Annotated in this window: 110 protein-coding genes and 7 pseudogenes; 56 read left to right on the forward strand and 61 right to left on the reverse strand. The window is 70.1% G+C overall.

Annotated elements, in window-relative coordinates; all coding sequences use genetic code 11:
* From AB0I98_RS24600 to AB0I98_RS24620, 5 genes are all read right to left on the reverse strand, one after another.
* Nucleotides 1-1,112: SMC family ATPase (locus AB0I98_RS24600; RefSeq protein WP_362945150.1), on the reverse strand; the 1,112-nt coding region annotated here is incomplete at its 3' end.
* On the reverse strand, nt 1,109-2,272 hold the full coding sequence (locus tag AB0I98_RS24605; protein WP_362945151.1) for an exonuclease SbcCD subunit D: 1,164 nt from the start codon (nt 2,270-2,272) through the stop codon (nt 1,109-1,111). The genes AB0I98_RS24600 and AB0I98_RS24605, both read right to left, overlap by 4 nt.
* A 207-nt stretch (nt 2,273-2,479) precedes the next feature.
* Nucleotides 2,480-3,952: a glycoside hydrolase family 32 protein gene (locus AB0I98_RS24610; protein WP_362945153.1), complete on the reverse strand. Its 1,473-nt coding sequence runs from the start codon at nt 3,950-3,952 to the stop codon at nt 2,480-2,482.
* Complete coding sequence (locus AB0I98_RS24615; RefSeq protein ID WP_362945155.1) at nt 3,945-5,324, reverse strand: glycoside hydrolase family 172 protein; 1,380 nt, start codon at nt 5,322-5,324, stop codon at nt 3,945-3,947. Before AB0I98_RS24615 ends, AB0I98_RS24610 begins: the two co-directional genes overlap by 8 nt.
* A 91-nt stretch (nt 5,325-5,415) precedes the next feature.
* Nucleotides 5,416-6,423: a LacI family DNA-binding transcriptional regulator gene (locus tag AB0I98_RS24620; protein ID WP_362945157.1), complete on the reverse strand. Its 1,008-nt coding sequence runs from the start codon at nt 6,421-6,423 to the stop codon at nt 5,416-5,418.
* Nucleotides 6,424-6,860: 437 nt separating this feature from the next.
* On the opposite strand from AB0I98_RS24620, the gene AB0I98_RS24625 reads away from it, so the two are divergent.
* The 5 genes from AB0I98_RS24625 (at nt 6,861) to AB0I98_RS24645 (ending at nt 11,497) form a co-directional block, all read left to right on the forward strand.
* Nucleotides 6,861-8,201, forward strand: a complete 1,341-nt coding sequence (locus tag AB0I98_RS24625) for an extracellular solute-binding protein (RefSeq protein WP_362945159.1) — start codon at nt 6,861-6,863, stop codon at nt 8,199-8,201.
* A gap of 61 nt (nt 8,202-8,262) precedes the next feature.
* The gene (locus AB0I98_RS24630) at nt 8,263-9,138 is read left to right on the forward strand and encodes a sugar ABC transporter permease (protein WP_362945161.1); all 876 of its coding nucleotides are present in this window, start codon (nt 8,263-8,265) and stop codon (nt 9,136-9,138) included.
* The gene (locus AB0I98_RS24635; protein WP_362945163.1) at nt 9,135-10,040 is read left to right on the forward strand and encodes a carbohydrate ABC transporter permease; all 906 of its coding nucleotides are present in this window, start codon (nt 9,135-9,137) and stop codon (nt 10,038-10,040) included. Before AB0I98_RS24630 ends, AB0I98_RS24635 begins: the two co-directional genes overlap by 4 nt.
* A gap of 38 nt (nt 10,041-10,078) precedes the next feature.
* Nucleotides 10,079-10,276 carry a hypothetical protein gene (locus AB0I98_RS24640; RefSeq protein ID WP_362945165.1) on the forward strand — a complete coding sequence of 66 codons (198 nt, stop codon included), beginning with the start codon at nt 10,079-10,081 and terminating at the stop codon, nt 10,274-10,276.
* A 39-nt stretch (nt 10,277-10,315) separates the two neighbouring features.
* Nucleotides 10,316-11,497, forward strand: a complete 1,182-nt coding sequence (locus AB0I98_RS24645; RefSeq protein ID WP_362945167.1) for a NosD domain-containing protein — start codon at nt 10,316-10,318, stop codon at nt 11,495-11,497.
* A gap of 81 nt (nt 11,498-11,578) precedes the next feature.
* Here AB0I98_RS24645 and AB0I98_RS24650 read toward each other — a convergent pair whose 3' ends face one another.
* From AB0I98_RS24650 to AB0I98_RS24660, 3 genes are all read right to left on the reverse strand, one after another.
* Entirely contained in the window at nt 11,579-12,205 is a 627-nt protein-coding gene (locus tag AB0I98_RS24650; protein WP_362945168.1) for a YigZ family protein, read from the reverse strand.
* Between the two features lie 63 nt (nt 12,206-12,268).
* Nucleotides 12,269-12,808 carry a histidine phosphatase family protein gene (locus tag AB0I98_RS24655; protein WP_362945170.1) on the reverse strand — a complete coding sequence of 180 codons (540 nt, stop codon included), beginning with the start codon at nt 12,806-12,808 and terminating at the stop codon, nt 12,269-12,271.
* A complete protein-coding gene (locus tag AB0I98_RS24660) occupies nt 12,805-13,521 on the reverse strand; it encodes a hypothetical protein (RefSeq protein WP_362945172.1) in 717 nt (238 codons plus the stop codon). Before AB0I98_RS24660 ends, AB0I98_RS24655 begins: the two co-directional genes overlap by 4 nt.
* Before the next feature lie 168 nt (nt 13,522-13,689).
* Between AB0I98_RS24660 and AB0I98_RS24665 the strand changes: the two genes are divergently transcribed.
* The 3 genes from AB0I98_RS24665 (at nt 13,690) to AB0I98_RS24675 (ending at nt 16,374) form a co-directional block, all read left to right on the forward strand.
* Nucleotides 13,690-14,097: a CoA-binding protein gene (locus tag AB0I98_RS24665; protein ID WP_362945174.1), complete on the forward strand. Its 408-nt coding sequence runs from the start codon at nt 13,690-13,692 to the stop codon at nt 14,095-14,097.
* Between the two features lie 149 nt (nt 14,098-14,246).
* The gene (locus AB0I98_RS24670) at nt 14,247-15,092 is read left to right on the forward strand and encodes a formylglycine-generating enzyme family protein (protein ID WP_362945346.1); all 846 of its coding nucleotides are present in this window, start codon (nt 14,247-14,249) and stop codon (nt 15,090-15,092) included.
* A gap of 58 nt (nt 15,093-15,150) precedes the next feature.
* On the forward strand, nt 15,151-16,374 hold the full coding sequence (locus AB0I98_RS24675) for a 4-hydroxybenzoate 3-monooxygenase (RefSeq protein WP_362945176.1): 1,224 nt from the start codon (nt 15,151-15,153) through the stop codon (nt 16,372-16,374).
* A 12-nt stretch (nt 16,375-16,386) separates the two neighbouring features.
* Here AB0I98_RS24675 and AB0I98_RS24680 read toward each other — a convergent pair whose 3' ends face one another.
* Nucleotides 16,387-16,746: a metalloregulator ArsR/SmtB family transcription factor gene (locus AB0I98_RS24680; protein ID WP_210571055.1), complete on the reverse strand. Its 360-nt coding sequence runs from the start codon at nt 16,744-16,746 to the stop codon at nt 16,387-16,389.
* A 62-nt stretch (nt 16,747-16,808) separates the two neighbouring features.
* Between AB0I98_RS24680 and AB0I98_RS24685 the strand changes: the two genes are divergently transcribed.
* Nucleotides 16,809-17,840, forward strand: a complete 1,032-nt coding sequence (locus AB0I98_RS24685; protein ID WP_362945178.1) for a cation diffusion facilitator family transporter — start codon at nt 16,809-16,811, stop codon at nt 17,838-17,840.
* Nucleotides 17,841-17,843: 3 nt separating this feature from the next.
* Here AB0I98_RS24685 and AB0I98_RS24690 read toward each other — a convergent pair whose 3' ends face one another.
* Together AB0I98_RS24690 and AB0I98_RS24695 are read right to left on the reverse strand one after the other, a co-directional pair.
* Entirely contained in the window at nt 17,844-18,404 is a 561-nt protein-coding gene (locus tag AB0I98_RS24690; protein WP_210571053.1) for a YbaK/EbsC family protein, read from the reverse strand.
* A gap of 23 nt (nt 18,405-18,427) precedes the next feature.
* Nucleotides 18,428-19,000, reverse strand: coding sequence for a helix-turn-helix domain-containing protein (locus tag AB0I98_RS24695; protein ID WP_362945180.1), 573 nt, complete (start codon nt 18,998-19,000; stop codon nt 18,428-18,430).
* Nucleotides 19,001-19,114: 114 nt separating this feature from the next.
* Here AB0I98_RS24695 and AB0I98_RS24700 point away from each other — a divergent pair, with 114 nt between their 5' ends.
* Nucleotides 19,115-19,972 (forward strand): DMT family transporter, encoded by an 858-nt coding sequence (locus AB0I98_RS24700; RefSeq protein WP_362945182.1) that lies wholly within the window; start codon nt 19,115-19,117, stop codon nt 19,970-19,972.
* Between the two features lie 10 nt (nt 19,973-19,982).
* Here the strand turns inward: AB0I98_RS24700 and AB0I98_RS24705 are convergent, their stop codons facing one another.
* Nucleotides 19,983-20,747: an acyltransferase gene (locus tag AB0I98_RS24705; protein ID WP_362945184.1), complete on the reverse strand. Its 765-nt coding sequence runs from the start codon at nt 20,745-20,747 to the stop codon at nt 19,983-19,985.
* Nucleotides 20,748-20,857: 110 nt separating this feature from the next.
* On the opposite strand from AB0I98_RS24705, the gene AB0I98_RS24710 reads away from it, so the two are divergent.
* Nucleotides 20,858-21,388, forward strand: coding sequence for a gamma carbonic anhydrase family protein (locus AB0I98_RS24710; protein ID WP_362945186.1), 531 nt, complete (start codon nt 20,858-20,860; stop codon nt 21,386-21,388).
* Nucleotides 21,389-21,480: 92 nt separating this feature from the next.
* Here the strand turns inward: AB0I98_RS24710 and AB0I98_RS24715 are convergent, their stop codons facing one another.
* Together AB0I98_RS24715 and AB0I98_RS24720 are read right to left on the reverse strand one after the other, a co-directional pair.
* Nucleotides 21,481-22,119 carry a DedA family protein gene (locus AB0I98_RS24715; protein WP_362945188.1) on the reverse strand — a complete coding sequence of 213 codons (639 nt, stop codon included), beginning with the start codon at nt 22,117-22,119 and terminating at the stop codon, nt 21,481-21,483.
* 119 nt (nt 22,120-22,238) lie between these two features.
* Nucleotides 22,239-23,648 (reverse strand): MFS transporter, encoded by a 1,410-nt coding sequence (locus tag AB0I98_RS24720; protein ID WP_362945190.1) that lies wholly within the window; start codon nt 23,646-23,648, stop codon nt 22,239-22,241.
* 200 nt (nt 23,649-23,848) lie between these two features.
* Between AB0I98_RS24720 and AB0I98_RS24725 the strand changes: the two genes are divergently transcribed.
* Nucleotides 23,849-24,733: a helix-turn-helix transcriptional regulator gene (locus AB0I98_RS24725; RefSeq protein WP_362945348.1), complete on the forward strand. Its 885-nt coding sequence runs from the start codon at nt 23,849-23,851 to the stop codon at nt 24,731-24,733.
* Nucleotides 24,734-24,775: 42 nt separating this feature from the next.
* On the opposite strand, the gene AB0I98_RS24730 is transcribed toward AB0I98_RS24725, so the two are convergent.
* The 3 genes from AB0I98_RS24730 to AB0I98_RS24740 form a co-directional block, all read right to left on the reverse strand.
* Nucleotides 24,776-27,253 carry a beta-glucosidase gene (locus AB0I98_RS24730; protein ID WP_362945192.1) on the reverse strand — a complete coding sequence of 826 codons (2,478 nt, stop codon included), beginning with the start codon at nt 27,251-27,253 and terminating at the stop codon, nt 24,776-24,778.
* Nucleotides 27,254-27,460: 207 nt separating this feature from the next.
* Nucleotides 27,461-29,200, reverse strand: a complete 1,740-nt coding sequence (locus AB0I98_RS24735) for an RICIN domain-containing protein (protein ID WP_362945194.1) — start codon at nt 29,198-29,200, stop codon at nt 27,461-27,463.
* 337 nt (nt 29,201-29,537) lie between these two features.
* Nucleotides 29,538-29,975 carry a DUF4442 domain-containing protein gene (locus AB0I98_RS24740; RefSeq protein ID WP_362945350.1) on the reverse strand — a complete coding sequence of 146 codons (438 nt, stop codon included), beginning with the start codon at nt 29,973-29,975 and terminating at the stop codon, nt 29,538-29,540.
* A gap of 135 nt (nt 29,976-30,110) precedes the next feature.
* Here AB0I98_RS24740 and AB0I98_RS24745 point away from each other — a divergent pair, with 135 nt between their 5' ends.
* On the forward strand, nt 30,111-31,424 hold the full coding sequence (locus tag AB0I98_RS24745) for an MFS transporter (protein WP_362945196.1): 1,314 nt from the start codon (nt 30,111-30,113) through the stop codon (nt 31,422-31,424).
* On the opposite strand, the gene AB0I98_RS24750 is transcribed toward AB0I98_RS24745, so the two are convergent.
* The 3 genes from AB0I98_RS24750 to AB0I98_RS24760 all read right to left on the reverse strand — a co-directional run bounded on the left by AB0I98_RS24750 (nt 31,386) and on the right by AB0I98_RS24760 (nt 34,517).
* Nucleotides 31,386-32,177 (reverse strand): fused MFS/spermidine synthase, encoded by a 792-nt coding sequence (locus AB0I98_RS24750; protein WP_362945352.1) that lies wholly within the window; start codon nt 32,175-32,177, stop codon nt 31,386-31,388. The genes AB0I98_RS24745 and AB0I98_RS24750 overlap by 39 nt on opposite strands.
* A 156-nt stretch (nt 32,178-32,333) precedes the next feature.
* Nucleotides 32,334-33,503, reverse strand: a complete 1,170-nt coding sequence (tuf, locus tag AB0I98_RS24755) for an elongation factor Tu (RefSeq protein ID WP_362945198.1) — start codon at nt 33,501-33,503, stop codon at nt 32,334-32,336.
* A gap of 291 nt (nt 33,504-33,794) precedes the next feature.
* Nucleotides 33,795-34,517: a DNA alkylation repair protein gene (locus tag AB0I98_RS24760; RefSeq protein WP_362945200.1), complete on the reverse strand. Its 723-nt coding sequence runs from the start codon at nt 34,515-34,517 to the stop codon at nt 33,795-33,797.
* Nucleotides 34,518-34,566: 49 nt separating this feature from the next.
* On the opposite strand from AB0I98_RS24760, the gene AB0I98_RS24765 reads away from it, so the two are divergent.
* A complete protein-coding gene (locus tag AB0I98_RS24765; RefSeq protein WP_362945202.1) occupies nt 34,567-35,334 on the forward strand; it encodes a TVP38/TMEM64 family protein in 768 nt (255 codons plus the stop codon).
* Between the two features lie 10 nt (nt 35,335-35,344).
* Here the strand turns inward: AB0I98_RS24765 and AB0I98_RS24770 are convergent.
* Nucleotides 35,345-36,559: pseudogene (locus tag AB0I98_RS24770) on the reverse strand (thiolase family protein); the annotation flags it as partial.
* On the opposite strand from AB0I98_RS24770, the gene AB0I98_RS24775 reads away from it, so the two are divergent.
* Entirely contained in the window at nt 36,464-36,889 is a 426-nt protein-coding gene (locus AB0I98_RS24775) for a helix-turn-helix domain-containing protein (protein ID WP_362945354.1), read from the forward strand. The pseudogene AB0I98_RS24770 and the gene AB0I98_RS24775 sit on opposite strands and share 96 nt — an antisense overlap.
* 21 nt (nt 36,890-36,910) lie before the next feature.
* On the opposite strand, the gene AB0I98_RS24780 is transcribed toward AB0I98_RS24775, so the two are convergent.
* Both AB0I98_RS24780 and AB0I98_RS24785 read right to left on the reverse strand, forming a co-directional pair.
* Complete coding sequence (locus tag AB0I98_RS24780; RefSeq protein WP_362945204.1) at nt 36,911-37,837, reverse strand: PmoA family protein; 927 nt, start codon at nt 37,835-37,837, stop codon at nt 36,911-36,913.
* On the reverse strand, nt 37,834-39,012 hold the full coding sequence (locus AB0I98_RS24785; protein ID WP_362945206.1) for a Gfo/Idh/MocA family oxidoreductase: 1,179 nt from the start codon (nt 39,010-39,012) through the stop codon (nt 37,834-37,836). Before AB0I98_RS24785 ends, AB0I98_RS24780 begins: the two co-directional genes overlap by 4 nt.
* Before the next feature lie 261 nt (nt 39,013-39,273).
* On the opposite strand from AB0I98_RS24785, the gene AB0I98_RS24790 reads away from it, so the two are divergent.
* Both AB0I98_RS24790 and AB0I98_RS24795 read left to right on the forward strand, forming a co-directional pair.
* Nucleotides 39,274-40,149: an undecaprenyl-diphosphate phosphatase gene (locus AB0I98_RS24790; RefSeq protein ID WP_362945208.1), complete on the forward strand. Its 876-nt coding sequence runs from the start codon at nt 39,274-39,276 to the stop codon at nt 40,147-40,149.
* Nucleotides 40,150-40,251: 102 nt separating this feature from the next.
* Nucleotides 40,252-40,431: a hypothetical protein gene (locus AB0I98_RS24795; RefSeq protein ID WP_210571033.1), complete on the forward strand. Its 180-nt coding sequence runs from the start codon at nt 40,252-40,254 to the stop codon at nt 40,429-40,431.
* 20 nt (nt 40,432-40,451) lie between these two features.
* Here the strand turns inward: AB0I98_RS24795 and AB0I98_RS24800 are convergent, their stop codons facing one another.
* A complete protein-coding gene (locus AB0I98_RS24800) occupies nt 40,452-41,192 on the reverse strand; it encodes a glucose 1-dehydrogenase (protein ID WP_362945210.1) in 741 nt (246 codons plus the stop codon).
* Nucleotides 41,193-41,341: 149 nt separating this feature from the next.
* Here AB0I98_RS24800 and AB0I98_RS24805 point away from each other — a divergent pair, with 149 nt between their 5' ends.
* Nucleotides 41,342-41,818, forward strand: a complete 477-nt coding sequence (locus tag AB0I98_RS24805; protein WP_362945212.1) for a nuclear transport factor 2 family protein — start codon at nt 41,342-41,344, stop codon at nt 41,816-41,818.
* Between the two features lie 125 nt (nt 41,819-41,943).
* The gene (gene lnt, locus AB0I98_RS24810; RefSeq protein WP_362945214.1) at nt 41,944-43,509 is read left to right on the forward strand and encodes an apolipoprotein N-acyltransferase; all 1,566 of its coding nucleotides are present in this window, start codon (nt 41,944-41,946) and stop codon (nt 43,507-43,509) included.
* On the opposite strand, the gene AB0I98_RS24815 is transcribed toward lnt, so the two are convergent.
* Nucleotides 43,433-44,338: a Gfo/Idh/MocA family oxidoreductase gene (locus AB0I98_RS24815; protein ID WP_362945216.1), complete on the reverse strand. Its 906-nt coding sequence runs from the start codon at nt 44,336-44,338 to the stop codon at nt 43,433-43,435. The two genes, lnt and AB0I98_RS24815, sit on opposite strands and share 77 nt — an antisense overlap.
* A complete protein-coding gene (locus AB0I98_RS24820) occupies nt 44,310-45,536 on the reverse strand; it encodes an FAD-dependent monooxygenase (RefSeq protein WP_362945218.1) in 1,227 nt (408 codons plus the stop codon). Before AB0I98_RS24820 ends, AB0I98_RS24815 begins: the two co-directional genes overlap by 29 nt.
* A gap of 87 nt (nt 45,537-45,623) precedes the next feature.
* Here AB0I98_RS24820 and AB0I98_RS24825 point away from each other — a divergent pair, with 87 nt between their 5' ends.
* From AB0I98_RS24825 to AB0I98_RS24835, 3 genes are all read left to right on the forward strand, one after another.
* The gene (locus AB0I98_RS24825) at nt 45,624-46,220 is read left to right on the forward strand and encodes a TetR/AcrR family transcriptional regulator (RefSeq protein WP_362945220.1); all 597 of its coding nucleotides are present in this window, start codon (nt 45,624-45,626) and stop codon (nt 46,218-46,220) included.
* Nucleotides 46,221-46,260: 40 nt separating this feature from the next.
* Nucleotides 46,261-46,773 (forward strand): DinB family protein, encoded by a 513-nt coding sequence (locus tag AB0I98_RS24830; RefSeq protein ID WP_362945222.1) that lies wholly within the window; start codon nt 46,261-46,263, stop codon nt 46,771-46,773.
* Between the two features lie 99 nt (nt 46,774-46,872).
* Entirely contained in the window at nt 46,873-47,331 is a 459-nt protein-coding gene (locus AB0I98_RS24835; RefSeq protein ID WP_362945224.1) for a hypothetical protein, read from the forward strand.
* A gap of 23 nt (nt 47,332-47,354) precedes the next feature.
* On the opposite strand, the gene AB0I98_RS24840 is transcribed toward AB0I98_RS24835, so the two are convergent.
* The 7 genes from AB0I98_RS24840 to AB0I98_RS24870 all read right to left on the reverse strand — a co-directional run bounded on the left by AB0I98_RS24840 (nt 47,355) and on the right by AB0I98_RS24870 (nt 53,327).
* The gene (locus AB0I98_RS24840) at nt 47,355-47,828 is read right to left on the reverse strand and encodes a hypothetical protein (protein WP_362945226.1); all 474 of its coding nucleotides are present in this window, start codon (nt 47,826-47,828) and stop codon (nt 47,355-47,357) included.
* A 105-nt stretch (nt 47,829-47,933) separates the two neighbouring features.
* Nucleotides 47,934-48,617, reverse strand: coding sequence for a uracil-DNA glycosylase (gene ung / locus AB0I98_RS24845; protein ID WP_362945227.1), 684 nt, complete (start codon nt 48,615-48,617; stop codon nt 47,934-47,936).
* Between the two features lie 80 nt (nt 48,618-48,697).
* Nucleotides 48,698-50,278, reverse strand: a complete 1,581-nt coding sequence (locus tag AB0I98_RS24850; RefSeq protein ID WP_362945229.1) for an ABC transporter substrate-binding protein — start codon at nt 50,276-50,278, stop codon at nt 48,698-48,700.
* Nucleotides 50,279-50,465: 187 nt separating this feature from the next.
* A complete protein-coding gene (locus AB0I98_RS24855; protein ID WP_362945231.1) occupies nt 50,466-51,230 on the reverse strand; it encodes an SDR family oxidoreductase in 765 nt (254 codons plus the stop codon).
* A gap of 11 nt (nt 51,231-51,241) precedes the next feature.
* Complete coding sequence (gene fabG, locus AB0I98_RS24860) at nt 51,242-52,003, reverse strand: 3-oxoacyl-ACP reductase FabG (protein ID WP_362945233.1); 762 nt, start codon at nt 52,001-52,003, stop codon at nt 51,242-51,244.
* 113 nt (nt 52,004-52,116) lie between these two features.
* Nucleotides 52,117-52,566, reverse strand: a complete 450-nt coding sequence (locus AB0I98_RS24865; RefSeq protein ID WP_362945235.1) for a DUF3037 domain-containing protein — start codon at nt 52,564-52,566, stop codon at nt 52,117-52,119.
* Nucleotides 52,563-53,327 (reverse strand): HipA family kinase, encoded by a 765-nt coding sequence (locus tag AB0I98_RS24870; RefSeq protein WP_362945356.1) that lies wholly within the window; start codon nt 53,325-53,327, stop codon nt 52,563-52,565. Before AB0I98_RS24870 ends, AB0I98_RS24865 begins: the two co-directional genes overlap by 4 nt.
* Before the next feature lie 138 nt (nt 53,328-53,465).
* Between AB0I98_RS24870 and AB0I98_RS24875 the strand changes: the two are divergent.
* Nucleotides 53,466-53,675 (forward strand): annotated as a pseudogene (locus tag AB0I98_RS24875) (flavodoxin family protein); the annotation flags it as partial.
* 22 nt (nt 53,676-53,697) lie between these two features.
* Here the strand turns inward: AB0I98_RS24875 and AB0I98_RS24880 are convergent.
* Nucleotides 53,698-54,393 (reverse strand): ANTAR domain-containing protein, encoded by a 696-nt coding sequence (locus AB0I98_RS24880; protein ID WP_362945237.1) that lies wholly within the window; start codon nt 54,391-54,393, stop codon nt 53,698-53,700.
* Nucleotides 54,394-54,488: 95 nt separating this feature from the next.
* On the opposite strand from AB0I98_RS24880, the gene AB0I98_RS24885 reads away from it, so the two are divergent.
* Nucleotides 54,489-54,815 carry a helix-turn-helix domain-containing protein gene (locus tag AB0I98_RS24885; RefSeq protein ID WP_362945239.1) on the forward strand — a complete coding sequence of 109 codons (327 nt, stop codon included), beginning with the start codon at nt 54,489-54,491 and terminating at the stop codon, nt 54,813-54,815.
* A 104-nt stretch (nt 54,816-54,919) separates the two neighbouring features.
* Here AB0I98_RS24885 and AB0I98_RS24890 read toward each other — a convergent pair whose 3' ends face one another.
* Complete coding sequence (locus tag AB0I98_RS24890; protein ID WP_362945241.1) at nt 54,920-55,396, reverse strand: SRPBCC family protein; 477 nt, start codon at nt 55,394-55,396, stop codon at nt 54,920-54,922.
* 155 nt (nt 55,397-55,551) lie between these two features.
* On the opposite strand from AB0I98_RS24890, the pseudogene AB0I98_RS24895 reads away from it, so the two are divergent.
* Nucleotides 55,552-56,339: pseudogene (locus AB0I98_RS24895) on the forward strand (polysaccharide pyruvyl transferase family protein).
* Nucleotides 56,340-56,751: 412 nt separating this feature from the next.
* On the opposite strand, the gene AB0I98_RS24900 reads toward AB0I98_RS24895, so the two are convergent.
* Both AB0I98_RS24900 and AB0I98_RS24905 read right to left on the reverse strand, forming a co-directional pair.
* On the reverse strand, nt 56,752-56,919 hold the full coding sequence (locus AB0I98_RS24900; protein WP_362945243.1) for a hypothetical protein: 168 nt from the start codon (nt 56,917-56,919) through the stop codon (nt 56,752-56,754).
* A 141-nt stretch (nt 56,920-57,060) separates the two neighbouring features.
* Nucleotides 57,061-57,411: a hypothetical protein gene (locus AB0I98_RS24905; protein ID WP_362945245.1), complete on the reverse strand. Its 351-nt coding sequence runs from the start codon at nt 57,409-57,411 to the stop codon at nt 57,061-57,063.
* A gap of 87 nt (nt 57,412-57,498) precedes the next feature.
* Here AB0I98_RS24905 and AB0I98_RS24910 point away from each other — a divergent pair.
* Nucleotides 57,499-57,698: pseudogene (locus tag AB0I98_RS24910) on the forward strand (glutathione-dependent formaldehyde dehydrogenase); the annotation flags it as partial.
* A 155-nt stretch (nt 57,699-57,853) separates the two neighbouring features.
* Complete coding sequence (locus tag AB0I98_RS24915; protein WP_362945358.1) at nt 57,854-58,381, forward strand: hypothetical protein; 528 nt, start codon at nt 57,854-57,856, stop codon at nt 58,379-58,381.
* 242 nt (nt 58,382-58,623) lie between these two features.
* Here the strand turns inward: AB0I98_RS24915 and AB0I98_RS24920 are convergent, their stop codons facing one another.
* Nucleotides 58,624-59,187: a hemerythrin domain-containing protein gene (locus AB0I98_RS24920; protein ID WP_362945247.1), complete on the reverse strand. Its 564-nt coding sequence runs from the start codon at nt 59,185-59,187 to the stop codon at nt 58,624-58,626.
* A 179-nt stretch (nt 59,188-59,366) separates the two neighbouring features.
* On the opposite strand from AB0I98_RS24920, the pseudogene AB0I98_RS24925 reads away from it, so the two are divergent.
* From AB0I98_RS24925 to AB0I98_RS24945, 5 genes and pseudogenes are all read left to right on the forward strand, one after another.
* Nucleotides 59,367-59,788, forward strand: a pseudogene (locus AB0I98_RS24925) (glycosyltransferase family 2 protein); the annotation flags it as partial.
* 118 nt (nt 59,789-59,906) lie between these two features.
* The gene (locus tag AB0I98_RS24930) at nt 59,907-61,142 is read left to right on the forward strand and encodes a polysaccharide pyruvyl transferase family protein (RefSeq protein ID WP_362945249.1); all 1,236 of its coding nucleotides are present in this window, start codon (nt 59,907-59,909) and stop codon (nt 61,140-61,142) included.
* Nucleotides 61,143-61,148: 6 nt separating this feature from the next.
* The gene (locus AB0I98_RS24935) at nt 61,149-62,594 is read left to right on the forward strand and encodes an FAD-dependent oxidoreductase (protein ID WP_362945251.1); all 1,446 of its coding nucleotides are present in this window, start codon (nt 61,149-61,151) and stop codon (nt 62,592-62,594) included.
* A gap of 120 nt (nt 62,595-62,714) precedes the next feature.
* Complete coding sequence (locus AB0I98_RS24940) at nt 62,715-63,707, forward strand: sigma-70 family RNA polymerase sigma factor (protein WP_362945253.1); 993 nt, start codon at nt 62,715-62,717, stop codon at nt 63,705-63,707.
* A 116-nt stretch (nt 63,708-63,823) separates the two neighbouring features.
* On the forward strand, nt 63,824-64,714 hold the full coding sequence (locus AB0I98_RS24945; RefSeq protein WP_362945255.1) for an SDR family oxidoreductase: 891 nt from the start codon (nt 63,824-63,826) through the stop codon (nt 64,712-64,714).
* A 61-nt stretch (nt 64,715-64,775) separates the two neighbouring features.
* Here AB0I98_RS24945 and AB0I98_RS24950 read toward each other — a convergent pair whose 3' ends face one another.
* Complete coding sequence (locus AB0I98_RS24950; RefSeq protein WP_362945257.1) at nt 64,776-65,156, reverse strand: DUF6479 family protein; 381 nt, start codon at nt 65,154-65,156, stop codon at nt 64,776-64,778.
* Between the two features lie 228 nt (nt 65,157-65,384).
* On the opposite strand from AB0I98_RS24950, the gene ctaD reads away from it, so the two are divergent.
* Both ctaD and AB0I98_RS24960 read left to right on the forward strand, forming a co-directional pair.
* Entirely contained in the window at nt 65,385-67,052 is a 1,668-nt protein-coding gene (gene ctaD / locus AB0I98_RS24955) for a cytochrome c oxidase subunit I (protein ID WP_362945259.1), read from the forward strand.
* Nucleotides 67,049-67,438 carry a cytochrome c oxidase subunit 4 gene (locus AB0I98_RS24960; RefSeq protein ID WP_362945261.1) on the forward strand — a complete coding sequence of 130 codons (390 nt, stop codon included), beginning with the start codon at nt 67,049-67,051 and terminating at the stop codon, nt 67,436-67,438. The genes ctaD and AB0I98_RS24960 overlap by 4 nt, the downstream gene beginning before the upstream one ends.
* On the opposite strand, the gene AB0I98_RS24965 is transcribed toward AB0I98_RS24960, so the two are convergent.
* On the reverse strand, nt 67,368-68,789 hold the full coding sequence (locus AB0I98_RS24965; protein ID WP_362945360.1) for a ubiquinol-cytochrome c reductase cytochrome b subunit: 1,422 nt from the start codon (nt 68,787-68,789) through the stop codon (nt 67,368-67,370). The genes AB0I98_RS24960 and AB0I98_RS24965 overlap by 71 nt on opposite strands.
* A 315-nt stretch (nt 68,790-69,104) precedes the next feature.
* Between AB0I98_RS24965 and gvpO the strand changes: the two are divergent.
* The 3 genes and pseudogenes from gvpO (at nt 69,105) to AB0I98_RS24980 (ending at nt 70,192) form a co-directional block, all read left to right on the forward strand.
* A pseudogene (gvpO, locus tag AB0I98_RS24970) lies at nt 69,105-69,367 on the forward strand (gas vesicle protein GvpO).
* Nucleotides 69,368-69,448: 81 nt separating this feature from the next.
* Nucleotides 69,449-69,865, forward strand: a pseudogene (locus AB0I98_RS24975) (GvpL/GvpF family gas vesicle protein); the annotation flags it as partial.
* A 42-nt stretch (nt 69,866-69,907) separates the two neighbouring features.
* On the forward strand, nt 69,908-70,192 hold the full coding sequence (locus tag AB0I98_RS24980) for a gas vesicle protein K (protein ID WP_362945263.1): 285 nt from the start codon (nt 69,908-69,910) through the stop codon (nt 70,190-70,192).
* Nucleotides 70,193-70,217: 25 nt separating this feature from the next.
* On the opposite strand, the gene AB0I98_RS24985 is transcribed toward AB0I98_RS24980, so the two are convergent.
* Nucleotides 70,218-70,721: a DUF5709 domain-containing protein gene (locus AB0I98_RS24985; RefSeq protein WP_362945265.1), complete on the reverse strand. Its 504-nt coding sequence runs from the start codon at nt 70,719-70,721 to the stop codon at nt 70,218-70,220.
* A gap of 104 nt (nt 70,722-70,825) precedes the next feature.
* On the opposite strand from AB0I98_RS24985, the gene AB0I98_RS24990 reads away from it, so the two are divergent.
* Complete coding sequence (locus AB0I98_RS24990; protein WP_362945267.1) at nt 70,826-71,092, forward strand: DUF6480 family protein; 267 nt, start codon at nt 70,826-70,828, stop codon at nt 71,090-71,092.
* 76 nt (nt 71,093-71,168) lie between these two features.
* Here the strand turns inward: AB0I98_RS24990 and AB0I98_RS24995 are convergent, their stop codons facing one another.
* The 3 genes from AB0I98_RS24995 to AB0I98_RS25005 form a co-directional block, all read right to left on the reverse strand.
* Nucleotides 71,169-71,372, reverse strand: a complete 204-nt coding sequence (locus tag AB0I98_RS24995) for a cold-shock protein (protein WP_210570996.1) — start codon at nt 71,370-71,372, stop codon at nt 71,169-71,171.
* A 228-nt stretch (nt 71,373-71,600) separates the two neighbouring features.
* On the reverse strand, nt 71,601-72,338 hold the full coding sequence (locus AB0I98_RS25000; RefSeq protein ID WP_362945269.1) for a GAF domain-containing protein: 738 nt from the start codon (nt 72,336-72,338) through the stop codon (nt 71,601-71,603).
* Nucleotides 72,339-72,389: 51 nt separating this feature from the next.
* The gene (locus AB0I98_RS25005; protein WP_362945271.1) at nt 72,390-73,154 is read right to left on the reverse strand and encodes a GAF and ANTAR domain-containing protein; all 765 of its coding nucleotides are present in this window, start codon (nt 73,152-73,154) and stop codon (nt 72,390-72,392) included.
* A gap of 255 nt (nt 73,155-73,409) precedes the next feature.
* On the opposite strand from AB0I98_RS25005, the gene AB0I98_RS25010 reads away from it, so the two are divergent.
* Nucleotides 73,410-73,904 (forward strand): Rieske (2Fe-2S) protein, encoded by a 495-nt coding sequence (locus AB0I98_RS25010; RefSeq protein ID WP_362945273.1) that lies wholly within the window; start codon nt 73,410-73,412, stop codon nt 73,902-73,904.
* On the opposite strand, the gene AB0I98_RS25015 is transcribed toward AB0I98_RS25010, so the two are convergent.
* Nucleotides 73,891-74,541, reverse strand: coding sequence for a cysteine hydrolase (locus AB0I98_RS25015; RefSeq protein ID WP_362945275.1), 651 nt, complete (start codon nt 74,539-74,541; stop codon nt 73,891-73,893). The genes AB0I98_RS25010 and AB0I98_RS25015 overlap by 14 nt on opposite strands.
* A 142-nt stretch (nt 74,542-74,683) precedes the next feature.
* On the opposite strand from AB0I98_RS25015, the gene AB0I98_RS25020 reads away from it, so the two are divergent.
* The gene (locus AB0I98_RS25020; RefSeq protein ID WP_328368586.1) at nt 74,684-75,151 is read left to right on the forward strand and encodes a pyridoxamine 5'-phosphate oxidase family protein; all 468 of its coding nucleotides are present in this window, start codon (nt 74,684-74,686) and stop codon (nt 75,149-75,151) included.
* A gap of 118 nt (nt 75,152-75,269) precedes the next feature.
* Here AB0I98_RS25020 and AB0I98_RS25025 read toward each other — a convergent pair whose 3' ends face one another.
* Nucleotides 75,270-76,172, reverse strand: a complete 903-nt coding sequence (locus tag AB0I98_RS25025) for a LysR family transcriptional regulator (RefSeq protein ID WP_362945277.1) — start codon at nt 76,170-76,172, stop codon at nt 75,270-75,272.
* Between the two features lie 75 nt (nt 76,173-76,247).
* Here AB0I98_RS25025 and AB0I98_RS25030 point away from each other — a divergent pair, with 75 nt between their 5' ends.
* Entirely contained in the window at nt 76,248-77,294 is a 1,047-nt protein-coding gene (locus tag AB0I98_RS25030) for a DMT family transporter (RefSeq protein ID WP_362945279.1), read from the forward strand.
* On the opposite strand, the gene AB0I98_RS25035 is transcribed toward AB0I98_RS25030, so the two are convergent.
* Nucleotides 77,285-78,616, reverse strand: coding sequence for an aminotransferase class I/II-fold pyridoxal phosphate-dependent enzyme (locus AB0I98_RS25035; protein WP_362945281.1), 1,332 nt, complete (start codon nt 78,614-78,616; stop codon nt 77,285-77,287). The two genes, AB0I98_RS25030 and AB0I98_RS25035, sit on opposite strands and share 10 nt — an antisense overlap.
* A gap of 35 nt (nt 78,617-78,651) precedes the next feature.
* On the opposite strand from AB0I98_RS25035, the gene AB0I98_RS25040 reads away from it, so the two are divergent.
* Nucleotides 78,652-79,338: a pyridoxamine 5'-phosphate oxidase family protein gene (locus AB0I98_RS25040; protein ID WP_362945283.1), complete on the forward strand. Its 687-nt coding sequence runs from the start codon at nt 78,652-78,654 to the stop codon at nt 79,336-79,338.
* A 106-nt stretch (nt 79,339-79,444) separates the two neighbouring features.
* Here AB0I98_RS25040 and AB0I98_RS25045 read toward each other — a convergent pair whose 3' ends face one another.
* Together AB0I98_RS25045 and AB0I98_RS25050 are read right to left on the reverse strand one after the other, a co-directional pair.
* Nucleotides 79,445-80,449, reverse strand: coding sequence for an EamA family transporter (locus AB0I98_RS25045; RefSeq protein WP_362945285.1), 1,005 nt, complete (start codon nt 80,447-80,449; stop codon nt 79,445-79,447).
* 80 nt (nt 80,450-80,529) lie between these two features.
* Nucleotides 80,530-81,060 carry a Clp protease N-terminal domain-containing protein gene (locus AB0I98_RS25050; RefSeq protein ID WP_362945287.1) on the reverse strand — a complete coding sequence of 177 codons (531 nt, stop codon included), beginning with the start codon at nt 81,058-81,060 and terminating at the stop codon, nt 80,530-80,532.
* Nucleotides 81,061-81,281: 221 nt separating this feature from the next.
* On the opposite strand from AB0I98_RS25050, the gene AB0I98_RS25055 reads away from it, so the two are divergent.
* Nucleotides 81,282-81,449, forward strand: coding sequence for a hypothetical protein (locus AB0I98_RS25055; protein ID WP_362945289.1), 168 nt, complete (start codon nt 81,282-81,284; stop codon nt 81,447-81,449).
* Between the two features lie 112 nt (nt 81,450-81,561).
* Complete coding sequence (locus tag AB0I98_RS25060; protein ID WP_362945291.1) at nt 81,562-81,990, forward strand: SRPBCC family protein; 429 nt, start codon at nt 81,562-81,564, stop codon at nt 81,988-81,990.
* 76 nt (nt 81,991-82,066) lie between these two features.
* On the opposite strand, the gene AB0I98_RS25065 is transcribed toward AB0I98_RS25060, so the two are convergent.
* Nucleotides 82,067-82,684, reverse strand: a complete 618-nt coding sequence (locus AB0I98_RS25065; RefSeq protein WP_362945293.1) for a helix-turn-helix transcriptional regulator — start codon at nt 82,682-82,684, stop codon at nt 82,067-82,069.
* A gap of 176 nt (nt 82,685-82,860) precedes the next feature.
* On the opposite strand from AB0I98_RS25065, the gene AB0I98_RS25070 reads away from it, so the two are divergent.
* Nucleotides 82,861-83,670: a PhzF family phenazine biosynthesis protein gene (locus AB0I98_RS25070; protein WP_362945295.1), complete on the forward strand. Its 810-nt coding sequence runs from the start codon at nt 82,861-82,863 to the stop codon at nt 83,668-83,670.
* Between the two features lie 76 nt (nt 83,671-83,746).
* Here AB0I98_RS25070 and AB0I98_RS25075 read toward each other — a convergent pair whose 3' ends face one another.
* The gene (locus AB0I98_RS25075; protein WP_362945297.1) at nt 83,747-84,547 is read right to left on the reverse strand and encodes a type II CAAX endopeptidase family protein; all 801 of its coding nucleotides are present in this window, start codon (nt 84,545-84,547) and stop codon (nt 83,747-83,749) included.
* Nucleotides 84,548-84,731: 184 nt separating this feature from the next.
* Here AB0I98_RS25075 and AB0I98_RS25080 point away from each other — a divergent pair, with 184 nt between their 5' ends.
* Nucleotides 84,732-86,504 (forward strand): substrate-binding and VWA domain-containing protein, encoded by a 1,773-nt coding sequence (locus AB0I98_RS25080; RefSeq protein WP_362945299.1) that lies wholly within the window; start codon nt 84,732-84,734, stop codon nt 86,502-86,504.
* Nucleotides 86,505-86,514: 10 nt separating this feature from the next.
* On the opposite strand, the gene AB0I98_RS25085 is transcribed toward AB0I98_RS25080, so the two are convergent.
* Complete coding sequence (locus tag AB0I98_RS25085; protein ID WP_362945301.1) at nt 86,515-88,032, reverse strand: glutamate--cysteine ligase; 1,518 nt, start codon at nt 88,030-88,032, stop codon at nt 86,515-86,517.
* A 559-nt stretch (nt 88,033-88,591) separates the two neighbouring features.
* On the opposite strand from AB0I98_RS25085, the gene AB0I98_RS25090 reads away from it, so the two are divergent.
* The 3 genes from AB0I98_RS25090 to AB0I98_RS25100 all read left to right on the forward strand — a co-directional run bounded on the left by AB0I98_RS25090 (nt 88,592) and on the right by AB0I98_RS25100 (nt 91,134).
* Nucleotides 88,592-89,176, forward strand: coding sequence for a hypothetical protein (locus AB0I98_RS25090; protein WP_328441655.1), 585 nt, complete (start codon nt 88,592-88,594; stop codon nt 89,174-89,176).
* A gap of 475 nt (nt 89,177-89,651) precedes the next feature.
* The gene (locus tag AB0I98_RS25095; RefSeq protein ID WP_362945303.1) at nt 89,652-89,846 is read left to right on the forward strand and encodes a DUF5999 family protein; all 195 of its coding nucleotides are present in this window, start codon (nt 89,652-89,654) and stop codon (nt 89,844-89,846) included.
* A gap of 244 nt (nt 89,847-90,090) precedes the next feature.
* Nucleotides 90,091-91,134, forward strand: a complete 1,044-nt coding sequence (locus AB0I98_RS25100) for a LacI family DNA-binding transcriptional regulator (RefSeq protein ID WP_362945304.1) — start codon at nt 90,091-90,093, stop codon at nt 91,132-91,134.
* Here the strand turns inward: AB0I98_RS25100 and AB0I98_RS25105 are convergent.
* The 9 genes from AB0I98_RS25105 to kdpF all read right to left on the reverse strand — a co-directional run bounded on the left by AB0I98_RS25105 (nt 91,127) and on the right by kdpF (nt 100,873).
* Nucleotides 91,127-92,182: an endo-1,4-beta-xylanase gene (locus tag AB0I98_RS25105; protein ID WP_362945306.1), complete on the reverse strand. Its 1,056-nt coding sequence runs from the start codon at nt 92,180-92,182 to the stop codon at nt 91,127-91,129. The two genes, AB0I98_RS25100 and AB0I98_RS25105, sit on opposite strands and share 8 nt — an antisense overlap.
* Nucleotides 92,183-92,229: 47 nt before the next feature.
* Nucleotides 92,230-92,994, reverse strand: coding sequence for a carbohydrate ABC transporter permease (locus tag AB0I98_RS25110; protein ID WP_246884931.1), 765 nt, complete (start codon nt 92,992-92,994; stop codon nt 92,230-92,232).
* Nucleotides 92,995-93,050: 56 nt separating this feature from the next.
* Complete coding sequence (locus AB0I98_RS25115) at nt 93,051-94,049, reverse strand: sugar ABC transporter permease (protein WP_362945308.1); 999 nt, start codon at nt 94,047-94,049, stop codon at nt 93,051-93,053.
* Nucleotides 94,050-94,055: 6 nt separating this feature from the next.
* A complete protein-coding gene (locus tag AB0I98_RS25120; protein WP_362945362.1) occupies nt 94,056-95,348 on the reverse strand; it encodes an extracellular solute-binding protein in 1,293 nt (430 codons plus the stop codon).
* A 327-nt stretch (nt 95,349-95,675) separates the two neighbouring features.
* Nucleotides 95,676-96,359 (reverse strand): response regulator transcription factor, encoded by a 684-nt coding sequence (locus AB0I98_RS25125; protein ID WP_362945310.1) that lies wholly within the window; start codon nt 96,357-96,359, stop codon nt 95,676-95,678.
* Nucleotides 96,359-96,991: a potassium-transporting ATPase subunit C gene (locus AB0I98_RS25130; RefSeq protein WP_362945312.1), complete on the reverse strand. Its 633-nt coding sequence runs from the start codon at nt 96,989-96,991 to the stop codon at nt 96,359-96,361. The genes AB0I98_RS25125 and AB0I98_RS25130 overlap by 1 nt, the downstream gene beginning before the upstream one ends.
* Nucleotides 96,992-96,996: 5 nt before the next feature.
* A complete protein-coding gene (gene kdpB / locus AB0I98_RS25135) occupies nt 96,997-99,114 on the reverse strand; it encodes a potassium-transporting ATPase subunit KdpB (protein ID WP_362945314.1) in 2,118 nt (705 codons plus the stop codon).
* Nucleotides 99,111-100,775, reverse strand: coding sequence for a potassium-transporting ATPase subunit KdpA (gene kdpA, locus AB0I98_RS25140; protein WP_362945316.1), 1,665 nt, complete (start codon nt 100,773-100,775; stop codon nt 99,111-99,113). Before kdpA ends, kdpB begins: the two co-directional genes overlap by 4 nt.
* 8 nt (nt 100,776-100,783) lie before the next feature.
* A complete protein-coding gene (gene kdpF, locus AB0I98_RS25145) occupies nt 100,784-100,873 on the reverse strand; it encodes a K(+)-transporting ATPase subunit F (RefSeq protein WP_009326374.1) in 90 nt (29 codons plus the stop codon).
* 569 nt (nt 100,874-101,442) lie between these two features.
* On the opposite strand from kdpF, the gene AB0I98_RS25150 reads away from it, so the two are divergent.
* The 7 genes from AB0I98_RS25150 to AB0I98_RS25180 all read left to right on the forward strand — a co-directional run bounded on the left by AB0I98_RS25150 (nt 101,443) and on the right by AB0I98_RS25180 (nt 108,157).
* A complete protein-coding gene (locus AB0I98_RS25150; RefSeq protein ID WP_362945318.1) occupies nt 101,443-103,392 on the forward strand; it encodes an APC family permease in 1,950 nt (649 codons plus the stop codon).
* Between the two features lie 158 nt (nt 103,393-103,550).
* Nucleotides 103,551-104,078: a hypothetical protein gene (locus tag AB0I98_RS25155; RefSeq protein ID WP_362945320.1), complete on the forward strand. Its 528-nt coding sequence runs from the start codon at nt 103,551-103,553 to the stop codon at nt 104,076-104,078.
* 58 nt (nt 104,079-104,136) lie between these two features.
* Nucleotides 104,137-104,532 (forward strand): helix-turn-helix transcriptional regulator, encoded by a 396-nt coding sequence (locus AB0I98_RS25160; protein WP_362945322.1) that lies wholly within the window; start codon nt 104,137-104,139, stop codon nt 104,530-104,532.
* 166 nt (nt 104,533-104,698) lie between these two features.
* Nucleotides 104,699-105,517: a molybdate ABC transporter substrate-binding protein gene (gene modA / locus AB0I98_RS25165; protein WP_362945324.1), complete on the forward strand. Its 819-nt coding sequence runs from the start codon at nt 104,699-104,701 to the stop codon at nt 105,515-105,517.
* A 17-nt stretch (nt 105,518-105,534) separates the two neighbouring features.
* Nucleotides 105,535-106,359, forward strand: a complete 825-nt coding sequence (locus tag AB0I98_RS25170) for an ABC transporter permease (RefSeq protein WP_362945364.1) — start codon at nt 105,535-105,537, stop codon at nt 106,357-106,359.
* A 292-nt stretch (nt 106,360-106,651) separates the two neighbouring features.
* Entirely contained in the window at nt 106,652-107,710 is a 1,059-nt protein-coding gene (locus AB0I98_RS25175; protein ID WP_362945326.1) for an ABC transporter ATP-binding protein, read from the forward strand.
* Nucleotides 107,711-107,737: 27 nt separating this feature from the next.
* On the forward strand, nt 107,738-108,157 hold the full coding sequence (locus AB0I98_RS25180) for a TOBE domain-containing protein (protein WP_362945328.1): 420 nt from the start codon (nt 107,738-107,740) through the stop codon (nt 108,155-108,157).
* Nucleotides 108,158-108,291 lie beyond the last annotated feature (134 nt).

Here is a 108,291-nt window from a genome sequence, read left to right on the forward strand (position 1 = left end):
CCCCGGCGCGCGGCGGCGCCGAGTCCGCCCGCGCCCGACTCGGCGCCGGCCCCCGGCCCCCCGCCCCCCCCGCGTGCCTGTGCCGCCGCCGCGCGCCGGTGTTCGGCGTCAGCGGCCTCCCGCATCTCCAGCGCAGGCGCCACCACGTCCGCATTGCGGGCCCGCTCCATGCGCGCCTGCGCCTCCCGGTAGGCGTCGACGCGCTCCTCCATCAGCGCCGCACGCTCGCGTGCCTGAGCGAACCGCTGTTGCAGCCGCGCCAGTTCGCGTACGTCGGCCAGGGCGCGGTCGGCCGCGGCCTGCCCGGACTCGGCGGCCGCGAGGCGGTAGTGGGCGATCGTCAGCTGTTCGCGGGCGATGCTGCGGGCGACGGCGGCGGCGCTCATGACGGCGGCGGCCAGCCCGGGGTCGCCCGGCGCCAGCTCCGCCAGGTCCATGGCGTCGCCCGCCGCCTGCTGCATACGGTGCGCGTCGGCCAGCAGAGCGGCGTCTTGGTCGCGGACCCGGGCCTCGGTGGCGCGTCGGCGCTCGGCCAGGCTCTTCTCGACCTCTGCGAAGCGGTGCGTCTCGAAGAGGCGGCCCAGCAGTCTGCCGCGCGCCTCGGCGTCCGCGCGCAGGAAACGTGCGAAGTCGCCCTGCGGCAACAGCACGACCTGGCAGAACTGCTCGCGGCTCATGCCGAGGAGTTGGGTGATCTCCTCGCCGATCTCCTGGTGGGAGCGGCTGAGATCCTTCCAGGCGCCGGTGGCGGCGTCGTACTCGCGCAGCCAACTCTGGGCCTTGTCGAGGGTCGTGCCCGCACCTCGCTTCTTCGGCCGCTCCCAGGCCGGCTGCCGGGTCAGCTCCAACCGGCGTCCGGCGACGGTGAGTTCGAGGGTCACCTCGGTGCGGGTACCGGCCGCCGCATGGTCGCTGCGCAGCGAACCGCCCTGGCGGGCACCGGGCACCGAGCCGTACAGCGCGTAGCACACGGCGTCCAGGACGGACGTCTTGCCGGCGCCGGTTGGTCCGTGCAGGAGGAAGAGGCCGGCCGCCGACAACTCGTCGAAGTCGACGGACTGGTACCCGCCGAAGGGCCCGAAGGCGGTCATGTCCAGCCGGTGCAGCCTCATCGCGCCACCTCCCGGACAGCCCCGTCCGAGCGAACCGCGTCGAACGCGTCCCGCAGCACGGTCCGCTCGTGCTCATCGGGCCCGGCGCCGCGCACATGGGCCACGAAGTCCTCGGCGATCTGCTGGTCGCTGCGCCCGGCGAGCCGCTTGGCATACGACACGTCGGGGTCGTCCGGGGCCCGCTCTGGATCGAAGACGAGACTCAGCGTGTGCGGGAAGCGCTCGGCGAGCCGGGCCATCGGGTCGGCCGGGCGGACCGGATCGGTGAGCGTGGCCTCGACCCACGCCTCCTCGTGCCGGGCCAGGTCGGGGTCGGCGAGCAGTTCCTCCAGGGTGCCGCGGATCCGCGCCAGCGCACGGGGCACCGGGCAGTCGACGCGCTCGGCGGTCACCGACCCGTCGGCGGCCAGGTCGACGAGCCACATGCTCTTGCGATGGGCGGCCTCCGAGAAGGAGTACGGCAGTGGGGAACCGGAGTAGCGCACGCGCTCGGTGATGGTCTGGCAGCCGTGCAGATGCCCGAGTGCCACATAGTCGACGCCGTCGAACACCCCGGCGGGGACCGAGGCCACCCCGCCGACGGTGATGTCCCGTTCACTGTCGCTGGCCTCACCGCCGGTGACGAAGGCGTGCGCGAGGACGACGGAGCGGGTGCCGGGGGCGTGTGTGGCGAGGTCGGCGCGGACGCGGTCCATGGCGGCGGCCAGGACGGTCTCGTGTCCCGGCTTCTCCACTCCGAACTCGCCCTTGACCAGAGCGGGTTCGAGGTAGGGCAGGCCGTAGAACGCCACGTCGCCGTACTCGTCCGCCAGGATCACCGGCGTCCCGGCCGACGAGGCATCGGTGCACAGGTAGATTCCCGCGTGCTCCATCAGCCCGGCACCGACGCCGAGCCGACGCGCCGAGTCATGGTTCCCGGAGATCATCACCGTCGGCACGCCGAGGCCGGCGAGCCGGTGCAGGGCGTCGTCGAACAGCTCGACCGCGGCGAGCGGCGGGACCGCCCGGTCGTACACGTCTCCCGACACGACCACCGCGTCCACCTCGCGCTCACGCACGGTCGTGACGAGGTGGGCGATGAACTCGGCCTGGGCGTCGAGCATGTTCACGCGGTGGAACGCCCGGCCCAGGTGCCAGTCGGAAGTGTGCAGCAATTTCATGACATTGCCCTGACCTGCACGTTTACCCCCACTGCACCTCAAAAACCAGCACGAACCAGCACGGGCTGGCGTTCAACGCTCACCACGCTAACCCCTTGGGGCCCCGATCCATCACGGGACTCAGCCCATCGCCCGCCTGCGGCACCGAATTGCCAGAAATGTCCGCGGCGATCGTTTCTGTGGATCGGCGGGGCATCCATGTCGGTGTCAGGAGTCGACGCGCCGGCCATTGCATGGTTCGGGCGGCGTCAGGTCCCATGCTCCGATCGTGTACGCGGCTGAGACGACTCCCGTGGCACCCACCTGCACGCGCCACGGGCCGTCGCCGACGGGGTAGAAGCGCAGGGTGAGTGTCCGGCCGGACGCGGTGAAGATCTCCGCGACCGAGTGGTCCAGCAGGATCCGCAGGGTCGCGGTGCGCCCCTCGGACGGGAGGCGCCAACTGCCGCCCTTTGCACGGGAGTCGAGGGAGGCGTGCTCGCGGTCGACGACCAGTTCGCCGGTGACCAAGTGGTGGACAATGTCGAGGTACTCGGTCCCGTCCGGTGAGGTGAGCAGCCTTAGACGTCCGCCCCGTTCGAGGGTCACGGTCAGGTCGGTGGCCCGGGCCACTTCGCCGAGGTCCACCGGCCGCTCGGCGCTCGCCTTGCCCGCGGCGGCGATCCGTCGTTCGCCGCGCAGGGCGAGCAGTTCGCGAGCCGGCCGCTGGACCAGCTCGCCGTCCGCACCCGGTGCCAGTTCGCGGGGCAGGGAGAGCATTCCGGCCCAGCCGGCCTCGTCGGTCCAGGTGCTGGGGGCCCCGACGCGTTCCTCGTCCCGGGCCTCCCAGATCCAGCCCCACATGAGCCAGCGTCCGTCGGGGGCGCGGAGCAGGGCGGGGGCGTAGAAGTCGGGGCCGTGGTCGAGGAGGTGGGGTGTCTCCGCGGCTTGGAACTCGCCGTCCCCTTCTCGGCCCGGCCAGTAGATCGCGCAGCTCGCCCCCTCCTGTGGGTCCCAGGCGCTGGCGAGGACCGCGCCGGTGCCGCCGGGGAAGGCCGCGTACTGGGCGCACTCCCAGCCTTCTTCGGTGTTGCGGCCATCGCGCAGGGGGTGCGGCGGGCGGGCCAGGAAGACGCCCTCGTACGACCAGTCGTCGAGGTCGTCGGAGGCGTACGCCAGTGCCGCGCCGCGCCCGTCGGCCAGGGCCGCGCCGACGAGCATGCGCCAGCGGTCGCCGTTCCTCCACACGTACGGGTCGCGGAACATCGTCGTGCCGTCAGGCGCCTCCGGGATCAGCAGCCGACCGCGTTTCGTGAAGGTCGTACCGCCGTCGACCGACACCGCGGAGGTCACCGGCTGGTGCCAACGGCCGTTGTGGCGGGCGGAGTAGAAGGCAGTGAGGCGGCCGTCGTGCGAGACGGCGTTGCCCGACCAGACGCCGTCCTTGTCGTGGCCGCCGGGCGTGGGGGCGAGAGCCACCGGCAGCAGCTCCCAGTGGATCAGGTTCCGGCTGCGGTAGTGGCCCCAGTGCATGTCCGCGTGGCGGGCGCTGTGCGGGTTGTACTGGAAGTAGACGTGGTAGTGGCCGTCGTGGAAGACCAGGCCGTTGGGGTCGTTGATCCAGTGCGCGGGCGGGCGAAGGTGGACCGCCGGGAAGTGGGTGTCGAGCGCCACCGCCGCCCGGGTCTTGGTCTCAGTCATCGGCGCGCTCGTCGTAACGGCGGCGGACGGCCGCGGCCTGCTTGATGTTGGCCTCGGACTCCTGAAGCGAGCGTTCGCCCCGCTGCCGCGTGCGCTCGGCGAGGTTGTCCATGTGGCGCTCGAAGCGGGCCTGGTACCGCTCGCGCATGACGGCGATCTCCTCGGCGACCGCGCCGGTACGCGCGGCAGGGACCGGCATCGGCTGGCCGGCCGGGCGTACCGGCAGGCGCTGCTCCAGGGGCAGGATCGTGGCCTTCGGGGAGGGCAGGGTCTGGTACCAGTACGCGGTCGAGGCCCAGTCGTCGGCGAGGTGGTTGCCGTGGCCGTGCTCGATGGAGACCTTGATGCGTTCCTCGAAGCGGACCGGGTCGGCCACGTGGAAGCGGTAGTTGACGGAGTAGCCGGGGACGTCGGCCTCGTGGAGGATCGCGCCGTGGTAGAGGTAGGCGTTCTTCTGCATCCCCCAGGCGTGGTTGAAGTAGTCCTCGGTGCCGGTGCCGTGCATGGACGGCGGCCAGCTGGTTGAGCCGTCGGGCAGGAAGTCGTCGTCGATCCAGATCATGTCGTTGCCCTCGCCCCACCAACTGCCCTGCCGGTGGTGGACGGAGAGGTTGCAGCCGACGTAGTGGCCCTTGCCCTCGGTGTCGAGGATGACGTAGTTGTCCTCGCCGGTGACGTCGACGATGTTGACCTCGGGGCTGTTGGTCTGGATGTCGGGCGCCCAGCCGTTGCACGGGTTGCTGCGGTTCCAGCGGACGTGGAAGTACAGGGTGTCCTCGGGGAGTTCGTCCGGGAACAGCTCGTAGTCGATGTAGAAGTACTGCTGGATGGGCAGGTCGTTCTCGTTGACCAGCTCGATGCGGGCGCGCTTGTTGAACGGCATCGGCGCCCAGCAGTTCAGGGCCGCGCTGCCGCCGAAGATCAGTGACTCCTCGGGCTTGGCGGAGACGGTGAACAGGGCCGACTGGTAGCTGTTGGGCATGCAGTGGCCGATGCCGAAGAAGTCGCCGAGCGGGACGAGGACAGCGGGCTCCTCCTCGTCGTCCCAGGTGATCCGGATGAGGACCTTGCGGTAGTAATCCGGGTCCGGCTCTTCCCAGTTGACGCCGAGCGCGTTGTGGATCTCCATCACGGGGGCCACGGTGTCGGCTTCCAGGGGGTCGATGAGGCCGGGACCGAGGGTGCGGCGGCAGAACTGGGTCATCCAGATGTGCGTGATCTGGCCAGGGCCTTCGAGATCGGCGAGGACGCGGCTGGAGTGGGCTGGGGTCGTCCAGTAGTCCTGGTTGCGGCCGCGCTGGTCCCAGCTGGAGACGCGGGCGGTGCGGGCCCGGGTGGGGCGGGTGAGGTGTTCGAGGGCAGACGAAGGCATGGGAAACTGACCCCTTCAGTGATGGTTCGCTGAACTCGGGCGGCGGGAGACTGGACCTCTCCCGCCGCCCCCTTGCTGTGGTGGATGTGGCTCAGGCGGGGCAGCCGCAGGACTCCCGGTAGGTGATCTCGGGCTCCAGGCGGACGGTACGGGGGCGGGAGGTGAGGGCGCCGTCGATGCGGCTGAGCAGCAGCTGCATCGACGTGGCCCCGATTTCGTGGGCCGGCTGGGTGACCGTAGTGATGCCGGGGCGGAACAGGTCGGTGTGGGGGAAGCCGTCGAAGGTGGCGAAGGCGAGGTCGCCGGGGGTGGTCAGGCCCAGTGCCTTCGCAGCGGCAAGGACGCCCACCGCGGTCTCGGTGCCGGCGGCGACCACCGCCGACGGCCGGTGTGGCCGACTCAGGACACTCGTCATGCGTTCGCGGGTGTCGTCGGCACGGCCACTGCCGGTGACGATCAGGGTGTCGTCGACGTCGATTCCCGCCTCGCCGAGGGCTTCGAGGTAGCCGCGACGCCGCTCGGCGATGGTGGACACACCGGTGTCGCCCGCGGCCAGCGCGATGCGCCGGTGGCCGTGTTGTTCCGCCAGGTGCAGCACCAGCTCCCGCATGGGTGCGGTGTTCTCGACGCCCACCTGGTCGGCCTTGACCCCGCCCAGGCGGTCGATCAGTACGACGGGCGTGCCCTGGTCGATGACGGCGCTGATCGCCTCACGGCGGGACCGGGCGACCGGAGCGATGATGAGGCCGTCGACCCGGCGCTCGGCGAGGACTTCCAGCGCCCTGGCTTCCAGCTCGGCGTCCTCGCCCGAGTTGGCCAGCAGCACGGTCAGGCCGGCGCCCATGGCCTCCCGTTCGACCCCGTGGGCCATCGCCGCGAAGGCTGGCTCGCCCACGTCCGTCAGGATCAGTCCGATGGAGTCCGTCCGTGAGCGGCGCAGCGCGCGGGCGAGGCTGTCGCGCCGGTAGCCCGTGGCCCTGACCGCCTCCTCGACCCGGGTGCGCGTCTCATCGCGGACCGGCCGTGTGCCGTTGATGACGTGCGACACGGTGGACGTGGATACGCCGGCCAGCCGTGCAACGTCGGAGATCGTGGCCACTGCCGCTCGCCGCCTCCTCGTGTCGTCGGACCCGATCCGTGATCCAGTCCGTAACTGCATAACTCCCATACGGTCCGCCGGTCCATGCGCTTGACCAGTTCGCCGTCCACTCGTTTCGCTCACCTCAGGTTCATCGAAACGATTGCGCAGACCTTCGCATGTGGTGACGCAGACCGTCAATGGCTGCGACCAGCACCGAGTTCCCACTCCCGGAAACTTCTGCGTCACACGGTATTGACACGCCGGGACCCACGGAGGCACCTTTCATCGAAACGTTTGCGCCGCGACCGCAGAGCCGTCCCTATGCCGAACATTCGAGCACACCGGACATCCATGCCGGAACGGACGACCTGCACCGATACCGAACATCTCCTCGGAGCCCTGTCACCCCACGCCGGTTCCGCCTCCCCATCCAGTTCCCGGAAGGCAGCAGCACGATGGCGACCTCTCCTCAGCCCGCGCCCCCGACGTCGAGACGGCACTCCGGTATCTCGCGCCGACTCCTGCTCACCGCCACGGCGAGCGCCCTGTTCGTCACCGCCACGGCCTGCGGTTCTGCGGTGAACACGGCGGACGGATCGTCGTCCGACGGCCTGATCACGCTGTCCATGCACAACCCCGACAGCAAGACCCAGGACCCGGCGACCTGGCAGATGGTGCAGGAGTTCAACAAGAAGAACCCCGACATGAAGATCAAGCTTGAGGGCCAGCCGGTCGACCAGCACGAGCAGCGGATGACCATCGCCGCGCAGTCCGGCACGCTGCCGGAGATCTTCTGGGTCTACGACTCGCTCGCCAAGACCATGGTCAAGAGCGACAACCTGCTGGACCTGAGCCCGATCCTCGCCGAGAACAACCTCAAGGCGAAGTTCGCCCCGAGCATGCTCTCCGGTTTCCGGCAGGACGGCGTCCAGTACGGCCTCCCGTACCAGGCGCTGGTCACCGGCTTCTACTACAACAAGGCCATCCTCGACGAGCACAAGATCGCCGTCCCCGAGACCTTCGAGGACCTGCTCGCCGCCGTGAAGAAGCTCAAGGCGGCCGGCGTGGTACCGATCGCGCAGGGCGCGAACAACTCCTCGTTCAGCGTCTGGGCGTTCCTGACCATGCTCGACCGCTTCGGCTACGAGGCGAAGTACCCCGACATCCTGTCCGGCAAGGCGAGCTACGACAACGCCGACTTCCTGCGCCTGTACGAGCACGTGGAGGAGCTGGCGAAGGCGGGCGCCTTCCCCTCGAACATGAACACCCAGACCTACGCCCAGGCCGTCGCCTCGTACACGGACGGCAAGGCGGCCTTCCTGGATGCGGGCGTCTGGGAGGCGGCGAAGATCCAGAAGAGCACCGTGGGCAAGGACACCGGCTTCTGGGCGGGCCCGACCTTCTCCGACGGCGTCGGCGAGCAGAAGCTCGTCATGAACGTCCCCTCGGCGCCGTTCGTGGTGAGCGCCAAGGTCAAGGAGGACAAGAAGAAGTACGCGGCGGTGAAGGCGTTCATCCAGTTCTACTACAGCGACGCGGGCCAGAAGATCCTCGTCGACAACGCCCAGCCGCCGGTGACGACGTACAAGCCCTCTGTGGACGCGACGAAGAACTCCGTCTTCGCCGCTGTCCTGAACGAAGCCTCCAAGCCCGGCTGGAAGAGCCCGAAGGCCCAGCCCGACCTGGTCGTGTCCGCGGCCACCGCGAGCGCCATGTACGACAGCTTCTACGGCGTCATGGGCGGCAGCCTCAGCCCCGAAGAGGCCGCGAAGAACGTCCAGAAGACCATCAAGTAGTCACGCTGCCGGCGCCCGCAGGTCGCGCGGGCGGCGTGCGGGCCCGGACGACGGGAACGGCATGAACTGGCTCACCACGCGCCGGCACTTCACCCTCATGATCGCGCCGGCCCTCCTCATCTACAGCGTGTACATGATCTACCCGATCCTGTACTCGCTCTACTACAGCTTCACCAACTTCGACGGCGTCTCCGCAGGCGGCTTCGCGGGCCTCGACAACTACCGGCAGATGACGCAGGACGACGCCTTCTGGACCTCGATGCGCAACACCGGGATCATCCTCGGCATCGCCCTGTTCCTGCTGATCCCGCTGGGCTTCCTGCTCGCGGTCCTGCTCAGCGGCAAGGTGAAGGGCAGCGGCGCGATGCGGGCGCTCGTCTTCGCCCCGGCCATCATCGCGCCGATCCTCGTCGGACTGATCTGGATCTTCATCCTGGACCCGAAGATCGGCCTGGTGAACGCCTTCCTGCTGGCGATCGGCGTGCCCGCGCACCCGCAGTGGATCGGCGGCCCCACGCTCAGCCCGTACTCGATCGGCCTCGTCTATCTCTGGCAGCAGATCGGCTTCGTGCTGACCATCTTCTTCGCGGGCCTGCGCATGCTGCCGCGCGATGTGATGGAGGCCAGCAGCCTCGACGGCGCCAGCCGCTGGCAGCAGCTGCGGCACATCCAGATCCCCATGATGCGCGAGACGTTCGGCATCGTCACCGCGCTCGTCGTCACCGGCGTCTTCAAGGTCTTCGAACTCGTCTACGCGCTCACCGGCGGCGGTCCCGTCCACCTCTCCGAGGTCATGGTCAGCTACATGTACCACATCACTTTCACCACCCAGCAGTACGGCTACGGCATGGCCCTGGCCGTGGTGGTGTTCGTGGTGGGTGCGCTCGCCTCCGCGGCCACGTTCCTCGGCAACCGCCGTAAGGGAGAAGTCCGTTGAGTATCGACACCGAGGTCAAGACGTCGCTCTCGTCACCCGCGGCCCCCGACGAAATCCCGCACAAGCCGCGACGCCGCAGCCGCGGCAGGATCGTCGTCTCGGCGGTCGCCTACCTGATCACCTTCGTGATCCTGTTCCCGCTGCTGTGGATCGTGCTGCTGTCGTTCCAGACCAACGACAACATCCTCAACCACCCCTTCTCGCTGACGGACCTCACCCTGGCCAACTACCAGCAGGCCATGGAGACCCTCAACCTGCTGGTGATGTACAAGAACACCCTGATCCTGGCCGTCGTCTCGGTCACGGTCGGGCTGGTCATCTCCTACATGGCGGCGTTCGCGCTCACCCGCATGGCCTTCCGCAGCGGGAAGCGCCGTACGCAGAACACCCTGCGCTTCTACTTCCTGGCCGGGCTCGCCATCCCCGTGTACATCCTGCTGTTCCCGGTGTACCGGCTCGACATCGCCTTCGGCCTGTTCGGCACCTACTTCGCGCTGATCCTGCCGTACGTCGCCGTCACGATCCCCTTCAACATCCTGCTGCTGACCGGGTTCCTGCGGGACTTCCCCGAGGAGATCGAACAGGCCGCGGTGATGGACGGGGTCGGGCTGTGGCGCATGGCCTGGAAGGTCACCTTCCCGCTCATGCGACCGGTCATCGCCACCCTCGCGATCCTCAACGTCGTCTACGTCTGGAACGAGTTCCCCTTCGCGGTCACCCTCATCAACGACCCGAACATGACCACCGTCTCCCTCGGCGTCTCCCAGTTCCAGGGCGTCTACAGCGTCAACTACGGCGCCATGATGGCGTCCGCCACCCTCGTCCTGCTGCCGCAGCTGGCGATCTACGCGGCCTTCCAGAAGCAGGTCATCGCGGGCATGACCGCGGGCGCCGTCCGCTGAATTCCCTTTTCACACATCCCTGTTCGTGAGGAGCCGTCATGGCCTCTGCCCAACCACCTGCCCCGTCCCGTCGCACGTTGCTCAAAGGCGCCGCGCTCTCGGCGCTGACCACCGTGACGTTCCTGGCTGCCGCACCGCCGCAGCCGGCCGCCGCGGCCGTCCCGGAGCGCCCCAAGCCGCCCAAGCCCGGCGCCAAGCCGCATCCGTCGTACGCCTCGATCGTCGGCCTCCTCTGAGCAGCACCCTTCAACAGCCTGCAACCGGAAGGACATTCCATGGCGGACACCGTCTACGACGTCACCACCTTCAACGGCAGCGTCTCCCCGCACACCGACATCGGCCAGGTGATCAACGAGATCATCGCGGACATCAAGTCGAAGCAGACCACCCAGAACACCAGACCCGGCGCCGTCATATACATCCCGCCGGGCCACTACGACCTGCTCACCCGCGTAGTCATCGACATCAGCTTTCTGACGATCAAGGGCTCCGGACACGGTTTCCTGTCCCGCGCCATCCACGACGACACCTCCGACACCAGCAAGTGGATCGAGGTGCAGCCCGGCTCCAGCCACATCCGGGTCAAGCACACCGACGGCAACAACGAGGCGTTCCTCGTCCAGCGTTCCGGCGCGCCCGTCGAGGTCGGCCGGCTCAACGGCATCGTCTTCCAGGACTTCTGTATCGACGGTGTGGCGTCCAGCAAGCCGTACGTGGAGGGCAACCACAAGATCGGTATCTCGGTCCAGTCGGACAACGACTCGTTCCGCTTCGAGGGGATGGGCTTCGTCTACCTGACCCAGGCCATGGTCGTCCGGGGCGCGGACGCCTGCAGCTTCACCAACAACTTCGTCGCCGAGTGCGGCACTTCCATCTCACTCACCGGCGCCTCGCAGGTCGCGAAGATCACCAACAACTACCTGATCAGCGCCTGGGCCGGCTACTCGGTCTTCGCGGAGAACGCCGAGGGCATCCTCATCTCCGGCAACACCATCCTGTGGGCCTGCAACATCACCCTCATCAACTCCAACCGCTGCAACATCTCCGCCAACAAGCTGCTGAGCAACTTCCCCAGCATGATCGCCCTGACGAACGGCAGCTCGGAGAACCTCATCTCCGGCAACCACTTCCGCCGTGTATACGGCGACGGCACCAGCACCCGCTACGACGACCTCTACGGCCTGGTCCACATCAACGGCGATGACAACTCCGTCACCGGCAACCAGTTCTCGTTCTCCGTGCCGGCCGCCAACATCAACCCGTCCGGAGCCGATCCGACGCTCGTCCTCGTCGCAGGCGGCGCCCGGAACTACCTGGCCACCAACAACATCAAGGCCAACCTCGACGTCAAGATCGTCCTCGACTCCTCCACCACCAAGACGAAGATCCTCTACAGCGCCGAGAGCTCACAGCTGCAGGCGTACACCGACAACTACTCCCTCGTTGCCACCCCGTGAGCGGAATCCCCTGCGCGCGCTGAAGTAGGAGCAGAACCTCCGTGTCCGCGCAGGGGAAGGGTGCGCTTCTTGCCGTTTCTGTCAGGCGTCCCCGTACGCCTCTCCACCCAGTTCGAACCCGGCCGTCCCCGCGGTGGCGTCGGCCAGCCACGCCCGGAACGCCTCCACGTCGGCGTCCGGCAGCCCGATGTCGATCGTGACGGCTTCTCCGTAGCGCACGTCGCGCACCTCGCGGCCGGTGCCTCGCAGGTCGTTCTGGACCTTGCCCGCGCGCAGGTGGTCGACGGTCACCGTGGCGAGGCGGAAGCGCCTGCGGGTGATCGTGCCGAGGGTGTCCAGGGCCTCGCCCACGGCACCGCCGTACGCCCTGATGAGGCCGCCCGCGCCGAGCTTGACACCGCCGTAGTAGCGGGTGACGACGGCGACGACGTACCGCATGTCGCGACGGAGGAGCATTTGGAGCATGGGGACGCCCGCGGTACCGCCGGGTTCGCCGTCGTCGCTGGCCTTCTGGATCGCGGCGTCGGCGCCGATGACGTACGCGTAGCAGTTGTGGGTGGCGTCCCCGTGCTCCTTGCGGACGGCCGCGACGAAGTCCTGCGCCTCCTGCTCGGTGGCGGCCGGGGCGAGGGCGCACAGGAAGCGGGAGCGGTTGACCTCGGTCTCGTGCACGCCCGCGCGGGCCACTGTGCGGTACTCGTCCTGCATCGGGCCAGCCTATGCGCAGGGCACGCGCGCGTGGACAGCTGCTTCTGGCGCTGCTTCCTGCCGCTACTTCTTCCCGCGCGGCACCATCATCGACGTCAGCAGGGCCCCGCCCGGGGCGAGACCCCGCCATGACGTGCCGTACCAGGTCAGGATGGCGATCGCCGACGTCGGGAACTTCACACGGACTCTCTCCACCGCGTCGTCGAGACTGTCGCCGGCGAGCGCGAGGACCAGTTCCTCCAGGCCGGGATTGTGTCCGATCAGCAGCAGGGTCTCGACCTCGGCGGACACGTCGTGCACGACGGACAGCAAGTCGGGGACGTCAGCCGCGTACAGCCTCGGGTCGTGGCGCACCGGTGGCGGGGTGCCCCACTGGGCGGAGGCCAGCTCCCAGGTCTGCCGGGCGCGGACGGCGGTGGAGCACAGCGCCAGGTCCGGCAGACAGTCGGCCTCGGCGAGCGCGATGCCCGCGGCGGGCGCGTCCCGGCGGCCTCGAGGAGCGAGCGGGCGGGCGTGGTCGGCGACGCCGTCCGGCCAGGCGGACTTGGCGTGCCGCAGGACGACGAGGCGGCGCAGGGGGCCGGTTCCGAAGCGGGCGTTCATGCCGGGGCCCCCAGATCGCGGGTGAGGTCGAGACCGAGGAGCCGGTCGGCGTAGGCGTACGTCTCGAAGCGGGCGCCGTCGGGAATGCCGGGCTCGGTCTCCGCCCACCGTAGGGTCGCCAGCACTTCGGGGACGTCGAGATCGTCCTCCCAGGCAGTACGGAGCCGTCCGCGCACCTCGTCGGGGACCGGCCGTGACGGCCGGTGCGCCCAGGCGGCGACTGCACTCCGCCAACGACGGAGCGTCTCGTCCGCCTCGCCGAGGGCGGCCTCGTCGAGCCGCACCAACGCGGCACGCGGACGGGAGAGCAGCGCCAGGCGCAGGGCAGCGGGGTCGGCGCCCTCGGGGGCCTCCGGGTGGACGGGAGCTACGGCGATCCGGACACCCTCGGGTGCGCTGCCGCCCTCGGTCACCACATGGATGACCTGTGCCTCGCCCAGGCCCGGATCGGCGTCCCGGCTGTGCTCGAAGGGCCGGATGCCGAGTGCCGCCGCGCCCGCCACCAGCTCGGCGGGGTCCCGCTCGCAGCTCAACAGCGCCCAGACCGGTGTGCCGCCGAGTTCCAGGGCGCGGACGAGCAGGTCCGCGGCGAGCAGCACCCGCAGGCCGGTCATGCCGGAGCCCGGCGGATGGGCCTCGACACGGGTCAGCCCCCGCCGGACGGGAGCGGCGGCGACGAAGTCGCCGGTACGGGCGTCGGTGATGCGCAGCACGGGGTGAGCGTAGGCGGACGGAGGGCCGTACGCAGGATCCGGCGCGAAATCCGGACCGCGATGGCGTGAATCAAGAGGGCGCGCGAGTCGGCAGGGAACGGGAATCACGGCGCCGCCTCACCCGTTGTGCGCTACGACAGCTCTTCTTCCATGCCCAGGAGGCCAGCGGTGTACGGCGACGCAGCGACGGTCCGCAAGATCCTCACCGAGACCGGCGACACCTGGGCCGTGGTGGGCCTGTCGAACAACCAGCGGCGCGCGGCCTACGGCGTCGCCGACGTGCTGCAGCGCTTCGGCAAGCGGATCGTGCCCGTCCACCCGAAGGCCGAGACGGTCCACGGGGAGCAGGGATACCCGTCCCTGGAGGCGATCCCCTTCCCGGTCGACGTCGTCGATGTCTTCGTCAACAGCGATCTCGCCGGTGCGATCGCCGACGAGGCGGTCGCGAAGGGCGCCGAGGCGGTCTGGTTCCAGCTCGGCGTCATCGACGAGGCGGCGTACGAGCGCACCCGGGCGGCAGGCCTGGAGATGGTGATGGACCGGTGCCCGGCGATCGAGATACCTCGGCTGGGTTAGGGTCCGGACGCGTACCAAGGCGCACTTCACCGCGAGGAACACAGATGCACGAGTCTCCCTGCTGCTCGCCGTCGGGACGCGGGCACGCGCAGTCTGTGGAGCTGTCCGAGCCGCCGCCGACGGTGACAAGCGGCGGCTCCACGGAAGGCATGGTGCTGCTGCCGGGCGGCGAGTTCCTGATGGGCGCGGAGGACAGCGAGGGGTTCCCGGCCGACGGTGAGGGCCCGGTGCGGGCGGTGCGGCTCGACGCGTTCCGTGTCGACGCATGCGCGGTGACCAACGAGCAGTTCGCGGCCTTCGTCGACGACACCGGACACACCACTGACGCCGAGCGCTTCGGCTGGTCGTACGTCTTCGCGGGCTTCCTGCCCGGCGCCCTGCGCCGTGGTGCCCCGCGTCCCGAGCAGGCGCCCTGGTGGTGCGGGATCGAGGGCGCGACCTGGCAGCGTCCGGAGGGGCCCGGCAGTACGGTGGAGGACCGCGGCGACCACCCGGTCGTGCATGTGTCGTGGCAGGACGCGGCGGCGTACGCGGCCTGGGCGGGCAAGCGGCTGCCCACGGAGGCCGAGTGGGAGTACGCGGCCCGCGGCGGGCTGGAGCAGCGGCGCTATCCCTGGGGCGACGAGCTCAACCCGGGCGGCGAGTTCCGCTGCAACATCTGGCGCGGCACCTTCCCGACGAAGAACACCGCCGACGACGGCTACCGCGGCACCGCGCCCGTGGACGCCTTCGAACCCAACGGCTTCGGCCTGTACAACGTCTCCGGGAACGTCTGGGAATGGTGCGCCGACTGGTGGGCCACCGACCACACCACCACGCAATCCACCAACCCCACCGGCCCCCACTCCGGCACCGCCAAGGTCATCCGCGGCGGCTCGCACATGTGCCACAAGTCGTACTGCAACCGCTACCGCGTCGCGGCCCGCAGCGCCAACACCCCCGACAGCACCAGCGGCCACATGGGCTTCCGCTGCGCGCAGGACATACGTCCGTGAGGCTGCGTACGTCCACACGGCACTCCCGCGCGGCGCCCCGGCGCCCCATAATGCACGGGTGACCTTCGCCACCCCCCACGCCAACTCCCCCGCCCCGCAACGCTTTCCGGTCGTCATCGTGGGCGCCGGGCCAGCCGGGCTGGCCCTCGGCAACATCCTGCGGGCCGCCTCCGTCGACTGTGTCGTCCTGGAGACCGAGACACGGGAGTTCATCGAGCGCCGGCCGCGGGCCGGAGTCATCGAGGAGTGGGCCGTACGCGCCCTGGAACGGCGCGGCCTCGCCGCGAACCTGCTGGAGCGGGCCCAGTTGCACACCGAGTGCGAGTTCCGCTTCGCCGGTGAGCGGTTCCGGTTCTCGTACGGCGAGCTGACGGGGCAGCATCACTTCGTCTATCCGCAGCCGTTGCTGGTGACGGACCTGGTGCGCGAGTACGCGGACGTGCGGGGCGGCGCCATCCGCTTCGGTGTGCGGGACGTCGAGTTGCACGACGTGGACTCGGACCGGCCCTCGGTGTCGTACCTCTGCCCCGAGACCGGTCAACGGCAGGTCCTGCACTGCGACTTCGTCGCGGGCTGCGACGGGGCGCGCGGCGTGACCCGGACCGTACTGCCGCCCGACCGGACCCGGATCGCGCGCCACGACTTCGGCATCGGGTGGCTGGCGCTACTCGCAGAGGCACCGCAGTCGGCGGACTGCGTGCTGTTCGGCTTGCATCCCAACGGCTTCGCCGGACACATGGCCCGCAGCCCCGAAGTCACCCGCTACTACCTGGAGTGCCCGCCCGGCGACGCCCCGGAGAACTGGTCGCACGACAGGGTCTGGTCCGAGCTGCGGGCCCGGCTCGGCGCGGCCGGCGCCCCGCCGCTCACCGAAGGGCGGCTGATCGAGAAGCGCGTCCTCGACATGCACAACTACGTGGTCGAGCCCATGGTGTTCGGGCGGCTGTTCCTCGCGGGCGACGCGGCCCACCTCACCGCACCGATCGCGGCGAAGGGCATGAACCTCGCCCTGCACGACGCCTTCCTGCTCGGCGACGCGCTCGTCGCCCACCTCACGAAGGGCGACGCCAGCGGCCTCGACGGCTATTCGGCGACCTGTGTGAGCCGTGCCTGGGACTACGCGGAGTTCTCGCAGTGGCTCTCCGAGGTCTACCACGGCACCTCGTCCGGCGACCCGTACCGCGCGGGCACCACCCGCGCCCGGCTGCACCGCCTCTTCGACTCACGCCTCGCAGCGGCCGCGTTCGCGGAGGGCTACCTGGGGTTGAACACCAGCGGCTGACGGTTACCGAGTTCAGTCGTGCACAGGCCGGTCACTGAGCCGGTGGTCGGCCACGTTCAGCGCCTCGTCCACGAGCCGGCGCAGATGCCCGTCACGCAGCGAGTAGATCACCCGGCGCCCCTCCTTCCGCGTGTTCACCAGCCCCGCGAGCCGCAGCCTGGCCAGGTGCTGGCTCACCGCCGGCCGCGCCGCCCCGCACGCCTCCGTCAGCGTCGTGACGTCGGCCTCCCCTTCCCTGAGGGCGTGCAGCAGCGCGAGCCGGGTGCGGTCGCCGAGCAGTGCCAGGATCTCGGCGGCGAGTGCGAACTGTTCCTCGCCGGGCGTGCGCGGATGCGCATGGTGCGCAGGTGATAGGTGCATGCGTGCGCTCATACGCACATAATGGCGTCGTGGACGGGAAGATGTCCACCAGCACGCAACGGAAGGGGACCCACGTGAGCGCCGGGCACCGCCACGAACACCACGGCACCCCCCACACGCACAAGCACTCCCTCCGCCACCGCCTGACCCACCTCCTCACCCCCCACTCCCACGAGACCGCCGACAAGCTCGACTCCGCCCTGGAATCCTCCGCACGCGGCATGCGGGCGCTGTGGGTCTCGCTCGCAGTGCTGGGGGTGACGGCGCTGGCGCAGGCGGTCGTGGTGGCGATGTCCGGTTCGGTCGCGCTGCTCGGCGACACGGTGCACAACACCGCGGACGCGCTGACCGCCGTACCGCTCGGGATCGCCTTCGTGCTGGGCCGGCGTGCGGCCACGCGACGGTTCACCTACGGCTATGGACGCGCCGAGGATCTGGCGGGTATCGCGATCGTGCTGACGATCGCCGCGTCCGCGGCCTTCGCGGGGTGGACGGCGATCGAGCGGCTGATCGACCCGCGGTCCGTCGAGCACATTCCGGCGGTCGCCGTGGCCGCCCTCGTCGGCTTCGCGGGCAACGAGTGGGTGGCCCGCTACCGGATCAGGGTCGGGCGGGAGATCGGCTCGGCCGCACTGGTCGCGGACGGACTGCATGCCCGTACGGACGGATTCACGTCACTGGCCGTGCTGTTGGGTGCCGGGGGCGCCGCGCTGGGCTGGCAACTCGCCGACCCGATCGTGGGGTTGGCGATCACGGCGGCGATCACGCTGGTGCTGCGCGACGCGGCACGGGAGGTGTTCCGGCGGGTGATGGACGCCGTCGACCCGGCCCTGGTGGACCGGGCCGAGCGGGCGCTGCGGGAGGTGCCGGGCGTGCGTGGGGTGGGTGAGCTGCGGCTGCGCTGGATCGGGCATCGGCTGCGCGCCGAGGTGGCGGTCGTCGTGGACGGCGATGTGACGGTACGTCAGGCCCATGCCGTCGCGGTGAACGCCGAACACGCGCTGCTGCACGCCGTTCCGCGGCTCACCGCGGCCCTGGTGCACGCCGATCCGGCGCCGGTCCCGGGCGAGGCGGATCCGCATCTGACGCTCGCCCACCACACCTGACCGTCACACCGGAACGCCCAGCCCCTCCAGGACCACGGCCCCCGGCAGCTCGGCGAACGCCTTCCCCGGCACCAGCAGCTTGCCGCGCCGGCGCCCGCTGCCGACCAGGACGTACGGCAGGTCGACGACGGCCGAGTCCACCAACACCGGCCAGTCGGCGGGCAGCCCGATCGGGGTGATGCCGCCGTACTCCATGCCGGTCTCGCCGGTCGCGGTGTCCATCGACGCGAACGAGGCCTTGCGCGCGCCGAGTTGGCGGCGGACGACGCCGTTGACGTCGACCCGGGCGGTGGACAGGACCACACAGGCGGCGAGCGTGGTCTCGCCGCCGCGCTTGCCCGCGACCACCACGCAGTTCGCGGACTGCTCCAGCAGCTCCCGACCGTAGTGCTCCACGAAAACGGCGGTGTCGGCCCACTCCGGGTCGGTGTCGACGTAGACGATCTGGTCGGCGGGGACGCTGCCGCTCCAGTGGCGTACGGCGTCGGCGACCGGGCGGGTCAGCTCGTCGAGGGAGTCGGGGGCCGGGGCGGCGGTGTCGAAGTGTCCGATGGGCGCGTCCATGACCGCACGGTAACAGGGCCGTCTCAGTGCACGGGCGGGACCGAGACCGCCATGACCATGCGCATCGGCGCGTCGCCCGTATTGCCGTACTCGTGCGGGGTGTTGGCCTCGAAAGAGGCGCTCGAACCGGCCGGGACCTGGTACTCCACGCCGTCGACCGTGAGCGTCAGCTCGCCTTCCGTGACATGCAGCAGCTCGACCGTGCCGGTGGGATGCGGATCCGAGGGGCTGCTCTCGCCCGGCATCAGGAGCCACCTCCACATCTCCAGCGGGCCGGGGGCCTCCGTGCCCGCGAGGAGCAGGTTGTAGCTGCCGGCGTCGGTGTGCCACAGCCGTACGGCCTGCTCGGCGGGGACGATACGGACCTTCGGGCCCTGCTCGTAGTCGAGGAGGGTGGTGATGCTGATCCCGAGGGCGTCGCCGATCTTGACAACCGTGCCGAGGCTGGGGTTGGTGCGAGCCTGCTCGATCTGGATGAGCATGCCGCGGCTGACGCCGGACCGGCCGGCGAGCACCTCCAGCGTGTAGCCGCGCACCGATCGCCAGTGTTTGACGTTGCGCGCCAGGGATTGGGTCAGCAGGTCGAGGTCCGACACGTTCCATCCAACATCTAGGCCAATATTCTGGATGACAGCGTTCAGTTCATTGAACTACGGTGGGGTGCAACCGAGGCACCTGTGTGTTCACCGAACTGTACTGCGAGGCTACCCGTGACAGCATTCTTCGCCCTGGCCACCAGCCTGTTGTGGGGGCTGGCCGACTTCGGCGGCGGACTGCTGACCCGACGCACCCCGGCGCTCACCGTGGTCGTCGTCTCGCAGACGATCGCGGCGGCCGTGCTCGGCGTGATCGTGGTGGCCATGGGCGCCTGGAGCGAGGCCGGTCCGCGGCTGTGGTTCGCGGTCGCGGCCGGGCTGGTCGGGCCGGTCGCCCTCCTCTGCTTCTACAAGGCACTGGCGCTCGGGCCGATGGGCGTGGTCTCCCCGCTCGGCACCCTGGGCGTCGCCGTCCCGGTCGGTGTCGGGCTCTTCCTCGGTGAGCGGCCCGGCCTGGTGCAGGTCGCGGGCATCGCGGTCGCCGTCCTCGGCGTCGTCCTCGCGGGCGGACCGCAGCTCAGGGGCGCGCCGGTGCAGCGCCAGGCCATCCTGCTCACGCTCGTCGCGGCGCTGGGCTTCGGCACGGTGTTCGCGCTGATCGCAGAGGCGTCGACGACCATCACGGGTCTCTTCCTCGCCCTCTTCGTGCAGCGTGTGACGAACGTGGCGGCGGGCGGCCTCGCGCTCTATGTCTCCGTGAAGAAGGGCGCCGCGGCCGTCCCGGAGGGCGGCTTCCTGTGGGCCTCGCTGCCCACGCTGGCCTTCGTCGGGCTGGCGGACGTCGCGGCGAACGGCACGTACTCGATCGCCGCCCAGCAGGGCCCGGTCACCGTGGCCGCGGTACTCGCCTCGCTCTACCCGGTGGTGACCGCCCTGGCCGCACGCGGCTTCCTCAGCGAACGGCTGCGGACGATCCAGGCGGCCGGCGCGGGTCTCGCCCTGGTCGGCACGCTGCTGCTGGCGACGGGCTGAGCGGGACCACTCAGGCCTCGGCGTCCAGCTGGGCGAGCCTGGCCGCGGTCTCCTCGTCCAACTCCCCCAGCGCCAGCAGCTGTTCGGGCGTGATCCCGTCCGGAATCGGCACCGGCGCGGGGGTCCTGAGCGGCGGCTGCCAGCCCTCGCCGGGAGTCCAGCGTCGTACGACCCGAGCGGGCGCGCCCGCCACCACGGCATGGTCGGGCACCACGCCTCGTACGACCGCCCCCGCCGCCACCACGACGTTCCGGCCGATCCGGGCGCCGGGGAGAATCACCGCGCCGGTGCCGATCCAGCAGCCCGGCCCGATCTCCACCGGCTCCATCCGCGGCCACTGCTTGCCGATGGGCTGGTGCGGGTCGTCGTACGAGTGGTTCGTGGACGTGACATAGACGTACGGCCCGAAGTAGCAGTCGCTGCCGATGGTGACCGTCGTGTCGGCGATGACATGGCTGCCACGGCCCAGGACCACGCCGTCACCTATGCGCAGGATCGGCTCCGGGCCGAGGTCCAGGTCGGGCATCAGACCTGCGGTCAGGGTCACCTGCTCGCCGACGATGCAGTGGGAGCCGAGGTGGATCCAGGGTTCACCGAAGACCGTGCCGAGCGGGAAGGCGAGACGGGTGGCTTCGCCGATCGCGCCGAAGTGGAAGCGGCCGGGGCTCTCGGCCGTCACCGAACCCATGCGCTGCGCCCACGCCCAGCCCGCGTGGACAGCGCGCTGCGTGAGGCTGCGCCGCCAGGACGAGAACGTGTTCTTGCGCTTGAGCACCCGCTTACCGTACTGAGCGTTCGGGCCCCTTATGAGGCCGAGGGGCTGTGATCTTCGCCCTACCAGGTGGCGGTAGCGTTCCGGTGTACCGCGGACGACAGGAGACGGTGATGACGCACAAAGCGCTGATCAAGGGCATCGGCGGCAGGGAGCCGAAGATCGACACGGAGGCTTTTGTGGCGCCCACGTCCACGGTGATCGGTGATGTGACGCTGGAGGCTGGGGCGAGCGTTTGGTACGGGGCGGTGGTGCGCGGTGACGTGGAGCGGATCTCTGTCGGGGTTGAGAGCAACATCCAGGACAACTGCACATTGCATGCCGACCCCGGGTTCCCTGTGAGCATCGGTGCGCGGGTGTCTGTCGGGCACAACGCGGTGGTGCATGGGGCGACCGTTGGGGACGACTGTCTGATCGGGATGGGGGCGACTGTGCTGAACGGGGCGGTGATCGGGGCGGGGTCCTTGGTCGCGGCGCAGGCGTTGGTGCCGCAGGGGATGCGGGTGCCGGCCGGTTCCTTGGTTGCGGGCGTTCCCGCGAAGGTGAGGCGGGAGCTGACGGAGGAGGAGCGCCAGGGGGTCACGCTGAACGGGACGATGTATGCGGAGTTGGCGAAGGCGCACCGGGAAGAGCACGGGGGCTGAAGGTCGTACGCGGTCTGCGGGTGCGTTGTGGCTTGTCGCGCCCACGCGGCGGAGCCGCAAATCGATACAGCCCCGCGCCCCTAAAGGGCGTTCTACTCCCCGGCGGCTACCGGCTCCTGCCGTACATGTGCCGCCTTCTTCGCCTTGCGCTTGAAGATCAGCATCGATGTGAGGCCGATCAGGACCGCTGCCACCAGGCCCAGCCAGGAGAAGCGCTTCAGCCAGGATTCGGCTACTACGCCGACGTAGTAGATGACGGCGGTCGTGCCGCCTGCCCAGAGGATGCCGCCGAAGACGTTGGCGATGAGGAACTTCCAGTACGGCATGTGCAGTACGCCGGCGAGGGGGCCGGCGAAGATGCGGAGGAGGGCGACGAAGCGGCCGAAGAAGACGGCCCACATGCCCCACTTCTGGAAGGAGCGCTCGGCGGTGGCGATATGGCCTTCGCTGAAGTGCTTGGGGAACTTGTTGCCGAGCCAGGCCAGCAGGGGGCGTCCGCCCTTGCGGCCGATGGCGTAGCCGATGGAGTCGCCGATGATGGCGCCGGCGCTGGCGCACGCTCCGAGGATGAAGGGGTCGATGTCGCCGTGCTGGGAGGCGAGCAGCGCGGAGGAGACCAGGATGATCTCGCCCGGCAGCGGGATGCCCAGGCTCTCCAGGCCGATCACCACGCCCACCAGTGCGTAGATGGCGATCGGGGGTACCGTCTCGAGCCATTCCTGGACGTGCAACGCCGCTTCCTCCCGATTCGCGTCCTGCGTCTTTTGCCGGCGTGCGCCCGGAGCCGGGCGCACGCCGGGAAGCCTACCGGGTCACTCTGACACCACGGCGTCCCACAGGTCGCAGGGTGTCACCGGCTGCCGGCCCGGGCGTCGCGCAGGAACACGGCGCTGGTCAGGACGCCCAGGAGGACGATGGCCGCGTTCACGGCGACGGCTGTCTTCAGGCCGTCGAGGATCGCCGGTGTGCCGGTTCCGGTCATGGCAGCGGTGGCGACCGCGCTCATGATGGGCGTTCCCATGGTGATGCCGACCTGCTGGGTCATGGTGGCGAGGCCGGTGGCCAGTCCCTGCTCGTGGTCGGCGAGACCGGAGGTGGCGGTGACCATGAAGCCGACGATGACGAGCATGTTGCCCACGCCGCCGGCGAAGGTGGCGACCAGCAGCAGCCACATCCACGACCGGTCGTCGCCGAGTCCGAGCAGCGCGGCCGTGAACACGGTCTGCAGGATGCCGCCCACGATCAGCGTCGGTCTGGTGCCCGCCTTTCCTATGACCTTCGGGGCGATGGTGCCGCCGACGACCGTGCCGATGCCGAGCACACCGAAGGACAGGCCGGCCGCCAGCGGGGAGAAGCCGAGGACTTCCTGGAGGTAGAGGGTCAGCAGGAAGACGAGGGAGGTCTCGGTGAGGAACGCGATCAGACCGGCGACATTGCCCCAGGCCACCGACCGCTTGCGGAGCACGCCGAGCGGCACCAGCGGCGCGGACACCCTGCCCTCCACGGCGTAGAACACCAGGAGCAGCACCACTCCGGCCGCCAGCGACAGCAGCGCCTGCGCCGAACCCCAGCCGTGCTCACCGGCCTGGGTGAAGCCGAAGACGACGGCGAGGAGACCGAGCGTCACGCTGACGGCGCCGGGCACGTCCAGCTTCGGGCGCTCGTCGGGCCGGGATTCCTGGATGACCGTCGGGGCGACGAACAGGACGATCAGGGCCACGGGCACGTTGATGAAGAACGCCCAGCGCCACGACAGCAGGTCCGTCAGCAGACCGCCGAGGACGGCTCCGGTGGTGAACCCGGCGGACATCAGCGCCCCGTTGAGGCCGAGCGCCTTCTCGCGCAGCGGTCCTTCCGGGAACGCGGTCGTCAGCAGTGACAGGCCGGCCGGGGTCACCGCGGCCGTGGCCAGGCCCTGGCAGACCCGCGCCGCGATCAGCACCTCCGGACTCTGCGCCAGGCCGCCCGCCAGCGAGGCAGTGGCGAGCACCACGAGACCGCCGAGGAACAGCCGCCGTCGGCCGAACAAGTCCGCGACCCGGCCGAAGAGCAGCGTGAAGCCGGCCGCGCAGAGGGCGAAGGCGGTGGCGATCCACTGGAGGTGCGCCAGCGAGAAGCCCAGGCCCGCACCGATCACCGGCAGTGCGACGTTCAGGATGGAGAAGTCCACGGCGAGCATGAACTGGGCGGCGAGCAGCAGCACCAGTACGAGCTTCAGCCGGGGGGTGAGTGCGGTGGCCGGAGCCACGGTGACGGACATCGTGTCGAGTCCCTTTCTCTCACGCGGCGTTGCGAGGCGTTGTGGAGAAAGAGGCTCGTCGGCCCCCGGCATCCCAGCCAGAACCCTCTGCCGGGCAGCAAGCGCGAGGGTAGTCATCGCATGACCACCCTCGTGGCATCCGGAGGCCGGGCATCGTTGGCATCATGGGGACGAAGCGGCCCACCACCCGGGAGGCATGGATGGACGCCCCGTCCGAGCTGGGGGACTTTCTCAAGTCCCGCCGTGCCGCCCTGCGTCCCGAGGACGTCGGCATCGCCCCGCAGCCGTCCCGCCGACGCGTCCCGGGGTTGCGCCGCGAGGAGCTGGCCATGCTGGCGGGCGTCAGCATCACGCACTACACCCGGCTGGAACAGGGCCGCGCCCTGGGCGCCTCGGACTCGGTCCTGAACGCCATCGCGCGCACCCTGCGTCTCACCGCGGACGAGACCGCCCACCTCAAGAACCTCGCCCGGCCCACATCCGCACGCCGCCCCGCAGCTCCACGGGTGCCGCACGCCGGACACTCGGCACGGCAGCTGCTCGCGGCCATGACCGACGTGCCCGCGCTCGTCCTGGACCGGCGCAACGACGTCCTCGCCTGGAACCGTCTGGGCCACGCACTGCTCGCCGGGCACCTGGCGCCCGACAGCCCCGACACTCCGGCGGCCCGCCCCAACCTGACCCGGATGCTCTTCCTGGACGAGCAGTACCGCGCGCTGTTCACCGATTGGCACGACGAGGCGCAGCTGGGCGTCGCCTCGCTTCGGCTGGTCGCCGGACGGCACCCGGACGACCGCGCGCTGGCCGAGCTGATCGGCCAACTCTCCATGAACTGCCGCGAGTTCGCCGCCCTGTGGGCCCGGCATCCGGTGCGCACCTGCACCTCGGGCGTGAAGCACGTGCGCCATCCGCTGGTCGGCGCGATGGACCTCAGCTTCGAGAACCTCGTCATCCCGGGCAGTTCAGGCCAGCGGCTGATCGCCTACACCGCGGAACCCGGCACCCCCTCCGAGGCCGCGCTGCGCCTGTTGGCCGGTGCCACGGCCGCGGCGACCGAGGGCGCCGCCGCGACCGTGCGGTCCTGAGAGCCGCCGTACGAACGCCCCCGGTGCGTGTGCGCGGACGCCCTATCCGCGCACCTCTCCGAGTCCCCGCAGCCGCAGATCCCGGGCCGACGCCCCGACCCACACCACGCGCAAGCCCGTGCCGAGTGCCCAGTCATGGCGGTTCGGGTCCCACGAGGAGAGGGTGCGGGCGGCGACGTGCACGGTGACGCGGCGCTGTTCGCCCGGGAGCAGAGAGAGCCGCCGATAGGCGCCCAGCACCCGTACCGCCTGGTCGAGTTGGAGGTCGGGCGACTTCCCGACGTACACCTGCGGCACGGCGACACCGGCGCGCCGGCCCGTGTTGCGGACGGTGAAGGTCACGTCGAGCCCGCGGGCGGCGGGGCGCACGGACAGGTCCTCGTAGGAGAAGGAGGTGTACGACAGCCCGTGCCCGAAGGGGAACAGGGGCGGCACGCCCTCAGCCTCGTACCAGCGGTAGCCGAGGTGGATGCCCTCCGTGTACTCCTCACGGCCGCCGACACCGGGGTAGCGGGCGGCGTTGCGGGCGACGGGATGGTGGTCGTCGTCGACGGGGAAGGTCTGGGTGAGCCGGCCGCCGGGGTCGCAGTCGCCGAACAGGACGGCGGCGGTGGCGGCGGCGCCCTCCTGGCCCGGGTAGTACATCTGGAGCACGGCGCCGGTGCGCGTGAGCCATGGCATCGACGTGGCGGACGAGGTGTTGAGGACGACGGTGGTGCGCGGGTTCGCCGAGGTCACCGCGTCGATCAGATCGTTCTGGTGGCCGGGGAGCGTGATGGTGGTGCGGTCCTGGCCCTCGGTGGCGTCCTCGTAGGCGAACAGGACGACATGCCGGGCGGCGCGTGCGGCCCGTACCGCCTCGGCGACGTCCTGCGTGCGGATCGCGCCGGTGGTGTGCCGCAGCCGGAACAGCTGGCCGGTGTTCCCGCCCCGCGCGGTGATCTTCAGGGTGTGCTTGCCCTTGGTGAGCTGCAGGGTCGTGCGGCGCACGGACAGCTGGTCGGGCGCGGTGTAGATGAGGCCGCCGCTGAACCATTCGCCGTAGCCGGGCTTGACCGGGAAGAGTTCCTTGCCGTCGACGAGGACCTTGGGGCGGAGATCGGCCGCGCCCGAGTAGTGGATGACGAAGGTCCATTCATCGGTGTCGGCGACTGTCAGCTCTCCGTCGTACGTCCACGTCTTCCCGGCACCGACGCCCTGGCCCTCGCTCTTGAAGCCGGGTGAGAGCGCCGACGCCGGGAGCGGTCTGCCGTAGAGGTCCTCGCCGAGCGCGTACCTCACCCTCCCTGCTCGTCCGGCGCGCACCCGGATCGCGTCGAGGGGGCTGTCGGCGCGGTCGGGGACGACATGGGCGCTGCCGCCGCCGCTGACGAAGGGCAGTTCGCCGGTCGGGCCGATCACCGCGATGTCCCCGGCGGTCAGCGGGAGGGTGCCGCGCTCGTTGTGCAGCAGGGTCGCGCCCGCCTTGGCGACCTCCAGGGCGACGGCCGCGCCTGCCTTGGCGTTCCGGCCGGGGCGGGTCGGGGCGCTGCCGTCGAGCAGGCCGAAGCGGTCCATCACGGTGAGGATGCGGCGTACCGCCTGGTCGATGTGCTGCTCGGGCACGCTGCGGTTCTGTGCGGCCTTCTTGAGGGCCTCGCCGAAATAGACGTCTGCCGGCATCTCCATGTCGAGCCCGGCGGTGAGGGCTTTGGCGGTGCTGTGCGCGGCCCGCCAGTCCGTCATCACCCAGCCGTCGAAGCCCCACCGGGTGCGCAGGATGTCGGTGAGGAGGGCCTTGTTCTCGCAGGCGTAGGTGCCGTTGACCTTGTTGTAGGCGCCCATGACCGCGCCGGTGCCGGCCTGCACGGCCGCTTCGAAGGGGCGCAGTTCGGTCTCGTGCATGGTCTGCTCGTCGACCAGCACATCGACGGTGGTGCGGTCCTTCTCCTGGTTGTTCATCGCGAAGTGCTTGACGGTCGCGATGAGTCCCTCGCCCTGGATGCCCTCGATCTCGGCGGCGACCAGGTCGGAGGAGAGCAGCGGGTCCTCGCTGAAGGTCTCGAAGTTGCGGCCCGCGTACGGGGTGCGGATCAGGTTGACCATCGGGGACAGCAGGACGTCCTGGCCGAGGGCGCGGCCCTCGCGTCCGATGACCTGTCCGTAGCGGCGGGCGAGGGCCGGATCGAAGGCGGAGGCCAGCAGGACGGGGGCGGGCAGGGCGGTGGCATGCTGAGTGACGCGGACTCCGGCCGGGCCGTCGGCGAGGCGCAGTGGCGGGATGCCGAGGCGTTTCACTCCGGGGACGTAGCCCGCCTGGCCGAGTGTGGCGGGGTCGGTGGCGCCGTGCAGCAGGGAGATCTTCTCGTCGAGGGTGAGCTTGGCGATGAGCGCCTCGACGCGGGGTGCGGCCCCCGCACCGGGCTTGCCCTGCGCGTGGGCGCGCGACGGCGGGGTGAGTCCGCCGGAGGCCGCCGTGGCGACGGCGATCGCGGCGCCCAGCAGACGCAGCGTGGATCGCCGGGAGACGGTATCGGTCATGGGCCGTCACTCCTTCGGTGTGCGGGCACGACGGTGTGACCGCGGACGCGCCGAGCGCCCGTGGCTGCATTCGCCCTCGGAACGCACTATGCGCCAGAACCGACTTGACACTCCGTTAGACACCACGGGAGCGACGGGAAAACTGTGTGCGAAGGTGACTCGTGTCAATCAAGACGGGGTCACCCCCCGGGCGGGGTGACCCCGCGATCAGTGGAGAGCGGCTCCAAGAGTCGCGACGACCGACTCGGTCGCTGCCGATGCCGCGTACAGGACACGACCCTGGACCGGAAGATCGCCGGCTCGCGCTCCCGGTGCCTCGGCCTCCGGTTCGGCCCCGGCCTGGACGGAACGCGTCTGGTACTGCTCGGGCGGATCGTCCGGGCCCTGCTCCGAGGGCCGGTCCGGAGCCTTCCGCACCTCCGGCTCGGGGGCACTGGACTCCTCGGGTGCGTCGCCGCCCGGTTTGAGCACCCACCTCTGTTCCGGGGATCCGTCCCGGTCGGTGACGACCACGTCCTTGCCCGGACCGGGTGCGACGGCCTGCCCGTTGCGCCAGCGGAGCAGCAGCTCGCCGTGCACGGTCAGGTCGTACTGCACCTGCCCCTCGTGCACCACGCAGCCGGACAGCGCGACCGCTCCCCGGTCGGCGTCGGAGCCGAGGCAGAGGGTCGGATCGGCGAGGCTGCGCAACAGACCGTCGTTCTGGTACGACCACTGCTGCGACCCGGCGGACGAACAGGCCGCCAGTACGGCCGCCGTACCAGGCTCCACCCGGCCGTCGCGGACATCGAGGCACGCGTCGGCAGCCGGGTTGCGGAACCTGCCGTGGCCGATCTCCGACGGCCGCTGCGCGGAGGCGGACGACGGCTGGGACGCCGCGCTCGGCCGGCCGGAACTGCCGCTGGGCACACCCCAGGTGGCCTGCGCGCCGGGGACACCGTTGTCTTCGGACCAGCCCTTGGCGGTGAGCACGGTGGCCAGCAGCGCGAGGGAGGTCAGGCCGACTCCGACGACGACGGCCTTCTTGTGCCGTCGGGCCGGGGCGAGGAGGCCGGCGGGTGCGGGACGATGGCGTCCGCCGCTTCTCGGACGGGCGAAGGCGCGTGCGGCGGGCAGTTCCCGGGACCCACCGCGGCCGGGCCGTGAGTCGAGATAGCGGACCGCGCCCCAGCCGAGCACCGTTTCGGCGAGCAGCACTTCCAGACCGCCCTCGAAATGACTCAGCTGCTCGGCGGCGTGACGGCAGTACCGGCACTCCGTCAGATGACGTCGGACATCCGGCAGCAGTGCCCCGCCGCGGCGAATCGGGACATCGAGGAGGCGGTTGTAGAAGCGGCATTCCGCAGAGGGCGCGAGTTCCCGGTGGGCGCGCACACAGCCCGCTCGGAATTGCTCCCGAACCTGCTCGAGAGCAGCTGTCGCGGTGCCCGAATCCACCCCCAACAGACCAGCTGGTACGGATATGGGGTCGGCCTCGGCCTCGGTGTGCCAGAGCAGGCATTGCGAGGCCCCCGGAAGGGCTCGGAAAGCGTGCTCGGCGAGCCGCCGTCTTTCGGGCGTCGCGGAGCGCGCCGCAAGCAGTCCGCGACCGCCGGTCGGTTTGCGGAGTTCGGGCAGCACCGTGGAAATGGTCTCCTCGGCGGCCCACTCCTTGACCGTGTCCCGTACGGCAGCGAGGAGGCGGGGCCGCAGCGCACCGCCGGCGGGCCGGCCGAGCACCCGATGGAACGCGGCGGTGGCCACCATCGCCGCCGAACTCTCCGCGGAGGCCAGGCAGATGACTGCGTAGTCGTATGTCGCCCGCCAGTGCCGGGTCAGCAGCAGCGCGACGGCACGGCCGCCGCCGTCGGGTCCGTTCAACTGGGCGACGAGATTGCGGTCGGACTCCCCCTGGCTCACTCCGGGCCGCGGCGGGTACGGGGGCCGTGGGGGGTAGGGAGATTGCACTGAACCATTTCCTTCCAAGCCGCTGGACGGCAATGCGAATGACGTCCGTCGGAAAGCAGGCGCCTGATTGGTGCAGACCGGAGAAAGAATCCTGACCTTTACCTTCTCGCGGGATGCTCACTTTCGCACAAGCGCCTGACAGGAAACAAGAAGTTCGAGTGACCGATGTTCAAAAAGCGAGAAATTCAAACTGTTACCAGCGGTATCCGCACCCGCATTCGAACAAATGCCGGACGGTGGCCGTCAAGTTGTGTGCGTCCAAAGCCGGTTGGCACACGAAATCTCCATGACGAAGGCCCCGGGACGCGCCCGGGGCCTTCGTCTTCACTGCCGGCGTTCAGCCATTGGGCCGGAGCGTCCACACCACGATCATCTCGCCGGTGACGGCGCCGTCCTCGCGCTGAATGGCGACGGTCACTGGGAACTCCGGGCGCTTGCCCGCGTCGAGTTCGGCGACGATGTCGGCGGCCGGGCGGCCGAGCGTCGCGGTGGCCCTGACCGGTCCGAGCGCGATCTTCTTGAAGGCGATCTCGGCGGTGACCGGAAGGGGTACGGCGCGCGAGAGCTGGTCCCCGAAGGCGGCCAGGACGATCGCGCCGCTCGCCGACTCGCCGAGGGTGAACATCGCTCCGGCGTGCGGACCGCCGACGTGATTGCGGTACTCGCTCTGGTCCGGGAGGGCCAGCACGGCCTTCTCCGGAGTGGTCTCCAGGTACTCCAGGTGCAGGGTCCGAACCATCGGCACCGTGGCGGCGAGCAGTTCGCCGATCGACATCTGGTCTGCGCTCATGACCAGCATGTTACCCACGAGTAGCCCACGCTGACCAGATCTCTGTGGCCGGAGTTACCACGTCCCTGACGACCGGAAACGGGTTTGGCAACTCGGGGCCGGGACGGGGATAGTCGGCCGGTGACCTCCGCCGCCGAATCCCGCGCCCGCCGCCCTCGCAGGCCCGAGTGGGCGAGCCGCAACTACAGCCTGCTGACCGCCGCCGCGGTCGTCACGAACCTGGGCAGTCACGGCGCGCTGATCGCCGCCGCGTTCGCCGTGATCGAGACCGGCGGCGACGGCGGTGACGTGGGCCTGGTGGCCGCCGCCCGCACGCTGCCGCTGGTGCTCTTCCTGCTGATCGGCGGCGCCGTCGCGGACCGGCTGCCCCGGCATCGCGTCATGGTCGCGGCGAACGCCCTCAACGTCGTCTCGCAGGGCGCGTTCGCCGTGCTGGTCCTCGCCGGCGAGCCGCAGCTGTGGCAGATGATGCTGCTGACCGCACTGGGCGGCACCGGTCAGGCGTTCTTCAGCCCGGCCGCGGAGGGCATGCTGCTGTCCACGGTCAGCGGGGAGCAGGCGAGCCGCGCGTTCGCGGTCTTCCGGATGGCGATGCAGGGGGCGGCGGTGGGCGGCGCCGCCCTCGGCGGCGCGATGGTCGCCGCGATCGGTCCCGGCTGGGTCCTCGCGGCCGACGCCGCCGCCTTCGCGGTCGCCGCATCGCTCAGGTCCTTCCTCGACGTCGGACACATCCCGCCGCGCGAGCCGGGCGGCGGACTCCTCGCCGATCTCCGGGAAGGCTGGCGGGAATTCACCGGCCGGCCGTGGCTGTGGGCCGTCGTCGTGCAGTTCTCCGTCGCGAACGCCGTCGTCGCCGCGGCCGAAGCGGTCTACGGCCCCCTCGTCGCCCGGGACCACCTGGGCGGGGCGGGCCCCTGGGGTCTGGCACTGGGCTGCTTCGGCGCGGGCACGGTGGCCGGCGCACTCCTGATGACCCGCTGGAAGCCACGCCGTCTGCTCCTCGCCGGCACCCTCTGCGTCTTCCCCCTTGCCCTGCCCTCCGCCGCCCTCGCCGTGCCGGTGCCGGTCGCCGCGCTGTGCGCGGTGATGTTCGTGACCGGGGTGACGCTGGAGGTCTTCGGGGTGTCCTGGATGACCGCGCTCCATCAGGAGATCCCCGAGGACAAGCTGTCGCGGGTCGCCGCCTACGACTGGTTCGGCTCGGTCGCCCTGGTGCCGCTGGCGACGGCGCTGGCCGGTCCGGCGGAGGAGGGGGTCGGGCGGACGAGCGCGCTGTGGGGATGCTCGGCGCTGGTCGTCGTGGTGACCGCGGCGGCGCTGTGCGTGCCGGACGTACGGAATCTGCGCCGCACCTCCACGCCCGTGGCCAAGGGGGCGCCGGGTGCGGACAACGGCTCAGCCGATGCCGAACGCCCCGTCGGGGGGCTCGGGTGACGGCACGGCCTCCTCGTCCCCGACCGGACGCGCGGCGCCCGTGAAGTGCCGCAGGGCGAGCCCGTGTTCGACGCGGGCCGGGAAGGCGTCGGCGGCGGTGAGCCGGGCCAGCGCGCCGATGTCGACGGGATGGTGCGCGGCGACGAGCACCGCGTTCCCGAAGCGCCGGCCGCGCAGCACCGCCGGTTCGGCGATCAGCGCCAGCTCCTGGAACACCGTGGCGAAGGTGGCGAGTTGGGAGCGCAGGAAGGTGAAGGGCGTGGCATCGGCGAGGTTGGCGAGATAGACGCCGTCTGCTCGCAGCACCCGGTCGGCCTCCGCGGCGTAGGCGACCGACGTCAGATGCGCCGGCACGCGTGAGCCGCCGAAGACGTCCGCGACGATGACGTCCGCCGACCCGGCGGGCGCCTCCGCCAGCCACGCACGCGCGTCCGCGGCGTGCAGGGCGATGCCGGCCCCGTCCGGGAGCGGAAGCTGCTCGCCGACCAGCTCCAGCAGCGCCCGGTCGGCCTCCACGACGTCCTGCCGGGAACCGGGCCGCGTGGCCGCCACATACCGGGGCAGGGTGAGCGCTCCCCCACCGAGGTGCAGGACGTCCAGCGGACTCCCCGGTTCGGCAACCGTGTCCAGGACATGCCCGAGCCGCCGCGCGTACTCGAACTCCAGATGCGTCGGCTCGTCCAGATCGACGTACGACTGCGGCGCCCCGTCGACGGTGAGCAGCCAGGCCCGCTTCCGGTCGACATCGGGCATGAGCTTGGCGATGCCGTGGTCGACCGTCCTGGTAACGGGTATGGGCTCGTCGTTCACGACCCCATTGTGCCCGGGCTGAAGCGCCCCGATAGGGGCGCGGGGAACTGCGCGACCAGCCACAACGGCCCCGCAGCCCCCCTCACACCTGTGCCACCCTCACACAAGGGCCGTAACGGTCCCCGCCCCAACGGTCCGTCCGCCCTCACGGATGGCGAACCCGAGCCCAGGCTCCAACGGCACCTCGCGCCCGAGCTCGACGGTCATCGTGACCGTCTCCCCAGGCCGCGCGACACCCACCTCACCGAGGTCGATGTCCCCCACCACATCCGCCGTACGGATATAGAACTGAGGCCGGTATCCGGAGGAGACAGGCGTCGTACGCCCACCCTCGCGCGCCGACAGGACGTACACCTGCGCCGAGAACCGACGACTGGGCACCACGCTGCCGGGTGCGGCCACGACATGTCCGCGCCGGACCACATCGCGGGCGACTCCCCGCAGCAACAGCGCCACGCTGTCCCCGGCCTGCGCCTCCTCCATCGGCTTGCCGAAGGTCTCCAGGCCGGTGACCACGGTGTCGACGGAGGCGCCGAGCACTTCGACCCGGTCGCCCACCCGGACCGTGCCCCGCTCGACGGCGCCCGTCACCACCGTCCCCCGGCCGGTGATGGTGAGCACGTTCTCGACGGACAACAGGAACGGCGCGTCCAAGTACCGCTCCGGCATGGGCACATACGTGTCCACGGCGTCCAGAAGCGCCTCCACGGACGCCGTCCAGCGCGGGTCGCCCTCCAGCGCCTTCAGCCCGGAGACCCGTACGACAGGCGCCGCGTCACCGCCGTACCCGTGCCGGGAGAGCAGGTCACGGACCTCCAGCTCGACCAGGTCGGTCAGCTCCTCGTCGCCCGCGTCGGCCTTGTTCAGGGCGACGACGATGTGGTCGACGCCCACCTGCCGGGCGAGCAGCACGTGTTCGGCGGTCTGCGGCATGATCCCGTCGAGCGCGGAGACGACGAGGATCGCCCCGTCGAGCTGCGCGGCCCCGGTGACCATGTTCTTGACGTAGTCGGCGTGGCCCGGCATGTCCACGTGCGCGTAGTGCCGGGTGTCGGTCTCGTATTCGACGTGCGCGATGTTGATGGTGATGCCGCGGGCGGCCTCCTCCGGCGCCCGGTCGATCCGGTCGAACGGGACGAAGGACGCGGCGCCGCGGTCGGCGAGGACCTTGGTGATGGCGGCGGTCAGGGTGGTCTTGCCGTGGTCTACGTGGCCCATCGTGCCGATGTTCAGATGCGGTTTGGTGCGCACGTATGCCGTCTTGGACATGGCTGTACCTCGAAGTCTGTCGTGAAGCCTCTGTGTGGAGAGCGGGGACCCCAAGGACTTGCCGACCCTCCCCCTGCGGGGTCCGCCGGACGATCCGGAGAGGGTCAGCTTCGGGCGCCGTCGGCGGCGGCCAGGAAGATGGCGACGGCAGCCTTCGGAGCATCCGCGACTGCGGATGCTGCAACGACGAAGGCGTACCGGAACATGGCTCCGATCATTGCCGACGCTTTGCCCGACGTCGAATGATTTATCGGGGCAGAGGAGGGGGCAGAGGAGTCGGGGCAGCCGAGTTCAGGCTCCGATGTTCTTCAGCGCCTCCCGCACCGACAGCGGCGCGAGCCTCCCCTGCTCCCGGGCCAGGAAGGCTCGTACGGCCTCCGGGTCGGTCTTGGCGTACTCGCGCAGGCACCAGCCGATCGCCTTGCGGATGAAGAAGTCCTGGTGGCCCGACTGACGCAGGCAGTAGGCGAAGAGGCGCTCGGTGTCGGTGCGTTCCTTGTAGCGCAGCTGGTGGAGGAGGGCCGTGCGGGCGATCCACAGGTCGTCGGCGGCGATCCAGGCGTCCATCTCGGTCTTCAGCTTCGGGTCTGCGGCGACCAGGCCTCCCACTACGTGGGAGGCGAGTGCGTCGACGGTGTCCCACCACGGGACGGTGCTCACCAAGTGCCGGGCCACCGGCAGGAACCCCGAGGAACAGCGGCCGACGTGGCGGCGCAGATAGTCGACGGCGAAGTAATGGTACTCCCGCTCGGGCAGTTGCCAGCAGCGCAGGGCGATCGCGGTGCAGTCGGTCTCGTCGGGGCGGGGCACGCCCTCCAGGACGATGCGGGACAGGGCGCGCCGCTCCGGTGTGCCGAGGCCGAGGAAGGGGGCGACGTCCTTCATGTACGCCCGCATGGCCACGGCGCGTTCCGGGTCGGCCGCGGCGGCATAGGTGGCGGTGAGTCGCTTCAGGACGGTGTCGGCAACATCGCTGCGGGGTACATTTGTTGTTCCCCCTCCTGTGACGCCCATGAGACGAACCATACGGCGATCACACACCTCCGTCGGTTAGTGTCGCCGAATGCTCGATGCCACCACCCGCTCTGGGGGCACCGCACCCACGGCCGCTCCGCCGGCCGGCGCCACGGAGCTCGCCGCCGTACCCGCTCCGGGGGGCTTCGCCACGCGCTGCACCAGAGTGCTGCTGTCGCCGTGGTCGCGCCTGTCCCTGCTCGTCGCCCTGCTTGCGGCGGGCGGGGCGTCGGTGCTGCTCTTCGAGCCCCAGAAGCTCATGGCGCAGGGCTGGCCGCCACAGATCGGCGGTCCCACGGCGGTGGTGATCTTCGCGGTGGCGTACGGCCTGGTCACCGTGGCGTTCGTGCCGCGGCCGCTGCTGAACCTCGCGGCCGGTGCGCTCTTCGGCTCGGCCCTGGGCCTGGTCGCCGCCATGACCGGCACGGTGATCGGGGCCGCGATCTCCTTCGCGCTCGGCCGGATGCTCGGCCAGGACGCCCTGCGCCCGCTGCTGCGCGGCCGGTTGCTCAACGCGGCGGACAGGCAGTTCAGCAAGCACGGTTTCCGGTCGATGCTGGCGGTGCGGCTGTTCCCCGGGGTGCCGTTCTGGGCCGCGAACTACGCCGCCTCCGTCTCCCGCATGGGCTACTTCCCGTTCCTGCTCGCCACGGCGCTCGGTTCGATGCCCAACGTCACCGCGTACGTCGTCGCCGGCGCCCGGGCCGGGGCGCCGACGTCTCCGGTGTTCCTGATCGCGGTGGCCGCCATAGCGCTGCCGGCTCTCGGGGGCGCGGTGCTGGCCTGGCGCAAGCGCCACCACCTGCGCCGCCGCTGAACCGGTCGGGTCAGACCGACTCGATGACCATCGCGTTGGCGAGCCCGCCCGCCTCGCACATCGTCTGCAGGGCATACCGTGCGCCGCGTTCCCGCATCGCATGGACCAGCGTGGTCGTCAGGCGGGTGCCGCTCGCCCCGAGCGGGTGGCCGATGGCGATCGCGCCGCCGTGCACATTGACCTTGGCGAGGTCGGCGCCGGTCTCCTGCTGCCAGGCCAGTACGACGCTGGAGAACGCCTCGTTGACCTCGAACAGGTCGATGTCGTCGAGGGAGAGCGACGCCTTGCGCAGCACCTTCTCCGTGGCCGGGATCACGCCGGTGAGCATGAGGATCGGGTCGGAGCCGGTGACGGCGAAGCTGTGCAGCCGGGCCAGCGGGCGCAGGCCGAGTCGGGCGGCGGTCTCGCTGGAAGTGATGAGCACGGCGGAGGCGCCGTCGTTGATGGGGCTGGCGTTGCCCGCGGTGACGTTCCACTCGATCTGCGGGAAGCGCTCGGCGAACGCCGGGTCGTGGTAGGCGGGCTTGAGGCCGGCCAGGATCTCGGGGGTGCTGGACGGACGGACGCACTCGTCACGTGTGACGTCGTCCAGAGGCGCGACCTCGGCGTCGAACAGGCCGGCGTCCCAGGCCGCGGCGGCCTTGCGGTGGGAGGAGACCGCGAAGGTGTCCATCTGCTCGCGGGTGATCGACCACTTGGCGGCGATCAGTTCGGCGCTGATGCCCTGCGGGACGAGCCCCTCGGGGTAGCGCTCGGCGATGCCGGGGCCGAAGGGGTCGGTGCCGGGCGGGACGTTCGACCACATCGGCACCCGGCTCATCGACTCGACACCGCAGGCGACGACGAGGTCGTACGCGCCCGAGATGACGCCCTGGGCCGCGAAGTGCACGGCCTGCTGGGAGGAGCCGCACTGGCGGTCCACGGTGGTCGCCGGGACGGTCTCCGGGAAGCCGGCGGACAGAGCGGCGTAGCGGGTGGTGTTCATGGCCTGCTCGCCAACCTGGTCGACGGTGCCGCCGATCACGTCGTCGATCAGCGCCGGGTCGACGCCGGAGCGGGCGACAAGGGTGCGCAGACTGGCGTCATGGCCGCCATGAAAGACGCCCGCCCCTGCTCCATCGCCGACACCCTGGCGCTCGTCGGTGAGAAGTACTCGCTGCTCGTCCTGCGGGAGGTGTGCCTGGGCAACGGCCGCTTCGACCAACTCGTACGCAACATCGGCGCCCCGCGCGACATCCTGGCCACCCGGCTGCGCCGCCTCGTGGACGCGGGGATCCTGACGAAGCGGGCCTACAGCGAGCGCCCGCAGCGTTTCGAGTACCGGCCGACGCAGGCGGGGCTCGAGCTGGAGCCGGTCCTGATCACGCTCATGGCGTGGGGCGACCGCCATCTCCGTGAAGACGACGACCGCCCCATGGTGATCGAGCACATCTGCGGCAACGAACTGGTCCCCGTCGTCACCTGCACCGCCTGCGCCGGCGCGGTGCACCACGAGGACCTGACGGCCCATCCGCAGACGCCCGGCTGGACGGTGTCGGGGCCGACTGCGGCGTAAGCCTTCAACAGGCCGCTGTCTTCACCAGGGGTGTGCCTCCAGGTACTTGGCGACCTCGTCCCGCTCCCAAACTCCGTCGGCCACGACGACCCGGTAGCGGCGGGTGAGGGTGTCGCCGGGCGCGAGTTCCAGTTCGTCGAAGAAGGCCCATGAGGGGGCGACACCGGCGAAGGGTTCGTTGCGGACGAACCAGTGGGCGGGGTGGGCCCCTCGGTCGCCGAGGTGGTCGTTCTCGGGGGCGTGCTCGAAAACGAGGGTGGCGTGGCCGTCGGTGCCGTCGTGTTCGCCGGAGAGGGCGAGCCAGGGTGCCTGGGTGCCCATCAGCTCCGGGCCCTCGCCGTCCGGCCCGATGATCCGCCCGTCCCGGAAGGCGCGCGGGCCGCGCCAGAACAGGCCCGTATAGCCCGCCAGTTCACGCCCGGCGGTGGTCGGGCTGCCGAATCGCAGCGGCTCGTCACGCCGGTTGGTGACCGCGGTCGTCCAGGTCAGCGCCCAGGACCCCGCGCCCGGATCGACGTCGTGCACCTCGATCCGGCGCTCCTCCTCGGCCCACAGCTCACCGTCGTACGGGTGCCAGGTCAGCCGTTCCGCGATGACGAGCCGGTCGCCGTCCGAGGAGATCTCGTCGAAGCCGACGTGCGCCATCGACCCGACCCGCTCCGGGAGTTCGAGATAGCCCTCGCCGTGCACATAGGTGTTGCCGCCCCACAGATTCGCCCCGGACAGATGCGACGCCGTGAGCGACAGGCCCTTGTGCCAGCGGTGGTCGTTGGGCCGGTAGTCGGTGACGACGTCGCCCTCGAGGGTCCGCAGCGGATGGACGTACGGCCTCGGCGCCTCCCAGGCCGCCTCCGGCCGGTAGACATAGGCGAGCAGTTCCACACCGGTCACCGGCTCGGTCACGGTGATGCGGTCGCCGTACACGTGCGTGATGCGCAGCCCGGTCACGCGGACACCCCCTCGCCGACGACGGGGGCCCAGCCGGGAGCGCCGCCGTGCATCGCCGCGTAGTACGGGTCACCCGGGCCGATCTCGCCCGCCTTCACCGTCGCGTCCGTGAACGCCGACTTGTAGAGCGCGGCGATCAGCTCCAGGCTCGTCCGCCCGTCCGCGCCGCTGCTGCGCGGTCGCTGTCCGGCCCGCATGCTCGCGACCAGCTCCCTCAGCTGCGCGAGATGCGAACTGGGCACGTCCTGACCGAAGTCCTGCCACTGCGCGGCCAGTTCGGCGGGCACGTCGGACGCCGGGGTGATGCGCCAGTGGGCGTTGCTGTGGCCGTAGAGGTGTGTCAGCTCGACGGTGGCGCGGGCGCAGTCGATGCGGATGCGGCTTACCTCGTCGGGCGACAGGACGCTGTTGACGACGGTCGCCAGCGCACCGTTCTCGAAGCGGACCAGGGCGGTGGAGACGTCCTCCGTCTCCACGTCGTGCACCAGCCGTCCGGCCATCGCCCGGACCTCGCTCCACGGGCCGAGCAGATCAAGCAGCAGGTCCATCTGATGGATCCCGTGTCCCATGGCCGGCCCGCCGCCCTCGGTATGCCAGCGCCCGCGCCAGGGCACCGCGTAGTAAGCGGTGTCGCGATACCAGGTGGTCTGGCAGTGCGCGACCAGCGGCCGCCCCAACGCCTGCTCGGCGAGCAGCCGTCGTACATGCCGGGAGCCCGAGCCGAAGCGGTGCTGGAAGACGATGGCGGCGTACGGCCCACCGTCCTCGCCCTCCGCGGCCTCGACGGCGTCGAAGTCGGCCAGCGTCGGCACGGGCGGCTTCTCGCACCACACCCAGGCTCCGGCGCGCAGGGCGGCGATTGTCTGGTCGCGGTGGAGCGTGGGCGGGGTGCAGATGGTGACCAGGTCGGGCCGCTGCTCACCCAGCATCCGGTCCAGGTCGGTGTACGCGTGCGGAATGCCGCTCTCCGCGCAGCAGGCCTCGGCCGAGGCGGCGTCGATGTCCACGGCGGCGACGACCTCGACCTCCCCCTCCTCGGCGAGCCGGGCCAGCGCGGGCAGATGCGAGTCACGGGCGATCGCGCCGGTGCCGACGACGGCGACCTTGATACGGCGGCCGGCGAGCGGGGCGGAGTGCGGACGATACGTCCCTGGTTCGGACTCGGATGCGGGCATGGACGTGATCAGCACTCCTCCGGGGACGAGCAGGACTCCCCAGGGAGCCAGCAAGCGCTTTCTCTACCGCTGCAACGTAAGCGCCGCCCCCGCCGCAGGTCAACACCGTCGAACCCGGTGCCACCGCCCGGCTGCGACGCCCCTGTGCCAGGCCTGTCGGCCCGGGACGCTACGCTTCCCCCCGACACCTGTGATCACCGCACCCGGCGGCTGGGGGCTCCCGTCGTTCCGGCCCGATCAGCACTTGGACTCCGTAACTTCATGTCTTGGTTTGAATCCCTCATCCTCGGGCTCGTCCAGGGGCTGACCGAGTTTCTGCCCGTCTCGTCCAGCGCGCATCTGCGGCTGACGGCGGCCTTCTCGGGCTGGGAGGACCCGGGCGCGGCCTTCACCGCGATCACTCAGATCGGCACGGAGGCTGCGGTGCTGATCTACTTCCGCAAGGACATCGGGCGGATCATCTCGGCTTGGTCGCGGTCGCTCACCAACAAGGCCCTGCGCAAGGATCACGACGCGCAGATGGGCTGGCTGGTGATCGTCGGCTCGATCCCGATCGGCGTGCTCGGCGTCACACTCAAGGACCACATCGAGGGGCCGTTCCGCGATCTGCGGATCACGGCGACCATGCTCATCGTGATCGGCGTCGTCATCGGCGTCGCCGACCGGCTGGCGGCGCGCGACGAGAACGGCGGCCGGCATCGCGCCGCCAAGGAGCGCAAGCAGCTCACGGACCTGAACGTGAAGGACGGCCTGATATTCGGCGTCTGCCAGGCCGCGGCCCTCATCCCCGGGGTCTCCCGCTCCGGCGCGACGATCAGTGGCGGCCTCTTCATGGGCTACCAGCGCGAGGCCGCGGCCCGCTACTCGTTCCTCCTCGCCATCCCCGCCGTGCTCGCCTCCGGCCTCTTCGAGCTCAAGGACGCGATGGAGACCGACCACGTCTCCTGGGGGCCGACAGCCTTCGCGACGGTGATCGCGTTCGTGACCGGATATGTCGTCATTGCGTGGTTCATGAAGTTCATCTCGACCAAGAGCTTCATGCCGTTCGTCTGGTACCGCATAGCGCTCGGCATCGTGATCGTCATACTCGTGACGGCAGGCGTCCTGAGCCCGCACGCGGCGGAGTCCGCGGGCTGAGCCAGCGAGGCCGAGGCACTCCCGGCACCCGTGACCAACCGCATACGGAATGAGTAGCGGTTCGGTAGCGCAGTGTCAGTGCTTGCCCCTAGGCTTGCCCGCATGCCCCGCGAATCCGTGTCCTCTGGTTCCTTACGGTCTGCCGCCGAGGTGAATGAGCAGATCCGCGCGCTGTGGATGCGCGCGGGCGGCTCACTGTCGGCCGAGGAGCGCGCGGAATACGAGCTGTTGGTGGTCGAGTGGGCCGCCGCGATCCGTGGCGATGTGATCGAGGCGGCCTGAGCGTTCGGCGAACCGGCAGGTCACATTCCGCCCGAAACCCGCAGCACCGCCCCCGTCGCGTAGGACGCGTCCGGTGACAGCAGCCACGCCACCGCCGCCGCGATCTCCTCGGCCTGTCCCGGACGGCGCAGCGGGATCGTGGCAGCCGCGCGCCGGGGACGATCCGGGTCGCCCATGGTCGTGTGTATCTCCGTGTCGATCACGCCGGGGGCCACGGCGTTGACGCGGATGCCGTCAGGGCCGAGTTCCTTGGCCAGGCCCAGGGTCAGGGCGTCAACGGCCGCCTTGGTCGCCGCGTAGTGCACATACTCGCCGGGGCTGCCGAGAGTCGCGGCGGCCGACGAGACGTTCACGATCACGCCGCTCCCCCGCGCCATCATCAGCTGTGCCGCCCGGCGCGAACACAGCAGCGCGCCCAGCAGGTTGACGTCGACGACGCGCCGCAGGACCGCGGGGTCCGTGTCCGCGAGCCGCCCCAGTGGGCCGGTCACCGCGGCGTTGTTCACCAGCCCCGTCACCGGACCGAGTCGCTCCTGAGCCACCTCGAAGAGCCGCGCCACATCCGCCTCGACCGACGTGTCCACCCGCACCGGCACCGACCGCCCGCCGGCCTTCCGCACCCCGTCGGCCACCGCCTCGGCGGCCTCGGCGGCCCGGACGTACCCCACCACGACGTCGTGCCCCTCCGCCGCGAGCCGCAGACAGGTCGCGGCGCCGATGCCCCGGCTGCCGCCGGTGACCACGGTGACGGGACGGCTCATTCGGTACCTCCTGGCTCGCTCACGGCATGAAGATCGCCCCAGCTTCGCAGAAGGGGTACGGCCGCCCGGCACGGTCCCCCTGGTGAACGGCCCCCGAATATCGCCGCGTACCCCTTGGCTCGGCAGGTCACATGCCCAAAACTGAGCCGATGACGCAGCGTGTGGAGCTTGCCGCCGTGATGGACCGGCTGGCGGTCGACGGAGTGATCACCGACTATGCGGTGGCCGTGGACGACGGCGACTGGGAGGCGTACCGGGAGTTGTTCACGGCTGACGGGCGGGCGGACTACCGCTCGGCCGGCGGGATCGAGGGAGACGCCGGGAAGATCACCGAGTGGCTCGCGGAGACTATGCGGCTGTTCCCTATGCGGCAGCATCTGATCGTCAACCGCCAGGTGCGGTTCGGGACCCTGGAGCAGGACACCGGCGACACCGCCCAGGTGCAGGCCGACTATGTGAATCCGATGCGGTTCGCCGGCGACGACGGTGGATCGGCCGCTCCGGACTTCCTGTGCGGTGGCCGGTACGCCTTCTCCTTGACGCGCACGCACGACGGCTGGCGGCTGCGCGAGGTCGTGGTGCAGGAGAAGTGGCGCCGCATGCCCGACCGGCAGCCCACGCCCTGATCGGGCCGACGCGACCGACAGCCGACGCCCCTGACCGCCCCGGCGTGATCAAGTCGGCCGATGCCGTCTGTCCCGCGATCATCCGGGCGCGCACACTGGAGGGAAACCGGTCTGGGAGGCGCCGTATGAAGTCGTTCGGGCAGTGGCTCACCTCCCCATGGCGCCGGTCCGCGCTCGCTGCCCTGGCCGGCGCCCTGCCCGTGCTCGCGTTCCCGGCGCCGTCGCTGTGGTGGTTCGCCTACGTCGCCCTGGTCCCCTGGATCGCGCTGATCCGCTCCGCGCCGACCGGGAAACGGGCGCTGTACGACGGCTGGAGCGGCGGCTTCGGGTTCATGCTGGCGATGCACCACTGGCTGCTGCCGAATCTGCACGTCTTCACCTTCGTGCTCGCGGCGCTGCTGGGCGCCTTCTGGGCCCCCTGGGGGTGGCTGGTACGGCGTTTCCTGGCCGGCGTGCCGTCCGTGGGTCGTATCGCCGCGGCCCTCGCCGTGCTGCCGGCCGGCTGGCTGATGGCGGAGCTGGTGCGGTCCTGGCAGGGGCTGGGCGGGCCGTGGGGGATGATCGGCTCCAGCCAGTGGCAGGTGGAACCCGCGCTGCGGCTCGCCTCGGTCGGCGGGGTGTGGCTGCTGAGCTTCCTGGTGGTCGCCGTGAATGTCGCGGTCACTGTGCTCGTGGCGATACGCGCGTCCCGCGTCCCCGCTGTCGCCGGGCTCGTCGCCACCGCGGCCGCCACCTCGGCAGTCTGGGTGTGGTCACCGCGTCCCGACACGGACGGACGGACGCGGATCGCCGTCGTCCAGCCGGGCGTCGTCCCCGGCCCCGACAACCGCTTCAACCGCGAGGAGCAGCTCACCCGCGAACTGGCCGGGCAGGACCTCGACCTGATCGTCTGGGGCGAGAGCAGCGTCGGCTACGACCTGGGCAGGCGGCCCGACCTCGAGCGGCGGATCGCCGCGCTGTCCCGTGAGACGGGGACGGAGATCCTCGTCAACGTGGACGCCCGGCGCTCCGACCGGCCCGGCATCTACAAGAGCTCGGTGCTCATCGGCCCGAACGGCTACACCGGCACCCGCTACGACAAGATGCGGCTCGTCCCCTTCGGTGAATACGTCCCGTTCCGCTCGGTCCTCGGCTGGGCGACCTCCGTCGGCGAGGCGGCGGGCGAGGACCGCAGGCGCGGCACCGGGCAGGTCGTGATGGATGTCGGCGAGGGGCTGCGGGTCGGGCCGATGGTGTGCTTCGAGTCCGCGTTTCCCGACATGAGCCGCCATCTCGCCGACGACGGCGCCGACGTACTGATCGCGCAGTCGGCGACCTCGACGTTCCAGCAGAGCTGGGCCCCCGAGCAGCATGCCTCGCTCGCCGCGCTGCGTGCCGCCGAGACCGGCCGCCCGATGGTGCACGCCACACTGACCGGCGTCTCCGCGGTCCACGGGCCCGACGGAGAACGCGTGGGCCAGTGGCTCGGCACGAGCGAGAGCGCCTCGCAGGTCTACGACGTGCCGCTGTCCCACGGTGTCACGCCGTACGTCCGCTTCGGCGACTGGGTGGTGCGGGCCGCGGTGCTGATCATGGCCGCGTGGTGTGCCGTCGAGGGCCTACGGGCGCTGCGGTTCAGGCGGCACGCTCCTCGACCGCCCGTACGACCCGCTCGCACAGTTCGTGGGTGGCCAGCGCGTCACGGGCACTGAGCACCTTGCCCGCCCGCACCGCGTCGAGGAAGGCGCCCGCGGCCTGCTCGATGCCGCGCTGCCGGGCCACCGGCACCCAGTCCCCGCGCCGCCGCACCGTCGGCTGCCCCTTGTGGTCGATCACCTCGGCGAGATTGAACACCTGACGCTTGGTGTCCTGCCCGGACACCTCCAGGATCTCCTCGGCCGAGCCGCTGAGCCGGTTCATCACACCGAGCGCGGTGAAGCCGTCCCCGGCGAGCTGGAGCACGACGTGGTGCAGCAGGCCGCCCTCGGTGCGGGCGCGCACGGTCACGTCGTCGACCGGGCTCGGCACCAGGAAGCGCAGCGTGTCCACGACATGGATGAAGTCGTCGAGGATCATCGCGCGCGGCTCCTCCGGCAGCCCGATCCGGTTCTTCTGCATCAGGATCAGCTCGCGCGGATGATCGGCGCACTGCACATAGCCGGGCGCGTACCGCCGGTTGAACCCGACGGCCAGCGAAACCCCGCGCTGCTCCGCGAGCGCCACCAGCCGCTCGGAATCGGCGAGTTCGTACGCCAGCGGCTTGTCGACGAACGTCGGTACGCCCGCCTCCAGCAGCCGGGCCACGATCTCGGGGTGCACGACGGTGGGCGCGTGCACGAACGCGGCGTCGAGGTCCTGGGCGAGGAGCGCGTCGAGGTCTCGGTGGCGCCGGGTGCCGGGGAGGTGGAGCGTGTCGGCGACGCGGTCGAGCGTCGCGGGTGTGCGGGTCTGGAGGTGCAGTTCGACGTCCGGCTGCGTTCCCAGCACCGGCAGGTACGCCTTCACCGCGATGTCACCGAGTCCGATGCAGCCGACCTTCACGGGGCGTGCTCCTCTGACCGTTGCCTGCCTGGGTCTTCCCGGAAGCATACGGCGACTGCGGCGGCCGCCAGTCGGCGACCCCGTCGTAGCTCCGCAGGAGCAGCGCCGGTCCGGCCTTCGAGAGCGCGGCGATCAGGGTGTCGCGTACGGCCATGGCGGCCCGGTTGCCGGTCAGGTTCAGGCGCGCGATCCGCACGGCCTGCCGGGCGATGGCCGTCGTACGAGGCAGCCGCGCCGCCGAATAGGCCGCGAGGTCGTCCCAGTGGTGCGTGAGCACGATCGCGTCCTCGATCGTCTGGTTGCCGCCCTGGCCGAGCGTCGGCGGCATGGCGTGCGCGGCGTCGCCGAGGAGGGCGACCCGGCCGCGGTGGAAGGCGGGCAGCGGGTCGGCGATGTGGTGGACGTCGTGGCGCAGGACGTCCTCGGGGCGGGCCGCGGCGAGGACGGCAGGGATCGGGTCGTGCCAGTCGCCGAACAGGCGGACCAGCTCGGCCTTCTCGTCGTCGGGCGCCCGCTTCCCCGCCGGGGCCAGGGCGGCGGCGTACGCGTAGACCCGGCCGTCCTTGAGCGGCTGTGTGCCCCAGATACGGCCCCTGCCCCAGGTCTCGTGCGAGGCGGGCTCGGCGCCCGGCACGGGGATCACGACCCGCCAGGTGGTGAAGCCGGAGTAGACGGGTCCGGGGTGCTCGGGGAACAGGGTCCGCCGTACGCCGGAGTGGATGCCGTCGGCGGCCACGACCAGGTCCGCCTCCCACTCGCCCTCGGGCGTGCGCACCCGGGCCGGGCGGTCGGCGTCGCCGGGGTCGGCGAGGGTCGCGGCGGCTGCCGTACGGACGGCGTCCGGCGGGAGTTGTGCGGCGAGGCTGTTGATGAGGGTGGCGCGGTGGAGGAGGACGAGGGGGTCACCGAAACGCTCGGCGGCGGCCTCGGCGTTCACGCGGGAGAGCCACCGTCCGCCCGGGGTGCGCAGGCCTCCGTCGCCCTGCCAGGCGGCGAGGTCGCGGATCTCGTCGCCAACGCCGATGACGTCCAGGGCGCGCAGGGCGTTGGGGGCCAGCGAGATGCCCGCGCCGACCGGGTCCAGCGTGCGGGCCCGCTCCAGCACGGTGACCTTCAGGCCACGCTGATGCAGGGCCGCCGCCGCGGTCAGGCCGCCGATGCCGCCGCCGATCACGACAGCCTGCGATGTCTGTGCCATGGCTCCTCCTCAGACCTTCACTACAGGTGTAGTGATGCGCTGTGCCGACGGTACTACAGACGTAGTGCGACCGGTAGGTTGACGTCCATGTCCGAACGCACCGAGAGCCCCTCCCGCACCGACCTCGTCGCCGACACCGCGCTCGCTCTGCTCGCCGAGCGCGGGATGCGCGGGCTCACCCACCGGGCGGTCGACGAGGCGTCAGGGCTCCCCCAGGGCTCGACGTCGAATCTGGCGCGCACCCGGCAGGCACTGCTGGAGCTCGCCGTACGCCGCCTCGCCGAGCGCGAGTCACGCGTCCTGGCGCTGCATGAGATGCCGGACCCGCGGGGTGGCCGCGACTCGGTGGTGGACGGCCTGGCGTTGGCCACGCACCGGGCCCTGACCCACCACCGCGACCTGACGCTCGCCCGCTACGAGCTGGCCCTGGAGGCGACGCGCCGTCCCGAGCTGCGCGCCTACTTCGACGCCACCGGTGCCCGGTTCCGTGACCAGCTCACCGCCCTGGCCACGGCGATGGGCTCGACCGCCCCGGCGCGGCACGCGCTGTCGCTGATCGCCTGGGCGGACGGGCTGATGTTCTCGTGCGTGGCCGGGTCCTTCAGCGCGGAGGTGCCGAGCCTCGATGAAGTGCGGGCGGGCCTGCGGGAGTTGCTCGACGGGATGCTGTCCGGGGCTTCGTAATTGCCTGGTGGGGCGGGACGGGTTGGGTCAGGATGCAGGCATGACCATCGAGCGCCGTGAACCCGCGACCACCGCCGACGAACGCACCATGCTGGAGGGCTGGCTGGACTACCACCGCGAGACCCTCGCCTGGAAGTGCGAGGGCCTGACCGACGCCCAGCTCAGGAGCGCCTCCGTGGAGCCGTCCACGCTCTCCCTGATGGGGCTGGTGCGACACATGGCGGAGGTGGAGCGCGGCTGGTTCCGCAAGGTGCTCATGGACGAGGACGCGGGGCCCATCTACTACTCCGACGAGGATCCGGACGGCGACTTCCACGTCACCGAGGAGGAAAGCTGGGAGGAGGCGCACGCCACCTGGCGGGCCGAGATCGACATCGCCCGGCGCAACGCGGCCGGCTTCGACCTGGACGACCTCTCCAAGGGCAGGAGCCGGCGCACCGGCGAGCAGTTCAACCTCCGCTGGCTCTACACCCACATGATCGAGGAGTACGCCCGCCACAACGGCCACGCCGACCTGATCCGCGAGCGCATCGACGGCACCACCGGCGACTGACGTCGGCGCGCCCGCCGTACAACGGCGTCGATCACCCATGTGGGGCATCCTGCGCCGTCCGCCGCCCCGGAGGGCGGCCGACGCAGCAGAGTTGCGCCCGTGCATCGAACGTCGACCACCGCAACGCTCCTGGTCACCGTGGCCGCATCGGCCCTCACCGGCTGTGTGACGGTCCAACTGCCGCCCGCTTCGGGGCCCTCGGCGCCGCCGTCCCGGACCGTTCCTGCCCTGCCGGACGCCAGCGCGGAGCCGCAGATCGTGCAGGCGCCCGCGCGGGAGGCACTGGAGCGGATCGGACCGCCCCGTGAGCCGTCGCCGACGGCATCGGTGCGGCGGCCTCCCCCACCGGCGCCGACCCCGGAGAAACCGGCGCCTTCACGCCCGCGCCCACCGCGTCCGGCACCGCGGACTCCGGAGGCACCTCAGCGGCCGCCCGTCGAGGCGACCCAGCCGGTTCCCAAGGACCCCGGCGATGTCTGTGACCTCGGCAGACAGTACGGCGGCTGGCCACAGGACAGCCCGCAGTCGAGGATCTGCGAGCAGACGTACGGGCGTTGAGGGATTCCCGCGCATGGGTCCCCCTACGTCCCCAACCGCAGTTCCAGCCGGCTGATGGCCGCCCGCACCCCGTCCCCGTAGGGATCGTCCCCCAGGGCGTGCACCGCGCCTCGTGCCTGCCGGACATGTGCACGCGCGGCCTCGGCGCGGCCCAGCTTCACATAGTCGGCGGCCAGATTGAGATGGAGCGAGGGATACAGCGCCCGCGCGGCCAAGGCCCCCTCGTGCTCGGCGAGCCGCTCGTCCGTCAGTTCTTCCGCCGCGGTCAACGCCCGCAGATCCCAGGCCAGTTCGTCAACGGGGTCGTCCTGCGTGTCGGCCATGTAGTGCGCCAGGGTGCAGCGGTGCAGCGGATCCCCGGTCGCGCCGATCTCCGCCCAGAGGTCCAGGAAGCGGTGCCGGGCCTCCTCGCGGTCGCCCGCGTGGTGCAGCATGACGACCTGGCCGATGCGGGTCATGACCGCATCCGGCGCCGCCTGCTCCTGTCGCTCCGCCACCGCACCCTCCCAGCCCTTCACCGATGTCGCTGTCCGACGACGCTAACCGCAGCCACCGCCAATCCCGACGAGGCGGGGCCGACCCAGGGGCCGGCCCGCTCCAGGTCAGCCGAGGTTCGGGATGCGCCAGTCGATCGGCTCGTGGCCCTGCCGGGCGACGGCCTCGTCGATCTGCGTGAAGGGACGGGAGCCGAAGAACTTCTTCGCCGACAGCGGCGAGGGGTGGGCGCCCTTCACCACCACATGGCGCTGCTCGTCGATCAGCGGGAGCTTCTTCTGGGCGTAGTTCCCCCACAGGACGAAGACCGCCGGGTCGGGACGGGCGGCCACGGCGCGGATCACCGCGTCGGTGAACTTCTCCCAGCCCTTGCCCTTGTGCGAGTTGGCCTCGCCCGCGCGGACCGTGAGCACCGCGTTGAGCAGGAGCACGCCCTGCTCGGCCCACGGCATGAGATAGCCGTTGTCCGGGACGGGCGTGCCCAGCTCGGCCTGCATCTCCTTGTAGATGTTGCGGAGGGAGGGCGGGGTCTTGACCCCCGGTCGGACCGAGAAGCACAGACCGTGCCCCTGGCCCTCCCCGTGGTACGGGTCCTGACCGAGGATCAGGACCTTCACCTTGTCGTACGGCGTCGCCGCCAGCGCGGCGAAGACCTCCTCACGCGGAGGGTAGACAGGACCCTTCGCCCGCTCCTCCTCTACGAACTCCGTCAGCTCCTTGAAGTAGGGCTGCTGCAGTTCGTCGCCCAGAACCCCGCGCCAGGACTCGGGCAGCATGGAGATGTCGGTCACGTCGACTTCCTTACGATGTGCGGTCGCTTCGATGCCCCAGAACCTACCGGCGACCACTGACAATCGACGCTGCTACCGCACTACCAGCTGGTCTTCCGGTACAGCTCCCACATCATCATCATCGTCGCCGGGTCGATGACCTTCTCCAGACCGGCGATCTCCTCGTTCGCGGCCGTGTACGCCTTGCCCTGCCACAGCGGGATCAGCCGCGCGTCGTCCACGAGGATCTGCTGGGCCTCCTCGAACATCTTGGACACGGCCCCGCGGTCGCTCTCCTCGCGCGAATCCGGCAGCAGCTTGCCGGTGATCTCGGGGGAGTTGTACGGGGTGCCGAGCGCGTTCTGCTCGCCCACGAAGGGGGCGATGAAGTTGTCGGGGTCGTTGAAGTCGGGGTTCCAGCCACGCCCGAAGACCGGGTACTCGCCCTTCTGGTAGCCCTCCGAGTAGGTCTTCCAGGGGCGGCTCTTCAGCGTGACCGCGAACAGGCCGGACTCCTCCAGCTGTCGCTTCAGCTCCTCGAAGGCCGGCTTGGTCTGGGAGCCGTAACGGTCGGTGGTGTACCAGAGCGTGAGAGGAACCGTTTCGGTGACGCCCGCCTCGGTGAGGATGGCCTTCGCCTTGGCCGCGCTGGGGTTGCCGTAGTCGTCGAAGAAGCCTGTCCCGTGGCCCACGAGACCCCTGGGGATCATGGAGTACAGCGGCTCGACGGTGTCCTTGTAGATGTTGTGGGCGAGCGCCTTGCGGTCGATGACCTGGGCGACCGCCTTGCGGACCGCGGGGTTCTTGGCCCAGCTGTCCTTGGGGTTGAACACCAGGTAGCTGATCTCGGTGGTGGGGTTCTCCATGATCTGGAGCCCCTCCTTGTCGCGGTTGACCTGGATGTCCACGATGTCCGAGGCGCCGAGACCACGGTAGATGACCGAGATGTCGTTGCTCTTCAGCGCCGTGACCAGCTCGTCCGACTGCTGGAAGTACCGGATGGTGACGGCGGAGTTCTTGATCTCCGCCAGGCCCTTGTAGTTTTCGTTGCGGACCAGCTCGGCCTTCTCGCCGTCTTCGTAGGAGGCGAGTTTGTAAGGCCCCGAGCCGGTGATGTCCCCGTCCTCGCGGAGCTTGTTCGCGGGGTACTCCTCGGGGTCCACGATCGACATGGCGGGCGTGGTGAGCACCAGGGGGAAGGTCGCGTCGGGCTGGCCGAGGTGGAAGACGACCTCGCGGTCGCCCTTCACCTGCACCCGGTCGAGGGTGGTCAGCAGGCCCGCGGGGCCACCGTTGACGTTGATCTCCTTGATCCGGTCGAACGAGTGCTTGACGGCCTCGGCGTCCAGCGCGTGCCCGTTGGAGAACTTCAGACCCTCGCGCAGCGTGCACGTGTACACGGTGCTGGAGCTGTCCGTGAACTCGCAGCTCTCGGCGGCGTCGGGTTCGGGCTTGCTCGAACCGGGCGAGTAGCCCAGAAGGGGTTGGTAGACGTTACGCATCAGCTCCCAGGAGCTGTCCCAGGCCGCGGCCGGGTCCAGGGTGCTCGGCGCGCTGGTTGTCCCCACGATGATCGGGTCCGCGTCGTCAGAGGCGTCCGAGGAGAACACACCACACCCGGTCACCATGGATATGGACGCGATCACCGCGAGTGGCGGCGAGATTCGGTTCCGATTGAACACGTGCATGCTCCTCGAAATGCCGTACACAAGTGGCCGAACGATACCGCAGGCCGCTGGGACCGCTCCCGCCCGGATGGCAGAGCTGTCGGTCCGCCCGGTTGTGACGGTTTTTCGAGTCCTCGTGAGGGGTGCGGTCGGGCGCCGGGGATGGTCGGTGAAGACCCGCACCGGCGCCCACCGCACTCTGTCAGCCGACCCCGGCGTTCAGGAAGATGCCGCCGTCGATGACGAGGGTCTGGCCGGTGATCCAGTCGGACTGCGTCGAGGTGAGGAACTCGGCGGCGCCGCCGATGTCGGAGGGCACGCCGAGCCTGGCCAGCGGGTAGGACGCGGCGGCCTCCTCCTCGCGGCCCTCGTACAGCGCCTTCGCAAACTTGGTCTTCACGACGGCCGGGGCGATCGCGTTGACCCGCACCTTGGGCGCGAACTCATGGGCGAGCTGCTGGGTCAGGTTGATCAGCGCGGCCTTGCTGACGCCGTAGGCGGCGATGAACGGCGAGGGCGCGAGGCCCGCGACGGAGGCGATGTTGACGATCGCACCGCCGTTGTCCTTCTGCCAGGCGTGCCAGGTCTTCTGTGCGAAGCCGAGCGCCGAGATCACGTTGGTCTCGAAGACCTTGCGGGCCACATCCAGGTCGAGGTCGGCGATCGGGCCGAACACCGGGTTCGTACCGGCGTTGTTGACCAGGAAGTCGACCCGGCCGAAGGCCTCCATGGTGCGCTCGACGGCGGCGGCCTGGTGGGCCACGTCGTGCGCCTTGCCGGCGACGCCGATGACGCGGTCGGCGCCGAGCGCCTCGACGGCCTCCTTGAGGGCGTCCTCGTTGCGGCCGGTGATGCACACGCGGTCACCGCGCGCGACGAGCGCCTCGGCGACGCCGTAGCCGATGCCGCGGCTGGCGCCCGTGACGAGCGCGACCTTGCCCGAAAGCTCGGGGAGTTGTGAAGTCATGTCCCTGGTCCCTAGTCGAGCGGTCCGCCGGCGATGTACAGCACCTGGCCGGAGACGAATCCGGCGGCCTCGCCGGTGAAGAAGGCGATCGCGTTCGCAACGTCGGCCGGCTCGCCGACCCGCTGCACGGGGATCTGGGTGGCGGCGGCGGCCTTGAAGTCGTCGAAGCCCATGCCGACCCGGTCGGCGGTGGCCTTGGTCATCTCGGTGGCGATGAAGCCGGGGGCGACCGCGTTGGCGGTGACGCCGAACTTGCCGAGCTCGATGGCGAGCGTCTTGGTGAAGCCCTGCATGCCGGACTTGGCGGCGGAGTAGTTGGCCTGGCCGCGGTTGCCGAGCGCGGACGACGAGGAGAGGTTGACGATCCGGCCGAACTTGGCGTCCACCATGTGCTTCTGGCAGGCCTTCGACATCAGGAAGGCGCCGCGCAGATGCACGTTCAGGACGGTGTCCCAGTCGGAGACGCTCATCTTGAACAGGAGGTTGTCGCGGAGCACGCCCGCGTTGTTCACGAGGATCGTCGGCGCCCCGAGCTCCTCGGCGATCCGCGCGACGGCCGCCTCGACCTGCGCCTCGTCCGAGACGTCGCAGCCGACCGCGATCGCCTTGCCGCCGGCCGCGGTGATCTGCTCCACGGTGTCCTTGCAGGCGGCCTCGTCGAGGTCGATCACGGCGACCGCGCGGCCCTCGGCGGCCAGTCGTACGGCGGTGGCGGCGCCGATGCCGCGTGCTCCGCCGGTGACTACGGCGACCCGCTGCTCAGTGGTGGACATGGGTGACTCTCCTCGGGTGAGCGACCGCTTAGTACCTTCGATGACGTGACGCTAGAAGCCCTGGCACGCGGTGTCAACGGCAACCGCGCGCATGTGATCCATTACCCGGTCGGTCACTTCACCAACAGATCGAGCAGCCGCTGCGCCTCGGCCGCCGGATCGGAGGTGAGTCCGGTGTGCACGGGCCCCGGCTGGACGACCGTGGAGCGGGGCGCGATCAGCCAGCGAAAGCGTCGCCCGGCGTCGTCTCCCCCGGCCTGCCCCGCGGCCTCGCTGCCGACGCAGACCCTCTCGACGGCCCCGAGGGCGGCCCGGATGCCGGCCACGTCCGCGCCCGGGTCGAGGGCGAGCAGCCGCGCCTCGTCGAGGTGGGTGCGGGCACCGACGTAGCCCTGGGCCCGGCAGTACACCAGCACGCCCCCGTTGACGAACTCGCCGCGCTCGATGCGGGGTACGACCCGCAGGAGGGCGTACTCGAAGACGTCCCGGTCGTTCTGTTCGCCGCCCCGGATGATGTGGCGTTCGACCACATGGCCGGCCATGTGGATGTGGCGCTCGGTCACTTGCCCTCCTCGATTCCGGTGACGCGCTCGTGGACGCCGGCGGCGCGAGCGAGCAGAGGGCGCGCATAGGCCCGCCGGAGATCGTCCGGGGTGTCGAAGCCGGGCTCACCGGCCAGCCAGGCGTCCGGGATCTCGGCGACGACCTCGCCGAGCAGGTCCTCGGTGACGCGCGGCGCCAAGTCGGCGGCGGCGCCGGCGACATCGGGGGCGAAGCGGGCCAGCGCGTGGTCCGAGGCGTCGTACGCGCGGGCCGCGGAGGCCTCGGCGCCGGGCCAGTTGTGGTGCCAGATCATCGTGGCGCCGTGGTCGATGAGCCACAGGTCGCCGCGCCACATCAGCAGGTTGGGGTTGCGCCAGGACCGGTCTACGTTGCCCACCAGCGCGTCGAACCAGACGATCCGCCCGGCCTCCTCGGGGGTCACCTCGAACGCGAGCGGGTCGAAGCCGAGGGCGCCGGACAGGAAGTCCATGCCGAGGTTGGTGCCGCCGCTGGACCTGAGCAACTCCTGCACCTGCTGGTCGGGTTCGCCGAGTCCGAGGACCGGGTCGAGGTCGATCGTCACGAGCCGGGGGACGCGGAGGCCCAGCCGGCGGGCGAGTTCACCGCACACGACTTCGGCGACGAGCGTCTTGCGGCCCTGTCCGGCACCGGTGAACTTCATGACGTAGGTCCCGAAGTCGTCGGCCTCGACAAGCCCCGGCAGCGAGCCGCCCTCACGCAGGGGTGTGATGTAGCGGGTCGCGGTGACCTCTTTCAGCATTGGCATGAAGTGAGCATAGTAACTGAGGGTGATCGCGGCGCACGGCGGCCGCGGACTTCCAACCCCCGGACAACTGTCGTGGCCGTCATGACTGAGGTCGGTGGGTACTCGGGAAAGAAACTCATGGACGCGGTCGCCGGGAACGAGGACGGAGCCCACCACGTGATCAGCGAGATCTGCGGTGCCCTCGCGGACATCGGATACACCGTTCCCGGCCAGGCGTGGACCTACTGGCACCTCGGCGCCGGCCGGGGCCCCGACTACCTGGACGAGCAGCGCGGCCGCGAGTGGGCCCACCGCACCGGCCGTGCCATGGCCGCCAACCTCAACGGCGTCGCGCAGGCGCTGCCCGTCCGCTCGGTGTGCCCCGTTAGCGTCCGCCGGACGTTGCCGTCGTGTCGCGAAGCTCGTTCACTGCCGCGGCCAAGTGCGTTTGCAGCGTGTCGGGCAGCGGTTCGCCATGGATGGCCGTCAGGAGTTCCTCGGCTATCTGGTGGAGTTTGGTGTTCGTGTTCTGTGAGGTCGCGACCAGCACGGACCACGCATCCTCGGCACTCAGCGAGAACGTGGCCATCAGAACGCCTGTGGCCTGGTCGATGACCGGGCGCGTGCGCATGGCGCGGCGCAGTTGAGCGACCTCGTTCCGCAGGTCTTCCTGACCCTCGCTCAGGGCGTCCTCCATCGGCTGGGTGCCCGCGAACAGCGGCCACGTGTCCGTCTTGACCAGGAGCCTGCGCACGGCGGGACTGGACGCCCGCATGGTGAGGAGTTTCCCCTGCCGCTCGGCACGCCGCCGCGCGGCCAGCAGGAGGTTCAGCGCCGAGCAGTCGCAGAACGTGACGCCGCTCAGGTCCAGCTCCACACGGCGTGCGCACCGGCTGACGGAGTCCTCCAGCACACTCCGCAGCAGTTCCTCGCTGTCGATGTCCAACTCACCGCGGACCTTGACGATCACGGTGCCGTTCCGCGCCAGCGTCTGGATCGCCGGTTCGTACGGCGCGACGCCGGAGCGATGCGGGATCCGTAGCTGCTGCATGGCGGCCTCCAGCGAGGACAGTGGCTCCAATTCAGGCTCCCCCGCCGACCATTGCACGTCAAGAGATACCGGAAATTCGTTTCAGGCTTTTGAATGCATGAAACCCATGTCTTAATCTGGAGGGCATGGCCGAAGCCCCTGAGCCGCACACCGGCTGGACGTTCCTCACCAATCACGCACGCGTCCTGGCCGCCATCGCCAGCGACCACGCCACCCGGATCCGCGACATCGCCGCACGTTGCCGGCTGACCGAAAGGGCTGTGCAGAAGATCATCGCTGACCTGGAGGGCGGCGGCTATCTCACCCACACGCGGCAAGGCAGAACCAACACCTACCGCATCCAGCCGGACACCGTCCTCCGGCACCCGGCGGAAACCGGACTCACCGTCGCCGACCTGCTCGTCTTCCTCCAGCAGCACGACCGCAGCCGCAACGACCAGACGGTCACGTGATCCTGCGGCCGGCTTGCCCCACAGAAGACAGCACCAGCCCGCACGCCGACAGCATGTGTCCGCGTGCGGGCCGACCGGGTACCGGTGAGCGCGGCGTCGCGTGATCAGAGGGGAGCGCCCGGATCTCCTGGCCGGATCCGTCCACGCCAGGCACCGCTTTCGCCGCCGCGGTGCTCGATGTAGTCCTTGAAGCGGCGCAGATCCCCCTTCACCCGGCGGTCGATGACGCCGAGCATGTCCCCTCCCTTTTCGACGGCACCGGTGGGTTCGACGTCCATCGTGAGTTCCACCCGGGTGTGCAGGTCGTCCAGGCGCTGGAAGCGGACGGATCCCCGCTGCTGGGAGTCGCCGCCGATGGACCTCCAGGTGATCCTGTCGTCCGGCATCTGGTCGACGATCTCGGTGTCGAACTCGCGCCGCACCCCGCCGATCTTGGTGGTCCAGTGGTTGTGCCGGTCGTCGAGCTGCGTGACCTCCTCGACGCCCTCCATGAAGTTCGGGAAGTCCTCGAACTGCGTCCACTGGTTGTAGGCCGTGTGCACGGGGACCTCGACATCCACCGTTTCCTTGACCGTGCTCATCTCTTCCTCCTTGCCGGTCGTCTGCCGCGCCGGGCCTCTCGGCTCCGTGCGCGCCTGCGGGACACCGGGTACCCATGCCGTCCGACAGGTCACGGTGATTGCCGGCCCGGTCGGCCGGGCACCCGGGCGCCGTGGCACAGCGACCGCGGATTCTGCTGACGGGGTGGTTCGGCTTCCTGGACCGGGAGGCGACCGCCGGGGACGTGCTGGCGCTGCACCGGGTGCGGGACTACTCGAGCGGGCGGAGCTGGACCACGACGTCGGCTGGAGTCCCGGCTTCCGGCCAGCCGGACCGCATCTGGCGCAGGCTCGCCCCGAGGACTACTCCCACCTGGTGTTCGTCGCGGTTCCCTGCACGGGCCACAGATCGAGGAGTTGCATCGGCGGTTCGCACACTGCGTACGGATCGCCGTGGGCACCTCCGTTCTCGACCCCGCCGGCCCGGCCGTCACCGGGTTCCACCACGTACTGGCGCGGGACGCCCCGAGCACCGAGCCCACGGTCGACCTGGCGGCCCGCGCCCCCTTCCCGACCCCGCGATCCGTCGTCGGGGTGATCCTCACCCACGGCCAGCACGAGTACGGCGCGCGCCGACGGCATGCCCGGGTGGCGGAAGTGGTGACGGACTGGCTGTCCGGCCGGGACTGCGCCCGCCTGGAACTGGAAACCCGGCTCGACGTGCACGAGTGCGACCTCCGCCCAGTTGGAGGCCGTGCTTTCGCGGCTCGACCTGGTCGTCACCGACCGGCTGCACGGGCTGGTGCTCGCTCTGCGGGCGAGGGTTCCCGCGGTGGCCGTCGACCCGGTCGAGGGCGGCGCGAAGGTGACGGCCCGGCGTGGTGCCATGTCGGACTGCGCGGACGGCCTCCTCCAAGCTCTTGCCGACGGTGCACCCCAAGCTGCCGGCTCCAGCAGCAGCCGCCCCACTGAGCGTTGGTCTTGACCAACGTTTCCCGGAGCTCCGAATGGACACTCGGTCGATCAGCATGAGTGAGCCCTACGGGGCGAAGGAACGAACCGGACCGCAACGGGCCGGACGCAGAAAGAAGATGAACCGCCGTGACTGTGGAAGCCAGGAAGACGACGCCCGCCGTCCGTCGACCCGAGACAGGCTGGGCGAGGGCACGCCGCGTGCGTGGGCAGAGCATACGGACCTGCATGCGCGCCACGATCGACGGCGACGCGGGTCAGCTGCGGCGCGGGGACGACTGGAACGTCGTACGGGGCGAGGACTGAGCCACTGTCACATCGGTACGGACCAGTCGATCGTTCAAGGGCGCTCCCCGTTGCGGAGCATGCGCACGACGGCTCGTTCAGGGAGGCCGTGGGTGGCAGGGATGCCGTCCGCGGCCTCCTCAGCCAGGTGGGGCAGCGCGCCGACGATCGTCCCCCCTCTTGGCGGAGATGTCCAGGCCGGACACCTCCTTGAGGTACGCGTTGACCTCGTCGCCCCTCACGTCGTGCCAGGCACCCCGCTCCCAGTAGGCCAGCAGCCGGTCACCGCCGTTCCCGCGCCGCAGCATCGCCCTCAGACTGCGGCAGGCGGCGGGTCCGTAACGGTATGGGCGAGTTCCTGACCGGCCTTGCCGGATACGTGAACAGGACCGCGCCGGCCCGGCAGCGAGCGTGCTCCCGCAAGAGCGTCGTCGGGCCGTAACTGTCGTTCAGTTCGGTGTACCGGTCGCCCAAGTGCCCCTCGACAACGGCCCGGGGAGTGCCTCGGCGACATCCAGCACATGCCCGTGCTTGGCCTGCTCCTGCTCGGCGCGGAACTGCGCGTGGTAGAGGTACTGGCGACGCCCGGCGGCGTCCGTACCGACAGCCTGCAGATGTCCGTTGCCTCTGCGGCAGATCCACACGTCCCGCCAGGCCGGCGGAATGATCAGCGCCCGGATACGGTCCAACTCCGGTGGATCGCGGAGGACTTGTCCCTCGGCATCGACGTAACGGAAGCCACGGCCTTGGCGTCGACGGCGATGTCCGGGCTCCGTGGGCCGACTGGGGTAGAGACGCACACCAAACTCCCTTAAGAGCGTCACCACTCACGGGTCGCGTACCGGCCCGGTGCTTTGCACCAGTGGTCCAGCGCGGCGATCAATTCCCGCGGCGGCACGGTCTCCCTCTCCGGGGTCTACGGCGGTGCTGCCAGCCCGATGCCGCTGCTGACGATGTTCGGCAAGCAGATCCAGGTACCGATGGGCCAGGCCAATGTCTGGCGCTGGGTGGAGGACATCCTGCCGCTGCGTACGCCATGTTCCAGGCCAAGGAAGACGGCATGGTCAAGACTCTTCTCAAGCCCTGACTCAAGCCCTGACCTCGTGATCTCATCCCGCCCGGCGGCCAGGTGTGGGCGAAACCACGCTGCTCACGCGGCCGCAGGTATGTCCGCTGCCCGGGACGACGGATTACCGTCTGATGGATCCCCCGTTCATCGCCAGTACCTCGGACGGCCCGGCAGTGCTCACAGATCTCTCCCCGCTCATCGCGGCGACCACCCAATGGCTGACGCATTCCTACCCGGCGTGCGGCGGCGCGCTGGCCGCGGCCCTGAGCGAGGTGCAGGCCCGGCAGGCCGTCACGGTGGCCGCGTGGCTGCGGTACCCGACGCCGACGGACGTGGCACTGGTCCAGATGGCCGGCCCAGGCGGTTCGGCCGGCCTGGACTGGATCACCGGCGCGGACGCGACCGCACACGACGACGCGGACGACTTCGCCTGGCGCACTTGGGTGGACGAGGTGGTGGCCAGCTGGGCGGCCTGTCTGCTCAGCGAACCCGAGCTGGCCCGCCTGGCGGTCGCTGCCATCGCCGAAGGCACCCATACCACCGGGGTGCCGATCGAGTTCCGGCGCCTGGTGTCGCCCGACGCCCGCGACCGCCAGGCGGCTGCCCTGCTGCGCCACCCCGACCTCATCGCCCCCGTGGCCGTACTCCACCGCACCGCACTCCACGAGCACCTCGACCCGGGCCAGGCGCTCATCGCCTGAGCCCCGAGCACGTCCCTCGACGCGGGCCCCCACCAGGCCGTACGGCCCAGGCGTCGCCATCCTCCGCGCGATCGCCCCTGCGGGTCTGCCGAACGGCGCTGCTGAGCCGCGCCATCGTCTCGGGGGCCAACTGCCCGGGAAACTCCCGTATTTGGATGATCGAGTGTGGCTACTCACAGCCCTTGTGCACAGCGCGCGGGCGGCCCGAACGCACGGCCGTCCACCCGGCGGGTTCAGTCCTTCTAGTCCTTCTTGCCACGGCCCGTCAACGCGTCGCGCATGCGGTCGACCAGACCGGCTCCCGGGGCCAGCAGTTTGTTGGCCGGCGGCTTGTCCGGGGCGGACGGGTGCGGGCGGGTCGGGGCCATCTTCTTCGCCTGACGCACCTTGTCGCCCAGGCCGTCGAGCGTCTCCGCGGAACACGCCGCGCGCAGCCTGGGGAAGAGGTTGCCCTCCTCGTCGGCGATGTGCGAGCGGACCTCGCTCATCAGCATCCCGATGAGCCGGTCGAACTCGGGATCATCCGCGTCGCACCCCTCCAGGTCCTTCATGATCCGCTCGGCCTTGGAGTGATCCTCGATCTCCTTGTCGGCCAGCGCGTCCCCGCCCGCGATGTGCTCCCGTACGGCCGGGTAGAGGTACTCCTCCTCTGCCACCGAGTGCCGGACCAGCTCCATCGTGGCCTGCTCGGCGAACACCTTGCGGTTCTTGTCACCGGACGGAAGCCCCTCGATCCGGCCGAAGATCTGCTCGACCTCGCGGTGATCGGTCACCAGCTCGTCGATGACGTTCCCACCGTGACCCATGTCCTTCACCTCCAGCCTGGAGCGGCGGTCCGGACGAACCCGCCGCGGGCTTCGAGTGCCCACGGTCGGCGGGCCCACACGGCAGTCACGAGTGTCTGTGAACCGGCGCATAGTGGGAATCACCATGTGAAACAACTGACCCGGGAACCCGTGTCAGTGCGTCGCCGGCGATCGGCGACCAGTCAGGGCCCTTCCGGGCCGCGGGTCGCTTCCATCCGGGCCTGTGGCTCGGCGGTGAGGAGGAACTGCTGGCCACCGATCTGCAGCGGCAGAGCTGGTGGCTGAGCTACGCCGAGGAGCTGACCGTCCATCACAAGGCGTCCGTGCTGCGGGACAGCACGGCACGCAGGATCCTGGGGCTGCGCAGCACGCTCTGGTTCACCTGGCTGCGCCGCCCGCTCCTCCGGCCCTGCGACGTACGGCCTACCTGATGGCCACGGTCCCCCACGACGCGGCGTCGGCCCGCGCCTTCGCCCGTGCGGCGGCCGGTCTGCCGTGGGTCCTGCGGCAGCGCGACCCGGTGCCGCCGGAGATCGAGGACCGGCTGACGGCACTCCAGCACGCCCGGCGCTCGTCGTCCGCACGCAGGTACGTCGGGTGAGCGCCCATACTGGCCCTACGGGCATTCTCGCGTGAGGTTTCCTCCGAACGTCCCGGGCAACTCGGGCCCGACGCGTCTGCACCGCGGGTCCCCCGTCTCCTTGGAACAGGAGCTCCGGATGACGATCAACCGGCGCCCGTCGCCTGCCGCGTCCGATCTGCGGATCGGCCTGCTCGGCTCGTACGGCGGGCGCAACATCGGCGACGAGGCGATTCTGCTGTGTGTTCTCAGTTGCCTGCGCGCCCACCGGCCGGGTGCCCGACTCGTCGTCTTCAGCCGGAACGCCGAACACACCCGCAGCCATCAGCGGGAAGCGGACGAGGTCGTCGACTGGGAAGGTGTCCCGCAGAAACCCGTGCTCGACGCCGTCGCCGGACTGAACCTGCTGGTGCTGGGCGGCGGCGGGATCCTCTACGACGGGGAGGCGCGGCGCTATCTGCGGCTGGTGCGGGCGGCACATGAGCGCGGCGTGCCCACCTTCGCCTACGCGATCGGCGCGGGCCCGCTGCGTGAGGCGGACGACCGGGAGTCCGTACGCTGCGTGCTGCCGGAGATGACCGACGTCGTGGTCCGGGACGAGGAGTCCCGGCTCGTCCTGGAGGAGGTCGGCGTCGAGCGTGAGCTCGCCGTCAGCGCCGACCCGGCGCTGCTGCTCACGCCGGAACCCTTCACCGAGCAGATGATGCGGCAGGAGGGCCTTCCCACCGATGCCCGGCTGGTCGGGATGTCCGTGCGCGAGCCCGGCCGGGCGGCGGAGAAGCTCGACGAGGACGACTACCACGCGCTGCTCGCCGATGTCGCGGACTTCCTCGCCCGCCGCCTGGAGGCGCACGTGGTCTTCGTGCCGATGGAACGCGAGGACGTGCGGCACGCGCACGGCGTGCTGTCGCGGATGAGCGATCCGGACCTGGGCCGGATCCTGCACAACTCCTACAGCCCCGGCGAGGTCCTCGGCTTCATGAGCCACCTGGACATGGTCGTCGGCATGCGCCTGCACTTCGTGATGTTCGCGGCGCTGTCCGGCCTGCCCGTGCTGCCGCTGCCCTACTCGGGCAAGGTCTTCGACTTCGCCCGCCGTACGGGGGCGCCCGCGCTCGTCGGTGTGGCGCGGGAGCAGGCCGGACTCCTGCTCGCCGAGGTGGACCGGCTCTGGGACGAGTTCCCCCGCCGGCACGAGGACCTGAACAGCCGGGTTCAGGGGCTGCGGGCCCTGGCCCGGGAGACCTGCGCCCGCTGCGGAACCCTCCTGGACTCCCTCGACGGCGGTGCGCGCGACACACGGCGCGCGCAGGACGCCGACCTGATTCTGACCCACGGTTCCCGGACGGACGATCTCAGGAACCCGGGGATGTGACCTGCGATGCCGATCCTGGAACCACTCCGACCCGCTCGGACCGTCACCCTTCCCCCGCGAGCGGCCCGCCACGGAGGCCGCACCGACGTCCTGGTCGTCGGCGGCGGTCCGGCCGGCACCGCCGCCGCCTACGCGGCGGCCGACGCCGGCGCCGAGGTCGTCCTCGTGGAGCGCTACGGCTTCCTCGGCGGCAACGCCACCGTGGCCCTGGTGATGCCGCTGATGTCGTTCCACAACGAGCAGAAACAGGCCGTGTTCGACGAGAGCGGACACGGCAGCCGGCTGCTTCCCACCGACCACGGCGAGGGCGACCCGGTGGTGGCCGGATTCCTGTGGCTCCTGCTGGACCGGCTCACCGCACGCGGCGGCTGCATCCCACCGTCCCCCGGCACCGGCTACACCGTGCCGTTCGACCCGGAGCTCTACAAACTCGTCCTCCTCGACCTGATGGACCAGGTGGGCGTGCGCATGCTGTTCCACTCCTTCGCCTCCGCCGCGCTGCCCCTCGACGACGGCTGGCGGGTGGTCTTCGAGACCAAGTCCGGGCCGGTCGTGATCGACGCCGGTGTCGTCGTCGACGGCACCGGGGACGGCGACATCGCCGCTGCCTGCGGGGCGCCGTACGAGATCGGCCGTCCGGAGGACGGGCTCGTGCAGCCGATGACGCTGATGTTCCGTGTCGTCGACTTCCTGCAGCCGCGCTTCGCCGAGTACGTCAGCGAGCACCCCGACCAGTGGCGGGGCGTGCACGGTCTGTGGGACCTCGTCCAGGAGGCCACCGAAGCGGGGGAACTGCGTCTGCCCCGCGAGGACATCCTGTTCTTCGGCACCCCGCATCCCCGCGAGGTCAGCGTCAACAGCACCCGGGTCACCCGGGCGCTCGGCACCGACGTGTGGGACCTCAGCCGGGCCGAGTACGCCGCCCGCCGCCAGCTGGAACAGATCGACCGCTTCCTGCGCGGACGCGTGCCGGGTTTCAAGAAGGCCTACGTCGCACAGAGCGGCGTCCAGATCGGAGTGCGGGAGACGCGGCGCATCCTCGGCGAGTACCACCTGACCGGACACGACATCCTCGCGGCGCGTTCCTTCCCCGACGCCGTGGCGCACGGCGCCTACCCCGTCGACATCCACAACCCCCGCGGCAGCGGCACCGTCCTCAAGCGCGTCCCCCGGGGCAGCTTCTACGACATCCCCCTGCGCTGTCTGCTGCCCCGCGACACCGACCGGCTGCTGGTCGCCGGACGCTGTATCTCCGGCTCGCACGTGGCGCACTCGTCGTACCGTGTCATGCCCATCTCGATGGCCACCGGCCAGGCGGCCGGTGTCTGCGCCGCTCTGTCCGTCCGTCTCGGCCGCAGTCCCCGCGAGGTGCCGTGCCACCTCGTCCAGCGCACGCTCAAGCGCCAGGGCGCCCATCTGCGCCTGGAGCCCCGGGAACCCGTGCGGCGCTGACTGCTGGTCCGACCCCAGTGGTTCCTCGCGGGCTCCTCGGGTACCCGGACACCAGGCAATGAGGGCGACCGGAACGGACGAAAGGCCGTGAGGATGCCTCCCCTGACACAGACTCCCGCGATGGACCCCCGAGTGAGCCGCCGTGCCTGCACACGCACCGCACGCTCGCGCGGCCGGGTCCCCGAACCCGACGAGGAACCGGATCTGCTCGGCCAGTACCTGGCCCAGATCGCGGCGACCCCGCTGCTCACCGCGGAGGACGAGGTACGGCTGGCCCAGCGCATAGAGGCCGGAGTGCGGGCCGTCGAGGAGCTGCGGGAGGCCGACGCCGGCGAGCGCGACCTGACGCCGGAGCGGCACCGGGAACTCGACGCGGTCGCCCGCGACGGCAAGGCCGCCAAGGACCACATGATCCGGGCCAACCTCCGGCTCGTCGTGGCGATGGCCAAGCGGCACGCCCACCGGGGTGTGCCCCTGCTCGACGTCATCCAGGAGGGCAACCTGGGGCTGATCCGGGCGGTGGAGAAGTTCGACCACACGAAGGGCTTCAAGTTCTCCACGTACGCGACCTGGTGGATCCGCCAGGCGATCGAGCGGGGCCTCGCCCAGCACGCCCGGGCCATACGGCTGCCGATGCACGTGGTGGAGGAGCTGCGGAAGCTCGGCAAGATCGAACGGCGCCTGCAGTTGGACCTGGGTCGTGAGCCCACCGCCGAGGAGGTCGCCCGGGAGAGCGGCCTCTCCGAGTCCCGGGTCGACTGGCTGCGCCGCGTCGGGCGGCAGGCGGTCAGCCTGGACACGCCGGTCGACGAAACCGGTGAGATGGTGATCGGCGACCTCATCCCCGACACCGAGGTGCTGCAGGCCGCGGACATCGCCGAGTACCAGGCACTCGCGCAGGACCTGAGGAGGGCCATCGGCACCCTCGCACCCCGCGAGGCCATGATCCTCAGCCTCCGCTACGGCCTGCACGACGGAGAGCAGCGCACCCTCGAACAGGTCGCACGGCAGGTGGGTCTCACCCGCGAGCGCGTACGCCAGCTGGAGAAGCAGTCGCTGGCGAGGCTGCGGGCCCCCGAGACGGGGCAGCGCCTGCTGACGTGGGCGAGCTGAGCCCTGTGGGAGGCGTTCTGATGCGCCGCTGACGCGCGTCCGCGACGGGCTTTCGGCCGGGGCGAGGCGGGAACCCGGTCAGCGTCCACGCCCGTCCAGCGGTTCAGGAGGCCGTCGTGACCGATCCGCAGCACACCCAGCAGAACCCGGCCACCCAGCACCCCCGCCCGGACTTCCCCTCGCAGGACCAGCCGCACCCCGGATGGACCGGGCCGATGGACCCGCCGCCCGACCACGGCGAGGAGAGCTACCGAGGCACCGGCCGGCTGGACGGCCGCGAGACCGTCATCACCGGCGGCGACTCCGGCATCGGGCGGGCCGTGGCCCTGGCCTTCGCCCGGGAGGGTGCCGACGTGCTCTTCACCTACCTCGAGGAGGAGGCGGACGAGGCCCGCGAAACGTCCCGTCTCGTGGAGAGGGCCGGCCGCAAGGCGGTCGCCGTCTCCTGCGACATCCGCGAGGAGGACAACTGCCGGGCCCTGATCGAGCGTGCGGCCGGGGAGTTCGGGCGCATCGACGTCCTGGTGAACAACGCCGCCTACCAGATGTCCCAGCCCGACGGCATCGAGGCGATCCCGACCGAGCAGTTCGACCGGGTGATGCGCACGAACCTCTACGGCATGTTCTGGCTGACGAAGTTCGCCCTGCCGCACATCCCCGAGGGCGGCAGCGTCATCAACTCCACGTCGGTGCAGGCCTACAAGCCCAGCCCGCACCTGCTGGACTACGCGATGACGAAAGGCGCGATCGTGACTTTCACCCAGGGGCTGGCCCAGATGCTCGTCGACCGCGGTATCCGCGTCAACGCGGTCGCCCCGGGACCGGTGTGGACGCCGTTGATCCCCGCGACGATGCCCGACACGGTGGAGTTCGGCAGGCAGAGCCCTCTGGGCCGCCCGGCCCAACCCGCCGAAATGGCTCCCGCGTACGTCTACCTCGCCTCTCAGGAGGCCAGCTTCATCACCGCGGAGATCCTCAACGCGACAGGCGGGACGCCACTTCCGTAGCCGAGTCCCTCGACGCAGGACGGCAGCGCGATCCGGCAGCATGCCGGACCTCGTCGGACCGTTACGTCCTGCCCGGGCCTCCGCTGCCGAACCCGCCGCTCGAGCCCGGATTCCACCGTCGGCGTTTCTGGCTCTCGCTGCGTTTACTGCCGGACGGCTGGAGCTCGTGCGGGGTGAGCCGCCGCCCGCTCTTGTCTCCGGCCTGGGGGACCTCGTTCTGCTCGCGCACCTCCTGGGCCTCCCGGACCGGTCCGGTACTCGGCACCGAGGGCTGCTCATGAGGCCCCGGAGGGCCCGGTTCGCGGCGCCGTACCTTGATGCCGAGCCGTACGGCCCACACCAGGGCGCCGGCGATGAGCAGGCCGCCGATGAGGACGGCGATCAGGCCGCCCGGATTCGAAACGGCCGCTTGGTCGGGGATGGCGTATGCGATGGCGTTCATTGGGCCCGGGTACCCAGGCTCGGGCTGTGGATACGGACGGCGTGCCCCTCTGACGGCGGACAGCGGGCGTGGCGTGCCCCGCCCTCCCAGGTCCCCGCCGATAGCGTCACCGACGCCCGTGCCCGGCCGGTTTCCCACGGCGCTGCCAGGGCACCCGCACGCCGCTTCCCCGTCTTGCGGCACGCCTCTCGGGGCGCCCGGGTCTGAGGCATCCCGTCGAGGAGGACCATGACCGAAGTCTCTGATCGCGCCGGCGCCCCGCCCAAGACGGCCAGGGCCTCGCTGGGCCGCACCCTGCTGCGCTGGGCCACCACGACGGATCACAAGGAGATCGGCCGTCTCTACATGGTCACGGCCTTCTGCTTCTTTCTCTTCGGCGGCCTGCTGGCGCTGGCCATGCGCGCCGAACTCGCCCGCCCCGGGCTGCAGTTCGTGAACGAGCACGTCTACAACCAGCTGTTCACGATGCACGGCACGATCATGATGCTGCTCTTCGCCACGCCCATGTTCGCCGGATTCGCCAATGCGGTGATGCCCCTGCAGATCGGCGCCCCCGACGTCGCCTTCCCCCGCCTGAACGCCCTGTCGTACTGGATGTACCTCTTCGGCGGACTGATGGTCGTGTCCGGCCTGATGGTGCCGGGCGGCGCCGCCGCGTTCGGCTGGTTCGCCTACGCGCCGCTGAACAGCGCCTACCACTCCCCCGGCGCGGGCGGTGATCTGTGGGTGATGGGCCTGGTGGTGACCGGCGTGTCGACGACGCTCGGGGCGGTCAACTTCATCACGACGATCCTGTGTCTGCGCGCTCCCGGGATGACGATGTTCCGGATGCCGATCTTCACCTGGAACATCCTGTTCACGTCGATCCTGGTGCTGCCCGCGTTCCCGGTCCTGACGGCCGCGCTGCTGGCCCTGGAGGCGGACCGCAAGTTCGGCGCGCACATCTTCGACGCGGCGAACGGGGGCGCCATCCTGTGGCAGCACCTGTTCTGGTTCTTCGGTCACCCCGAGGTGTACATCGTCGCGCTGCCGTTCTTCGGGATCATCTCGGAGATCCTGCCGGTGTTCTCACGCAAGCCGCTCTTCGGGTATCTGCCGCTGATCGGGGCGACGATCGCGATCACCATGCTGTCGGCGGTCGTGTGGGCGCACCACATGTTCGCCACCGGGGCGGTGCTGCTGCCCTTCTTCTCCCTGATGTCGTTCCTGATCGCGGTGCCCACCGGGATCAAGTTCTTCGCGTGGATCGGCACGATGGTCAAGGGGTCGATCTCGTTCGAGACGCCGATGCTGTGGGCGCTCGGCTTTCTGATGTCGTTCCTGCTCGGCGGTCTGAGCGGGGTGCTCATCGCCTCCCCGCCGCTCGACTTCCATCTCACCGACTCGTACTTCATCGTCGCCCACCTGCATTACGTGCTGTTCGGCACGGTGGTCTTCGCGATGTTCGCCGGGTTCTACTTCTGGTGGCCCAAGTTCACGGGCAGGATGCTCGACGAGCGGCTCGGCAAGCTGCACTTCTGGCTGTTGTTCCCAGCGTTCCAGCTGACCTTTCTGGTACAGCACTGGCTCGGTGAGGAAGGGATGCCGCGCAGGTACGCCGACTATCTGGCCGCCGACGGCTTCACGCTCCTCAACACCCTGTCCTCCGTGGGCGCGTTCCTGCTCGGTGTCTCCACGCTGCCGTTCCTGTACAACGTCTGGCACACGGCCCGGCACGGAAAGCGAGTGACCCAGGACGATCCCTGGGGTTACGGGCGCGGGCTGGAGTGGGCGACGTCCTGTCCGCCGCCCCGCCACAACTTCGTGGCCCTTCCCCGCGTGCGGTCGGAGTCACCCGCGTTCGACCTGCACCATCCCGACATCACTCGGCAGACGAAGACAGAGGAGCTGCGATGAAGGTCGAGGCGTTCCTCTTCGGTGGCGTTGCCGCGTTCTTCGCGGGCACCGCCGTGCTCTACGGCTGGTGGTCGGGCGATCCCGCCGGAACGGCCGCGCTGGTGGTCGCCTTCCTGATGGGCGCCCTGGTGAGCTTCTTCTGCGCGGTCCAGTACCGGCGCAAGGGGCGGCGCCCGCAAGATCGTACGGATGCGGAAGTGGCCGACGCCGCCGGGCCGTTGGAGTTCTTCCCGCCGAAGAGCCCCTGGCCGATCGTGACCGCTCTCGGCTTCGCGATCGCGGCCACCGGTGTGGTCTTCGGGCTGTGGCTGTTCCTCATCGGCTTCGGGGTGCTGGCTCATGGGGTGGTGGGGATGGTGTTCCAGTACGCCCGTCGGCAGGGCTGATCGGAGGTCGGGGGGCGCCGGGCCGGAACCTGTCGACGGGCCGGTGCTCGCTCTCGTACCCGCCCTCCACGGTCTGGCGCACCTCGCCGGTCTCCTCCCCTTGCTCCAGGCGCCCGCGTTCGGCGTCCAGCAGGGCGCGGCAGATCTGGCGGGTGAGGAAGAAGGCGAGGACCGGCCCCGCCACGAGGGCGATGCGCAGCACCCAGGTGAGGGTGTTGAGAGAGATCCGGAACGTCTGCGCCACGACGTCATTGCCGCCGGCCAGCAGCAGAACGCCGTAGAACGTGATCCCGGCGACCCCGAGGCCGGTGCGGACCGGACGTTCGCGCGGCCGGTCGCACAGATGCTGCTCGTGGCGCCACTCCCCCGTCAGCCGCTGCTCGACGAAGGGGTACAGGTACAGGACGAGGAACAGCAGCGCCGGGAGGACGACCGCCGGGAGCAGTACGTTCCACATGAGGGTGTGCCCGGCGATGTTCGTCTCCCACGGGGGTACGAGCCGTAGCGCGCCCTCCAGAAAACCGACGTACCAGTCGGGCTGGGCACCGGTCGACGCCTGGTCCGGCCGGTAAGGACCGTACGCCCACACCGGGTTGATCTGGGCGAGGCCGCCGAGCAGCGTGAGCACACCGAAGACGGCGAAGAACAGGCCGCCCGAGGAGGCGACGAACTGGGGGAAGAACGGCTTGCCGACGGCGTTCCGCCGCGTCCTGCCCGGGCCGCGCCACTGGGTGTGCTTCAGATAGAACACCAGGATCAGATGCACGGTGACCAGGGCGATCAACGCTCCGGGCAGCAGCAGGACATGCATGCTGTAGAGGCGCGTGACGATGTCCTCGCCGGGGAACTCGGCGCCGAACACGAACATGCTCACATACGTGCCCACGACCGGGATCGACAGCATGATGCCCTGCGCGATGCGCAGCCCCGTGCCGGACAGCAGGTCGTCGGGGAGTGAGTAGCCCGCGAAGCCCTCGGCCAGGGCGAGCACGAACAACGTGACGCCGATGATCCAGTTCACCTCCCGGGGCCTTCGGAAGGCGCCGGTGAAGAAGATCCGCAGCAGATGCAGGCCGATCGCGGCGACGAAGACGAGCGCCGCCCAGTGGTGTGCCTGCCGGACGAGGAGCCCGCCGCGTACGTCGAAGCTGATGTGCAGGGTGGAGTCGAAGGCCGCGGACATGCGAATGCCGTGCAGGGGCACGTACCGTCCGTCGTAGACCACCTCGGTCATGTCCGGCTTGAAGAAGAGCGTCAGCCAGACCCCGGTGAGCACCAGGACGATCAGGCTGTACAGCGCGATCTCGCCCAGCAGAAACGACCAGTGGTCGGGAAACGCCTTCCGCAGCATCCGGCCGCCCCCGTCGAACACGGGCAGACGCCCGTCCGCGGCGTCCGCGAGGCGCTCCCCGCGCGGACGGACCCGGCCCGACGGAGAATCCGGTGCCGGCCGCCGCCGCTCTGTGTTCAAGAAGCCCTCCCTCTGCTGTGTTCCGTCACCGGATCGAACGGCGGGTACCCAAGCGAGGCGAAACACTCCCCGGTGGCCGCTTCGCGAAGGTTCAGCCAAGACGCTTCGGGCCACTCGAATACGGTTGAATGTAGACAAAAATTCATAAGTCTCATAGGCATCACATATCACGCTAGACCGCGCAAGGACGACGCCATGACGGACGACGACCGGCCGACGCCGATGGAGGTTCTGCGCCGGGCGCGCGACCAACTCGGCGACATGACCGGCATGACGGCGGAGACCGTCTCGTCCTTCGAGAAGACGGACGGCGGCTACTCGCCCAGGTCCCGGACACGATGAGCCTCATGGCGAGCTACCAGGTCGACCTCGACGAACAGGGACAGCTCACCGGTCACCGGCGCGTCCGCCGCTACGAGCGGGGGCGGTCGGGCACAGACCGCTCCGGCGGCCGGTAGGCCGCCGCCCGCGGCGAGCCCTTCCCCGGCAAGGAGGACGGCAGACATGACCGTTGTCCCGTCGGCCAGCACCTGGCGCAGGGCCGCGTCGAATGGGGTGTGAAGGTCTACGCCGAACCCGAACCCGACGCTGAGCCGGCGGAGGGCGACGGCCCTCGGAGCAAGCCGGCCTCGGGCCGCGACTACCTGCGGCAGCGGCGCCGGAGGGTCATGGCCCGCGAGGACACCTGGCAGCGGGCCGAACGGCTGCACGCCGCGCTCTCCGAGCACGCGGAGCGCACCCGGCTGCATCCGCCGCAGAACCCGGTCCTCTCCTCGGCCCCGGGCCAGAACGTGCTCAACGCCGCGTATCTGGTTCCCCGCCCCTCCTCCGAGGAGTTCATGGACGTCCTGGACCACACCAAGTGCGGGGAGAGCGGAATCCAGATCGAGCTGACGGGACCGTGGGCGGCCTACTCCTTCGTCGAGGGCAGCGGTGCGGAGGCGGCGGGAACATGACCTCCGTGAACCGACAGGTGCCGTCCCCTGGGGTAACTCGCCGTGACCGAGCGCCGTAACCAACTCGACCTCGAGCCCGACACCGTCGAACGCGACCTGGTGAAACTCGTCCTCACCGTGGTCGAGTTGCTGCGCCAGCTGATGGAGCGCCAGGCGCTGCGCCGCTTCGACCAGGGTGATCTGAGCGAGGAGCAGGAGGAACGCATCGGGCTCACCCTGATGTTGCTCGAGCAGCGCATGACCGAGCTGCGCGAGCGCTACGGGCTGCGCGCCGAGGACCTCAACCTGGACCTCGGGCCGCTGGGTCCGCTGCTTCCTCGGGAGTGAGAGGCGCCGGGCCCTCGGGTGCGGTTCAAGCGGTCCGCGATCCCTCGTCGTCGGACTCAGCCGGGTTGTCCACGACGTGCACCGCGGCCTCTTCGGAGGATGCCGCGCCGCCGGCGATACCAGCGTCTTCGGCCACGGTGTCATCCCGCGTCTCGGCCTCTCCCTCCGCAGCCGTCAACCGCCCCGCACGCCTGTCACCGGCCTCCGCGTCGACAGGCTCGCCTTCCCCGTCCGGTACGTCTCCGATCTCGTCGCCCGGCGGCGGCTCCGTGTCGGGTCGCTCGGCCCGCAGGCGCTCGTCCAGCGGCTCCCGCTCACGCTGCTCCGCGGCCGTAGTACCGCGGCGCTGCACGGCCAGCGGCTTCTCGGGCGGGGAGTAGCCCTCGTCGATCGCCGGGGCGATACCGCGGTCGTCCAGGGTGTCCTCCGGGTCCATGAGCGCGGCATCGTCCTGGACCTCCGAATCGTCGGGCTGGTACACCTCGTCGCCCATGGACTCGTCGTCGTACTCACGCTGTTCGTCGGGCATCCGGTGCTCCTCGGGCAGTCGTGCGGCTCTCTCTCGCGAACTGCTCGCACCGGGTTTCCGCTGGCCGAACGTGTGAAACCCGTCAGAAGCGAAGGGAAGAGCTCATGAACGACAAACGCGCACACCGAGCCGACGGCACTGCGGCTGAGACCGATCCCCGACCCGTGGAGGGACTGGCCGTACCGGAGGACACCTCGATGGCTCCCGGTGCGACACCTCCCGCCGAATCCGGAGTGTCCGGGCTCGGCGCCCCCGAGCGCGAAGCGCTGAAAAAGGGATGGGCCGTCGCGCCCCTCATCTTGATCTGGATCGTCGTCGCACTCTTCGTCATCGGCCTGGTGGCGATGGTGGTTGTGCTGGCGACCGCATGACGGTCGGCCTGGAGACGGGGCGACACGGGAAAGCCCCGGCCTGTGAGATCACCGGCCGGGGCTTCTTCGTGCGTCGTCAGGCGGGAGTGATGTTCTCCGCCTGCGGGCCCTTCTGGCCCTGCGCGATGTCGAACTTCACCTTCTGGCCTTCCTGGAGCTCACGGAAGCCCTGGGCGGCGATGTTCGAGTAGTGGGCGAAGACGTCGGGGCCGCCGCCGTCCTGCTCGATGAAGCCGAAACCCTTTTCGGCGTTGAACCACTTCACAGTGCCTGTAGCCATGTGCCTGTCTCCTTCGACGGGACTCGTGTCGGACCCCGCACCGTGCGGGACCCGGAGGTGATCGCCCTGGTCCGGAGAGGCGTTGAACAGCAAAAACGCCCGTGACTGCGATCACGGGCGAACGGGACTTCGGAACCACGACTGCTGATCATGACGCTACACCGACTGGCGGCGCTCGGCCACTGAAACGCAGAGTTCATCTCACAGAAGGCACCGGCCCGGCCGAGATCACGTCCGGGGCTGGGCATCCACGATGGCGTCCGGTGTCATGGTCCGGGTGACCAGGGCGTGGGCGGTCTCGGTGAGACGGACCTGCCTCTGGCTCGCATAGGCGCTGAGCAACCGGGCCGCCTCACCGATCGTGGACCCCGCGTACTGCGCGACCATGCCCTTGGCGATCTCCAGCGTGGCCTTCGCCGCGATCACGCTCTGCACGCGGGTGATCACGTCGTCGACCTGCGCCGGCTCCGTGGACCAGTGCATCAGGCCCAGCGCGGCCGAATCAGCGAGGGCCTGCGCGAGGTGTACGTCATCCTCCACGAGGTGCCCCGAGCGCTGACGCAGCAGCGTGAGGGCTCCCAGCGGGCGGTCGTGCAAACGCATCGGGATCGCCTGCAGGGACTCGTACCCGTTCTCGACCATCGCCGAGACCAGTTTCGGCCAACGCTCTTGTTCGGCGGTGATGTCGGGAACGTTCACCGGCTTTCCGGTGCGGTAGCAGTCCATGCAGGGGCCGCTGCCGGTCTGCAGTTGCAGGAGTTCGGCGAAGGCCGCGTCCTCGTCGGTCGCGGCCATGGTCTTCAGACTGCCGTGGGCGTCCGCGATCATCACGGCCGCGGCGTCCACGTCCAGGAGGTCGCGGCAGGTGTGGACCAGGCGATGGAAAAGATGCAAAGGGTCGAACTGCGCGGCATAGGTGTCCGCCAGGACGACGAAAGCCTGCGCCAGTTGGCGCTCGCGGTTCATGTTCGCCTCCCCGGCGCTGTGGTCACGGTGATCGGCACGTATACCGTCCGTTCAGTCATCGCGGAGGTCGATGCTGCGGTCGATGATCGCCCGGGCCACTTCCGTGGAGGTACGGCCCTGGGTGAAGGCCCGCGCGCGCAGGCGCAGGAGCGCCTCCTCGGCGCTCACTCCCAGCTGCATCATGATCATCCCGGTGGCCTGATGCACCTCCTCCCGGTCCGATTCCGCTCCTGCCAGCCACGTTACGACTCCTTCCGGGTCCGGGGAAGCGTGCTCCAGAGCGATGACGGCCAAGGTGACCGCGTCGGCGACCAGCATGGCCGTGCGCAGATGGCCCGCGCTCAACGAACCCGGCGTCTGCCGGTAGAGGTCCAGGGTGCCCAACGCGCTTCCGGAGCTCGCCAGCGGCAGCGAGAAGGCGGCAGCCACGCCCACTTTGACCGCCTGATCGGAGAAGAGCGGCCAGCGGCGCCGGTCCGGATCACGCGTGAGGTCCGAGGCGAACACGGGCGCACGCAGCCGGACCGCTTCCCGGCACGGACCTTCGCCCAGGGTGTACTGAATCTCCGCCAGCCGGGCCGCTACGTCGTCGCTGGCGCACAGCACGACCCCCATGTCCGGGCCGTCCCCGAGCACGGAGACGGTCAGCCCCGAGAACGCCGGGAGGAGGGTGACACAGGTACGGCACAGACCGTCGGGCACCTCGTGCGGGGGCAGTCCCTGCACTCCGGCGATGAGCGCGTGGGCGATGCGGGCACGCTCGACATCCGTCTCCTGCTCGGCGTTCCCGCCGCCCAGCAGATCGTCCCCGGCCATGACCATCACCTCCCACGGCCACTTCACCCAACGGTTTCACTCGATCTTGGCACAGGCAAACAGCCATGCTCAGTGCCGCCGCCGCTCATCACAGGCCGGCCCGACAGCGGATCGACAGCCGTCGACAGGGAACCGACAGCTCCGCTTTACCCGCACCTCTCCGGGGACGGGCCAGGATTTCCCCAACGTCTGAACAGCCGGTCCTCACGGGCCGTACCTCTCGGCAGTTCACGAACACCCGGAAGGAACGTCAGCATGACCAGCGAATCAGTTCAGCCGGTGTCGGCACCGAGCCGCCGTACCGTCGTGGCGGCGGTCGGCGCGGCGGGGCTCGCCGTCGCGCTGACCGCGTGCGGGTCGGAGGACGACGCGTCCGGCTCGTCCACCGAGCAGGGCGCCGACGCCAGTTCCCCCGCTGGAGGCGCCGACGCCAGCTCCCCCGCAGCGGACGGCGGCGCCGGCGGCGCTGCACTCGCGAAGACCTCCGACATACCGGAGGGCAGCGGCAAGATCTTCAGCGACGAGAAGGTCGTGGTCTCGCAGCCGGCGGCGGGTGACTACAAGGCGTACTCGACGATCTGCACGCATCAGGGCTGTCCGATGACGGACCTCAAGGAGGACATCATCTCCTGCGCCTGCCACGGCAGTACCTTCTCCATCGCCGACGGCAGCGTGCAGAAGGGCCCCGCCACCAAGCCGTTGGAGGCCAAGGAGATCACCGTGTCCGGGGACTCGATCACGCTCGCGTAACCGGGCGCGGTCGTTTCCAGCAGCCCAGCACCTCGTCCGTGGTCGCGACCGTAGCGACCAATGCGAGGGTGTTGCGGATCATCGCCGGGGTGTAGTCGGAGGGCACCCCGGCGATGGCGTCCGTCGGGACGACGGCGGTGTAGCCGCGGTTGACCGCGTCGAAGACGGCACTGGGGACGGCCACGTTGGCCGAGACCCCGGTGACGATCAGGGTGCGGCAGCCGAGGTTGCGCAGCAGCGCGTCGACCTCGGTGCCCTGGACCGGCGACAGCCCGTGCAGCCGTCGTACGACGAAGTCCTCCTCGGCGACCTCGATCGGGGCCGCCACCCGGACCGCCGTGGAGCCGGCGAGTTGCTGGACGGGGAGCCGCTCGGCGGCGCGGAACAGCCGGGCGTTACGGCTCGCGCCCCGGCCGTCCGGGCGGCGTTCGGCGATCGCGTGGATCACCTGCACCCCGCTCTCGTGCGCTCCCGCCACCAGCCGGGCGACGTTGGCGAGGGCGCCGGAGGAGCGGGCTTCCTTCGCGAGTTCCGGCAAGGCGCTGTCCGGGCCGACGACGCCCTGCTGGCACTCGACCGTGAGCAGCACGGTGGTCACGGGGTCGAGGAGTTCGCGAAGCTGTTCGTGCGACGGCATGGTGCCCCCTTGTCGCCGACCTGATGGGGCGGGCGAGACTAGCCACCATTGCGCGGGGAAGGAAGACCGCTCATCCTTTTCTGACGTGATGTCAGAGGATCTCTCCTCTGACACGACGTGGGAGAAGAGAAGAGGGGGACACATGACCGCCACGCAGCGCCGGGGCCGGAAGATCATGATGACACCGGGCGAGCTGGACGAGTTCCTCACCAGCCAGCGCACCTGCAGGGTCGCCACCGTCTCCGCCGACGGCGCCCCGCACGTGAGCACCCTCTGGTTCGCCTGGGACGGCACCTCGATGTGGCTGTACTCGGTGGTGCGCAGCAAGCGGTGGACCGATCTGCGGCGCGACCCGCGGGTCGCGATCGTGGTCGACACGGGTGAGGAGTACGACGAACTGCGCGGCGTCGAGCTGTCCGGGACCGTCGACTTCGTGGGCGAGAGCCCGCGCACCGGCGAGCTGCGCGCGGAACTCGACGTCCCGGAGACTCTGTTCGCGCGGAAGAACTTCGGCCTCGAGGAGATGCCGCACGACGGACGCCACGCGTGGGTGCGGCTGACGCCGGAGAAGATCGTCTCCTGGGACTTCCGGAAGTTGGGCAACGGGTAGCTCCGCCGGCAGTGCCACGATGGGGCGTCGCTTGTCTGCGGCGCCGTCGTGGCTGGTCGCGCCCACGCGGCGGAGCCGCATATCGATGCAGCCCCGCGCCCCTTTCGGTGCGCTGCACTCAGCCCACCTTCAGGGCCGCCTCCTGTAGCGCCTCCACCGCCGCCCGGATCGACGGGCGGCGGTCCGCGTCCGCGCGCCATACCGCGTAGATGTACCGCTGGGCGCCGTGCCGTACGGGCACGGCCCGCACTCCTGCGGGCATCGGGTCGCGGCCGAGTCGGGGGGCGACGCAGACGCCCAATCCGGCGGCGACCAGGGCGAGTTGGGTGTGGTGCTCCTCAGCGCGATGGGCGATGCGGGGCTCGATGCCCTTGGCGCGCAGGGTGTAGAGCAGCCACTCGTGGCAGAACTCGCCCTCGGGCCAGGCGACCCACTCGTCACCCGCGAAGTCCTCCAGGTCGACCTCGTCCCGTCCGGCGAGCGGATGTGCGTCGGGCATGGCGACGCCGACGGGATCCTCGAGGATCGACGCCTTGGCGAGCCCCTGCGGCATGGGCAGCGGCTTGTTGTACCAGTCGAGGACGACGGCCAGGTCCGCGTCGCCCCGGAGCACCGCGTTGACCCCGTTCTCCGGCTCCAGTTCCCGCGAGCGCACGCGCAGCGCCGGGTGGCGGGAACGCAGCGTGCTGAGCGCTATGGGGAACAGCCCGCGCAGGGCGGTGGGGAACGCGGCCAGCCGCAGCTCACCGACGACCTGCCCGCGCTGCGCCTCCAGATCGGACTGGGCGAGCTCCACCTGGGAGAGGATGCGCGCCGCGTGCTCGGCGAGGAGCCGGCCGGCGTCCGTGAGCCGAACACCCCGGCCGTTCTTGGCGAGGAGCTGCTGGCCGACCTCGCGCTCCAGCTTGGACATCTGCTGCGAGACGGCCGAGGTCGTGATGTGCAGACCCTCGGCGGCACCGCTGACCGAGCCGTGCCGGGCCAGGGCGTCCAGGGTGCGGAGGCGCTCCAGGTTCAACATGTAAGCAATGCTACGAGATACCGTGCGTAAAATCTAGCTTGTACTACGAGATCGTGGTCCACCATCCTGGTCGCCATGAGCACCCCCACCCCCGTCCGCGCCGCCCTCGACTGGCGGCTTCGCTTCGGCGCCCTCGCCCTGGTCTGGGGCTTCAGCTTCCTGCTCATCAAGGTGGGCACCGAGGGCTATGCCCCCTTCCAGGTCACGCTCGGCCGGCTGGTGTTCGGGACCGCGGTGCTCACTGCCGCGATGGCGATGAAGCGGCAGCGGCTGCCGCGCGAGCCGCGCACCTGGGGGCACCTCGCAGTCGCCGCGTTCCTGCTCAACGCGCTGCCGTTCTCGCTCTTCGCCTACGCCGAGCTGACCATCCCGTCCACCCTGGCCGGCATCTGCAACGCCACGTCGCCGCTGTGGGGCATGGCCCTCTCCCTGGTCGCCCTCTCCGAGGACCGGCCCACCCGGGTCCGCGTCGCCGGTCTCGGCCTCGGCTTCCTCGGCGTCCTCACGGTGCTCGGCGCCTGGCAGGGCTTCCACGGCCTGGACGCCACGGGCACGGCGATGGCACTGGGAGCGTCCCTGAGCTATCCGATCGGCTGGATATACGTCCGCCGCACCCTCGCCGGATCCGACCACTCACATCTCTCACTGACCGGCGCCCAGTTGCTGCTCGCCACCCTGCAACTGGCCGTCGTGACCCCGCTGTTCACATCCTGGCCGACACAGGTGGCCGTAGGCCCGCTGCTGGCGATAGCAGCCCTGGGCACACTAGGCACCGGCCTCGCCTTCCTGATCCAGTACGGCCTGGTCGCCGAGGTCGGCCCCACAACGGCCACGATGGTCACGTACTTCATCCCCGTCATCGCCACAGCCGCGGGCGTCGCGATCCTGGGCGAGACACTGAACTGGTGGACACCGGTGGGAGCGGCCGTGGTCCTGGCGGGCGCGGCACTGACGCAGGTGCGGCCGAAGGCGGGGCACCGGCCGGACCGAGTGGCCCCAGCGAGGTCGGCTACGGTTCGGCAGCGCCCCGATAGGGGCGCGGGGAACTGCGCGACCAGCCACAACGGACCCGCAGACAACCACCGACCCGTCGCCGCACTGACCCGACGCACTCAGACGTAGCTCCGGATCGGCGCCGGCCCCACCGCTGAGGCGATCGCGTCCGCCAGCGCCACCGTCTCGTCCACCGCCAACGTCGAGACGGTGACCCGGATGCCCGGCGGTGCGCTCATCCGGAACCGAGCACCAGGGGCGACAGCCCAACCGGCGTGCAGCAGGCGGGCCACCGCTCCGGTCTCGTCCGGCACGGGAATCCAGACGTTCAGGCCGCTGCGCCCGTACGCGGCGACCCCGCGCTCAGCGAGCGCGCCGATCAGCGCGTCCCGGCGCCCCCCGTACGCCGCCGCCACCGCGCGCGCGTCCACCGCACCGTCGGCCCACAGCCGTACGACGGCCCGCTGGGTGATCCGACTCACCCAGCCGGGCCCGAGTCGGTGCCGCCCGATCACCCGGTCGACGGTGACGGCGTCCCCGGTGAGCACGGCGAGCCGCAGATCGGGGCCGTACGCCTTGGCGACCGAGCGCACGAAGGCCCAGCTGCCGGTGACACCGGCGAGGGTGTGCAGAGGCAGGTCGACGATGCCGTGCCCGTGATCGTCGTCGATCAGCAGGATGTCCGGGTGCTGACGCAACACAGCACGCAGGGCACGCGCGCGTGACGAACTCACCGCCGCACCGGTCGGGTTCTGCGCCCGGTCGGTGACGATCAGGGCGCGCGCCCCGGCCTCGAGAACACGGCGTACGTCATCGGGGAGCGGACCCTCGTCGTCGACGCCGACCGCGGCGGTGCGCAGCCCGAGCGCGGGGACGAGGTCGAGCAGGCTGCCCCAGCCGGGGTCCTCGACGGCGACCGTGTCCCCGGGCTTGAGGTGGGCGGCCAGGACACGCTCGATGGCGTCGAGGGAGCCGGAGGTCACCGCGAGGGGCCCGTCCGGCACACCGCCCGCGTCCAGATCGGCCCGCGCGCGACGGGCCAACTCCGGCTCCACCGGCTCGTCCCCGTACAGCACGGGCTCGCGGTCGCCCTGCTCGGCCGCCACCGCGAACGCCTTGGCCAGCGATGGCAGCAGCGCAGGATCGGGGTTGCCGCTCGCCACGTCCCGCACCCCTTCGGGCACGTCCAACCGGAGGTACTCGCGCCCCGTGGTGGCCGGCTTGGACCGCACCCGGCTGCCACGACGCCCGGCGGTCTCGATGACCCCGCGCTCGCGCAGGATGCGGTACGCCGCCGCGACCGTATTGGGATTCACGCCCAGCTCGACCGCCAACTCCCGCATCGGCGGCAGCAGTTCGCCCGGCTCCAGCCCGCCCGAGCCCACCGCGCTCTCCACACTGGCCGCAATCTCGGCTGCACGCCGCCCACTGATCCGATATCCTTCTAGCACAAAGCCAATTATGCACTAGTGCAATGGAGGATGCAATGCAGGGAACCCAGCAGCAGCCGACGCAACACCAGGCCGCGTACACACCCACCGACCGCACCGTTCCCACGCGCTCCGCCGACCGGGCGTCGTACGACAAGGACCTGGTGCACGCGATACTCGACGAGGCCTACGTCTGCCACCTCGGCTTCGTCCGTGACGGAGCGCCGGTGGTGCTGCCCACCCTGTACGCCCGGGTCGGCGAGCGGCTCTACGTGCACGGCTCGACCGGTTCACGCCCCCTGCGGATGACGGGCCAGACCGACCCCGGCCTCCCCGTGTGCCTGACGGTCACGCACGTGGACGCGCTCATCCTGGCCCGCTCGGCCTTCCACCACTCGATCAACTACCGCTCGGTCGTGGTGCACGGCGTCGCCCACGACGTCACCGACCCCGATGAGAAGCGGGCCGCCCTCGACGCCCTCGTCGACCAGGTCGTACCCGGACGCGCCAACGACCTCCGGCCCGCCAACAAGAAGGAACTGGCCGCCACCGCCGTCATCCGCCTCAACCTCGACGAGGTCTCCGCCAAGGCCCGCACCGGCGGCGTGAACGACGAGCCCGAGGACCTAGCGCTCCCCCACTGGGCCGGCGTCGTCCCCCTGCGCAAGGGCTACGACACCCCGGTAGCCGACGCCCAACTGGCCCCCGACACCAAACTCCCGGACTACCTGGCGGCTCTGTAGGCTCAGCTTGTGAGATGCGGCACGGCCAGCGCCCCGTAAGGGGCGCGGGGAACTGCGCGACCAGCCACAACGGACCCGCACACGACACGCCCACCCAGCGAGGCACCTACTCGGTCGTCCCCCGCGCCGACACCCGCATCTCCGTACCCCCAGCGGCAACCGGCTCCACAGACCCCTTCCCCGGCGCAGAAGACTGCGCAATGAACGCCCCCACCAACACCACCACCCCACCCACAATCTGCGGAGCCGAAAGGTGCTCACCGAGCAGCACCCACGCAAGAACCGTCGCAATCACCGCCTCAAGACAGGCCACCACACCCGCGACCTGCGGAGACAGCCGCCGCACGGCCACCACGCCGGTCACATACGCAACGACCGTGGCCACCAGCACGATCCACCCGAGCAACAACCCCGCAGCGACCGGCGTCCCGTTCATGTCCGCACTGTCCGCCAACAGCGACCGCTCCATGCTCCACGGGCGGGCGACAACGGTCAGCACGGCCGCGCCGACCAACAAGCCGTAGGCGATGACACCCAGCGGATCCGGCGCCTCCGCGCCGGAGTCGCCGCCATGGTCGGACAGCACGAAGTACCCGACCTGGCAGCACGCGGCACCCAGCGCGAGCAGCAACCCAAGCGCGTCGAAGCTCAGCCCGGACCAGACCTCCACGACACAGGCGAGCCCACCGACCGCGAGGACCACGCCGAGCGCCGCCGCACGCGTGACTGGCCGCCGCTGCACGAACCGCACCCAGCCGAGGACGAGGGCGGGCGCGAAGTACTCGACGAGCAGGGCGACCCCGACGGGGATCCGGGAGATCGAGGCGAAGTAGCAGGCCTGGACACCGGCGACGGCGAACAGCCCGAACCCGGCGAGCAGCGCGGGCCGCCGGCGCAGCAGCGAACGGTGACGCACAGCCAGCGGCAACATCACCACGGCGGCTCCCGCCACCCGCAGCCACACCACATGGAGCGGGTCGAGCCCCGCCTCGATCAGCGGCTTGGCCGCGACACCGGATCCCCCGAAGGCGAGCGCGGAAGCGAGCGCGAGACCGAGCCCCACGCCCTTTCCACCGCTGCCGCTGCTGCTGTCTGACGTATGCACCGGCACATGATGACAGGCGATGACATGAGCGTCACCCCCGATGACACCTGTCTCAGCGCGTGGACGGGACCCGGGTCGCCGGCCGGTCAGCCGGTCTTCGCCAAGTGCCTCTCGATCCGCACGTAGAGGGCGTGCGCGTCGACCCCGGCACGGTCGAGCACCTCGACGGCGCGTGCCTGCGGGTCCACGATGATGGCGGCGAGCAGGTCGATCCCGAGCGCCGGTTCGCCGCCGCGCCGCGCGGTGCGCTCGCGGGCGTACTCCATCGCGCCCGCGGCGAGCGGAGAGAAGCCCGCCTCGCCTGTCACCACGGGTACGGCACCGGAGTCCTCGACGGCGCCCTGCCAGCGCAGGCCGTAGCCGATGCTGCGCTGCACGAGATAGCCAAGCAGCCGGGCCACCTGCGTCTCGTCCTCGAAGACGGCCCGCACCTCGGGGTCGGACTCCAGGAGCGAGTGCAGCAGATGAGCCGTGTCGATCTGCCGGTCCCCGTCCCGCATGGCCCGTCGGCGGGCACCGGAGAGCACCGATGCCAGCTCGTCACTGAGCCCGGCATCGTTGTCCGTTCGCCGGCCGCCCTGTTCTTGGGCCGCCTGCCGGGGGATTCGGGGTTGCACACCCCTACCTCATCAGTCCCTCCAGATCGGGACATCCCCGGAGGGAAGCATTTTCGCGTCCCACAGAGAGTGGACCCGGGCGGCTCCAATCTCCTCCTTACGGATGAGATCACGCCCCTTGGCCCGCGGGGGCGCACACTTCCCGTCTCCCGTGCGCCGCACGCAACCGTAACGCTCCGTCGCACGTCCTCTACAGAGGGATGGAGAGCAGGTGCTGGCTGGTGACTCTTCCGGCCGTCGACGGCAGGCAGTACGTGTACCGGGTGTGGGCCCCGGAGGACGCACTGCCGGCCGACCTGTTCTGGGATGCCTGGCACTGCCACGACGAGAGCGCCTTCCCGCGCGCGTGGGACCTGTTCGACGCGGCGGAGATACGGCTGGTCGGCTGAGGCCGGTCCGGCAGGCCGCCTCCACATATTCTGACGGTTCATCAGTATTGAATGTTCCAGGCCGTGCGGCTACGTTCCGCGACACCGTAGCCCGACACGAAGAGGTGGTCGCATGGCCGAAGTCAGCGCGGAGGCACGGATCGGGGCCCCCGCGGAGAAGGTGTGGGCGCAGCTCACGGACTGGTCCGCGTATCCCGAGTGGAACGCGACCCACACCGGCTTCCCCAAGGGCGGCCCCGAGACCCTCGCAGTGGGCGGGACCTTCCAGGAGAACCTGAAGCTGATGGGCTTCCCGGCCGAGGTCGACTGGACCATCGAGGAACTGGAGCCGGCCCGGGTGCTGGCCATCCGCGGCAAGGGCCCGATGGCGGTCGACCTGGCCACGCGCTACACCCTGACGCCCGACGGCGACGCCACCACGGTCCGCATCGACGGCGAGTTCACGGGCGCCGCCGTGTCGTTGATGGCGGGCCGGCTGAAGGACTCGGCGACAGCCGCGCTCAACGAGTCGCTGCGCAAGCTGGCGGGGCTGGTGGCCTGACCCCCGGACGCGCGAAGGCGCCCCCGCGGATGTCTCCGCGAGGGCGCCTTGCACCGGGCCCGAGCCTCGGCCCTCGTCAGTCCTCGTCGGCGAGGATCAGGTACAGCTTCTTGCGGGCCTCGTTGATGACGGCCAGCGCCTTCTCGCGCTGCTCCTTGCTGCCCGTCTTCCAGACCTGCCCGAAGGCCTCCATCAGACCGAAGCCGGCCTGCCGGATCTCACCGAGGGCCTCCCAGTCGACGCCGCGGGAGGCCTCCTCCCAGGGCGCCTCGGGGCCCTCCTCGGCCGCGGTACGGCCGGCCTCGGTGAGCGAGAACAGCTTCTTGCCGCCCTCGGACTCACTGGTGATCAGCCCCTCGTCCTCCAGCAGTTGGAGGGTGGGGTACACCGAGCCGGGGCTGGGCTTCCACGCCCCGCCGCTGCGCTCGGCGATCTCCTGGATCATCTCGTAACCGTGCATGGGCCGGTCCTTCAGCAGGGCGAGGATCGACGCGCGTACGTCGCCGCGCCGCGCCCTCCCCCGCGGTCCGCCGCGCCCTCGATGACCCCAGGGGCCCGGACCACCGAAGCCCGGTCCGCCGAAGCCGGGGCCGCCCGGCCCGAAAGGTCCGAAGGCACCACGCAGGGCCTCGAATCCGCCTCGCTCGTGCGAGCCGTGTCCACCGTGTCCTCGTTCGAATCCATGGGAACGCATCGCCATCACTCCATTCAGTCGTTGATCAGTCGCGATGCCTCAACGATATATCGGAATAGTTCGCCTGGCAACACCCGCCCGGAAGGCAGCCCTGAAGACGGCCCGGCCCAAAATCGGTCCAGCACCCCGGAATTGGCCTTGGCCTGCCGCTTCACGCCGCGCCTAGCGTCTGCGGCATGCGGATTCGAATCGTCGACGCCTTCACCGACCGCCCCTTCGCCGGCAACCCGGCCGGCGTCCTGCTCCTGGACGCCTTCCCGGACGAGACCTGGCTCCAGAACGTGGCCAGGGAGGTCAACCACGCCGAGACGGCGTTCGCCCACCGCCTGCCAGAGGGCGGCGAGGTCGAGTGGGCGCTGCGCTGGTTCACGCCCGTCACCGAGGTCGCCATGTGCGGCCACGCCACGCTCGCCACGGCCCACGTCCTGCACACCATCGGCGCGCATCAGGGCCCGGTGCGCTTCGCCACCCGCAGCGGCGTACTGGTCGCGACGCCGGGCGAGGACGGCTCGATCACCCTGGACTTCCCGACCGCACCGCTCACCCCGGTCGACGTGCCGGACGGGGTCACCGACGCGCTGGGCGCCGAGCCGCGCACCGCCTTCGACACCGGCCCGAACGTCGGCGATCTGCTCCTCGAACTCGCCGACGAGAAGACCGTCCACGCCCTGGCGCCGGACCACAAGGCACTCGCCACCTACTCCACCCGCGGCATCATCGCCACCGCCCGCGCCGAGGACCCCACGCGGGGCTACGACTACGTCTCCCGCTGCTTCTTCCCGAACGTCGGCATCGACGAGGACGCGGTCACCGGCAGCGCCCACACCGCCCTCGCCCCCTACTGGTCCGAGCGCCTCGGCCGCCCCGGCCTCACCGGCCTCCAGGCCTCACCCCGCTCCGGCCGCGTCCGCACCGAGCTGCGCGGCGACCGCACGCTGCTCACCGGACGCGCGGTCACCGTCATCGACGGGGAGCTGCTCGCGTAACGGCGCTACATCGACGTACAAAAGCGACGTACGAAAGGGGGCGTACGAACCTGTCGTACGCCCCCTCCGAAAGCACTCAAGCCGTCGGCAGCCAGCCCACCTTCCCGGCCAGCAGCGCATAGCCGACGAACGCCCCTATGTCGAGCAGCGAATGAGCCACGACCAGGGGGCCGACCCGGCCCCAGCGCCGGTACAGGTAGACGAACACCACGCCCATCGCCAGGTTGCCGAGGAAGCCGCCGATGCCCTGGTAGAGGTGGTAGGAGCCGCGCAGTACGGAACTGGCCATCAGCGCGGTGCCCGGGGTCCAGCCCAACTGGCCGAGCCGGCGCAGCAGATAGCCGACGACGATGACCTCCTCGAGGATCGCGTTCTGCATCGCGGACATGATCAGGACCGGGTACTTCCACCACACGTCGGGCAGCGCCTCGGGCACCACCGTGAGGTTGAAGCCGAGCCCGCGGGCGGCCAGGTAGAAGGCGATTCCGGTACTGCCGATCACAGCCGCGATGGCCGCACCGCGGCCGAGGTCAGGCCAGGGCCTGGTCCGGTCGAAGCCGAGGGTGCGCAGGCTCTCGCCCTCGCGCAGCAGAAAGTGCGCGACGAGCAGGACGGGCACGAGTGCCGTGGTGATCCCGAAGAGCTGCCAGGCGAGATCCAGCCAGGGACGGCCCGGCGCGGCCGAGGCGTTGAGGGTGGCCGCCTGGTCCTTGAGACCTCCCGGTTTGGTGACCGATCCGACAAAACTGATCAGGGCGGACACACCGCTCACACCGAGCGAAAGCCCCAGAACGAGCAAGGTCTCGGAACGCAGAATTCGTCGCGAGGGCCGCTCCTGAGGAAAAGAATCGGCCACCGAGCCCGCCTCCGCCTGCACAGATGCCTCCAGTTGAGTAATCCCGCCTCATCCCCATCGCCGCGCCGCTAGGGTCTCGAAAGAAGTTACGAAGATCGTGCGCGACAGGCCGTTGGGGGGCGGACGCCGTACGGGGCGTACCTCCCCTTTGCGTGCCGTGTGGCCGGTTTCCGCCACGGGGTCGACAGGGAGGGGCACCACCGTCATGGGACGTCACAGCTTGCCCGATCAGTATGGGGCGGGCGGCAGCGACCCCCGTCCACGCGCCCGCCGCCGCACGGTGGCCGTCGCCACGGCGCTGGTTCTCGCCATCGCCGGGGGCACCGCGGTCGCCGTGCAGAGCGGGCTGCTCTCCTTCGGCTCCTCCTGCCAGGACGACCCGGTCCGGCTGAAGCTCGCGGCCTCCCCTGACATGGCCCCCGCGCTGCGGGAGGCGGCGAAGCAGGCGCGCGAGGACGACCTCACCTCCGACGGGCGGTGCGTCGCGGTCTCGGTGAGCGCACGCGACCCGTACAAGGTCGCCGACGCGCTCGCCACGGGCGAGAAGGCCGACGTCCAGGTGTGGGTGCCGGACTCGGACGTGTGGGTGCAGCAGGTCTCGGCGGACAGCGGTGCGACGCAGGTGACTCCGGCGGGCACGGTGGCGTCCACTCCGGTCGGGGTGGCGATGGTGCCGTCGGCCGCGAAGTCGCTGGGGTGGCCGAAGCGGACGTACAGCTGGATGGAGCTGGCCGGGGCCAGCCTCCAGGACGACGCCCTCCGGCTCGGCGCGGCCGACCCGGCGCGCAGTGCGACCGGGCTGCTCGCGCTCACCCAGGTCGGTACGGCCGCCGGGCGGATCAAGGGCGGGGACACACAGGCCGCGGCCGTGATGAAGACGCTGGCGCAGCGCACCTCCGACAGCGACACCCAGGTCCTGGACACCCTGCCGCGTGACTCCTCGGGCACCGAGCAGGGCAACCCCCGGCGCAATCAGGCGCTGATCCTCAGCGAGCAGGCGGCGTTCGCGTACAACTCCTCGGCCGCGGGCGCGGGCAGCCTGGACATGTTCTATCCGAAGGACGGCTCGCCCCGGCTCGACTACCCCTACACCCTGGTCGACCAGACCCGGCTGTCGACGGACGAGAACCGGGCCGCGATCCGGTTCATGACCTATCTGCGGCAGCCGGAGCAGCGCCGGGTGCTGGAGAAGTACGGCTTCCGGACCTCCGCCGACGAGGTGTCTCAGGCGCTGGTGACCAAGGCAGGGGGCAGCAGTCCGCAGCCGTACGCGCAGCCCGCCGCGCGTCCCGCCGACGAGATCGCGCTCCAGGAAGCGCTCGGCACCTGGACGATCACGGTGCAGAGCGCCCGGATCACCACCGTCGTGGACGCCTCCGCGTCCATGTCCGAACCGGTCGGCGACACCGGACAGTCCCGTATGGACGTCACCAAGGCCTCGCTGTTGCAGGCCCTCGCCACGTTCACGCCCGAGGACGAGATCGGGCTTTGGGACTTCTCCACCAAGCTGGACGGCGACAAGGACTACCGCGTCCGCGTGCCGACCGAGCGGCTCGGCGACCGGGCCGGCGAGGGCACCCAGCGGGACCTGCTGTCGGCGGCGTTCAGCGCGCTGGCGCCGGTGCCGAACGGGGCGACCGGGCTGTACGACACGACGCTCGCCGCGTATCAGGCGGCCACGTCCTCGTACGACAAGGGAAAGTTCAACGCGCTGGTCATCCTCACCGACGGAGTGAACCAGGACCCCGGCAGCATCTCCCGCTCCGACCTCGTCGAGCGGCTGGAGCAACTCACCAACCCCGAGCGCCCGGTGCCGCTCATCATGATCGCCGTAGGCCCGGACGCCGACCGCGAAGAGGCCGAGCAGATCGCCAAGGCGACCGGCGGCTCAGGACACGAGGTCAGCGACCCGTCGCAGATCCACTCGGTGATCCTGCAGGCGATCGTCGCGGCAGGGGCGCGGGGAAGCCGGGGATGAGTGTCGGCTCCTACCCCAGCGGCACCGCCTCCGGCAGCCCGACCGGCCAGGTGTGCACCGGCTCCCCGTGGTGCATCAGCTGGCGGTAGCGCTTGGTGGTGGCCGCCAGCGCGGCCTCCCGGGACAGCCCCGACTCCAGGGCCCGGTGGAAGGTCGCCGACTGCCATGCCGCCCCGTTGACACGCCGCCGACAGCGCTCCTCGATCACGCCGAGGTACAGGTCCCGGTCGGCCGGATCGACGCCCCACGCGTCCAGCCCGGCCTCGGCGAGCGGCAGCAGTTCGTCGCGTACGAGACTCACCGCGTCGACCTCGGTGGTGCCGCCGTAGCGCCCGCGCCGGGGCCAGATCAGGCGGGCGTCGATGCCGTGTCGGCACGCGGTGTCGAAGTTGGCGGCGGCCGCCTCGAACGGCAGCCGGGACCAGACCGGCCGGGACTCCTCGGCGAGGGCGCGGACGACGCCGTAGAAGAAGGCGGCGTTGGCGAGGACGTCCGTGACGGTCGGCCCGGCGGGCAGGACGCGGTTCTCGACGCGCAGGTGCGGGATGTCGTCGGCGATGCCGTAGACGGGCCGGTTCCAGCGGTACACGGTGCCGTTGTGCAGGACGAGTTCGGCGAGTTTCGGGGTGCCGCCCGCGTCGAGGACGGCGAGGGGGTCCTCGTCGTCGCAGATGGGCAGCAGGGCCGGGAAGAAGCGCAGGTTCTCCTCGAAGAGGTCGTACGCCGAGGAGATCCACCGTTCGCCGAACCAGGTGCGCGGCCGGACGCCCTGGGCCTGGAGTTCGGGTGGGCGGGTGTCGGTGGACTGCTGGAACAGCGGCGGCCGGGACTCGCACCACAGCTCGCGGCCGAACAGGAAGGGCGAGTTGGCACCCACGGCGATCTGCGCGGCGGCGACGGCCTGCGCGGCGTTCCACACGGCGGCGAAGCGGCCCGGCGTGACCTGGAGGTGCAGTTGGACGGAGGTGCAGGCGGCTTCCGGCGCGATGGACCTGGAGGTGCAGCGCAGATGCTCCACGCCCGCTATGTCGAGCAGGAAGTCCTCGCCGCGGGCGGCCACGATCTGGTCGTTGAGGAGGGTGTAGCGGTCGACGTCGGAGAGGTTGGTGGAGACCAGGTCGTCGCGGTCGAGCGTCGGCAGAATACCGATCATCACGATGCCCGCATCGACCTCGCGCGCTTTCCGGTCGGCATATGCCAGCGAGGTGCGCAGTTCCTCGGCGAGCCTGTCGAATACCCGACCGGTCAAGCGATGTGGGGCTATGTTGACTTCCAGATTGAACATGGCGAGTTCTGTTTGGAAATCTCGGCTTGCGATCCTCTCCAGTACTTGCGCATTCAGCATTTTCGGCATGCCGTCCGCACCGGTGAGATTCAATTCGATCTCCAGCCCCATGAGGTTCTTCGGGCGATCGAACCGCTGCTCCGCCAGAAGCCGCTCCAGGCCCGTCAGACACTCCCGGAGCTTGCCGCGGTACCGCTGCCGATCGGACAGGTCGAACCCGCCTGCCACGACCTTCTCCCCCATCGAAGCGTCCCTCCTCGAATGGGCAGGCCGATCAGGTCCGGCCGCCGGCGTCCCGGGTCAGGTGGGATGATGCCCAGCCCAAGCGATCGATAACGTCGCGGGCAGAGCGGGCGCGCGCTACTCTGACGGACGTGACCGGCGGCACATTCACCGGGCATGGCGCATAGTGCAGTTTCCGGCACCTTGCCAACTCGTGAAAAACACCGACGAGTATTGGCCGACCGCTTCATCGGCATTTCCCGAGGTCATCGCCGGGCGACGGGTTCGGACCCGGGATGATTCCCGCTTGACGCCGACTGAATGGACCCTTGCCGAAGTCCCCGGAAAGCGCTAGCCGAAACACAATGTGAACACGTGTCGTATAAACTCCGCGAACAAGGCAGAGGGTTGGCGCCCCGGTCCGGGTTCCTGCCGTCAGGTGACGTGCGGCAGGCTTCACGCACACCCACGCATCCCCAGACCCCGGCCCCCGCCTCTCTGACCCCCGTGAGCTGACAGCGCCGTCCGCCCCCGCCACGCCCTCGCGCCACTGTGCCTGTCGAATGAGAGGCGACCCACCATGCCGCTGCATGTCCCCCCGGCTCCAGCGCCCGCCCTTCGCTCCGTCCTCACCGCCCTCGGTTCCCCCACCGCGGTGCGCGAGGCTCGGACTCCCGCCCTGCGCACCGCACAGGGCACCGCCACTCCCGAACTCCCACTGCCCGTGCACGTACTCGACCGCATCACCTCCGAGGGCGTGTCCGCGACACGGCTGGCAGGGTGGCGTTTCCTGATCCGCTGCGGCGACCGCGCTGTGGCCGCGGCCGAGACCATGCTCACGCCTGACGGCTGGGCCTTCTCGCACTTCTTCGAAGGCCCGTACGTCGCCTCAACCGAGCGCGCGCTGCGCCAGGCCGAGTCGGTGACCGGGGCCTATCAGCCGCGCCTGCTGTCGCTGCCCGGCCTGTACATGCTCACGCTGTGGCTGCACGGCGACTGCTCCTCGGACGGCACCACCGGCCACCCCGCCGCCACCGACCTGCTCGTCCCGCTGGCGCCGGCCCCGCCCGGCATCGCGGCACACCGGCCGCACCGGGTCGCCGAGCTCCTCCCGATGCTCACCCACCGGGTGACGCCCGCCCCACTGCTCGGCCAGCCCGCCTGACACGTCACATGTCACATGTGACATAGCACTCTGCCCGCCCCGCGAAACACCCTCGTACCCCGCCGCCGGAATTCCGGGTAGCGGGGTACGACGCTGTTTCCGGAACCCGTACGCTCGCACCCGCTACAGAAACACTTGTACGCGCCTGGAACTCCCATCAAGCCCCATCACGCTCGCACGAGCATTACCGCGCTCGAACGAGCCGAAAAGGGCGGCCTCCCCGAACTGACTAGCCCCATCCGACCATCCCGAACCACCCGAAGTGGCAGTGCAGTTGGAATGAACCCTTCGCGCGGGTGATGCGTCCTGAACCTGTGAGAAGCGGTGCCGCTAAATCCCTGCGGAATGACGCCCGTGGGGCAACACTGGGTTCGACCGACTTATTCAAACGGGGGCGGCCATGAACGAGGCTTCACGCCACAGGACAGACCCGACAACCCACTCACTCCATACGACAGAGCGAAAGATCCCACCCATGTGCCAGCACCAGCCACCCTGTCCGACAGCCGAATCAGCCGACCGGGAGTCCGCCCGACTCGTGGCGCACCACCCGGAGCAGGGATGGAGCCTGCTGTGCAACGGCGTTCTGCTGTTCGAGGACACCGGTGAGCTTCTGCCCGACGGCCAGATCATCGCCCCGCATCGCGCACTGGTGATGACCGCGGCCTGAGCGGCACCGGGCGGCCCGACAACCCGCCCGGAGACATGAGGGGCCGGACGCAGACCCATCCTGCGAACCGGCCCCGACGCATGTCGGGCGCCCGTCACTCCCCGTAGTCCCCCGTGCGTGATCCGGTCCGCCTCACCCCTTCCCTTCCCAACACCACCCGCTTTCCGGAAGACTCCTGGAAGTTTCGAGGCGTGTGTCCGGTACGGCGGTGGCGGATGCGCAACCGGTCGACGGAGGTGGGGAATTGGCAGCACGCGAGGCCGATGCCGAGCAGGCACCGGCGGACGGGGGCAGGGTCACGATCACGGAGATCGCCCGGCAGGCCGGGGTCTCGGTGCCGACCGTGTCCCGGGTCGTCAACGGCCGCTCGGACGTATCGCCTCAGACCCGCGCCCGCGTGGAGGACCTCCTGCGCCTGCACGGCTACCGCAGGCGCCCCGCGACCTCCGCCACCCGTGCCGCCCTGCTCGACCTGGTCTTCAACAGCCTCGACAGCCCCTGGGCCGTGGAGATCATCCGGGGTGTGGAGGAGGCGGCCCACACGGCCGGCGTCGGCACCGTGGTGTCGGCGATCCACGGACGCTCGGGCGACGCCCGCGAGTGGATGCGCAACCTGCGGGCCCGCGCCTCCGACGGCGTCATCCTGGTCACCTCGGCCCTGGAGCCGGTGCTGTACGAGGAACTGCGCATCCTCGGCGTCCCGCTCGTGGTCGTCGACCCGGCCGGCTCGCCCGCCCTGGACGCCCCCACCATCGGCGCCGCCAACTGGTCCGGCGGCATGGCGGCCACCGAGCATCTGCTGGCCCTCGGCCACCGAAGAATCGGCCTGATCGCCGGACCGCCCCGGCTGCTGTGCTCCCGGGCCCGGCTGGACGGCTACCGCACGGCCCTCGAAAGCGCTGATCTCACGCTCGACGACACCCTCGTCGTGCCCGGCGACTTCCACCCCGAGTCCGGTTTCACCGGCTGCAACACCCTCCTGGACCTGCCCGAACCGCCCACCGCCGTCTTCGCGGCCAGCGACCAGATGGCGCTCGGGGCGATCGAGGCGCTGCGCCGGCGGGGCCTCAGGGTGCCGGAGGACATGAGCGTGGTCGGTTTCGACGACCTTCCGGAAGTCCGCTGGTCGGCCCCGCCGCTCACCACCGTCCGCCAGCCGCTCGCCGACATGGGCAAGCTCGCCGTCCGTACCGTGCTGCGCCTGGCCCGCGGCGAGCAGCCGGACTCGCCGCGGGTGGAGCTGGGCACAGAACTGGTGGTGCGGTCGAGCACGGCCCCCGCTAGCTGAGCGCCTCCCTGATCGCGAAGTACGCGGGCTTGGGCCGGAGTTCCTCGTCCCACGGCAGCGCCGCGCCCTCACCCTCGAAGAACGCCGGGATCCAGGAGTACTTGTCGGTGTAGTCCCACAACGTGATCCCCACGCACCGCCGCACGGCGAGGCACGCCTCGGTCATGTCCCGGTACCACTCCGCCTGCGTGGCCAGCTTGGCCTCGTCGGCGGGCACGTACATCCGCACATCCACCTCGGTGAGCGCGGTGTCCAGGCCCAGCCGGGAGAAGCGGCGGAGGTTGTCCTCCAGGGTGCTCGGATAGCCGTACTGGAGGGCGAGATGGGCCTGCAGGCCGAAGCCGTGGAGCGGGACGCGCTGCGCCTTCAGCTCCTTGACCAGCCGGTAATAGGCGTCGCTCTTCGGGCCGATCCCCTCGACGTTGTAGTCGTTGAGGTAGAGCTTGGCCTTCGGATCGGCCTGGTGGGCCCAGCGCAGGGCGTCGGCGATGTAGCCCGGGCCGAGGGTCTTGTAGAAGATCGTCTCCCGGTAGGTGCCGTCCTCGTTGAAGGCCTCGTTGACGACGTCCCAGGCGTACACCTTGCCCCGGTAGTGGCGTACTTCCGTCTGGATGTGCTTCTTCAGTACGGCCCTCAGCTCGACGGCCGTCCACTCGCGCGAGGTGAGCCAGTCCGGGAGCTGGCTGTGCCAGACCAGGGTGTGGCCGCGTACGCGCTGGTGGTTGGCGCGGGCGAGGTTCACGATCTCGTCGCCCTGGGAGAAGTCGAAGACGCCCTGCTGGGGTTCGGTGGCGTACCACTTCATCCCGTTGCCGGGGGTGATCATGTCGAACTCGGTGCCGAGGATCGCCTTGTAGGGCTCGTCGGTGAGCTCGGGGTTGTCGGTTGCGCTGCCGAAGTAGCGGCCGTGGCGCTGGGCGAGTTCGGCGAGCGTCGGCTGGTCGGGGGCCGGCCGCTCCTCACCGGCCTGGGCCGCCGGGACGCCGGCGGCCAGGAGCAGGGCGACGAGTGCGCCGGTGAGTCTGAGCCGTGTGCGGGTGGTGCGCATGGTGCGACTCCTCACGGTGGATGTGGTGTACGTCCGCCGGGCGCGGGTCATCCCTTGGTGGCGCCGGCGGTGAGGCCGCCGACGAGCTGACGCTCGGCGACCGAGTAGAAGGCGAGTGCGGGAACCATGGCCAGGACGAGGTAGGCGAAGACCCTGGCGTACTCGGCGGAGTACTGGCCCTGGAACTGCTGGACGCCGATCGGGATGGTCCACCACGTGGAGTCGGTGAACACCAGCAGCGGAAGGAAGAAGTTGTTCCAGCTGGTGACGACGGCGAGCACGGAGACGGTGCCGAGCGCGGGCCGCGCCATCGGCAGCAGGACCCGCCAGAAGAACCCGAGCGGGGTGCATCCGTCGAGCGTGGCCGCCTCCTCCAGTTCGCCGGGGATCTCCCGGAAGAAGCCGCGCAGGATGATGATGGTCATCGGCAGCCCGAACGCGGCCTGCGGCAGGATCACGCCCAGCGGGTTGTCCAGCAGGCCCAGGGAGCGCAGCAGCAGGAACAGCGGCAGCGCCGCCACCGCGAAGGGGAACATCAGCCCCATCGTGAACAGGGTGAACAAGAACTCCCGGCCACGGAAGGAGAACCGGGCGAAGGAGAAGGCGGCGAGCGCGGACACCGCGACGACCAGAACGGTCGTACCGATGGCGATGAACGTGCTGCTGCCGACCAGCCGCCAGAAGGAACCGGAGCCGAGGATGTCGGTGTAGTTGGAGGTCACCCACGACTCGGGCAGCCCGATCGGGTTCCGGGAGAGCTCGTCGGTGGACTTGAAACCGGAGATGACCGCATAGAGCAGCGGTATGCCCATGATCGCGCCGACGAGGACGAGGATGACGTGGACCGGGAGTTTCCGCGCCGGTGCCTTCACTTCTGGCCTCCCCGCATGGTCGTGGTCGCCCCTTCGAGGTCGCGACGGAGCACGAACCGCTGGTAGGCGAGGGCGAAGACGAGACTGATGCCGAACATGACCACGCTGATCGCGCTGGCATAGCCGACCTGGTAGCGCTTGAAGCCGTACTGGAACATGGTCACGGCCATGGTCTCGGAGTGATGGTCGGGGCCGCCCGCTGTGGTCACCCACACCAGGTCGAAGAGCTGGATGGCGCCGATGACGGACAGGAAGACGCTGATGCGCAGGGTGGGCGCGAGCAGCGGCAGGGTGACATTGCGGAAGCGCTGCCAGGGGCTCGCGCCGTCGATGAGCGCCGCCTCCGTCAACTCGGCCGGGATGGACTGGAGTCCGGCCAGGTAGAGCATCATGTGGAAGCCGAAGTACTTCCAGGTCATGACGAGGAACAGGGTCGCCATGACGGTGGAGGGATCCGCGAACCACGTCCCGCCGAGCCCGTCCAGGCCCACGCTGCCCAGGACATGGTCGGCGAGACCGTCGTCCGGGGCGAAGATCATCGCGAACAGGATGCCGGTGATCGCCTCGGACAGGACGTACGGCGCGAAGAACAGCATCCGGTACACGGCCCGGCCGCGGATCCGCTGGTTCAGCAGGACGGCCATGGCGAGCGCGAACGGCAGTTGTACGGCGAGCGACAGCAGGACCAGGACGAAGCAGCGCCACAGGTCGCCCAGGAAGACCGGGTCGTCGAAGAGCCGGGTGAAGTTGTCGACGCCGATGTAGTCGGAGGGCATGCCGAAGCCGCCCCAGCGGAAGAAGGCGGCGTACAGGGCGAACAGGATCGGCAGCAGGACCAGCACCAGGAACAGCACCAGCGCGGGCAGCTGGAAGCCGACCGCGGTGAGCCAGTTCAGCGCCCGCCGCCGGGCCCGCCCCCGGCCTGCCCTGACTGCCGGGGGCGGAGTATCGGCGTCCGGGCCGGTCCGCTTGTCCGGAAGGAACGTGGAGGTCATCGGGGCCTACTGCTCTTCCTTCGCGGTCTGTGTGATCGACTCGGTGACCTGCTCGGGCGACTTGGAACCGGCGATCAGCGCGCCCACACTGTCGTTGACCTCCTGGCCGAGCGCGGGCGCGTACGCCTGGTCCAGGTAGAGCTGGAAGCCGGTGGACCCCTTCAACTGCGCTTGTACGGCCTTGAGGTTGGGGTCGGTGAGGGCGCTCTCGGCGCCGGGTACCACCGGAATGGCGCCGGTCTTCTTGACCAGTTCCAGGTCCGTCGCCTCGGAGGCGAAGAACTCCAGGAAGTCGACGGCGGCCTGCGGAGCGCCCTGCCGCAGGGCATGCCCGCCGCCCCCGCCGAACACCTCGGTGATGGCGCCCTTGCCGCCCTCGACCTCCGGGAACGGGAAGAACCCGAGGTCGTCGCCGAGGCCCTTGCCCGCGTCCGCCTGGACCACCGGCGCCCACTGGCCCATGAGTTCCATCGCCGCCTTGCCGTTGCCGACGGCGGCGGCCTGACCGGTGGGGCTGGAGTAGGCGGCGCCGAGGAACCCCTTCTGGAACGGCTGGAGATCGACGAGTTCCTTGAGGTGCTGTCCGGCCTGAACGAACTCGGTCCCGGTGAAGTCCTTGTCGTCGTTGGCCTTCTCCAGCGCGCCGGCGCCCGCGGTGCGCATGGCGAGGTACGCCCAGTAGTACATGCCGGTCCAGGTCTCCTTGCCCGCGAGGGCGAGGGGGGTGATGCCGGCGGACTTCAGCTTGCCGACCGCGTCGATGAAGCCGCTCCAGGTGGTGGGCGGCGTGGCGATGCCGGCCTGCTTGAACAGCGCCTTGTTGTACCAGAAACCGATCATGCCGATGTCGAACGGGATGCCGTACAGCCGGTCGTCGAGCAGATACGACTCCTTCGCGACCTTCAGCAGACCGTCGGACCACGGCTTCGTGCGGTCCGTGAGGTCCTCGACGAGCCCGGCGTCGACCTGCTGCTTCAGGACGCCGCCGCCCCAGGTGTGGAAGATGTCCGGCAGCTTGCCGGAGGCGGTCAGCGCCGTCATCTTCGACTTGTAGGCGTCGTTCTCCAACTGGACGATCTTTATCTTGACCTTGGGGTTCTGGGCCTCGAACTTCTTCGCGAGGCCGGCCCAGACATCCTTGGTCGGCTGAGTGGTGGAGATGTTCCACCACTCGACCGTGGTCGTCCCCGAGGATCCTCCGTCCGAGTCGCCGCCGCAGCCGCTCAGTGCCGTCATGCCCAGACCGGCCGCGGCGGAGGCCGCCAGGAAGCCGCGGCGGGACAGTGCCCGGTCGCCCATCATGCGCTCCTTGGGTACGGGACGGCGCGTCCACGCCTGTCCGCTGGACCGAAAGTTTCGAAACAATTCCAGAAAGCTTCGCTGTTGCCGCACCCTAGAGACAGCAGCCAAAGCGTGGCAACCCCTTGTACACAGCGAATCTGCGGTCAGGGGCCGGAACTTGCGGCACAGCGGCCGCCCAGCGCGGCCAACGGGCACGTGAAGCCGGGGGGCGTCGGCATCAGGTACTGCCGCTCTTCCGCTCTCGTACGTCCGCAGGGCGTCAGTCCTGCGAGGGCGAACGAAACATTCGCCTTCGCCGACGAACATTACGGAGCGGACTGTAAGTCATCCTTCGAAGCGGTAACCCATGCCCGGTTCGGTGATGAGGTAGCGGGGGTGCGAGGGGTCCGCCTCCAACTTGCGGCGCAGCTGGGCCATGTAGACGCGCAGGTAGTTGGTCTTGTTGCGCTGGGACACCCCCCAGACCTCCTGGAGGAGGTACTTCTGCGTGATGAGTCGGCCGGGGTTGGTGACCAGGATCTCCAGCAGATGCCATTCGGTCGGCGTCAGGCGCACATCGCGCCCGCCGCGTACGGCCTTCTTGGCGAGCAGGTCGATGGTGAACTCGTCGGTCGTGACCCGTGTCGTCTCGGCGGCGAGCGGCACCTCCTCGGTGCGGCGAACGGCCGCCCGCAGCCGGGCGAGCAGCTCGTCCATGCTGAAGGGCTTGGTGATGTAGTCATCGGCACCCGCGTCGAGCGCGGCAACCTTCTCGTCGGACCCCTGGCGGGCCGACAGCACCAGGATCGGCACACGGGTCCAGCCGCGCACGGCCTTGATGACGTCGACCCCGTCCATGTCGGGCAGGCCGAGGTCGAGCACCATCACGTCCGGCCGGTGCGCGGCCGCCAGCCGGAGGGCCGTGGCGCCGTCGGGCGCCGCGTCCACTCCGTACCGGCGTGCCTGCATGTTGATCACGAGTGCTCGTACGAGCTGTGGGTCGTCTTCCACGACCAGCACTCGGGTCATCAGTTGCCCTTGGTCAGTTCCTTGAGAGCGATGTTGAGTTCGAGGACGTTCACCCGGGGCTCACCGATGAAGCCGAGGGTGCGGCCCTCGGTGTGCTGGTCGACGAGCTTCTGGACCTGGCCGACGGACAGGCCGTTGCGCTCGGCGACCCGATGCACCTGGAGGTCGGCGTAGGCGGGCGAGATGTCCGGATCCAGGCCCGAACCGGAGGACGTCACCGCGTCAGCGGGTACGTCGGACGGCTTCACCTTGTAGTCGTCCGTCGAGTTGTCCTTGACGACCTTGGCCTGGGCTTCCTTGACCCACTTGATGAGTTCGGGGTTGTCGCCGGAACGGTTGGTCGCGCCCGAAAGAATCAGCTTGTACTGGGTGTTGACGGTGTTCTCGCCCAGGCCGTTGGCCGGGCGCGGCTGGAAGTAGTCCAGGCTGTAGCCCTGTTGACCGATCAGCGACGAGCCGACGACCTTGCCGTCCGCCGTGATCTCCGAGCCGTTCGCCTTGTCGCTGAACAGCGCCTGGGCCACACCGGTGACCGCGAGCGGATAGATGATGCCGGTGAGCACGGTCAGCACCAGCAGCGCGCGCAGGCCCGCCCCGAGCAACCGGGCTGTGTTCGTGACCGAGTTGTTCATGGCGATCAACCGATTCCGGGGATGAGGGAGATGAGCATGTCGATGATCTTGATCCCGATGAAGGGGGCGACCAGGCCGCCGAGGCCGTAGATCCCCAGGTTCCGCCGCAGCATGCGGTCCGCGCTCATCGGCCGGTACTGCACACCGCGCAGGGCGAGCGGGACCAGCGCGATGATGATCAGGGCGTTGAAGACGACCGCGGACAGGATCGCGGAGTCCGGCGAGGACAGGTTCATGATGTTGAGCTTGTCCAGGCCCGGGTAGACCGCCGCGAACAGCGCCGGGATGATCGCGAAGTACTTCGCGACGTCGTTGGCGATGGAGAACGTGGTCAACGCGCCCCGGGTGATGAGGAGTTGCTTGCCGATCTCGACGATCTCGATGAGCTTGGTCGGGTTGGAGTCGAGGTCGACCATGTTGCCGGCCTCCTTGGCGGCCGACGTACCCGTGTTCATCGCCACGCCGACGTCGGCCTGAGCGAGCGCGGGCGCGTCGTTCGTACCGTCGCCGGTCATCGCGACCAGCTTCCCGCCGGCCTGCTCCCGCTTGATCAGCGCCATCTTGTCCTCGGGAGTGGCCTCCGCGAGGAAGTCGTCGACGCCCGCCTCCTCGGCTATCGCCTTGGCGGTCAGCGGGTTGTCGCCCGTGATCATGACGGTCTTGATGCCCATGCGGCGCAACTCGTCGAACCGCTCCCGCATACCGTCCTTGACGACGTCCTTGAGGTGGATGACGCCCAGAATGCGGGCGCCCTCCGAGTCCTCCACGGCAACCAGCAGCGGCGTACCGCCGGCCTCGGAGATCCTGTTGGCGAGGGTGTCCGCGTCGTCCGCGACCCGGCCGCCCTGCTCCTTGACCCAGGTGATGACCGAACCGGCCGCCCCCTTGCGGACCTTGTGCCCGTCGATGTCCACGCCCGACATCCGGGTCTGGGCGGTGAAGGCGATCCACTCGGCCTGCGCCAGCTCGCCCTGGTGCCGCTCCCGCAGCCCGTACTTCTTCTTCGCCAGTACGACGATGGAGCGGCCCTCGGGCGTCTCGTCGGCCAGCGAGGAGAGCTGGGCGGCGTCGGCGACCTCGGCCTCAGTGGTGCCGCGCACCGGCACGAACTCGGCGGCCTGACGGTTGCCGAGCGTGATGGTGCCGGTCTTGTCGAGCAGCAGCGTGGAGACGTCACCGGCGGCCTCGACTGCCCGGCCTGACATGGCGAGTACGTTGCGCTGCACCAGCCGGTCCATGCCCGCGATGCCGATCGCGGAGAGCAGCGCGCCGATCGTCGTCGGGATCAGGCAGACCAGCAGGGCCACCAGGACGACCAGCGTCAGATGGGTGCCCGCGTAGTCGGCGAACGGCGGCAGCGTGGCCACCGCGAGCAGGAAGACGATCGTCAGAGACGCGAGCAGGATGTTCAGCGCGATCTCGTTCGGGGTCTTCTGCCGCGCGGCACCCTCGACCAGGTTGATCATCCGGTCGATGAAGGTCTCGCCGGGCTTCGTCGTGATCTTGATGACGATGCGGTCGGAGAGCACCTTCGTACCGCCGGTGACGGCGCTCCGGTCGCCGCCGGACTCACGGATGACCGGAGCCGACTCGCCGGTGATCGCCGACTCGTCGACGCTGGCCACGCCCTCGACCACGTCACCGTCGCCGGGGATGATGTCGCCCGCCTCGCAGACGACCAGGTCACCGATCCGCAATTCGGTGCCGGCGACCACGGTGCCGTCGACCCTGCGGGCCACGGTGTCGGTCTTGGCCTTGCGCAGGGTGTCCGCCTGCGCCTTGCCACGGCCCTCGGCGACGGCCTCCGCGAGGTTCGCGAAGATCACCGTCAGCCACAGCCAGGCACTGATCGCCCAGCCGAACCAGTCGCCCGGGTCCGTGAAGGAGAAGACCGTCGTCAGGACGGACCCGACCAACACCACGAACATCACAGGGGACTTGACCATCACCCGCGGGTCGAGCTTGCGGAAGGCGTCCGGCAGCGACTTGAGCAGCTGCTTGGGGTCGAACAGGCCCGCGCCGACGCGGCCCTCGGGAGCCTTGTGCCCCGTCGGCGCGTCCTGGTGGGGCGCGAGGGTGGGAGTGGACATGGAGTCCTCGTGATTCGTTACGTCGGTGGTCATGCCGCCAACCCCTCGGCCAGCGGGCCCAGCGCGAGTGCCGGGAAGTAGGTCAGCCCGGTGATGATCAGGATCGCGCCCACCAACAGGCCGGTGAACAGCGGCTTCTCGGTGCGCAGCGTGCCCGCGGTGACCGGCACCTGCTTCTGCTCGGCGAGCGAGCCGGCCAGCGCCAGCACGAACACCATGGGCAGGAAGCGGCCGAGCAGCATCGCCAGACCGAGCGTGCTGTTGAACCACTGCGTGTCCGCGTTCAGACCGGCGAACGCCGAGCCGTTGTTGTTCGAGGCGGAGGTGTAGGCGTACAGGATCTCGGAGAATCCATGTGCCCCGCTGTTGGTCATGGAGTTCGCCGGGGTCGGCAGCGCCATCGCGAAGGCGGTGAAGACGAGCACCAGCGCCGGGGTGATGAGGATGTAGCAGGCGGCCAGCTTGATCTGGCGGGTGCCGATCTTCTTGCCCAGGTACTCGGGCGTACGGCCGACCATCAGACCGGCGATGAACACCGCGATGACCGCCATGATCAGCATGCCGTAGAGGCCGGAGCCGGTACCGCCGGGCGCGATCTCGCCCAGCATCATGCCGAGCATCGTGATGCCGCCGCCGAGACCGGTGAACGAGGAGTGGAAGGAGTCCACCGCGCCGGTCGAGGTGAGCGTGGTCGACACGGCGAAGATCGACGAGGCGCCGACGCCGAAGCGGTTCTCCTTGCCCTCCATCGCCCCGTGGGCGAGCTCGAACGCCGCGCCGTGATGGGCGAACTCGGTCCACATCATCAGGGCGACGAAACCGACCCAGATGGTCGCCATCGTGGCGAGGATCGCGTAACCCTGCCTGACCGAGCCGACCATGACACCGAAGGTCCGGGTCAGGGAGAACGGGATGACCAGGAGCAGGAAGATCTCGAAGAGGTTCGAGAAGGGGGTGGGGTTCTCGAACGGGTGGGCACTGTTGGCGTTGAAGTAGCCGCCACCGTTGGTGCCGATTTCCTTGATGGCCTCCTGCGAGGCGACCGCACCGCCGTTCCACTCCTGTCGGCCCCCCATGAACTGACCGACCTCATGGATCCCGGAGAAGTTCTGGATCACACCGCACGCGACCAGCACGACCGCGGCGACGGCCGCCAACGGCAGCAGGATGCGTACGACACCACGCACCAAGTCGGCCCAGAAGTTCCCGAGTTCACCGGTACGGGAGCGCGCGAACCCTCGTACGAGCGCCACCGCCACGGCGATACCGACCGCGGCCGACACGAAGTTCTGCACGGCCAGACCGGCGGTCTGCACGACATGGCCCATGGCCTGCTCGCCGTAGTACGACTGCCAGTTGGTGTTGGTCACGAAGGACACGGCGGTGTTGAACGCCTGGTCCGGATCGATCGAGGCGAACCCGAGCGAGCCGGGCAGGACACCCTGGAGCCGCTGGAGGGTGTACAGAAAGAGGACGCCGATCACGGAGAAGGCCAGCACCCCGCGCAGATACGCTGGCCAGCGCATCTCGGCGTCGGGGTTGGCTCCGATCCCCTTGTAGATCCACTTCTCGACCCGCCAGTGCCGGTCGGAGGAGTAGACCTTGGCCATGTAGTTGCCGAGTGGGATGTAGGCGAGCGCCAGCGCCGCTATCAGGGCGAGCAGCTGAAGGATGCCTGCGAGTACGGGACCCATATCTGTTCTCAGAACCTCTCCGGAAAGATCAGGGCGAGGACGAGATAGCCCAGCAGGGCGACGGCCACGACCAGGCCGACGACGTTCTCGGCGGTCACAGCTTCGTCACCCCCTTGGCGACGAGAGCCACCAGCGCGAAGACCGCGACCGTGATGACGACGAAGGCCAGATCGGCCATCGTGAGCTCCTGGAGTTGAGGTTCGGTGGGACAGAGACGGTTAGAGAAAACCGCTTCTCCGGCTGGATACGACCGCCATTGACGGGTCCCATACGGGCCACTGCGCGGCTTTGACGGAACTCTTACGGCGCGTATGGCGCGCGTCTCAGAACAGCGGTACGCAGCCGGCCCCATGGGACGTACATGTCGAAGACGCGGGCGGCGAGAAGCGGCGCGCTCCGCTCGCCCGCCCTTCCCGGACATGACGCTGGGTATCCGTACCGCCGCCACCGAGCCCCGCTTGCGCCCACACAGCGCAAGGGCAGCGACAGGGCTCCTGTAGTCCACTTCTCGATGTGCCGCCCCCGCTGCCCCGGCCAGTCTTAACGCAAGCTTGACGCCTCCGGCCCCCTCATCCGTGGGCCCGGGCGTCACTCTCCGCTTACGCTGGTGCGGCCGTCCGCGTGATGGCCGGAATCGCATGCTGAGCACCACATCAGGAGCACGCCGATGGCCACCACGGAACAGCCCCCCAGTCGCCTGCGTGCCTGGATGCTGGAGGGTCTGTCCGACATGGGCAAGGGCGGCGCCCAGCATGCTCCGCACGCCGAGCCGAAGGCGGACAAGGGCCAGCCCTGGTACCGCGTGATGTGTCTGACGGGCGTCGACTACTTCTCCACCCTCGGTTACCAGCCAGGCATCGCGGCCCTCGCGGCCGGCCTGCTCTCACCCATCGCGACGATCATCCTCGTGATCGTCACCCTGGCGGGCGCGCTGCCGGTCTACCGACGCGTCGCCGAGGAGAGCCCGCACGGGCAGGGCTCGATCTCGATGCTGGAGCGACTGCTCACCTTCTGGAAGGGCAAGCTCTTCGTCCTGACCCTGCTCGGCTTCGCCGCCACCGACTTCCTGATCACCATCACGCTCTCCGCCGCGGACGCCTCCACCCACCTCGTGGAGAATCCCCATCTGCACAGCGCCCTGCACGACCAGCAGATGCTGATCACCCTCGTGCTCGTCGCCCTGCTCGGCGCGGTGTTCCTCAAGGGCTTCCTGGAGGCGATCGGCGTCGCCGTCGCCCTGGTCGGGCTCTACCTCGCACTGAACGTCGTCGTCGTGATCGTCGGCCTGTGGCACGTCATCACCGAAGGACACGTCGTCACCGACTGGTCGAGCGCCCTGACCGCCGAGCACGGCAACGTCTTCGTCATGATCGGCATGGCCCTGATCGTCTTCCCCAAGCTCGCCCTCGGCCTGTCCGGCTTCGAGACCGGCGTCGCCGTGATGCCGCACGTCAAGGGTGACGCGGGGGACACCGAGGAGGACCCGAAGGGCCGGATCCGGGGCACCAAGAAGCTGCTCACCGCGGCCGCCCTGATCATGAGCTGCTTCCTGATCTGCACCAGCTTCATCACCACGCTGCTGATCCCCGAGAAGGAGTTCGAGGACGGCGGCCAGGCCAACGGCCGCGCCCTCGCGTTCCTCGCGCACGACTACCTCGGCGGCGCCTTCGGCACGCTCTACGACGTCTCGACCATCGCCATCCTCTGGTTCGCCGGCGCCTCCGCCATGGCCGGCCTGCTCAACCTGATGCCCCGCTATCTGCCCCGCTACGGCATGGCCCCGCACTGGGCCCGCGCCGTGCGCCCGATGGTCATCGTCTTCACGCTGGTCGCCTTCTTGGTGACCTGGATCTTCGACGCCGACGTCGACGCGCAAGGCGGCGCCTACGCCACCGGTGTGCTGGTGCTGATCAGCTCCGCCGCGATCGCCGTGACGATCGCGGCGCGCAAGGCCGGACAGCGGAACTGGACCATCGCCTTCGCGGTGATCTCGGCGGTGTTCCTCTACACGACGATCGTCAACGTCATCGAGCGCCCGGACGGCGTGAAGATCGGCGCCTGCTTCATCGCTGGCATCATCGTCCTCTCCCTGGCCTCCCGGCTGGCCCGCGCCTTCGAGCTCCGCGTGACCAGCGTGACGATGGACGATATGGCGGAACGATTCGTCCGCGACATCGCCAGCCGCAAGATCCGCTTCATCGCCAACGAGCCCGACGCCCGCGACATCGCCGAATACCGGGACAAGATCGAGCAGATCCGGCAGGACAACGACGTCCCCGAGCAGGAGGACTTCGTCTTCGTCGAGGTCACGGTCACCGACCCGTCCGAGTTCGAGTCCGGCCTGACGGTGCGCGGCGAGGTCATGCACAACCGCTATCGCGTCCTGTCCCTGGAGTCCTCGTCCGTCTCCAACGCCCTGGCCGCGCTACTCCTCCACGTCCGTGACACCACCAACTGCATCCCGCACATCTACTTCGAATGGACCGAGGGCAACCCGTTCGCCAACTTCCTGCGCTTCTTCCTCTTCGGCCAGGGCGAGGTCGCCCCGGTCACCCGCGAGGTCCTGCGCGAGGCAGAACCGGACCGCGCCCGCCGGCCGCGCGTGCACACGGGCTGAGCGGGGACGCCCGGTTCGCGACACGGACACGGGGAGGGAATCTCGTACCCGGGGATCGCGCTGCCGTGCGCTGGGATCGCGTCAAAATGCGGCCGTACGGCGCCAGAACCCCGTCAACCACACCGCTGCCGTACGACCGAGCACCTACCGTCAGCCCCATGCGACCGAGCGGACCGCCGAGCCCGGCCGGCGACCGCCACTGGCGCGGCAGCGTCCGGTTCGCGGCGGCGTGTGCTCTCGCCTTCGGCGCGATGGAGCTATTGGTCGACTGGGACGCACACACCCTCACCCCGACCCGCACCCTGCTGTGGCTCACCCTCGCCGCCACGGTCTTCGCGGTCCTCCTCCCCCAGCGCATCACAGCGGGCCCCGGCTGGCTCACCGCCCGCGGCCCGTTGACAAGCCACACGGTCCATACGGACGCGCTGGTGGCGGTACGGCAGTACGGCAACGTCGCCTCGCACCTGATCCTGCGCGACGCCCACGGTCACCGCCTGGAACTCGACCCCCGCGTCCTGATCGCCAACCCCCTCCTCTGGCACGAACTCGACACCGGCGTCCGGCGCTCCCTCGAATGCGGCACGCTGTGCCGGAACTCCAAGGACTCAGACGTCCTGCGCCGGCTCCGGCACCGCATCGACGACGAGACCGCGCAGGCGGTACTCAGGGCTTCGGGGATTTCCTGAGGAAGTCGGGCCGCCCCCACGTCCACCACCGCCCCCTCCCCGCCCTATCGTGACCGGCATGCAGTCCTACACGATCGGCCAGGCGGCTCGGCTGCTCGGCGTGAGCCCGGACACCGCACGCCGCTGGGCGGACGCGGGCCGGATGGCGACCCATCGCGACGACAGCGGGCGACGGCTCATCGACGGACGGGACCTGGCCGCGTTCTCGGTCGAACTCGCGAAGACCGGAACCGGCGACGAGGAGACCCCGTACACCTCGGTCCGCAACGCGTTCCCCGGAATCGTCACCGCGATCAAACTCGGCGACGTCGCCGCCCAGGTCGAGATCCAGGCCGGCCCGCACCGACTCGTCTCCCTGCTCACCCGCGAAGCCGTCGAGGAACTGGGCCTGGAGGTCGGCATGGAGGCCACGGCCCGCGTGAAGTCGACGAACGTACACATCGACCGCGCCTGAGCCCAGCGGGACCTCCGCACATACGAACATCCACGCCCACTCTCCCCCGCTCATGCGATGCGACAGGAGACTTACGCCTCGCATATGCGCCAGTATCATCGACGCATCGGAAGAGCCCGGGGACTCTTGGGAACCCTCCCCGGGAGACAGAGGGAGTGGACCTGTGATGACCCGTTCCGCGCGCCGGACCCGCCAGCCCCTGCAGGCAGCCGGCGCAGGAGCCGCCCTGCTGCTGGCCCTGACGGCGTGCTCCTCCTCGTCCGACTCCGCAGCGGATTCCAACCCCGCGTCATCGGGCTCGCCGAAGCTGTCCGGCACCGTCACCGTCTTCGCCGCCGCCTCCCTCAAGGAGAGCTTCACGGCCCTGGGCAAGGAGTTCGAGAAGGAGCACCCGGGCACGAAGGTCACCTTCAGCTTCGGCGGCAGCGACAGCCTCGCCGCGAGCATCACGGGCGGCGCCCCGGCCGACGTCTTCGCCGCGGCCAGCGCCAAGACGATGGGGATCGTGACGGACGCGGAGGCCGCGGACGGCACCCCGTCCACCTTCGTCCGCAACCAGCTGGAGATCGCCACCCTGCCGGGCAACCCCGACAAGATCGCCTCCCTCAGGGACCTCACCGAGTCCGGCCTGAAGGTGGTCCTGTGCGATAAGACGGTGCCGTGCGGCGCAGCCGCGGAGAAGGCCCTGCGGGCCAGCGACCTGAAGCTCACCCCGGTCTCGTACGAGCAGGACGTGAAGAGCGCCCTGACGAAGGTCGAGCTGAAGGAGGCGGACGCCGCCGTCGTCTACAAGACCGATGTGCAGGCGGCGGGTGACAAGGTGGAGGGCGTGGACTTCCCCGAGTCGGCCGAGGCCATCAACGACTACCCGATCACCCTCCTCAAGGACGCCCCCAACGCCGAGGCGGCGAAGGCGTTCATGGAGCTGGTGAAGTCGGCCGCGGGCCAGCAGGTCCTGACCGAGTCGGGGTTCCTCCAGCCGTGAGAGGGCAGGCCGAGACGATCGAGAAAGGGCGCGCCCGTACGCGAACCCGCACCCGCCCCCGCACCCGCCTGGTACCGCTCCCCCTGCTGGTCCCGGCCCTCCTCGGCCTGGCGTTCCTGCTGCTCCCCCTCGTCGCCCTGCTCGTACGGACGCCCTGGCGCACCCTGCCCGAGCAGCTGACCAGCACCGAGGTGTGGGAGGCGCTGCGCCTGTCGCTGGTGTGCGCCACGGCGGCGACGGCACTGAGCCTGGTCATCGGCGTCCCACTGGCCTGGCTGCTGGCCCGCACGGACTTCCCCGGCCGGGGCCTGGTCCGCGCCCTGGTCACCCTGCCGCTCGTCCTGCCCCCCGTGGTCGGCGGCGTGGCCCTGCTGCTGGCGCTCGGCCGCAACGGCGTCGTCGGCCAATGGCTGGACGAGTGGTTCGGCATCACGCTCCCCTTCACCACCGCCGGCGTGGTCCTGGCGGAGACGTTCGTGGCGATGCCGTTCCTCGTGATCAGCGTCGAGGGCACGCTACGGGCGGCAGACCCCCGCTACGAAGAGGCAGCCACCACGCTCGGCGCCTCCCGCTTCACCGCATTCCGCCGGGTCACCCTCCCCCTCATCGCCCCCGGCATCGCAGCAGGCTCGGTCCTGGCCTGGGCCCGCGCCCTCGGCGAGTTCGGCGCGACAATCACCTTCGCCGGCAACTTCCCCGGCCGCACCCAGACCATGCCCCTCGCGGTCTACCTGGCCCTCCAAAACGACCCAGCAGCCGCCATCGCCCTGAGCCTGGTCCTCCTGACCGTCTCCATCGCAGTCCTGGCAGGCCTACGAGACCGCTGGATGACACCATCATGAGGACCACCTGCGAATCCGACCCCGGGGCGGCGAGCAGTCGTGCCCTTGGCGTCCCTGGCGAAATCGGCTGCGGTTCAGCAGTGCCCCATAGGGGCGCGGGGAACTGCGCGACCAGCCACAACGGACCCGCAGACGATCGACGACCTAGTGCGCTCAGCTGCGGGCAGTCGTGCCGCACGGGTGGGCGCAGCGGCACCCCGCCAGCGCGGGCGAGCGAAACCCACCCCCCAGCACCAACACCGGCCCACCACGAAGCACCCCGCACCGCGCCCACCCCTCGGACGTACACCACATGACCGACCTCGACAAAACACCCGGCCTCGACGCCCACCTGACCGTCACCCGCGGCCCCTTCCACCTGAACATCACCCTCACCGCCGCCCCCGGCGAGGTAGTCGCCCTACTCGGCCCCAACGGCGCAGGCAAAACCACCGCCCTCCGCGCCCTCGCCGGCCTCACCCCCCTCACCGCCGGCCACCTCCACCTGGACGGCACCGAGTTGCACCACACACCCCCGGAATCCCGCCCGGTCGGCGTCGTCTTCCAGGACTACCTCCTCTTCCCCCACCTCACCGCCCTGGACAACGTCGCCTTCGGCCCCCGCTGCCATGGCGCCACCAAGACCGAGGCCCGCGCCCAGGCGGCCGAGTGGCTGGACCGCATGGGCCTCACCGCGCACACCACCGCCAAGCCCCGCAGCCTCTCCGGCGGCCAGGCCCAACGCGTGGCCCTCGCCCGCGCCCTCGCCACCCGCCCCCGCCTGCTCCTCCTCGACGAACCCCTCGCCGCCCTGGATGCCCGTACCCGCCTCGAAGTCCGTGCCCAACTCCGCCGCCATCTCGCCGACTTCGAGGCAGTCGCCATCCTGGTCACCCATGACCCACTGGACGCCATGGTGCTGGCCGACCGACTGGTCGTCATCGAACACGGCGGAATCGTCCAGGAGGGCACCCCGTCCGACATCGCCCGCCATCCCCGTACGGACTACATCGCCCAACTGGTAGGCCTGAACCTCTACAAGGGACACGCAGTGGGCCACACGGTCCACCTCGACAGCGGCCCCGACATCACCACCACGGAAGACCTCGCCGGACCGGTCTTCGTCGCCTTCCCTCCCAGCGCGGTCACCCTCCACCGCGACCGCCCCACCGGCTCCAGCGCCCGCAACTTGTGGCGCTGCGAAGTGGCCGGTCTGGAGACCCACGGCGACCAGATCCGCACGGACCTCACCGGCGAACTCCCGCTCGCCGCCGACCTCACCACGGTCGCCGCCGCCGAACTCGATCTGCACCCGGGCGCCCCGGTGTGGGCAACGGTCAAGGCGACGCAGACCCACGCATACCCGGCATGAGCCGCCCGGAGCCCTAGGTTGATGCCCATGACCCTGAGCATCCGCAACCAGCTTCCCGGCACGGTCGTCACCGTCACGCCCGGCGAGGTGATGGCAACCGTCGGCGTCCGCCTCAGCGGCGGCCAGAACCTCACCGCGGCGATCACCCTGGAAGCCGTGACCGACCTGGACCTCGCCCCGGGCTCCGCCGTCCGCGCCCTCGTGAAGTCGACGGAGGTGTCCCTGGCCACCGCCCCGGTCGAGGGCCTGTCCACCCGCAACCAACTCCCCGGCACGGTCACCGACATCACCACCGGCAACGCGATGGCTTCCGTGAAGATCGGCGTCGAGGGCGGCGAACTGACCGCCACGATCACCAAGGACGCCGCAGCGGAACTGGCCCTGTCACCTGGAACGCCGGTGGTCGCCTTGATCAAGTCGACCGAGGTCTCACTGGCGACCGCATGACGCATCGGGGGGCGCCGCCAGGCCGGGGGAGCCCCCCCCCCACGGACCACGAAGGGCTCGTACACGTCCCACGGCGGGCCGGAGCACACCAGGGTCCGGTCCCCGAAGGCCGGGTCGATGCGCCGCGCCGGCGG

The sequence above is a fragment of the Streptomyces sp. NPDC050211 genome (assembly GCF_040656035.1).
Taxonomy (GTDB): domain Bacteria; phylum Actinomycetota; class Actinomycetes; order Streptomycetales; family Streptomycetaceae; genus Streptomyces.

Coding starts and splice junctions, on each gene's coding strand:
- AB0I98_RS24605 (WP_362945151.1), bottom strand. CDS start 2,272: ATGAAATTGCTGCACACTTCCGACTGGCACCTGGGCCGGGCGTTCCAC.
- AB0I98_RS24610 (WP_362945153.1), bottom strand. CDS start 3,952: ATGACTGAGACCAAGACCCGGGCGGCGGTGGCGCTCGACACCCACTTC.
- AB0I98_RS24615 (WP_362945155.1), bottom strand. CDS start 5,324: ATGCCTTCGTCTGCCCTCGAACACCTCACCCGCCCCACCCGGGCCCGC.
- AB0I98_RS24625 (WP_362945159.1), top strand. CDS start 6,861: ATGGCGACCTCTCCTCAGCCCGCGCCCCCGACGTCGAGACGGCACTCC.
- AB0I98_RS24630 (WP_362945161.1), top strand. CDS start 8,263: ATGAACTGGCTCACCACGCGCCGGCACTTCACCCTCATGATCGCGCCG.
- AB0I98_RS24640 (WP_362945165.1), top strand. CDS start 10,079: ATGGCCTCTGCCCAACCACCTGCCCCGTCCCGTCGCACGTTGCTCAAA.
- AB0I98_RS24645 (WP_362945167.1), top strand. CDS start 10,316: ATGGCGGACACCGTCTACGACGTCACCACCTTCAACGGCAGCGTCTCC.
- AB0I98_RS24650 (WP_362945168.1), bottom strand. CDS start 12,205: ATGCAGGACGAGTACCGCACAGTGGCCCGCGCGGGCGTGCACGAGACC.
- AB0I98_RS24655 (WP_362945170.1), bottom strand. CDS start 12,808: ATGAACGCCCGCTTCGGAACCGGCCCCCTGCGCCGCCTCGTCGTCCTG.
- AB0I98_RS24670 (WP_362945346.1), top strand. CDS start 14,247: ATGGTGCTGCTGCCGGGCGGCGAGTTCCTGATGGGCGCGGAGGACAGC.
- AB0I98_RS24680 (WP_210571055.1), bottom strand. CDS start 16,746: ATGAGCGCACGCATGCACCTATCACCTGCGCACCATGCGCATCCGCGC.
- AB0I98_RS24690 (WP_210571053.1), bottom strand. CDS start 18,404: ATGGACGCGCCCATCGGACACTTCGACACCGCCGCCCCGGCCCCCGAC.
- AB0I98_RS24710 (WP_362945186.1), top strand. CDS start 20,858: ATGACGCACAAAGCGCTGATCAAGGGCATCGGCGGCAGGGAGCCGAAG.
- AB0I98_RS24720 (WP_362945190.1), bottom strand. CDS start 23,648: ATGTCCGTCACCGTGGCTCCGGCCACCGCACTCACCCCCCGGCTGAAG.
- AB0I98_RS24725 (WP_362945348.1), top strand. CDS start 23,849: ATGGACGCCCCGTCCGAGCTGGGGGACTTTCTCAAGTCCCGCCGTGCC.
- AB0I98_RS24730 (WP_362945192.1), bottom strand. CDS start 27,253: ATGACCGATACCGTCTCCCGGCGATCCACGCTGCGTCTGCTGGGCGCC.
- AB0I98_RS24740 (WP_362945350.1), bottom strand. CDS start 29,975: ATGTCGATCGGCGAACTGCTCGCCGCCACGGTGCCGATGGTTCGGACC.
- AB0I98_RS24750 (WP_362945352.1), bottom strand. CDS start 32,177: ATGCCCGATGTCGACCGGAAGCGGGCCTGGCTGCTCACCGTCGACGGG.
- tuf (WP_362945198.1), bottom strand. CDS start 33,503: ATGTCCAAGACGGCATACGTGCGCACCAAACCGCATCTGAACATCGGC.
- AB0I98_RS24760 (WP_362945200.1), bottom strand. CDS start 34,517: ATGGGCGTCACAGGAGGGGGAACAACAAATGTACCCCGCAGCGATGTT.
- AB0I98_RS24765 (WP_362945202.1), top strand. CDS start 34,567: ATGCTCGATGCCACCACCCGCTCTGGGGGCACCGCACCCACGGCCGCT.
- AB0I98_RS24785 (WP_362945206.1), bottom strand. CDS start 39,012: ATGCCCGCATCCGAGTCCGAACCAGGGACGTATCGTCCGCACTCCGCC.
- AB0I98_RS24790 (WP_362945208.1), top strand. CDS start 39,274: ATGTCTTGGTTTGAATCCCTCATCCTCGGGCTCGTCCAGGGGCTGACC.
- AB0I98_RS24795 (WP_210571033.1), top strand. CDS start 40,252: ATGCCCCGCGAATCCGTGTCCTCTGGTTCCTTACGGTCTGCCGCCGAG.
- AB0I98_RS24800 (WP_362945210.1), bottom strand. CDS start 41,192: ATGAGCCGTCCCGTCACCGTGGTCACCGGCGGCAGCCGGGGCATCGGC.
- AB0I98_RS24805 (WP_362945212.1), top strand. CDS start 41,342: ATGACGCAGCGTGTGGAGCTTGCCGCCGTGATGGACCGGCTGGCGGTC.
- lnt (WP_362945214.1), top strand. CDS start 41,944: ATGAAGTCGTTCGGGCAGTGGCTCACCTCCCCATGGCGCCGGTCCGCG.
- AB0I98_RS24820 (WP_362945218.1), bottom strand. CDS start 45,536: ATGGCACAGACATCGCAGGCTGTCGTGATCGGCGGCGGCATCGGCGGC.
- AB0I98_RS24825 (WP_362945220.1), top strand. CDS start 45,624: ATGTCCGAACGCACCGAGAGCCCCTCCCGCACCGACCTCGTCGCCGAC.
- AB0I98_RS24830 (WP_362945222.1), top strand. CDS start 46,261: ATGACCATCGAGCGCCGTGAACCCGCGACCACCGCCGACGAACGCACC.
- AB0I98_RS24855 (WP_362945231.1), bottom strand. CDS start 51,230: ATGACTTCACAACTCCCCGAGCTTTCGGGCAAGGTCGCGCTCGTCACG.
- fabG (WP_362945233.1), bottom strand. CDS start 52,003: ATGTCCACCACTGAGCAGCGGGTCGCCGTAGTCACCGGCGGAGCACGC.
- AB0I98_RS24870 (WP_362945356.1), bottom strand. CDS start 53,327: ATGCTGAAAGAGGTCACCGCGACCCGCTACATCACACCCCTGCGTGAG.
- AB0I98_RS24885 (WP_362945239.1), top strand. CDS start 54,489: ATGGCCGAAGCCCCTGAGCCGCACACCGGCTGGACGTTCCTCACCAAT.
- AB0I98_RS24890 (WP_362945241.1), bottom strand. CDS start 55,396: ATGAGCACGGTCAAGGAAACGGTGGATGTCGAGGTCCCCGTGCACACG.
- AB0I98_RS24900 (WP_362945243.1), bottom strand. CDS start 56,919: ATGCTGCGGCGCGGGAACGGCGGTGACCGGCTGCTGGCCTACTGGGAG.
- AB0I98_RS24920 (WP_362945247.1), bottom strand. CDS start 59,187: ATGGGTCACGGTGGGAACGTCATCGACGAGCTGGTGACCGATCACCGC.
- AB0I98_RS24930 (WP_362945249.1), top strand. CDS start 59,907: ATGACGATCAACCGGCGCCCGTCGCCTGCCGCGTCCGATCTGCGGATC.
- AB0I98_RS24935 (WP_362945251.1), top strand. CDS start 61,149: ATGCCGATCCTGGAACCACTCCGACCCGCTCGGACCGTCACCCTTCCC.
- AB0I98_RS24940 (WP_362945253.1), top strand. CDS start 62,715: ATGGACCCCCGAGTGAGCCGCCGTGCCTGCACACGCACCGCACGCTCG.
- AB0I98_RS24950 (WP_362945257.1), bottom strand. CDS start 65,156: ATGAACGCCATCGCATACGCCATCCCCGACCAAGCGGCCGTTTCGAAT.
- ctaD (WP_362945259.1), top strand. CDS start 65,385: ATGACCGAAGTCTCTGATCGCGCCGGCGCCCCGCCCAAGACGGCCAGG.
- AB0I98_RS24960 (WP_362945261.1), top strand. CDS start 67,049: ATGAAGGTCGAGGCGTTCCTCTTCGGTGGCGTTGCCGCGTTCTTCGCG.
- AB0I98_RS24965 (WP_362945360.1), bottom strand. CDS start 68,789: ATGCTGCGGAAGGCGTTTCCCGACCACTGGTCGTTTCTGCTGGGCGAG.
- AB0I98_RS24985 (WP_362945265.1), bottom strand. CDS start 70,721: ATGCCCGACGAACAGCGTGAGTACGACGACGAGTCCATGGGCGACGAG.
- AB0I98_RS24990 (WP_362945267.1), top strand. CDS start 70,826: ATGAACGACAAACGCGCACACCGAGCCGACGGCACTGCGGCTGAGACC.
- AB0I98_RS24995 (WP_210570996.1), bottom strand. CDS start 71,372: ATGGCTACAGGCACTGTGAAGTGGTTCAACGCCGAAAAGGGTTTCGGC.
- AB0I98_RS25000 (WP_362945269.1), bottom strand. CDS start 72,338: ATGAACCGCGAGCGCCAACTGGCGCAGGCTTTCGTCGTCCTGGCGGAC.
- AB0I98_RS25005 (WP_362945271.1), bottom strand. CDS start 73,154: ATGGCCGGGGACGATCTGCTGGGCGGCGGGAACGCCGAGCAGGAGACG.
- AB0I98_RS25010 (WP_362945273.1), top strand. CDS start 73,410: ATGACCAGCGAATCAGTTCAGCCGGTGTCGGCACCGAGCCGCCGTACC.
- AB0I98_RS25015 (WP_362945275.1), bottom strand. CDS start 74,541: ATGCCGTCGCACGAACAGCTTCGCGAACTCCTCGACCCCGTGACCACC.
- AB0I98_RS25020 (WP_328368586.1), top strand. CDS start 74,684: ATGACCGCCACGCAGCGCCGGGGCCGGAAGATCATGATGACACCGGGC.
- AB0I98_RS25025 (WP_362945277.1), bottom strand. CDS start 76,172: ATGTTGAACCTGGAGCGCCTCCGCACCCTGGACGCCCTGGCCCGGCAC.
- AB0I98_RS25030 (WP_362945279.1), top strand. CDS start 76,248: ATGAGCACCCCCACCCCCGTCCGCGCCGCCCTCGACTGGCGGCTTCGC.
- AB0I98_RS25040 (WP_362945283.1), top strand. CDS start 78,652: ATGCAGGGAACCCAGCAGCAGCCGACGCAACACCAGGCCGCGTACACA.
- AB0I98_RS25060 (WP_362945291.1), top strand. CDS start 81,562: ATGGCCGAAGTCAGCGCGGAGGCACGGATCGGGGCCCCCGCGGAGAAG.
- AB0I98_RS25065 (WP_362945293.1), bottom strand. CDS start 82,684: ATGCGTTCCCATGGATTCGAACGAGGACACGGTGGACACGGCTCGCAC.
- AB0I98_RS25070 (WP_362945295.1), top strand. CDS start 82,861: ATGCGGATTCGAATCGTCGACGCCTTCACCGACCGCCCCTTCGCCGGC.
- AB0I98_RS25080 (WP_362945299.1), top strand. CDS start 84,732: ATGGGACGTCACAGCTTGCCCGATCAGTATGGGGCGGGCGGCAGCGAC.
- AB0I98_RS25085 (WP_362945301.1), bottom strand. CDS start 88,032: ATGGGGGAGAAGGTCGTGGCAGGCGGGTTCGACCTGTCCGATCGGCAG.
- AB0I98_RS25090 (WP_328441655.1), top strand. CDS start 88,592: ATGCCGCTGCATGTCCCCCCGGCTCCAGCGCCCGCCCTTCGCTCCGTC.
- AB0I98_RS25095 (WP_362945303.1), top strand. CDS start 89,652: ATGTGCCAGCACCAGCCACCCTGTCCGACAGCCGAATCAGCCGACCGG.
- AB0I98_RS25105 (WP_362945306.1), bottom strand. CDS start 92,182: ATGCGCACCACCCGCACACGGCTCAGACTCACCGGCGCACTCGTCGCC.
- AB0I98_RS25110 (WP_246884931.1), bottom strand. CDS start 92,994: ATGGGCATACCGCTGCTCTATGCGGTCATCTCCGGTTTCAAGTCCACC.
- AB0I98_RS25115 (WP_362945308.1), bottom strand. CDS start 94,049: ATGACCTCCACGTTCCTTCCGGACAAGCGGACCGGCCCGGACGCCGAT.
- AB0I98_RS25120 (WP_362945362.1), bottom strand. CDS start 95,348: ATGGGCGACCGGGCACTGTCCCGCCGCGGCTTCCTGGCGGCCTCCGCC.
- AB0I98_RS25125 (WP_362945310.1), bottom strand. CDS start 96,359: ATGACCCGAGTGCTGGTCGTGGAAGACGACCCACAGCTCGTACGAGCA.
- AB0I98_RS25130 (WP_362945312.1), bottom strand. CDS start 96,991: ATGAACAACTCGGTCACGAACACAGCCCGGTTGCTCGGGGCGGGCCTG.
- kdpB (WP_362945314.1), bottom strand. CDS start 99,114: ATGACCACCGACGTAACGAATCACGAGGACTCCATGTCCACTCCCACC.
- kdpA (WP_362945316.1), bottom strand. CDS start 100,775: ATGGGTCCCGTACTCGCAGGCATCCTTCAGCTGCTCGCCCTGATAGCG.
- AB0I98_RS25150 (WP_362945318.1), top strand. CDS start 101,443: ATGGCCACCACGGAACAGCCCCCCAGTCGCCTGCGTGCCTGGATGCTG.
- AB0I98_RS25155 (WP_362945320.1), top strand. CDS start 103,551: ATGCGACCGAGCGGACCGCCGAGCCCGGCCGGCGACCGCCACTGGCGC.
- AB0I98_RS25160 (WP_362945322.1), top strand. CDS start 104,137: ATGCAGTCCTACACGATCGGCCAGGCGGCTCGGCTGCTCGGCGTGAGC.
- modA (WP_362945324.1), top strand. CDS start 104,699: ATGACCCGTTCCGCGCGCCGGACCCGCCAGCCCCTGCAGGCAGCCGGC.
- AB0I98_RS25175 (WP_362945326.1), top strand. CDS start 106,652: ATGACCGACCTCGACAAAACACCCGGCCTCGACGCCCACCTGACCGTC.
- AB0I98_RS25180 (WP_362945328.1), top strand. CDS start 107,738: ATGACCCTGAGCATCCGCAACCAGCTTCCCGGCACGGTCGTCACCGTC.